Genomic DNA, 108,874 nt, shown 5'->3' with positions numbered 1-108,874 from the left:
TCAGACCCTACCGTTGCCAGTAAATCCCTTGCTCTCAGGTTGTCTTCCCGTTGGTTAGGCGACATAGGCTTCTTTCAGCCTATCGGCTCAGCTAACATGCTGGACGTACAAAAAAGGATTGCCAAATATATGACAATCCTAAAAGCTTTTTTAGTTCTTTACATTAGCCCTACCACTATACACAATACCTCTAGCTGCATCCATTGTTATAAAAGATCCAGTTTTAATTATATCTACTGCTCCTGCTGCATTGTATATTATTGGAACTGCTTTTGAAGTACCTTCAACAACAACATCTGATCTTGTTGCATCTTCTTCAACAATAATTCCTGAAACTCTATCTAATAAATTAGTATATTCTTTAGTTAATGTTTTTACTACTAAAATATCGCCATCATGCATAGTTTCATTTGCTTCTTTTGCATTTTGAGCAAAGCAAGCTGTTCCACAAGCTGATGCGCTTATGTTTCCTTTACCTTGAAGTAATATATCACCAACAATATGAACTTTCATCATGTTTGTGCTACCTACAAAATTGGCTGGAATTCCAGCAGCAATAACTACTAAATCACCTTTTTGTACATATCCTGCTTTTAATGCAATAGCTACAGAATTTTCTATAAGTTTATCTGTAGATTCTATTTTATCAGCACATACTGAAACAACGCCCCAATTTAATGCTAAACTTCTAGCTACTACTTCATAAGGAGTAACCGCAATAACTGGACATTCTGGTCTATAAGCTGATACCTTTCTTGCTGTATTACCACTTTGAGTTGCAGTAATAATAGCTGCAGCGTTTAATTCCATAGCTGTAGTACAAGTAGCTAAACTAATAGCATTTGGTACATTAGGAATATGAAAATCTCTCTTATTCTTTAAGTTTTCTTTATAATTAAGAGCCTTTTCAGCAGTTTGTGCTATTTTAGCCATTATAGTAGCTGCTTCAACTGGGTATTTACCATTAGCAGTTTCACCACTAAGCATTATACCATCTGTACCATCAAATATTGCATTTGCAACATCTGAAGATTCTGCTCTAGTTGGTCTTGGGTTTCTGATCATAGAATCTAACATTTGAGTAGCTGTTATAACTGCTTTACCTGCAGCATTACATTTTGCTATCATCATTTTTTGAACTATTGGAACATCCTCTGTTGGAATTTCAACTCCTAAATCTCCTCTGGCAACCATGACAGCATCAGATAATTTAATAATATCATCAATGTTATCAACACCTTCTTGACTCTCAACCTTAGAAATTATTTGTATTTTTTCTCCACCATTTTCATTAAGAACACGTCTTATATGAAGTACATCTGATGCTTTTCTTACGAATGATGCTGCAATAAAATCAACGCCTACTTCACATCCAAATTTCAAATCGTTAATATCTCTTGCTGTAAGTGCAGGAAGATTTATTGCAACTCCAGGAACATTAACGCCCTTATGATTTCCTACCATACCAGTATTTGCAACTACGCAATGTACTTTTTTGCCTTCAACGCTTTCTACTGTTAATGCAACTAAACCATCATCTATTAATATAGTATCGCCAGCTTTAACATCTTTATATAATTCTTCATAAGTTACAGAGCATATAGTTTCATCTCCGATAACTTCCTCACCACAAACAACAGTGAATTTAGATCCTTCTTGTAATTCAACTTTACCAGCTGAAAAATTTCCTGTTCTTATTTCTGGTCCTTTAGTATCAAGTATTATAGCGATATGTCTATTCATTTCTTTTCTAACTTGTTTTACTCTATCAATTCTTTCTTTATGTTCTTGATGATCACCATGTGAAAAATTATGTCTTGAAGCGTCCATTCCTGCATTTATTAAATCCTTTATAGTTTCAACACTTCCACTAGCTGGTCCTACTGTACAAATCATTTTAGTTTTTTTCATTAATTAATCTCCTCTTATTGTATATTATTTTATATTTAACTTTTATATATAAGCCTTCTTATTAAATTACTTTAGTAAGAAAGAATTTTGGATATTTCATAAAGTTCTTCATTAAATTTCCTTGGTATTTCTAGTGCTTCATTGATATCTTCATCAACTATTTTACCGTTTTTCATGCCAATAACTCTTCCTGATCTTCCTTCTATAAGCACTTTTACAGCAGCTACGCCCATTTTAGATGCAAGCATTCTATCAAAGGCACTTGGACTTCCACCTCTTTGAATATGGCCGAGGATTGTAGCTCTTGATTCAATTCCGGTTATTTCTTCAACCTGCTTTGCAAGTTCATTTGCGCCGCCAACACCTTCAGCAAGGATTATTAGATTATGCATTTTGCCTCTTAATTTACCTTCAAATATAGTTTTGCATAAATCATCCATTGCATACCCTTTTTCAGGTATAATTACCTCTTCAGCCCCTCCGCCAATACCAGCATATAAGGCTATATCTCCACAATTTCTTCCCATTACTTCAATTACACTAATTCTCTCATGAGAACTTGAAGTATCTCTTATTTTATTTATAGCATCAAGTACTGTATTTAGTGCTGTATCAAATCCTATCGAATATTCACTGTATGGAAGATCGTTATCTATAGTTCCCGGTATGCCTACAGTTGCAATTCCAAGTTCTGATAAAAGTTGCGCTCCTGCAAAGGAACCATCCCCACCAATTACTACGAGTCCATCAATACCAAATACTCTTAGTACATTAACTGCTTTTTTTCTTCCAGCTTCAGTTTTAAATTCTTCACAGCGTGCAGTTCTAAGAATAGTTCCGCCTCTATGAATTATATCCGAAACTGAATGTCTATCCATATCAAATATTTCACCATTTATAAGCCCACTATATCCTCTTTGTACACCCATAACTCTTATGCCTTTAAATATAGCCATCCTAACTACTGCTCTAATGGCTGCATTCATTCCTGGTGCGTCGCCTCCACTTGTTAATACCGCTATTGTTTTCATAACTATTCCTCCTTGTAACTCTCTATAGAATAAACAATTATTAATTCTTTCCCCTTTATAATTCTTTAAGGTATAAAACAATTATTAATTGTTTTCCATTTCTGTACCATCGGGATAAATTTGCCCCACCGTGGTCATAATATGTCCATGCTACCAACAAAAATATAACTATTATTAAAAAATACCCTTTATACTCTAATATTATACAAAATCCTCGCAACATTCAACGGTTTATAGAAATAAATAATTATTTTTTAATAAACAACCTATTATCAGTGCAATGTAATCCTTTTAATGGATATAATCAGGCATATTATACACATATTCCCATTTAACGAATTAGAATTACTTTCTTAAGTATCATTATTAAAGATAACAATGTTACCTTTAATAACTAATTTTACATAAGCACCAAAATATTTTATTGTATTTTTATATTATCTTGTCCAAATATTTTTCTTAAAACTTCCATAACATCAATTTCTTCACTGAGCCATAAAGCCTTATCAACAGCATACATTTTCCTCGGCTCTTTTGTACAAAGATATACTGGAGTACTACCTCTATAAATGGTTAGGTTTTGCTTTATTTTCTTTAATGCATCTCTCATCATAACATCATTTTCGACTAAGATATAAATTTTTTCGCTATTAATTTTCGCAAGTGGTTTAATATCTTCACACAATATCTTTGGTTGTTCTTCTTCGCGAATACTAACCCTGCCTTTAATAATTACTATTTCATCTTCTTCAACAAGTGACTTATATTTTTCAAATGTCTTTGGGAAAACTATTACTTCAACACTAGCATATAAATCCTCTAGATTAATAAATGCCATCATATCATTATTTTTAGTAACTTTTTTACTAACCGATGATATTATACCACCAATTATAACCTTATCACCATCTTGAAGTTTAAAACTTTCACTAAGCACTTCATTATCTTCTTCAAGACTTTCATCTACCACAATATCAGATATCCTAGTATTTGTCTGTATGTTAAGTGTTTCTTCGTATTCATCTAGCGGATGACCCGATAAATATATTCCAGTCATTTCCTTTTCCATAGCTAAAAGATGTTTCTTTTTAAATTCTTTGATGTTCGGATACTCTATTTCAAAATTATTATAATCATTATCAAAATCTAAAAACAGATTTATTTGTCCTGAAATATTTCTCTTTCTATCATTATTCACTCCATCTAATACCTTCTCGTAAACTGCTAGCAATTGCGATCTATGAACTTTAAAATCATCAAATGCTCCTGCCTTAATAAGACTTTCCACTGCTCGTTTACTTACACAAGACGTGTCTATTTTATTACAAAAATCCATAAAACCTGAAAATTCGCCTTTCTCTTCTCGGTTACGTACAATGCTCTCTATTACATTTACCCCTACATTTTTAAGTGCCGATAGGCCAAATCTTATAGTATCCCCTTTTACAGTAAACTCAGCGAAACTTTCATTTATGCTAGGAGGCAACACCCCAATATCAATTTGAACTGCATACCTAGTGTAAAAAGCTATTTTCTCAGCATTTCCTTTTACACTATTAAGCATTGCAGCTATAAATTCTGTAGGATAATAACACATTAAATATGCAGTCTCATAACCTACAACAGCATACGCTGCAGCATGTGATTTATTAAATGCATAAGATGCAAAATCCATCATTTGATCAAATATTTTATTTGCTGCCACCTCCGTTATCCCATTTCGCAGACAACCTTGTACTTCTATATTTCCAGTCTCGTCCACTATTCCATGGATAAAGTTATAACGCTCTTCTTCCATAACTTTATGCTTTTTCTTAGACATAGCACGACGAACTAGATCGGATCTTCCCATTGAGTATCCAGCAAGTTTTCTAACTATTTCCATAACCTGCTCCTGATAAACCATTACCCCATAAGTAACGCCAAGGATTTCCTCAAGCTGTGGAGTAACATATTCCACCTTATCCATACTATTTTTATTTCTTATATAACGTGGAATTTCTGCCATTGGACCTGGCCGGTATAGACTTATACCGGCAATAATATCCTCAAGATTATCTGGTTTTAGTTCCTTCATAAAGCTAGTCATTCCTGCAGATTCCAGTTGGAATATTCCTACTGTTTTTCCTTCTCCAATCATTCTATAGACTTTATGATCTTCAATATCTAAATTATCTATGTCTATAGATACATTCCTGTTTTGTTTTACAAAATCTACACAATCTCTCATAACTGTAAGAGTACGAAGTCCAAGGAAATCCATCTTCAAAAGTCCTAGTTCCTCCAGGGTTCCCATAGGAAATTGTGTTACTATCATTTCATCGTTTTTCTGAAGAGGAACGTAGTTTACTAAAGGCTTAGACGCAATAACTACTCCCGCCGCATGGGTAGAACTATGCCTTGGAAGTCCCTCCAGTGCCTTTGCAATATTTATAAGTGCTTCAACCCTTGAATCATCTTCATACAAGGAATTAAGTTCTGCATTCATTTCCAAAGCCTTATTTATAGTTATATTAAGCACAGATGGTATCATCTTAGCGATTCTATCCACTTCAGCATAAGAATAATTCATGGCACGTCCAACGTCTCTTATACAAGCTCTAGGAGCCATTGTTCCAAAGGTTATAATTTGTGACACATTAGTAGATCCATACTTTTCAACTACATAATCAATAACATCTTGACGCCTTTCATAACAAAAATCCGAATCTATATCCGGCATAGATACTCTTTCTGGATTTAAAAAACGCTCAAAAATAAGACTATATTTAATAGGATCAATCTTTGTTATATCTAAAGTATATGCAACAATTGAACCCGCTGCAGAGCCACGCCCAGGGCCTGTTGGTATTTCATGATCTACTGCAAACTTGATAAAATCCCATACTATAAGAAAATAATCTACATATCCCATTTGTTTTATTATATTAAGTTCATATTCAAGTCTATCCACATACATCTTAGCAGTTGGATTCGATTGAGCTATTTCATTTATACATTCTATAGAGAAACCCTTGGTCATTACATCACTAAAAACCTCATACCTAGGCGCCAAACCCTCGTAACAGTGTTCTCTTAGAAATTCATAAGGATCTACACCGCCGGGCAGTGGAAACCTTGGAAGTTTTGATACATGAAATTCATAATCAAAGTTACACATCTCCGCTATCTTAACTGTATTACTAAGCGCCTCTGGAACATAAGAAAAAGTCTTTTGCATCTCTTCTGGCGACTTTAAGTAAAACTGATCTGAGGGATATCTCATTCTATTTTCATCATCAACAGTTTTTGCTGTTTGAATGCATAAAAGAATATCATGAGCTTTAGAATCTTCTTGCATTATGTAGTGAGTATCATTTGTACAAATTAGCGGAATCCCAGTATCCTTTGATAATTCAACCAAAAGTTCATTAACCTTAAACTGTTCTTGCATACCATGATATTGTAGCTCTAAATAATAACCATCTTTGAATATATCCCTGTATTTTAACGCTATTTCCTTTGCTTTTTCATAATTGCCTCGCAAGAGAAGGCTTTGAACTTCGCCACCAAGACAAGCACTGCTAGCAATTATTCCCTCACTATACTTTGCGAGAAATTCATAATCCACCCTTGGTTTATAATAAAAACCCTTAATGGACGCAGCAGATACTATATGCATCAAATTTTGATAACCTTTAGCATTCTTAACTAAAAGTATTAAATGGTGGGTAGCATTATCTCTATCTGCTTCTTTTATGTTCATAGATTTAGCTGCTACATATATTTCACAACCAATAATAGGTTTAATTCCCTGTTCTTTTGCCTGTTTATAAAATTCCACACATCCATACATTACTCCATGATCAGTTATAGCAATACTTTTCATGCCTAGCTCTTTGGTTTTAGAAATGAGCTCTTTAATCTTTCCCGAACCATCAAGAAGACTGTACTCTGTATGCACATGCAGATGTACAAAGCTTCCTAAATCTTCTTTCTTTTTCATCTTTAGTTCCTCAGTCATTTTTTCACTTCCCCTCAAACCCTAAGTTAATTAGATGTATTATTTACCAAATATTTTTGCAGAAATCATAGACTTTGCAATAGGCTCATTATTCTTATTGTACATATTTATTTCTACCTTAGAAAAGCTCCTACCTTTATCAACAATTTTAGTATATATATCTATATCACTACCCATTTGTACAGGTTTCATAAAATATGACATAATACTATCTACTGAGATGTTAATATTATTTTTTTGCCTCAATGCCATTATCCCCATAGTTGATAGGAGCATATTTAGTGAACTCCAAGAGGCCGTTCCAAAAGGATCTAACATCTGTGGGATAATTTGACCATTGAAATGTAAACTATTATCCTCGTGTACACATGTGAAATTCATTAAAATAAGATCTTCTAAAGTTTCAGCAACTTGTGGTTGCCTAAGTGCAAACTCCATTGCTTTTATAACATGTTCTATAGTTAGAACCCCTACAAGCTTCTTCTTATCAACCACAGGACAAATTTTAATTCCATCCCAGCCCATAATGTGAGCTGCATAAGCTATAGTTGTTTTAGGTGTTACACATACAGGGTTCTTATTCATAATTTTATTAATTAGTTCATCATCATCGTTACATCCTTGTAGATCTCTTAATGTAACTATTCCAATAATTTTCATGTTCTCATCTAGCACTGGATATCTCTCATGATTAGTTTCCACCATTAGCTGTCTCCACGTAGCAACAGTGTCAGTACCAATAAGGCAAGTAATATTAGTATCCATAACATCTTCAACTAAAATAATTTCTTTTTTTATCATAGTTTCATAAAGAGCCTTGTTTATCATGCTAGCCACTGTAAAGCTATCATAAGTTGACGATAATACAGGAATTCCTTTTTCATCCGCAAGCATCTTTACTTTTTCACTAGAATCAAACCCTCCAGTAATTAATACTGCAGCCTCATTTTCAAGAGCAAGTACTTGTGCTTCTTCTCTATTTCCAACAATAAGGAGGTACCCTGGCTTTAGATATCTAATTATTGATTCAATATCCATTGCTCCTATAATAAATTTATTTAAACTTTTATTTATACCATCTTTACCACCCAAAATAGTAGCATCAAGTATTCTTATAACTTCAGCATAAGTAAGACTATCAATGTTTTTTTTATATACCTTCTCAACTCTTATTGTTCCCACTCTAGGAACGGTATTAACAATACCCATGTTCTCTGCTTCTTTTATCGCTCTATAAGATGTACCATCACTAATGCCGAGCTCAGAGCTTATGCCCCTTACAGATATTTTAGTTCCAATTTGCAGGGCAAGGATATGATTAACTATCTCCTCATGTTTTGACATTATCTTTTTACCTTCCTTCTTTCCTTAATTCTTCAGCAATCTTTTCTATCCTTCTTAATCTATGATTAATACCAGATTTTCCTACTGGCGGTTCAAGTATTGCACCAAGTTCTTTTAAAGATTCATCAGGATACTCAAGTCTTAGCTCCGCAATCTCCCTCAAATTTTTAGGTAATCTCTTAAAACCTATTTCATTTTGTATTAATCTTATACTTTCAACTTGTCTTACTGATGCATTTACTGTTTTACTAAGATTAGCTGTTTCACAGTTTACAAGTCTATTTACATTGTTTCTCATTTCTTTCATTATCCTTACATTTTCTAAAAAAAGTAATGAATTGTGTGCTCCAATTATGTTAAGAAGGTCAACAATTTGTTCACCCTCTTTAATATAAATAACAAAACTGCTTTTTCTTTGTATTATTTTTGAAAACAATCCATAGCTATTAATAAGTGTACTTAATTCCCTTGCATAATCACTATCATGAGTCACAAACTCTACATGATAGTTTTTCTCAGGGTTACTAATACTTCCACCGCCTAAAAAGGCCCCTCTTATATATTTACGTTTGCATTCCTCAGCCTCAATTAACCTGCTGGGTATAGTGTAGTCTATTGAAAAAAAGTTTTCATCCTCAAGGACTGCTACTTGCTTTAATAAATTTTTAACACCCATTTCTTCCGTAATTATAACAACATATACATTCTTTTTCTTAAGTGAATTGCTTCTCTTAACTAATAATCTAGCGTGAATAGCAAAATGTTCCTTTAATAATTTAAATATAAGTCTTGCTATCGCAGGATTTTCAGTTGTTATTTGAAAATTTATTTGTTTATTTGATCCAAGTCCAATAGTTCCACTAACTTTCATTATAGCCGCCATCTCAGCCATGGCTTCTTTCTTGCTCATATCTGTAAATCTACAAATTTCATTTTTAACCTTAGACGAAAATGACATTATTCTACTCCTTATTGCGTTTATTTTCCTTCAACCTCTGCGATAAATAAAAGTACTCACCTATTTTCTTTTTATCGTTAAATAACTTTTTCTCCATAATTGTTTCTACTAAAATGGTAGCAAGCTTGTCTGTGTCATGTCTTATATGACCTTTCCCTACTTTAACGAAATCACTTTTAATTATTCCTATTCCTTGCTTTTTAATTTCCTCTTCATTTATAATAACCATTTTGGAATTATCATTATGATATTTTAGTTCTAATTCATTACTTATTTCACCTGTATTTACCAATACATAATCAACAACTTTTCCTTTAGCATGCCGATTTATAGCCTTTATATGATCACTAACACTGTAATCATCACTCTCGCCTGGTTGAGTCATTATATTTGACACATAAATCCTTATAGCCTTTGTCTTATACAATGTATTTCTTATTTCCTTTACTAATATATTTGGAATAATACTAGTATAAAGGCTTCCAGGACCTAGAATTACTGCATCTGCTTCATTTATAGCAACTAACGCTTCCTTAAGTGCCCTAGCATCTGTAGGTTCTATAAACACTTCATCAATAGGGCTCTTATTGTCTATTACGCCTCTTGGAATATTTGATTCTCCATCAATTATATTTCCATTTTTAAGCTTTGCCTTTAATGTCATATTATCCAAAGTAACTGGAATAACGCGACCTGTTACAGCTAGTACCGAACTCATTTTCTGTACAGCTTCTTCAAAGTTGTTTGAAATTCCATCCATCGCAGCTAAAAATAAATTACCAAAACTTTGGTCCTTTAGTCTTCCATCTTTAAATCTATACTGTAATAACTCGTCCATTAGTGGTTCCGTATCTGCTAAGGCTAAAATACAATTTCTAATATCCCCAGGAGGAAGAATACCTAAATCTTCTCTTAGAACACCTGACCCCCCACCATCATCTGCCACTGTGACTATTGCCGTTATATTATTAGTATATTTCTTAAGGCCTCTAAGCATGGTAGATAAACCGGTACCTCCTCCAATCACTACAATCTTAGGTCCCTTGATAAGTACTCTCTTTTCATATATTAAATCTTCCAATTTTCTCGAACTTATAGCTACATCACTACTGCCTGTATTAACTAATATAATAAAAAATTTCATGATTTGTATTATGGCAACATATATTGTCAAAGCTCCAAGTACTATAATCAGTGCTGATAAAACTAACTTTTGCAGAGAATTGTATTCTTTGTTTATTAGTACGACAATTCCAAATACTAAAATAGAAGCACCTACAATACCTAGAAGAATCCACCTTTTTATATTAATTCCAGGCTTCAGCAAATTCCTTAGCATCATAGCTTACCATCACCTCTATTTACATCTTCATTTATATCCCTATGATCTATATTAACATTGTAACCATTACGCCCAAGTATTTCATAAATTCTATTTGCTATAGCAACTGATCTATGTCTTCCACCTGTGCATCCTATAGAAACTATAAGTTGTCTTTTTCCTTCTTTTTTATAATTTGGTATAAGGAACTGTAACATATCTTGAAGTTTTTCTATAAATACTTTAGTCCCTTCAAAATCTAATACATAATCGCGAACCGGCTGGTCATTGCCTGAATACTTCTTAAGTTCTGGAATGTAAAAAGGATTAGGCAAAAACCTTACATCAAATACCAAATCTGAATCCACAGGTATCCCATATTTAAATCCAAACGAAAGCACAGTTATAACAAGTTTAGTTTCTATCTGACCTTCCTCACCATAAATATTATTTATTTCTTCTGTAAGTTCTCTTGCAGAAAGTTTAGATGTATTAATTATATGGTCAGCACGCTCACGTACATCCTTAAGTTTACGTCTTTCAGTTTCAATTCCATTTACAACTCTTCCCTCTGGTGCTAGAGGATGTTTACGCCTTGACTCTTTATATCTTTTAATAAGCACTTTATCTGAGGCCTCTAGAAATAATATTTCATACTCATACCCTTCATCTTTTAGGTATGTTAAGCTTTCAAATAAATCATCAAAAAACTTTCCACCACGAATATCTATAACTAAAGCAATTCTGTCAATATTACCATTAGATTGATAACATGCCTCAGCAAATTTGGGAATTAAAACAGGTGGCAAATTATCCACACAAAAAAAACCTAAATCCTCAAGGTTTCGTACCGTTTGTGTTTTCCCAGCACCTGATAGCCCTGTTAATATAACAAATCTCATTAAAAAAAACCCCCTTTACAAAAATCAAGAATTTTATGTCACCTAATATTTTATTATTACTGCCAGTATTTTATATATTATCAATTATTTGCTTTAAATGTTTATCTACCTCATTGTACTAATACAGTTTTATTATTAATTATAACACAAATAATCATAATTATAGATATGTAAATACAAAAAAATGCACAACAGTTTATCTTATTGTGCATTTTAAAATCCTATTTATTTTATGAATTTTTTAAAATTATTTGTAAGTAATATAAAACAGTTTAGTAAGAAGATGAACCAATTTCACTCGTAGACCCAGCTTCGCAAGAAGCTGCCCCCTCGAAAGGTTCCTTATCCTCTCCCCAAATTTTTACTTCGGTATCAAGCCTCACACCAAATTTTTCTTGTACTTCATCCTGTACAAGCTTAATTAAATCCAAAATATCTGTTGCGCTTGCGCTCTTTTTATTTATAATAAAACCAGAATGTTTAACAGACACCTCTGCATCACCAACATGAGTTCCTTTCAGATTTGAATCTTGTATAAGTACACTTGCATAATGCCCTTCAGGTCTTTTAAACGTACTACCTGCTGATGCATATTCCAAAGGTTGTTTATCGCTTCTTTTTTTTGCAAGGTCATCCATTCTCGCTTTTATAACTGCCTTGTCACCCACCTCTAGCTTAAGAGTAACACTTATAACTGTATATCCATATTTAAGAACAGCGCTACTCCTGTAGGACAGCTCCATCTCGTCTTTTTCTATTGTTAATAATTCTCCATTATTGTCTATTGCAAGCATACTATCTAGAACCATAGACATTTCGCCATTATATGCTCCTGCATTCATAGCCGCTGCTCCACCAATACTCCCTGGGATTCCATTAGCAAATTCAATACCTTTAAGACCATTATCTAAAGCTGCAATTGTAACATCATATAAACTTGCTCCACTTTGAGCTGTTATTTCATTTCCTTCAACCTCAATTTTATTAAGGTTACATAGTTTTATTACAACACCGCGAATTCCACCATCTTTAACTAATAAATTAGAGCCCTTCCCTATTAAGAAATAATTGACTTTATATTTTTTACATATTTTTATTAAAGCTTGAACTTCTAGAACATCATTTGGTGTTACTAAAATATCGGCCGGTCCACCCACTCTAAAAGAAGTGTGGTTTTCCATTAGTTCATCTACCATTATATTAGCATTATCTGTTGCTTTATTTATTTGTTTAAGTAATTCCGTATATGATTTCATATCCTACTCCTTGATAATATTAATATATTTATATACTCGCATAACATAAATAATATTATTTATGTTGCTCAAGTTATAGTTCTTTTAGTTTACCCTTTTTCCCACAATAACTCAACAGTTTAAATTTTTGATGTAAATAAATATTAAGAATATGTTTATTTATTATTTTTAAAATATTCTATAACACACTCTGCAGACTTGCTATCCATAGAAGGGGTCTGAGTTAGTTCTTTTGCGCTAGCACCTTTCACATTATCAATGCTGCCAAACTTTTTAAGTAGCTCTCTTCTTCTCTTTTCTCCTATGTTTGGTATGTTATCCAATATAGAATATAATGTTCTTTTATCCCTAAGTGTTCTGTGATAAGTAATTGCAAATCTATGAACCTCATCTTGTATTCTAGTAATTAAGTGCATACTTTGAGAGTTACTTTTCATAACTAACTCTATGTTATTATATATTAAACCTCTAGTTTTGTGCCTATCATCCTTAACCATTCCACATACTGGTATGTTAATATTTAGATTATTTAAAACCTCAAGTGCCACATTAACTTGGCCTTTACCCCCATCCATAAGAATTAAATCCGGAAACACACAAAACTTGCCTTTACTAAGTTCTAAATTTCTCTCTTTTATTCTTTTGACTTCATCAAGTCCACGTTGAAACCTTCGTTCTAAAATTTCCCTCATACTATCATAATCATTGGCTCCTATTACTGACTTTATCTTAAACCTTCTATAATCACTGGTTTTAGGCTTTCCACCTTCAAAAACCACCATGCTTCCTACAGAATCTACCCCCATTATATTTGAAATATCATATGATTCAATTCTATCAGGTATTTCATCAAGTTTTAATAATTCTGTAATCTCCTGCATTGCAATTTTATGAATTTCCTTATCCTGCATGTCTTTTAATTTAAAATTTTCGAGAGTTATCTTTGCATTGTTTGCAACCATCTCCAAAGTCTTTTTCTTTTCTCCCTTTTGAGGAATCTTAATGGTTACCTTTGAATCTTTTTTAGCGCTAAGCCATTGCTCTAAGATTTCTACCTCACTTATAAAAGGTACATATATTGTTTTAGGAATAAATGCTGTCCCACCATAAAATCTCTTTATAAATTCTTCTATAAGTTCATTTTCTACATCCTCTGCTTCATCATTTAAAATAAAGTGTTCTCTCCCCACTATCTTACCATCACGAAGAAAAAACACCTGAATACAAACATCTTTTTCATCAACATACACATTAATGAAATCTTCATTTTCACAATTTCCTACTATAATCTTCTGTTTCTCATTTATTTTTTCTATAGCCATAATCTTATCTCGAAATACCACTGCTTTTTCAAATTCTAAAGTTTCCGATGCACTTTCCATTTTCTTCTTTAATTCATCCTTTATGCTTTTGTCTTTCCCCGTAAGTAGATCCAATGCTCCCTTTATAATCTTTCCATAATCTTCTTTGCTAATATAACCTGTGCAAGGTGCTTTACATAATCCTATATGATAGTTTAAGCATGGCCTATCATGTAGGACACCTTCTTTTATATTTCTTCTACATGTTCGAAGTGGGAAAATTTGTTTTATAAGTTCAATGATACTATATACAGCTGCAGAATCTGTGTATGGTCCAAAATATCTTCCCCCATCACTTACAATATTTCTAGTTACAAATACCCTTGGAAACTCCTCATTAATAGTTATCTTTATAAATGGGTAATGCTTATCATCTTTTAGCAATATATTATATCTTGGGGTATATTTTTTAATAAGATTGCACTCAAGGATCAAAGCTTCCATCTCTGAATCAGTTACTATATATTCAAATTCAGCTATATTTTTCACCATAGCTTTAACTTTTACAGAATGATTTTTTGAAGCCTTAAAATACTGCCTTACTCTATTTTTTAATATTTTAGCCTTTCCAACATATATTATTTCACCAAGATTATTTTTCATAAGATATACTCCTGGTGCATCTGGAAGAGTCTTTAATTGATAATCAAAATCAAACACAACCGAGTACCTCCTTTACTTTATATAAACATATATATTTAAAATTATACCAATACATCTAAATTTCCCGGGCAATTTATTACAATTTACTACATATAATTTTTCTTTTATGCTAATATTAATGTTATAAATCATTATCTTTAATTATACTACAAAATAAATTATGCCATACAAAATATAAAGTCAAATATTATTATAATATTTGACTTTATATTTCTACCATTATATCCATACTTCACATATTTTTCTAAATTTAAAATCTTAATGTTTTATTGCAAATACGCTCTAATAAGTTCCCTAGTTATCTCAGCAGCTTTTACACCACCTTGCCCACCTTCCTCTACAATCACCGCTATTGCAATTTGAGGATTATCATAAGGTGCAAATCCAGTAAACCAAGCATGTGGCGCTTGTTGTTTACTAGGGTCATCATGGTCTGCAGTTCCTGTTTTACCACTAACTACTATTCCAGGAAGAGCTGCACCAGTTCCGGTTCCTTTTGACACTACTTCCTTCATTAACCCCTTCATAATATCAGAGTTGTTCTTTGTCATGACTTGTCCAAGCTGCTTAGGTTTCAATTTTTCTATAGACTCACCCTTACTACTTAATATTTCTTTAACAAGCATTGGTTCCATCATTGTGCCGCCATTAGCAACTGCGCTCACAACTAATGCCATTTGCATAGGAGTAACTAAAACACCCGCTTGACCTATAGCACTCTGTGCAATATTACCTTTTTCACTGTTTTTGTAGCTTGGAAATACACTATTTTCTACAGTTAACCCTATAGTTGGAATGTTTTTGTTAAAATAAAATTTCTCAGCTGTTTCCTTTAGTTTATCATTTCCTAAATCAATGCCTAATGACCCGAAAAACACATTACTGGAATGCATATAAGCAGATTTAAAATCTATATTCCCAAAAGATTCACCATTATAATCTTCCAAAAGTTTTGTTCCATTGACAATTAAACTACCATTATCATTTATACTACTATTGTAAACATTGGCTATGTTTTCTAAAGCACTTGCTGCTGTAACAGTTTTAAATATAGACCCTGGTGGATATAGCCCAGACACAGCTCTATTAAGCAGTGGCATTTCCTTATTTGTAGTTATGTTTTTCCACTCTGCAGCTAAATTATTAGGGTCATAAGAAGGTTTAGAAACCATAGCTAAAATTTCGCCAGTTTTTGGGTTTAAAGCTACTATTGAACCTCGGTAATTACCTAAAAGATTGTATGCCTTCTTTTGCAATTTAGAGTCAATCGTAGTTTTTAAGCCATTCCCGACCTTTTCTTCCTTATCTTTACTAAAAAATACAAATTTTGATAATGGAGTATCATTATTTCCCATAAGTTGTGCATCATATTTTTTTTCAAGACCACTAAGTCCATAAATAGGGTCCATATAGCCTATAATATGTGCAAACGCAGCACCCTGTAAATATTGCTGTTTTTGAGATGTTTCACTTGTTTTTGTACTTTTAGTTAACGCTACCATATCCTTGTCATAAATAGTTCCACGTAGAACCTTATTTCTCTCCGCCCAAAGCCTTTGATTAGATGTACTAGCTACCGCTTTCTCACTATTAAACATATATATATAAGTTATGTATGTAATCAAAGCAATAAAGAGTATTAAAAATACCAACAAGACTTTTTTTATATTACTTACAAAATCATTCATAATTTTGACCGTCCTCCGAAATTTTTTGAAGTATACCCAGCGAGAAGAAAGTTATTAACATAGAACTCCCTCCAGCACTAACTAATGGTAGCGTTATACCCGTTAGTGGAATCGCTCCAACTACTCCTCCTACTATAACTAATACTTGAGCAGCCAGCATTGTACTATAGCCCACCGCTAGTAGTCTTGTAAAATTATCTTTACTATAAATAGGAACTCTCATACACCTATAAAATAATAAAAAATATAAAATAAGAATAGCAAATCCAGTAACCAGTCCCATTTCCTCACAAATGGCCGCGAAAATAAAATCTGTAGTAACTACTGGAACCATTGCAGGGTGTCCAAGGCCAAGACCTGTTCCGAAAAGACCACCCGAGGCTATCGAAATTAAAGATTGCACTAACTGATATCCGTCCTTAGTAGCATATTTCCAAGGGTCACCCCAAATCATAACTCTTAATCGCACATGTCCAAACATTTGATAACTTATAAATCCACCTACCATGAATAGTACTAAACATATTAGAATATATTTAAAATTCGAAGTAGCAATATATAACATAGTTATTGCTATAGCAAAAAATAAGAGAGCTGAACCCAAGTCCGTTTGGACTACCATGAGTCCAAGTGATATCATAACCACTATTGCAGGTTCAATCAAGGCCTTAATTTTGGAAATTTCTGAATTCCCCTCCGTTTTTATTCCGTAATACTGCAGTGATGCTGCTAAATATGCCACCAAAGATAATTTTCCGAATTCTGTTGGTTGAAAAGTGAACCCAGCTATTTCCACCCAATTCTTAGCTCCATAAGTTGTAGCTCCCATTATACTTCCCAAAGACATAAGAATAAGAGTACATACCATATAGACATATTTGTACTTACCAAACTTACTTAAACTTGGGAAAAGCACTACCACCAAAATAAATATAGCTATTCCAATTGCATAAAAAATAAGTTGTTTGATTGCAACGGTTGAGTCTAGCCTATATAACATTCCCATACCTATAACTGCCAATACATTTGAAAAAAGTAAAATATATTTGTCTCCATCTGGATAAAATCTTCTTATTATAAAATGTGAAGATGCAAAAACAAAACATACTACTCCACCTATTATTAAAGCGTTTATATCAAACTCATTTTTACCAATAAAATACATATTTAAGAATAAAACTATACATAAAAGATAGGTATACCGTAGCAGCTTCCTCTCCTGTTTTATACTATCCATACTCTCACCCCGCTTGCACTCATAATTTACCCTATAACCTTAAAGGTTGAAGTTCCTATTTTAATAACGTCACCTTTTTTTATATATACCGTATCCTTAACCGCTTTATTGTTCATTATAGTACCATTAGTACTTCTCAAATCCTGCAAAATATAATTTGTATTTTTTAAATATATTCTTGCATGCTGAGATGACACATATTTGTCTCCCAGAATTAAAAGATTATCTGCCTTTCTGCCTATTGAAAGTTGGTCATTTAAAGGTATAACTGCACCAACCCTTAAATTAAGATTATCTCCTCTTTCCATAACTTCAAGACCCATGGTTTTCTTTATAACTGGTTTCTTTTTCGCACCACCTTTTATGTCCTTATACATTATTCGCAATGCAAATATTATTATAATGTAAATAATCGCTATAATTGCATATTTCATAATCTCACTTATCTCAGCCATAATGCACTTTCTCCTCTTTAAAAAATAATCAAAGACTAGCATTCACTTTATGCTAGCCTTATATAAATTATAACATTTTTTTTAGATAATGTCCTGTATATGAATTTACATTTAAAGATATTTCTTTTGGTGTACCAGTGCATAAAATGGTTCCACCCTTGTCTCCTCCCTCAGGTCCTAAGTCTATAACATAGTCTGAGCACTTTATAACATCTAAATTATGCTCAATTACAACCACAGTATTCCCTGAATCTACAAGTCTTTGAAGTATTATAATAAGTTTACTAACATCATCGATATGAAGTCCTGTAGTAGGCTCATCTAAAATGTAAAATGTCTTGCCGGTACTTCTCTTAGATAATTCAGAAGCAAGTTTAATTCTCTGAGCCTCCCCACCTGATAACTGAGTTGAAGGCTGACCCAGTCTTATATAACCAAGTCCAACATCCATTAGTGTTTTTAGTTTGCTATGAATTCTTGGAATGTTCTCAAAAAACTTAACAGCCTCTTCAACAGTCATATTTAAAATATCATCAATGTTTTTCCCCTTATACTTAACTTCTAAAGTTTCTCTATTATATCTTTTACTCTTGCAAACTTCACAAGGAACATAAACATCAGATAAAAATTGCATCTCTATTTTAATTATCCCATCACCATGGCAAGCTTCACATCTTCCACCCTTCACGTTAAAGCTAAATCTTCCCGGTTTATATCCCCTGATTTTTGATTCAGGACTCATGGAGAAAACATCACGAATCACATCAAAAACGCCAGTATATGTAGCTGGATTTGACCTCGGAGTACGCCCTATAGGCCCTTGATCAATATTAATAATTTTATCTATATTTTCCCATCCTAATATATCTTTGTGAAGTCCAGGATTCTTTTTAGAGTGATTTATCTTTTTATTAAGACCCTTAAATAAAATTTCATTTACCAAAGTACTCTTTCCAGAACCTGAAACACCAGTAACTGAAGTAAATACTCCCAATGGAAAATCTACACTAACATTCTTTAAATTATTTTGCCTTGCGTTAAGTATTTTTATGGAATGCCCATTCGATTTTCTTGTTTTGCTTGGAATCTCAATCTTTTTCTTGCCACTTAAGTATTGACCAGTAATTGACCTTTCACAGTTTTTTATATCTTCAATTGTTCCGGTAGCTACAATTTCTCCACCATGTTCACCAGCACCTGGGCCAACATCAACAATAAAATCTGATGCCTTCATAGTATCCTCATCATGCTCTACAACAATTACAGTATTCCCTATATCCCTTAAATGTTTTAATGTCTTTATAAGTTTATCATTATCCCTTTGATGAAGACCAATACTAGGCTCATCTAATATGTATAAAACGCCCATTAGACTAGAACCTATCTGAGTTGCAAGTCTTATTCTCTGTGCTTCTCCACCAGATAATGTAGCTGCTGATCTAGCTAAATTTAGATAATCAAGACCTACATCCTTTAAAAAATTAAGTCTATCTTTTATCTCTTTAAATATTTGATTAGATATAATCTTATTTTTCTCTGATAATTTTATATCATTTAAAAATATAGCCTCATCTATAATAGATAATTGACAAAATTCACTTATATTTTTGCCACCAACTGTTACTGCAAGCACCTCCGGGCTTAACCTTGCGCCCTTACACTTAGGACATGCATTATCACCCATATATTGTTCTACATCTTTTTTTATATAATCAGAAGATGTTTCAAAATATCTTCTCTTTAAATTATTTATAATACCTTCATATGAATGATTAAAAGTACCTGATCTATACTCCTTAACATAGTTAACCTTAACTTTTTCCCCATTCGTTCCATACAATAGCATTTTAAGAATTTCTGCATCATAATCTTCTATTGGTGTATCTAAACTAAATTTATACTTTTCACTTAGAGCACGTAGCACTGAAAAAGTCCAGGAATCTTCCTTAAGACTGCCTTCCCCAAAAGACATAACAGCTCCACCTTTAATACTCTTACTTTTATCTGGTATTATAAGGTCCTCATCGATTTCCATAAGAGTGCCAAGTCCATCGCAATAGTCACACTTACCATAAGGAGCGTTAAAAGAAAACATCCTAGGGGCCAACTCCCCAATGCTAATACCACAATCTATGCAAGCAAAATGTTCACTAAAGAGTATATCTTCGCCATCGACAACGCTTGCTATAGCGGTACCTTCTGCTAATTTTAATGCACTCTCTAAAGATTCCGTAAGTCTACTGTGCACTTCCTCTTTCACAGAAATTCTATCTATTACTATCTCTATACTATGTTTCTTAGTTTTCGCAAGTTTTATATCCTCTTCCATAAGTTCTACAGTAGTGCCGTCTATTCTAGCACGCACAAAACCATTTTTTTTAATATTCTCTATTACCTTTACATGTTCGCCCTTTTTCCCCCTTATTACTGGAGCTAAAATCGAAATCTTAGTTTTTAATGGCATTTCCATTATTCTATCCACCATTTGATCCACAGTCTGCTGAGTAATTTCTTTGCCACATTTAGGACAATGTGGTATTCCCACTTTAGCATAAAGCAGTCTCAGATAATCATAAATTTCAGTTACAGTACCAACTGTAGAACGTGGATTCCTATTAGTAGTTTTCTGATCTATAGAAATAGCAGGTGATAACCCCTCTATATATTCAACATCTGGTTTATCCATATTGCCTAAAAACTGCCTTGCATAGGCAGATAATGACTCTACATAACGCCTCTGTCCCTCTGCATATAATGTATCAAAAGCAAGAGACGACTTACCCGATCCCGAAAGTCCAGTAAACACTATTAACTTATCTCTTGGTATTTCCAAATCAACGTTTTTTAAATTATGAACCTTAGCACCTTTTATAAAAATCTTATCTCTCATGGTCTCCTCCTCAGTAGCAAAACAATCAAATCCTCATGTTTTTTTTAATTAAATTTATATGTCTTTAATCTGCTTTTTAAGTTTATAAATTATATCTCTAAGCTGGGCAGCTTTTTCAAAATGTAAATCCTTAGCTGCCTGCTTCATCTCATTTTCATACTTATCCATTAATTTCTTAGTTTCATCATAATTTGCTTCTTTAGCCGCTTCAAGAGATTCATATACCTCTTCATCCTCAGCTACCGTTATAGATCCTATTACATCTCTAATATCTTTTACAATAGTAGTTGGCACTATATCATGCTCTTCATTATATTCCATCTGAAGTTTACGTCTTCTTGTAGTTTCATCCATAGCCTTCTTCATAGACTTTGTAATTCTATCTGCATACATTATTACTCTACTCTCTGAGTTTCTTGCAGCTCTTCCTATTGTTTGAATTAATGATGTCTCAGAACGTAAAAATCCTTCCTTATCTGCATCAAGTATCGCAACAAGTGCAACCTCTGGAATATCTAATCCCTCTCTTAAAAGATTTATACCTACTAGCACATCAAATGTGCCAAGCCTAAGATCTTGGATAATTTTCATTCTTTCTATTGTATCAATATCCGAATGCAAATAAGTTATTTTCATATCCATTTCTCTAAAGTATTTAGTCAAATCCTCTGACATTTTTTTAGTTAGTGTTGTAACCAGAACTCTAAATCCTTTTTTTATCGTGTCCTGAATACTAGCATATAGATCATCTATTTGTCCTTTAACTGGCCTTATAACAATCTCAGGATCTAATAACCCTGTAGGTCTTATTACTTGTTCTGCAATGTTCTCACTATGCTCCTCCTCATAAACACTTGGCGTTGCGCTTACAAATACTGTTTGATTCATGCTACTTTCAAACTCCGGAAAAGTTAAAGGTCTATTATCATAAGCCGACTTAAGCCTAAAACCATAATCAATTAAATTAGTTTTTCTTGATTTATCCCCCCCAAACATAGCCTTAACCTGTGGGAGAGTTACATGACTCTCATCTATAAACATCAAGAAATCTTTTGGAAAATATTGCATCAATGTTTGAGGTGCTGTTCCTGACGGTCTACCATCTAAAATTCTAGAATAATTTTCTATACCAGTGCAGTAACCAACCTCTCTCATCATTTCAATATCATAATTCGTCCTTTGCTTAAGTCTTTGTGCCTCGAGTGCCTTGTCCTCTGAAATAAGTTCCTTTAATCTCTCCTCAAGCTCCTGTTCTATTTGAGCTATACCGACCTCTAATTTATCTTTTGATGTGGCGAAATGGGAAGCCGGGAAAATAGATACATGTTTACGGATTCCTATAGTTTCTCCTGTAAGCGAATCAAAGGATCTAATTTTTTCTATTTCATCTCCAAAAAATTCTACCCTAATTCCCTCACTAGATGACGATGCAGGAAATATATCAATAGTGTCACCTCGCACTCTAAAAGTTCCACGAATAAAATTCATATCATTTCTTTCATACTGTATATCTACTAGATGTCTTATTACTTCATTTCTGTCCTTTTCCATGCCCTGCCTAAGCGACACTGTAAGTTTTTTATACTCCTCGGGATTACCAAGACCATATATACATGAAACTGAAGCAACTACAATAACATCATTACGCTCAAGTAACGCAGATGTAGCTGAATGTCTTAATTTATCAATATCATCATTAACTGATGAATCTTTTTCTATAAATGTATCTGTCTGAGCAATATAGGCTTCGGGTTGATAATAATCATAATATGACACAAAATACTCAACACAATTGTCTGGGAAGAAATCCCTAAACTCCGAGCAAAGTTGTGCCGCTAGGATTTTATTATGAGCTAGCACCAATGTAGGTTTTTGAACCCTCTCAATAATATTAGCCATAGTAAAAGTTTTACCTGAACCAGTTACCCCTTTAAGGGTCTGGAACTTTTCACCCGTTTCAATTCCTCTCACAAGGCTATCAATAGCCTGTGGTTGATCTCCCATAGGCTTAAACTTTGAATGCAACTTAAACTCATACATAAAATCACCGCCTTGTTTATCATTATATGAACGTTTGTTCGTTACTTTATATTTTAACTATAACTTTTTAATATGTCAATATAGTATTTATAATACTATAATAACCACGTCTATTCTAAATTAATTTTGCTATAAAAGATATTACCTGTGCTGCTGGAATTAATAAAAACTGAGCTAATATTGTTCCCACTATTAATCCTCCAACAATAAAAATTATACATCTATCAAACTGTACCTGACTACACTCTCCATTTATTACATCATCCGTTAAAATCGATATAAATGGATCTATGAATATAACCATAAGTATTGTTGCACCACCATTTATAACCGCTGATAATGTACTGCAGGTGGTTCTTAATTCTGGGTTCAAACAACCTGCATACAATGATGCTAAAACACCTACCGTAGATATAGAAAAAGCTATAGTATTAAGCAAAATAATCTTTTTAGGCATTGTTTTAAAATTTTTTAATTGTGCCAAATTTTCTTTTTTAGGTTTTGTAACGCTACTTTTGAACTGCTCTATTCCCGATTTTGAAAAAGCATGCATTAATAATTTAGGTATAGAACGATTAATACTAAACGATTCTACTACTTTTCCAAAAAGCTTTATAAATGTTGGCATAAGTGCTGAACCAATAATTGTTGCAACCGTTGTAGAAAATAGTATCCACCTAAACGTAGATAATAAACTCTGAGGATTTCCTGTTTTTATAGTACTCTCAATTGTTTTAGCAAGTAGTGGTGCTTGAACACTATTTGCAGTTCTAGAAACTAACGCAAAAATATTAAATACTGCAAAAGATACTGCTATTCTCCCTGTTCTTACCCCAACAATTCTAACAGAATAAGCTAGCGTTGAAATTATAGAAATGATAATTGTAAGAATTAAAACTATTATTACTTGTGTAGACATTCACTCCCCCCCATCAACTTTAAAATATAATATTAATGTTTTTGAATAAAGCTACAATACTTTGGCATCCCATAGCCTATTTGATTATCGGTATTTATAAACTTCATAATAACACACCTAACAAATATATATTGCTAATTACCCCTAAAAATATACAAAAAAATAGGGTACTAAGTCCCTATTCCATCATTCATTATTTTCTTTTATAATCTCTACAATATTAATATTATAATCAAAAACTTCATTAGCTTCTTAATTTAAAATCTAAAAGTTTTGACAAATCATTTACATTTCCTTTGAAAGGGAAACAAAGTTGCTTATTATCATCTTCAAACACCATAAAAAATGGTGCCTCATGTTGTGGAATTATTATAAAAATATTATCAACAAGTGAATTCAAACATTTCCCCTCTACCCTAACAGCAGGATAAATCGGAACCTTAATTGCATACCCATCATCCGTAAGTGGTTTACTTTTAGGATATAAGCTATCTACATCCTTTATTGAACTTACAACCATATTATGAATTTCATCATTTAACTGCACTACCTTTACAACCCTATCTTGTTTTGGATCAAAAATTTGGATATATTTAAATCCTAAAGCAGAAGATACCGTTGAATGCAACAACATAATAAATACGAACATAACTATTAATATTTTTTTTCTCATAAACATCACCCATTATTAATATTCCCATAATAAAAATAGTTATGTTGTAATAATATATATATTTTATTAATTATGTTTATTTTTTATCTTCGCCTTGGTCTTGATTTTGATTTTCCTCTTGTTTTATGTCTTTATCTTCCTCTTGTTTTATATCTTTATGTTCTTCTTTGTTTTTGTCTTTTATTTTATCAATTACCTCTTTAAATGTATCATCATGCATATTTACTATAGCAGTATTATCAGGAATCTCCCTAGGTACAACCACTATACCTAGCCTTTTTTTTACAGCCATGTTACTATAATTTACATTTTTCAAATCTCCAAAAGGTTTCTTTATTTTTAACGATAGAGAACTAAAATTCCCTTTAATTATATTAAATATTTCTTCCTCAGCCTCAATCGTTTTACCATTAAGCTCAACTATCAAATCTCCACTTTCAATTCCCATTTCAAAAGCAGGAGACTTAGGGGCTACTGCAAGCACCATAATTCCCTCATCACTACTACTAAATTTAGGTTTCATTGTGAGCTCCATATACTTTTCTAGTCTAAGCATCGCTTCGTGTACTACTGCCGCAAATATTAGAACAAAGAATTGATACGTCGTGCCTAGTACTGCAAGTTGCGCTACTGCCGTTAGCAATAATCCATAAACCATAATCAAAGCGCCAGAAGTAAGTGTCTTAGCCCTTTTACTCTTAGTAAAAGTAATGCTACTATAGCCTATGACTCCATACAAAGCAATAGATGCTATAACTGAATTCTTCACAATTCGATCTATTATATTCCCTTTGATTAAATGTCTCCATTCAGGAATCATTACGCTCTGTCCAACCACTAAATCCGATGAAGTTGCACTTAAAAGTATAAGTAGTGCAATCGGTAACGCCCAGTATCTTTTCAATGCAAATCCACCAATTATTTTGTTATCTCTGTTAGTAAATACCGGGATAGCTCCTCTTGACCCATCTATCATTACTAGACCTCCCTCTACAATATGTAATATTCCAACCAACGTCATTAACGTCAAAATATCAATGTTTATAACATCTAATTGTGGCATATTTAGTATATTTGCTGCAAATTTAAAACCTAAACTGGCTATACCTAGTACTGCACCAGAATAGGAAAAGCAAATAAATCTAGGCTTAAATGCCATGAAAAATAACGAAACCATAAACAATAAATAAATGTTTGAGTTTTCATCAAAAACTAATCCTGCGAATGTAAATATTAAGCTAGCTGCCGCCCCAGCAAAAATACCTAGTACAATTTGAGAAATAGTTAATTCAAATGCTGAATCTAAGCTCTCTCCCATTATCATCTTCTGCATAGCAGCAATTTTCTTGTTCTTATTATAAAAAATCAATGCAATCATCATTAAAATAAATGCATTTGAAGGGTCTACAATTGCAAAAGCAACTGCACTTAAAGTATGTATTGCAATGTCCATTGGATAAAATTCTCCTCCCATATTAATGAAGTATGTTTTGATAATAACCTTCATTAATCAAAATGTTCTTAAAAACTAAATATCTACCATTTTATTGGTAGATACTTGTTAATTATTGCTTGATTTTATCCGTAGCTATCTCCAAGGCTTTTTTAAATTGTGGATCTAAAGCTCTATTATATACCTTCTCTTTGAGTACTTGTGGATACACTACTGCAACTCCTGGTTTAATTCCAATATGCTGTATATTTTCACCATTCGGAGTATAATATTTTGATATAGTTATCTTTAATGCAGTACCATCATTAAACCCACTATTACCTCCAGAAAGCATAGTTTGAACTATACCCTTACCAAATGTTTTTTCTCCAACCAGTGTACCAACTTTATAGTCTCTTATAGCACCTGCAAAAATTTCTGAAGCACTTGCTGATCCCGCATCCGTAAGTACAGTTAATGGCATTCCTATTGCTATACCACCCTTTGACTTATACTCAATCTTTTTCTTATTCTTATCTATTGTATATACTATATTCTTTCCCTTAGGTACAAAATTAGATGTTAAATCTACAACCTGATCTAAAAGTCCACCTGGATTTCCTCTTTCATCTACTATTAAACTCTTCATTCCCTTACTTTGTAATTCCGCTAATTTTTTATTGAAATTAGCAGCAGTATTTTCATCAAACATTGTAAGTTGAATATATCCAATTTTATTTGGTAACATTTCACCCTTAACTGTTACTAAATCGATAGTAGCACGTTTCATATTAACATTAAAATTAGCTTTTCCTTTTCTACTAAGTGTTAATGTAACTGCTCCGCCTTCTTTACCTTTCATCATAGCAACTGCCTTTTCTAATTCTTTCCCAGTCACTTCAGTTGAATTAACCTTTTTTATGATATCTCCAGAAATTATTCCTGCCTTTTTAGCTGGTGAATCATCAAATGTTGAAATTACAACTATGTTATCGTCTTTAACTCCCACTTGTAAGCCAAGACCAGTGTAAGCGCCTTCTGTCTGAGTATTAAAATCTGTATACTCTTTTTTGTTCATGAAAACTGTATAAGGATCATTTAAGGAATTAGTCATCCCCTTTATAGCTCCCTCTACTAAAACATCATCGCTAATTTTACCATCATAATATTTATATAATTTATTCCTAACTAAAAATAATTTTTGGAACTTTACTATTTGTTCATAATCAGCTCTTCCCATTATCACTTTTCCATTTGGAGTCATTAAAGAAATCTGAATTGATACAAACAAAGTTATACAATTCGTAATAATAAGCAAAACTATAACCCATATAATTCGTTTCCTTTTTTCTCCTCTAGGTCTTTCGCTAACATTTGATTTAGTTTTAATTTTTTTTTCATCACTCATTTTATACACCTCTTTGCAATTCTCTATATATTATTATGTAATTATATATAATTTATAACACTAATATTAAATAAAGATATTTAACGACATTTTAGAAGGGAACTAATTCCCTTCTAAAGTAGTTGATATTAAAGCCTCGCAGATGATTAAACCCTTTGCAAATTAAACTTTAATATTATACAATCAAAAACTTTCTTATTGATATAGAGCTTCCTAATGCTCCAATAATTAAGCCGCCTAACATAAACTGCCATAAAGTTGTGCTTAATATAAAATGAGGATTTATTAATGTAACTCCGAGTAATGCACTAGTAAACTTCTCAAAAACTAATTTATAAGCATAATACAATACTCCAGTAGAAATAATTGCTCCTGACATACCAAGAAGCATTCCCTCAATAATAAATGGCCATCTTATGAACCAATCGGTTGCGCCAACAAATTTCATAATTCCTATTTCTTTTTTTCTAGAGTATACTGTAAGCTTAATTGTGTTTCCAATTAAAAATAAAGATACACTTACTAGGATTGCAAATAATACAATTCCTATAATTTTAAGGGTGTTCGTTATTTTTATGACCTTATCAACGATTTCTCGTCCATCATTAATTTTTTCTATACCTTTTAATCCAGTAACAGACTTAACAACACTACTTACTATCTCAGGTTTTTCAACCTTTACAACATATGCGGTTGGAAAAGGATTACTCTTGTCCAATCCTTTTGTTAAGGCTTCGCTATCCTTCCCAAATTGTTTCTTTACATTGTTTAGTGCATCATTCTTATCTTCAAACGTAATACTTGTAACTCCCGCTACTCCATTCAAAGCTCTTTCTATAGCTGATTTATCTGCTATTGTTATATTATCTTTAAGATAAACTGTAGCCTCAAGCTTAGCCCCTAGCTCTTTGACTCCTGCGTTAACATTAAAAACAATTAATAAAAACACACCTAAAATAAACAAAGTAGCAGCAACTGTAGCTACCGACGCTATACTAACAGTTTTATTTCTTTTTAAACTTTTTAAAGCATCCATAATAAAATATTTAATTGTACTAATCTTCATAACCGTATCTTCCCCTCTGCTCGTCTCTAACTAGAACACCTTTCTCTATAGCGAGCACTCTTTTCTTCATAGCATCAACTATGTTTTTAGCATGTGTTGCCATAACTACAGTGGTTCCTGCTTTGTTAATGTCATTTAAAATATCCATAATTCCTAGTGCAGTTTCTGGATCTAAATTTCCTGTTGGCTCATCCGCTATTAGCAAAGTGGGATTGTTTACTATAGCCCTTGCAAGAGAAACTCTTTGTTTTTCTCCACCTGAAATTTCATTAGGAAAAGCCATATGTTTTTTGGAGAGTCCAACTAAATCTAAAACATAAGGTACCTTCTTTCTAATATCCTTTGCAGAACATTCTGTAGCTCTCAGTGCAAACGCTACATTTTCGTAAACATTTAGAGTATCAATCAATCTAAAATCTTGAAAAACTACTCCGATCTTTCTTCTATAATATGGTATATTTTTTCTAAGTATATTTGTTATATCTACATCATTTATAATAACACTACCTGTGGTTGGTTCTACTTCTTTTAAAAGTATTTTAACAAAAGTAGATTTACCAGCTCCACTAGGTCCTACAAGGAATACAAATTCCCCCTTTTCAATTATAATATCAATATTCGACAACGCTATTACATTATTATCATAAATCTTAGTTACTTTTTTCACTTGTATCATATTAAAATCTCCTTACCACGTTTATATAATTCATTAGGTCAAAATCATTAATAACATTATAACATAATGACAATGCCCTTAATAAATATTAATATAAAATTTTCGTGAATATTCTTTAAAATTATTATGTAGTCTAGTAGAAAACTCACCATGCATGCAAATAAGTTTCTACATTATTTTAGTATTGCTGCATTTTAGCAAAATCTGTGTGATTCAATAAAATAGATAAGGGCATTAAATACCCTTATCTATTTTATAAACCTACACTTATTAAAAGTGCTGTATCTACCTTTTTCATATCACCATCAGTCATGTGACCAATTTTTTCTTTTAATCTTTTTTTATCTAATGTTCTTATTTGTTCCAGCAAAACCACAGAATCTTTATTTAGACCATACTCTTCTGAAGAAATTTCAACATGAGTAGGGAGTTTCGCTTTATTTATCTGAGAAGTAATAGCTGCAATAATAATAGTGGGACTGTACTTATTACCAATATCATTTTGAAGTATAATTACTGGTCTAATCCCACCTTGCTCTGAGCCTACAACCGGACTCAAATCAGCATAAAATATATCTCCTCTTTTTACTATTGTTGTCATTTGACAAATCACTCTCCGAAAGCTTAACTTCATATTCTTTAAAATCTTTGATATCTTTTTCAAAACCCATATTAGCTATTTTTAAATTTAACTCAGCCATTTCTAAATATCCTTGTTTCATTCTATCTACATAATTTAATCTTTTCTTTTCCTCAATATATAGTATTATAGCTTCCCTAATAAATACACTTCTTTTTTTACAATCTTTTTTAAGTGCTTTATTAAATTCAATGTAAAGTTCCTCCGAGAGGTTTATTACTAATTTCTTTGAAGTCGACATAGAAAATTTAATACCTCCTATTTAGTAAAACAAACAATATGTATAAAAATATTATAATTAATCTATGTCAATATGTCAAAGAAATTATTCGCTTTTTCGCCTTTTTTCAACAAGTAATCTTTTATAAAAATAGCTTATTCTACATTAAGACTAAGTATTTTATATATATTCTCTTATTTTTACAACCTCATTTTTTTTGATGTATACTCGCGGAACTCTTTTACCAATCATACAAACTATTTCGTAACTTATTGTACCTATCAGTTCTCCAACAGTGTCCGCATTAAATTTATTATTTTCGTCTTCACCTATTAATATAACCTCGTCTCCAACTTTTACTCCACTTACATCTGTAATATCAATCATACACTGATCCATACAAATTTTCCCTATCACTGGAGCAAATTTACCCTTTATAATAACCTTTGCCTTTTGAAATAAAAGTCTTGTATATCCATCAGCATATCCAATTGGAAGTGTTGCTATCATACTTTGTTTATCTGTTTTATATTTTCTTCCGTAACCCACATATTCTCCAGGTGGCAACGTTTTTATATGTACAACATTTGTTTTTAAAGTCATTGCTGGTAATAAATCTAATTTTTCCTTATTTACCTCATCAGATGGATAATAACCATAAATTATTATTCCTGGTCGTACTGCCTCATAATGAATTTCTGGTAAATCTATAATAGCCGCACTATTGGCAATGTGTCTCATCTTTATGTAAATTTTTCTCTCTTTTAACTTTTCATAAAAATCATCAAATTTTTTAACTTGGATATCAGTATATGTCTTATCCTTTTCATCTGCAGTAGAAAAGTGGCAGAATATCCCTTCTATAGTTATGTTCGGTAATGTGCTTATATTGTATACTTCTTGCACACTATCCTCGCTTGGTAAAAAGCCTATTCTACCCATACCTGTATCTAACGCTATGTGTATTTTTGCTATTTTATTTTCTTCTTGAGCCATCTTTGATAATTGTTTTGCAAATTTATATGAAAATACAGTTTGATCAATATCATACTTTAATAAATTGTCTATAAGTTCCGGCTGTGTAAATCCTAATATCATTATTGGGCATTCTATGCCCGACCGCCTAAGTTCCACTGCTTCACTTAACATTGCAACCGCTAAACTATTCGCACCATTTTCTAGTAGTACTGGAGCCACATCTACAGCTCCATGTCCATAGGCATCTGCCTTTACAACTGCTATGATTTTTTCACTTTTAGTTATTCGTCTAATTTCACGCATATTATGTGCTAGTTTATCTAAATCAACCTCAGCCCATACAGGTCTTAAATGTTTAAACACTCTCTTCACCTCATTTGTTACTAAAATTCAATAAATATTATGGAACATTAAACTCCGTAGGGTCAATCTTTACGTTAGCAAGGAAATTAGTATATGTTATATTAATTTTTTCTTTGCCGAAAGTATCGTAAATAACCATTTTTTCTGGCAACATACTTTTATTATTAACATATAAAAGTCCATTATTTATGTTTTTATTATTCCCAGGAATAAATAAATTAATTACGGTATATTCAATATTATTAATATTTTTAGTAACATATTTTATTTCCTCATTAGTATACAATAATCCTATGTATTCACCTATAAAACTTAGTTTATATACTTCATCAAAACTTTTGCTCTGCACATACGACCTTCCATTTTTCTTATCATTAACATAGATTTTATCATCTGCTTTATATATAAACACTCTGTTTTTGTTTAACTCTAGCTTATATCCGCCTCCCTTTATATAGGATTGTTTAGCCTTATAATTAATTGTCTGCTTATCATTTTTTATATCCATGTTCATATTGACAGTATAACTATCCATATTTTTTAAATAGGTTGTAATATCATTAGTATCCTTTGGGTTTTTATTACAAGCAGTAAATAGTACGGAACTTAAAAGTACCAAAAGACTTAACAATAATAACGATACTTTTTTCATTATCATCCTCCTAGCATTTTCTCTAGAGTTACAACAATTATTATTGTTGCAAGCCTTATTAGCTTACTCTACTACTTATACTATTACTAATGATTACATACTATTACTAAAACAGTTAATTATAATGAATCCGTTACATTCGCTATTTTCACAACTTCTTCAATTTTCTTTTCGACTTCTAATATAGCATAAGCAATTGCACTCTCTTGACCATGAGATATACTAAGATGAATATTATATTGACCTTCTTTTTTAGCTATTAACTTTGCTTTTCCTTTTAAGATTACTATTGGCTTTCCAAAAGTTGTCCGATCAACTTCAATATCTTTAAAATCAAACCCCCTGAAGCCGGTCCCTAAAGCTTTTGCTACAGCCTCTTTTGCAGCAAATCTTCCAGCCACATATTCAGCTCTTAAATTTCTGCTTGTAAGATATTCTAGTTCTGTGCTTGTAAAAATTTTTTCTAAAAACCCATTATTCCTTTCCATAGCACTTTTTATCCGGCTGATTTCAACTATATCAGTACCTACACCTAGAATCATAATTATCAACTCCCACTTGTTAATCTCTTGTTTAAAATTTTAGCTTTAGTATACTATTGCATTATAATCTGGACCATTTATAGTATTATACTCCATAATCTTATAATTTTCTATTATATAAAAAAAGAGAATACTCGTCCTCTACAGGAGGAATATTCTCCTCAATATGTTAAATCAAAATGAATCATTAACAAGTAGCTATACTTACTAGCATTTCATCAAAATCACTAGTACACTCATCAATATACTCTCCCAATATATCAATCATATGAATAGGTGACACTGTATTATCATATAACATTTTCAATAGATTTTTAACTTTATACCTTTGAGGACTTATATTTTCTGCGTAATCTCTTTGTATTCTTACAACCGTACCATTAGTAACATCTTGTCTTTCTATTTCAATGCCATAAGCCTGTATTTGGGTAATCTTACCATACATCGATACAGATATCTGACTTTTTACCAATCTGTAAGCATAATTGTAATTCACATCACCATCTGCTATTTTTTTATACAAATTTTCTATAATTACCATATGTGTTTGCCTCCCATACTTTCTTATGAGAATACAGTAACATTACTTTTTAAAAAAATATGTCATTTCGTGAAATACGTTTACATTAGATTATCTCTTTTAAATGACAACTTCAACCCTATACACCCATAATGTCACGATTAATAAAGAATAGCAATAGATTACAATTTATATCCAACGGTTTTTGTGTCGAATTTTCAATAAATATAACTAAAAATTCTTTATGTAAAATTTAACATATTATTCTGTCTCTTTTTTAAATCACCTTATTATTTATAAATTTTATTCTTTAATCGTTTCACCATTTTGTGTCTATCTACTCCAATATATCTACATAAGTCCTCTAGTATTAATAGTGTGGCAAGAATCATAGAACAATCCTCTTTGTTATAATCATCTAAACTATATCGATTTTTATATATAATCTTATTCACTTGTTTACAACTAATAGTTTTATATAATTCATTCAATGTATCATACAGTATTGAAAACGAAATTAAAATAAAATCTACTTTTGACTTCTCGGAACCGTTAACCACTCCCCTAACAATCTTATTTAAAGAAGTAATTTTATAATATTCCAGCATTTTTAAACTATAGTTATTTTCTATGAATTTGCCTACTACCCCTGCATCAATAAGTGTTATTTCACCCTTTGTATTAAAAAAAACACTAGCATCTAAAACTTCACTATTTTCATTAATCTCCGAGAGCATTTGTTTCATCCTATAATTGAAGAAACTAGTAAATTCACCCTTAGTAATAAAACGTTCAAGTTCGGTTGTAGCAACGACATAAACTAAATCAGAAAAATTTTTATAAATCTTATTTAAATGTTTTTTATCATTATTCTCCATATCACTCATAATCACATCTCTCTTCACCAAAATAAATTAATAACCAGCTCTCTGTTACATTACATTTAGTGTGGCATAATACAAATAAACTATACCAAATAACATGAAAATAAATACTAATAATTTTATAAAAAAACATTTGAAAATTTTTACACTAACCTTTCCAATATATATAATAGGCACGCAAGAGAATTGGATACCATTATCTATACCCTTACTTTAACGCGGCATCAATTCCATCTGCCAAACCCTTTGCTAACCTATCTTGATAAGCTCCAGTTAATAACATCTTATCTTCACTAGGATTTGATAAAAAGCCCATCTCCACTAAAATAACAGGAACCTTAGACCAATTAAATCCTGTCATATCATCTCTTTCAACAACGCCTCTATCATTCATGCCCATCTCATTAATAAAACTTTTAAAAACTACTTGTCCATATTGTTTACTCAACTTATATATTGGATCTGTATTTTTAGTGTCCGTAGGTACGAGCATTGACGCACCATTAACTGCCGAATTATTATTTGAATCTGCATGAATTCTTATAACTAAATTTGCCTTAGAATTGTTTCCAACCTGAGCCCTTTCAATATTCCCAAGCATTTGATTTTTCTCTGTTTTAGTCATCATTACAGTATATCCTTTTTTACTAAGCAAAGCTTTTAGTCTAACTGCTACTGCCATATTAACCTCATACTCAGGCGTTTTTGTATTAATTCCTTGAGCTCCACCTGGCTCCTTTATTTTCATTATAGTTGAATCTGGTGCCTGCTTCTCTTTCTCAAAACTAGTAATGCTTGCGTGCCCTGGGTCTATAACAACTACCTTCTTCAAATTTTTCTTCGAAGCTTTCTGTTTTTTTAATGCCGCTTTATTTTTGTTGATTTTAATTAGTGCCTTTACTTCCTGTGCTTCTTTTGCTTCTTTTGCTTTTTTTGCTTTCGATAATAATTTTTCATTAGCAATTTTTTTCAACTTTTTATTTTGCTCATTTGTTTTTATAGCTTGTACAGATTTTTCATGTTCTTTTCTTACATAATTTGTTTTGTATATTACGCCACCTATAATAACAAAACACATAAAAGCTAATAATATTTTTTTAGTTTTAGTCATTTTATCCTCCCGAATTGTTTTTGTAAAAATATATGCAATGTATGTTTATTATATCAGATTATCATTAAATTTTAAAAATTAATCTACCATTAAATACCAATTAATACAAGTTGTTGTCTTAATTATTTTTTATATATTAAATACCAAGCATCTCATAGTATTAAAGATGATAAAAAGCCTAAAATAATAGCACTAAATATTAAAAAAGGGAGGACTTTTAATGGACCATAATAACAATATCTACTATAACGATGATCGTTATAAAATTGAAGAAGCTAATAGATTAGAAGTGCTTGAAAATCATTCATATGTAATCTCTTCAGAAAAAATAAACAAAGCAATAGTAAAACAAAAAAACAGAAGAAACGAATTAATTTAATTTTATTATTAACATTTATTATAAAAATAAAACAAGCAAATTCTTAAAGAATTTACTTGCTTTATTTTTATGGTATTATACCGCAAAATCTTCTTGTGGATGCAAAATGAATTTGTTAATAATAAATGCTACACCATCTTGATCATTAGTTTTAGTTATAAAATTAGCAGCTCTTTTAACCTCTGGATATGCATTTCCCATAGCTACTCCTAGTCCAGCATATTTAATCATATGAATGTCATTACCAGCATCCCCTATGCATATAACCTCTTCTTGTTTAATACTTAATTTTTTAGCAAGCGCCGCTACTCCTACACCTTTATTAACTGATTTATGTAGAAATTCTAAGTAAAAAGGTGCACTTCTAACCACTGTGTATTTGTCACTTACTTCTTCTGGAATTTTCCCCATTACATCTTCTATAACTTCTGGCTTGTCTACAAACATGACCTTCACTATAGTAGTTCCTGCAGGTACATCATCTACAGCAATTATGTTATTAGGAATATGATTCATTTCTGCTTCATGCCTAGTGAATATAGTATCTTTAGGAGAAATTACTGAATCTTCTGTTAATGCATGTATATTAACATTCATCTTTTTGCTTAAACTATATATATATTTATAATCTTCAAGAGTTAATGTTGTTTTAGATATTATCTCATTACCTTCAGAGTTTTGGACAAGTGCTCCATTAAATGCTACTGCATAATTATCCTCTGAAACTAAGTTAAGTTCTTCTAGATATCTTTTAAATCCAATCAGCGGCCTTCCTGATGCTAGTACAACCTTAACTCCATTATCTTTTGCTTGTTGTATTGCATTAAAATTAGCTGGTGAAATTTTCTTTTCACTATTTAATAAGGTTCCATCCATATCTATTGCTATTAATTTATACATTTTTTACCCCCACATAACCACTTTTATTAAACTAAATATAGTATATCATAGAATTTTATAAGTAATGGATTACATACTATAAACTTTATATTAATTGTTTTTGTTTAATCATATTAATTAGCATTAACTAAATCACATCCATATAGACCTTCTTTAACTCACACGACTACAATTAAAATGCTAAACGATATGAAGAATGATGCCTATTATTTATTCTAAAATTACAGATGGTATTAATTGTATTTTGGCTCAAATAATTCTGTCACTTAAATAAATAATGACATTTTTGTTATACTAAGTTAATATAATAACAGTAATATATAGTTGATTGCAAAACTTTACATGAAAACAAGACAAATAATGGATATAAACTTTAATGATTTATAGCGAACTTAATAAGCCTTACTTTAACTAGAAAAAATAACTATGCTATTAAAGATTTTACAGATAAAAGGTGAGTTTTTTTATCAAGTTTATCAGCAATTAAAATTACAATTTGTTGCGTTATTGCAGCGAGAATTACTTCAACCTTAAGAGAAACAGTATTTCTTAGCTTTGTATATCCAAGACACATAGGGAATTTGACCATGAAGTTTGTTCTTTCAATTATGGTTCTTATTTTATAAAGATGAATCCATTTATCCGATCCTCTTGGAATAATAGTATTTAGTCTGTAATTATCATTAACAGTAGTGTGATGCATTCTACCACAAGGCGAAGTAGTGCAAGGATTTTCACAGGATAGAATATACGTTGTTTTACCTTTCACAGCTGTTTTTTTGGATTTTGGACAGAGCCATTTTAGCCTTAATGGTCTTCCTTTTTCTTTTGAGGAACCGTCAAATTTCATATGTAAAGAATCATCTTTTGGGCAGGTAGGAATTCCATTGTCGCTGATTTTAGGTTTGCCTATATTCTTGGTTGCCCTTGGATTGAGTGGAATTATAGGGATAATATCATGATCTTTATACAGATATTTATAATTCTGAATGGCGTCAAAGCCAGCATCACCTAAAAAATATTTATATTTAAAATCAGGATGATAATTAAAGAAATTATTAAGGGCCGGGATAAGGCTCTTGGCATCGTAATTATCTTTATGTTCAGCTCCCGATTTAGCGTCAGCTAGAGTAATAGAATTATCACTGTTGTAGAAATCAATATGCCTTATGATACCAAGACCGTTGGTGACTAAAGCGACTTTTCTTGAGTAACAATAGTGACCATTAATATAAGATAGTTTAATGTCTTTATTAGAAAGAGATTCTTTAGGCATCTGAGAACAAGCGTAGCTATGAGCATTGAAATTAGGAATGTTCTTAGAAAACTTCCTAGTATTTCTCATGACTGAGTCAAAGGCTTTAGGGTTGTTTTCTTTAACATAACCCTCAATACCTGTAGTGTCAACTACAAGGATAGCGGCAAGATCGGGCCGCAGCCTACGGCATATAGGTTCAGTGATTGCAACCAGATTATTAAAAAACATAAGAAAATCATCCTCAAAGTCAATTTTTAGTCTTGAAAATTGGGATGCATTTGGTACTCTGGAAAAATCACATAATGTCTTAAGCTCAGAAGAAAGATTTAATACATTAATTAACAAAGATATATCGGCGATAGAGAGTATCATTTTTATAATTAAAGCCGTTATCATAGATGAAAGTTTGTAATTTCTAGGGTGACCAGTTGAAGAATAATAGTGATTAATGAAGCTTTGAGGAATTAATTCAGATAAGTTGATATATTGGTCAAAGAGTCGTATTAGTTTTGGTTTATCTTGATGAAAATACTCATCAAGATCTGTGTAAATATCAGTAAGTGATAATTGTTTTAAATTCGGTTGCATGGGATTTTCTAGTTTCTGTGAATTTAGTTGTGATGAATATAAATTCGACAAAAGGTGGGGGAATTCCTGTAAATATATGATTGTAAAGCCTTGAAGTCACTTGACTACAAGGTTATGCAATTAACTATACAGTAATATACTAAAGGGGGGGGGGCATATATATAATGCTAAAAAAAGAAAAATCATTGACTATTATTCTATCCTTTATTATTTTAGCAGCATTATTGTATGTCATTTTCTTTTTAAATAAATTTACTATACCTACCTCATCCTCAAATATTAATCCTAAAAATGGTGTGCTTAATCTTACGACTTGGGATTCTGATAAAGATGGGTATACTGACCTTTCCGGACAATGGAAATTTTACTGGAATCAACTATTAACACCAAAAGACTTCTCTACGACTTCTTACGCACCCACTTATATGGATATGCCAATAGCTTTAAATAAACATAATAAAAATTATGATGCTAATGGATATGCTACATATCGTTTAATTATAAATTTAAACTCAAAATATAAAAATACTCTTTTAGGTCTAAGTGTTCCCTCCATGTTATCCTCATATAAATTATGGGTAAATGGAAAGCTTCTTTCATCTAATGGTATTGTTGGAACTAGCATTTTATCATCCCCAAAATCTATGCCCACAACCAGTTATTTTATGAATAATAATAAGGTAATTAATCTCGTACTTCAAGTCTCAAATTATAACTTAAAAGCCGGCGGTACCAAAAGTCAAATCTATCTTGGAACGCAAAATCAAATAATGAACAATAGAGATGCTTCAATTGCACTTGATTTCTTATACTTCGGCATATTACTTATTGTTGGCTTATATTCCTTATGGTTATATATTTTTACGACAGAGGAAATCTCTAAGCTTTATTTTAGTTGCTTATGCATGACAATGTCCTTACGATCCTTAGTTATTGGAAACAAATATTTTTTATCTTTATATGCAAACATAAATTATACCCTGGAGTCTAAACTACAATTTTTAACTTTCTATCTTGCAGTTTATTTTATTATAAGCTTTATGTTTGTAACTTTTAAGGAAAGCTCTTCAAAAATCATAAACAAAATATGTAAGTCATTTTGTTTATTCTTTATAGCTGCTACTATTTTAAGTTCCTTACTATTTGCATCAAAGTTATTTTTAATATTTAAACTTTCTAGTATGTTATTCATTGTGTATGCTACTTATATTATATTCAAGGCATATAGAAACCAAAATCAAAAGTTCATAATTATAATAGTTGCTTTCTTTTCAACTATTATAATAAGCGTTATGTCTATGTTATATTCTATGGGTATAAATAATATCAATGATTACTCACTATTAGTATTTTTCATTTTTATACTTATAAATTCTTTTATACTAGCCATGAATCAATCTAAAGCGTATAAGAAAATCGAAAACTTATCTAAACAAAAGGAACAGTATTGTTTAAATGAAAAACTTCGTAAAGCTACTTTTTTACTGAATTCAACCTTAAATTTAGATGAAGTTTTAGAAAAACTACTCAAAAGCTTAAAACAAATAATTCCTTATGACAGTGCATCATTTTTTATGGAAGAGAATAACCAATTTAGCATTAGAGCAGGTTATGGCTTTAAAAATATGGATGTTCTATGCAAAATCCGTGTAAATAAAGACAAAGACCTACTATTTAAAGAAATATATGAAACATACACTACATTATTAGTTACTAATGTTAAAGAAGATAATCGTTTTAATCATTATATAAATCTAACAAATATTGAAAGTTGGCTAGGAGTACCTATAATTTTCAACAATAAAATTATTGGCATACTAACATTAGATTCAAATAAAAAGAATATTTATACTAAGGATCACTGTGACACAGCTTTATCCTTTGCCTTTAATGCAGGAGTTGCTGTGGAAAATGCTAAATTGCATTCTAAAACAAAACAGCTAGCATGCATTGATCCTCTAACAAGCTTATACAATAGGCGTAGTTTTTTTGAACTTGCTAATAAAAGCTTCGATAAAGCAAAATTATCAGTACAGCCTATTTCTTCCATTATGATTGACATCGACGATTTCAAAAAAATAAATGATAGCTTAGGCCATCATACTGGTGATCTAGTGTTAAAACGTCTTTCAAAAATTTGTTCACAGAATTTAGGTGAGAATAATATTTTAGGACGTTTTGGTGGTGAAGAATTTATTGTACTATTACCAGGTACCTCCTTTAAACAGGCTGAAATAGTTGGAGAACATCTGAGGTTAGCAATAGAAAATAATCCTTTAATCATTAGAAAATCCGATTTAATACCAATTACCTCAAGCCTTGGCGTTGCATCTATAACCCCTACTACCGAAGATCTAGAATATTTGTTTACATCAGCAGATAAAGCTATGTATCAAGCAAAAGCTATGGGTAAAAATAAAGTTATGTCAATAAATTTAGATCTGCGAATACAAAAAAAGCATGAAGAAATCCGTAATACTTTGCAGTCGAGCCCTAAACTTGAGATTTAATTAAGGAATTCTAATCCAAATCTCAATAGTTTCTTCACCTCTACTTGCAAATCATCACGGATAAATTTCATACTTCTTATATTAGCTTAAATGACTTTTGATCAGATTAATTACTAATTTTAGTCACTATCTTATAAAGTTCATAAATTTCTTTTCTTCAACTTTAGGTTCTTCTATCTTCTCTTTACCAGCCTCTACAAGTTTTAAAAGCCATGACATATTTTTTCCAAGGACTTTCATAATTTGCATTCCCTCTTCATCTTGAGCTGCTTCGCCTGGCGCAGTACCAAAAACTACATTCCAATAATTTGATGTAGGCATTACCATTTCAGAGTAATTAATATAATTATTTAATTGATCAAAAGTTGGAATACCACCTGCACGCCTTACTGCGACAACACTAGCTCCTACTTTATGTCTAAGCATGCCTCCATTTGAAGATGTTACAAGAAATGCACGATCTAAAAATGATTTCATAGTTCCAGCTATTGCTGAGTAATGTACTGGCGACCCTAAAATAATTCCGTCAGCCTCTTTCATCTTTTGAATCCATTCATTAACTTCATCATTTTTAATAACACACTTTTCATTCATGTTTCTACTACATCCACCACAAGCTAAACATCCACGTATTACCTTATTTCCTACATGAATAATCTCTACTTCTATATTTTCTTTTTTAAGCTCACTCGCTACAGCTTTTATAGCCTCATATGTATTTCCATTTTTATTAGGACTCCCGTTAAAAGCAAGTACTTTCATAATTTATACCTCCATATAATCTTCATTTATTTAAAACCTGTGTTCATTATAAAGCCTCATAATTTAACTTACAAGTACGCACTATTTAGTTAGGTAACTTACCTTTAGGTAAGATTCTTACGCCTTAGGTAAGATTTATCTCAATATCTGTATTTATTTAATGTTATGTACAAATTTGCTTATATTAAATAGCTCCTATATAATTAACTCTAATGTGTTATGGTTTTGCTCAATCATCCTAAATATAAAACTAATTAAAGGTAGGTACCCTAATGATATACAGTAAAGGTAAAGAATATATTTGTTTATTAGATTATGCAATGGATTTTATACGAGGAAAGTGGAGGGCAGTTTTATTATGCCATTTATATGATGAACCTAAAAGATTTTTAGAACTTCAGAGAATAACAACAGGTATAAGTCAAAAGGTATTAAATGAAAATCTTAAAGAATTAATAAATGATGAATTAGTAACCAAGAAAATATATGCACAGATTCCTCCTAAAGTTGAATATTACCTTACTGATCGAGGATACGCACTAACTAAAATTATTAAAGAAATTGAAACTTGGTCTATTAAACATTATTCTCACTTATTGGAATAATTGCTAATATTAAAATAGCCCATCCCTACATAAACTGTAGAAATGGACCATTTTAATTATACATTCCATAAACTGAAACTACTTAATCAATTTATTTTCTCTAAGGAAGTCTTCTGCGACCTTTTGTGGGTCCGCTGCTTGTTTATCAACCTTATAATTTAATTCTATCATTTTTTCCTCAGTAATTTTTCCACCTAATTTATTAATTAATCCTTTTAGTTGTGGATATTTCTGGAGAGTTTCAGTACTAACTATTGGTACACAATCATAATTTGGGAAGAAATGTTTATCATCTTCTAAAATCTTAAGTTTATAGGACTTTAATAATCCTTCTGTCGTAAAAGCATCTATAACATCTACTTTTTTATTCCCTATAGCTGTATACCTTAGCCCTCCATCTATTGAACTAAATTCTTTAAATTTAAAATTATATGCTTTGCTTATTCCTGAATAACCATCTGCTCTATTACAAAATTCTAATGTAGCACCTAGTTTAAGCTTATCTCCTACCTTTGCAAGGTCTGAAATGGTCTCTAATTTATACTTTTTTGCAGTATCTTGTCTTACTGATAATGTATAAGTATCATTAAAACCAAATGACTCAAGCCAAGTTATACCATAGTTTTCAGCATAATAATCACTTACAACTTTATATGCTTTAGCTGGATCATTAATTGGTGCTTGTTTCATAATCCCAACCAAACTCATCCCAGTATACTCAGGGTACATGTCTATTTTACCAGTTTTCAAAGCAGTATATGCGAGACCCGAACCGCCTAAATTCAACTTTTTTTCTACTTTAATCTCTGTGTTTTTTTCTATTAATGTTGCTAGCATATTACCTAATATAATTTGCTCTGAACTGTTGTAGCAACCTACCACAATTGTGTCAGTTTTTCTTGTAGCCATAAATATGCCACTACCTGCTAATATCACCACTAAACAACTAGCTATGATCTTTTGTATTTTGCTAAATTTATATTTTTTCTTCTTAGATAGTTTAATTGTACCATCTGCTTTTCTAATTCCTGGTGGTGTAACCCCTTTTTCAATTTTCTCTACAATAAAGTCCATTAATAGTGCGAGTAAACATGCAGGAATTGCTCCGGCTAGAATCATATTGTTATCTACAGTTTGTACACCTGAGAATACCATATATCCAAGTCCACCTGCACCTACAAATGCCGCAATTGTCATAAGTCCAACAGCTGTAACTGCTGATATTCTTATTCCGGTCATAATTATAGGAAACGCTAGTGGTAATTGAACTAACTTAAGTATTTGTTTGCTTGTCATTCCCATACCTTTAGATGACTCAATTACATCTGGATTTATATTCATAAGCCCAGTATATGTATTTTTTATAATAGGAAGTAATGAATATAAAAACACCATTAGTATCGCTGGTGCACTACCTATTCCCATTACTGGTATTAGAAATCCGAGTAATGCTAAACTAGGTACAGCTTGTATTAAATTGGCAAACCCTATAACTGGCCCTGCTAACTTCTTAACTCTAGCTATTAATATACCTAAAGGAATTCCAACAATTATAGCTATAACTACAGCAAATACTGTTAATTCAACATGCTGAATTGTTAAATCTATTATCTGTCCATGTGTTTGAAATACAAAATCTTTAAAACCAACTATTGAATGTATTATTCCCATTATTTATCATCCTCCTGGTCAATGTACTGATTGCTTAGAACAATTAACAAGCTACTCTCAGTAATTAGTCCAACTAACTTAGAACTATCATCTACAACTGGAACATATCCAATTTTAAGTTCATTCATTAGATTTAATATGTCTATTAAAGAATCCTCTAAATTAACGGTTTTAATTTTTGTTTCCATAATTGTATTTAATTTTAGCGAACCTGTGTAATTACGTATAATGTCCTTTATTGTAACAATTCCTTCTAGCTTATCTTCCTTATTAGTAACTAACAAACTATCTACTTTGTTTGCTTTCATAATTTCTAAAGCTTGTACTACCGTTCTGTTTCCACTAGTTGTAATTGGCTCTGTAATCATAATATCTTTTGCTTTTATAAATCCTGGTTGCTGCCATATTCTATTTTTACCTATAAACTCTTTAACAAAATCATTAGCTGGGTTATTTAAAATTTCTTCTGGTGTATCGAATTGAACAATATTTCCATCCTTCATAATACAAATTTTATCACCAAGTTTAAGTGCTTCATCCATATCGTGGGTTACAAAAATTATTGTCTTTTTAGACTCCTGCTGAAGATTATATAATTCATCTTGAAGTTGATTCCTAGTAATTGGGTCTAATGCACTAAAAGGCTCATCCATAAGGATTACATCTGGATTTGTTGCCCAAGCTCTTGCAACACCAATTCTTTGCTGCTGACCTCCACTTAATTCACATGGATATCTATCTACATACTCTTTTGGCTCCATTCCTACCATTTTTAAAAGTTCAGTCGTCCTTGCAAGTATCTTATCTTCTGGCCATTTTTCAAGCATTGGTATTATCCCAATATTCTCTCCAACTGTCATATGTGGTAAAAGTCCTGTTTGTTGTATGACATACCCCATATTTCGCCTAAGCTTAATTGTATCCTGTTTAAGTATATTTTTACCATCTAAGTTTATACTTCCTGATGTCGGTGCAATCAATCTATTAATCATTTTTAATGTTGTGGTTTTACCACAACCACTTTGTCCTACAATAACTATAAATTCTCCATTATTCACTGTAAAACTAATGTCGTTTATTACGGTTTTATTCTTAAAAACCTTCCGTATGTTCTTAAACTCTAACATATAACCTCTCCTCAATATAATAATACATTGTTAGCAAATTTACCTTAATTAGAGCTAACAACTTATATAATATCATAGGATTGTCTGTTTGCAAAACTCCATAAACTGTGAATAGATGTTACAGTCCTATCAATAATAGGGTATAGTCGATATATACATAAAAACGGTTCATATGCTACGTATTAGTGCGTTTATTGACTATATTGTGTTTTAATAGTCGATTTGTGTTTCTAAACGTATAATTTTCAACTTTAATTAACGATTACATAACAATATTATATAAAATGGATAATGAAATATAGTTAATATTAAAATAGCCCATTCCCACATAAACTGTAGAAATGGACCCTTTTATTTATTCCATAAAATAAAACTACTTAATTAATTTATTTTCTCTCAAAAAGTCTTCTGCTACTTTTTCTGGTTTTTGTCCAAGCTTATCGACTTTATAATTTAAATCTACCATCTTCTCATCGTTTATCTTGCCAGCTAATTCATTAACTAGAGGCTTAAGATCTGGATGTTTTTGCAGTGTTTTAGTACTAATTATAGGTACGGCATCATAAGGTGGAAAAAACTGTTTATCATCCTTTAAAACCTTAAGTTTAAATGCCTTTAAAAGTCCTTCTGTACTAAATGCATCTACAACATCTGATTTTTTATTGTTTAAAGACGTATACCTCAAACCACCCTCAACTGTACTAACGCTTTTAAAATTCAAATTATACATTTTATTTAAACCTAAATAACCATCTTCTCTATTACTAAACTCTAATGTACAACCAAGTTTAAGCTGGTTTCCTACCTTTGCTAAATCTGAAATGGTAGTTAGATTATATTTATCAGCAGTGTCTTGCCTTACAGCTACTGCATAACTATTATTAAATCCAAGTGGTTTAAGCCACGTTATACCATAGTTTTTAACATAATAATCACTTACAGTTTTATAAGCTTCATCTGGGTTGTTAATGAGTTTTGACTTCATAATATCGAGTAGTGCCGTTCCAGTATACTCAGGATAAATGTCTATTTTACCACTTTTTAATGCAGTAAATATTATTCCTGAACCTCCTAAATTGAACTTTCTTTCTACTTTAAGTTTGGTATTCTTTTCAATTAATGTTGCTAGCATACTTCCTAATATAGTCTGTTCGCTGCTGTTATAAGCACCTACAACAATTGTATCAGTTTTTCTTGTGGTCATAAATATGCCACCACCAATTAATACAACTACTAAACAACTAGCTATGATTTTTTGAATTTTACTAAACTTATATTTTTTCTTCTTAGACAATTTAATTGTACCATCTGCTTTTCTAATTCCCGGAGGTGTAACCCCTTCTTCTATTTTCTCTACAACCGAATCAATTAACAATGCAAGTATACATGCAGGAATTGCTCCACCTAGAATCATATTATTATCTACAGTTTGTACACCTGAGAATACCATATATCCAAGTCCACCTGCACCTACAAATGCTGCAATTGTCATAAGTCCAACAGCAGTAACTGCTGATATTCTTATACCAGACATAATTATAGGTAATGCAAGTGGTAATTGAACTAACCTAAGTACCTGTTTACTTGTCATTCCCATACCTTTAGATGATTCAATTACATCTGGATTTATATTAATAAGCCCAGTATATGTATTCTTTATAATAGGAAGTAATGAATATAAAAATACCATTAGTATCGCTGGTGCACTCCCTATTCCCATTACTGGTATTAAAAATCCAAGTAGTGCTAAACTAGGTACAGCTTGTATCAAATTAGCAAAACCTATAACCGGACCTGATAATTTTTTAACTCTAGTTATTAATATACCTAAAGGGACTCCAACAATTATAGCTATAACTACAGCAAATACTGTTAATTCAACATGCTGAATTGTTAAATCTATTATCTGTCCATGACTTGAAATTACAAAATCTTTAAAACCAACTATCGAATGTATTATTCCCATTATTTCTCATCCTCCTGGTCAATATACTGATTGCTTAGAACAATTAACAAGCTACTCTCAGTAATAAGTCCAACTAATTTTGAACTCTCATCTACAACTGGAACATATCCAATTTTAAGTTCATTCATTAGATTTAATATATTCATTAACGAGTCATCTAACTTGACAGTTTTAATTTTTGTTTCCATAATAGTGTTTAATTTTAGCGAACCTGTATAATTACGTATAATGTCTTTTATTGTAACAATTCCTTCTAGCTTATCTTGTTTATTGATAACTAACAAACTATCTACTTTGTTTGCTTTCATAATTTCTAAAGCTTGTACTACTGTTCTGTTTCCACTAGTTGTAATTGGCTCTGTAATCATAATATCTTTTGCTTTTATAAATCCTGGTTGCTGCCATATTCTATTTTTACCTATAAACTCTTTAACAAAATCATTAGCTGGGTTATTTAAAATTTCTTCTGGTGTATCGAATTGAACAATATCTCCATCCTTCATAATACAAATTCTATCACCAAGTTTAAGTGCTTCATCCATAGCGTGGGTTACAAAAATTATTGTCTTTTTAGATTCCTGCTGAAGATTATATAATTCATCTTGAAGTTAATTTCTAGTAATTGGGTCTAATGCACTAAAAGGCTCATCCATAAGGATTACATCTGGATTTGTTGCCCAAGCTCTTGCAACACCAATTCTTTGCTGCTGACCACCACTTAGTTCACATGGATATCTGTCTTGATACTCTTTGGGACCCATTCCAACCATTTTTAAAAGTTCAATAGTCCTTGCTTGTATCTTATCTTCTGGCCATTTTTCAAGCATTGGTATTATCCCAATATTCTCGCCAACCGTCATATGTGGTAAAAGTCCTGTTTGCTGTATGACATATCCCATATTTCGTCTAAGCTTAATTGTATCTTGCTTAAGTATATTTTTTCCATCTAAATTTATGCTTCCTGATGTGGGTGAAATTAATCTGTTAATCATTTTTAATGTTGTAGTTTTACCACAACCACTTTGTCCTACAATAACTATAAATTCTCCCTTATTCACTGTAAAACTAATGTCATTAATTACGGTTTTATTCTTAAAAACCTTCCGTATGTTCTTAAACTCTAACATATAACCTCTCCTCAATATAATAATGCATAGTTAGATAATTCTTATTAATTATTACTAACAACTTATATGTTATCATAGGTCTGCCTGTTTGGAAAACTCCATAAACTTTGAATAAATGTTACATTTATATCAATATTAGGACATGACTGATATATAGATAAAAACGTCACATATGCTACATATTAGTGTGATTATTGGCTATATGGTGTTTTATTAGTCGATTTATGTTTTTAGGTGTCTAAATTTAAAATTTTATTATAGAAACAATACCATATAAACCGAATAATATATTATAGATGGATATTTTTATTTATTACTTAAAGAAATTAATTTTAAGAAATATTTTAAAGGAGATGACTTGTTTTGAATCCAACCATTATTCTATTGCTGATTCTTGCTGCCTCGATATTGGGAAAAGCAAATTCAGTTGCCATTGCAACCTGTGCTTTACTTATGGCAAAACTTTTAGGCTTAGATAAATATGTTTATCCACCTCTTCAAAAGAACGGAATGACATGGGGACTAATACTTCTTATAGCTGCCATTATGATACCTATAGCTAACGGTACTATAACATTCGTAAACATAAAAAGTGTATTTACATCCTGGATAGGCTTAACAGCCTTAGTTCTTTCTTTTTTAACAACATATTTAAGCGGACAAGGTTTAAACTATCTTACTGTTCAGGGACATAGTGATATAATGCCTGCCATGATAGTCGGAGCAGTAGCCGCTGCATCATTTTTAGGCGGAGTGCCTGTAGGACCACTTATTACCTCTGGAATACTAGCGGTGTTTGTAAAGGTTATCAATAAATGAATAAAAAGTAATACACGCATTTATTTAAATACATGTATTACTTTTATTACTGCATTCTTGCAACTTCTTTATAGTTTTTTTAATTACTTCATCCATAGTCATATGGGTAGTATCAATAACCAAATCATAATTACTATCATTATCTATATCAATGTTATACATTTCATTAAACCTTTTTACTTCAAGTCTTCTTCTTCCAATTATTTTCTCCTTGGCCTCTTGCACACAAGTATAATTCTCGGACTTTCCTCTTTTGCATATCATAGCCCGTTCTACTGCAATATCTATATCTACTTTAAAATAAATCTTAAAAGAGTTTGGTATAAAATGCCAGGCAAGTCTGGCATCAAAGATAAAATTTTCATTCTCTGTCCCAACTGCTACGGTCCTATTGTCAACCTCATGATCTAAATTGTTGTTGAACACATAATCATTGTATTCCATAATAGTCATACCTTTTTCTACCGCAAGCTTTCTTTGTAATTCACCTACACTAAAATAGGTATAATCCATCACCTCACATACACCCTTAGCTACACTGCTCTTTCCAGAATATAAGTCCCCTGTTATAGTTATTTTCAATAATACATCATCTCCTATACTTAAGAAAGATTAAGACAAACAATTTATTTTTTAACTTATTGGCTATACTTATATATTACCACAATTACTATATGCAAAAGTCCAAATCAAACAATTCTATTTTACAATATTATACTTTTATAGAAAATTGCGGTCTAAGCCTTTAATATGTTATTATGTATTTACTAAAGAAAACATCTAGGAGGTCATTATGGAAAGAAAAACCATATCTTACTCAAATCGAAAGAAACATTACGAAAATTTATTAAAAAAGCAAAATCAAACTATAAGTTTTATTAGCTTATTGAGATTAATAATCTTTGTAGCCGGATTAGGTTTTACAATTTTCTTCTATCTGCAAACTACTTATTATTTAAGTGTTATCGTATTAATTACAACACTTATTACCTTCATATCATTTGCAATAAAGCACAAAAAAATAAAGTATAATAAAATTCGCTGTACTATTTTATGTGAAATTAATGAAAATTGCCTAAAACGTCTCGATAACAATTGGAAGGGTTTTTGTGATAGTGGTGAGGACTTCGTTGATGAAACTCACAGCTATTCAAGAGACCTAGATATATTTGGTGATAACTCTCTTTTTCAATGGATAAACACCTGCATTACTTACCTAGGACGTCAAAAGCTTAAGGAAACTCTCCAAAAACCTAAGTATAATATTGAAGACATACATAAAAGACAGAATGCTATAAAAGAACTTGCAAGAAATATTGGATGGACACAAAGATTTGAAGCAGAAGCAATACTTAGCGAAAATAAAAATCATGACCCAGAAGAATTATTTAAATGGGCAGAAGATAAAAATGATTTTTTTCTAAAACCCATAGTAATAGCTGTAATAAGACTATTGCCGATAATTACTTTGTCTCTTCTACTTTCATCTTTTATTTTATCGATAATATCATATAGAATATTTATGTTAGCAATCGTCCTTCAGATAATATTGCTTTTAGTTGGATATAAAGAAGTAAGTAGAAATTTGGACACCGTATATCAATACAAAGATTCTATTCTTATATATAATAGGCTACTTAAGCACATAGAAAAAAAGAAGTTCACCTCAGAGTACTTAATAAAATTAAAAGAAAAGCTTGTAAATAAAGATGGAATGAAAGCTTCCACTCAAATTAAAAAATTGGTAAATCTAGTAACCGTAATATCTGATAGAAAAAACATTTACTATTTCCCTATAAATATACTTACCCTATGGGATTACCAATGTTTAATCAATCTACAACAATTTAAAAAAGCTAGTGCATCCTCTCTAAAAACATGGCTTGAAGTTATTGGTGAAATGGAAGCCTTAAATAGTTTATCAACCATCGCCTTCGAACACAGTGATTGGGCTATGCCAAAATTCCAAGATAGCCCACCTATATTTGATGCTAAAAAAATCGGTCATCCATTACTTGGAGATAAGAGAATATACAATGATATTCACATAGACAAGTCGAAAAATATTATTTTAATAACAGGCTCCAACATGTCAGGTAAAAGCACATTACTTAGGACAACAGGCATTAATTTAGTTTTAGCCTATACCGGTGCTCCTGTATGCTGTGAAAGTTTTATCTGCTCTATAATGGATATTTATACTTGCATGAGGACAAGTGATAATTTAGAAAAAAATATTTCTTCCTTCTATGCAGAACTTTTAAGAATAAAAAAACTTGTAACTGCAACTGAGGATAAGACCCCCATTTTTTTCTTATTGGATGAAATCTTTAAAGGGACTAATTCTATTGATAGACATACTGGTGCTAAAGTTTTAGTTTCAAAACTAAGTAATGAGAATGCTTTAGGTTTTGTATCTACCCACGACCTAGAACTTGGTGACATAGAGAATACAAACAAAAAAGTTAGAAATTATCACCTTCGTGAATATTATAAAGATGATAAATTATACTTTGACTATAAATTACGAACCGGTGTTTCTACAACTAGAAATGCATTATACTTAATGAAAATGGCAGGACTTGAAATTCCTAGCGATATTGAACTTCCTAAGTAAATTCAAATTTTTTAAATAAATAAAGCTTTCCTAATAAAATTAAAATTATTTTTAAATTTAATTTTTTTAAAGAAAAGATATCCAATTACATTATATGTATTAGATACCTTTTCTTTATTTTTTATAATCCGAAAGATTTTTTTAATTGTGTTATACTATCTCCATCAATATTACTAAATATCGCCAATTTAATGTCACTCTTACTATCCGCATCCAGCTTACTATAAATAGATTTAACCTTAACCTTATCTGCCTTAAAGTCATAAGAAGGATTAGTTTCAAGTTTGCCCACAGTTGAAATCATTATGTCTAACATCTGTTTCTCATTTTTGGAATCGACTTGTAAATATGCGTTCTTTAACTCACCATGCACTTTTATTAGAGCAATGCGCTTATTAGCCGCCTGAACTTGAACATCCTTAGTATTTTCCTCCTTTTCCTTTGTAACATTTTTAGACTTTTCAACCTCACCTCTTATAATTTCTAATTCTTGCTTTTTATCACTATCAGATACTTTATCATCTTCTTTTTTAACATCATTATTTGTACTTTTAGGATATCTATTACTAACCTTATCTACATCTTTTTGAGTTACCTTAAGAACACCACTTTTTACCTGGGTATTTTTATTTTTATTTAAACCCTCTGTTGAATTCGGTTTTATAACAGTTACTTTACTATTACTTGATATAATCGATAAAAAGACAACAAATACCCCTAATAAAATAATCAATAAAGGTGATAATATCTTTTTCTTTTTTTGATTATATTTTTTTATCTTTTTATTTTTCGTCATATTTCCCCTTTTTCTGCTTAATATCAATATGTTATCATACTTATATTCATTTTACACTTTACACCAGATTGTTAACAAAAAATTTATCCATGTTACCATATAAAATTTTATACAATAAAATTACCACAACCATTTTTGATTAACAATTTATCCATGTATATATTTTAGCAATTTCCCTATGTTTCAATAGGTTTTTAATATTATTTTAGAGCAAAATAATAACATAGTAATAGAGAGAAAGGAGAAATGTTATGAAGATTAATTCGAGGTTAAAAAATTTTATTATATTAATTTCCATAATCGCTCTTTTTAAAGGTTACTTTTTATCTGATTATGCTACTAAAAATAAAGACTATAAAGATAGATATGGTATTTATTTAGTGTTAGCTAATTAATTTAATAAAATACAAAAAATTTAAAAAAATTGTATAACCTAACCTTAGGACATAATAATCCAGAGGGAGAGATTGTACAATTTTTTTAAAAATAAAATTTATATTTTATTTGTTACCATTAAATCCTTGTTTTTCAAGTGATGCTTTCACTTTTGGATAATAAAAAAACTTATATGTTCCTGATATATCTTGACTCCATGAATTATTAAGTCTACCATTTGTTACTTTTATCATGTGATCTTTAACTATTTTATCATATTTTTTGATTTTTGATTTTAACTCTAAAGAATCTTTATTATAAACTTCCTTATTATAAATCACATCTTTAGGAAACCTTGGTTTAACTTCTGACTTATCAGAAGGATGACCAATCACAAGCCCCACCATAGGATATACAAGCTCAGGTAATTCTAAAAGTTCAGCTACTGCCTGTGCCTCTTTTCTAATACCTCCAATTGGTACAATTCCAAGACCTAATGACTCTGCTGCAGCTATCGCATTACTAAGTGCCAATCCTACATCTACTGCACCTACTAATTTTGATTCCTCACTTTCAGTAATTACAAACTCTTCTCCATTAATTTCAGCCGCAAGCTTAGCTCTATAAAAATCTGCACAAAACACTAAGAAAACAGGTGCCTTATCTACATAAACTTGATTTCCCACAAGTTTTGATAACTTATTTTTTTTCTCTACATTTTGAACACCAATTATAGTAACTTGTTGACCATTAATTGAAGAAGGAGCAGCCTGACTAGCTCTTATTATAAGGTCTAAATCCGCCTCACTTACAGCATCAGATTTATAATCCCTAACTGATCTATGATCATTTAATAATTTAATTACTTCATTCATAATCCCATCTCCGTTTACTTATTGTTTGCTAATAATTCTTATTACTCACATGATACTCTCTATCATTTCCTTTGTCAATATTTAGTCTATGTTCGTTAATATCTTTTATAACTTATATTTAAAAAATGGTTTTCCTTGAGCCTTTGCTATTTTCTAACTTTTATATTATGCCCTCTGCTTATCATCTTAACTTATAAAAATAATTTAGCCTCAAAGTTAATGTAACACATCACATTATATTACATTAAAAATATATGAAAAAGTTTATTATTGCATTTTATTTCTTAATCCGTATATACTTGAGGTAAGGCCCATTGCAACAATAGTTAATCCTATTATATTAAAGTAAAAGGTCTCATTAGACGAAAACCCACCCCCACCAAATGCTATGATTGATACTCCAACAATAGTAACTTCTATACCTATTAACATTATTTGTATTGAAGTCTTATCCTTTGTATATGTATCTAGAATAACTATAGTTAAAAGTACTGGAACAAGAAAAATAACTATTAAAAATAAAGCTGACATAAAACACCCCTTTTACTTAAGCGAAACATTAGAATTTCTTAATGAGAATTCCAGTTTCAAACTCTCACTTCAAGGCACATAGGAGGAATCCCCTTAACTAGGTGACACCAATTTTAATCCTACAATTCCTATTATTATAAATCCAATACAACCTAGCCTCATTGCATTTACTGGTTCTTTGAATAAGACTATCCCTAAAATCACAGTACCAACTGTACCAATTCCTGTCCAAATTGCATATGCATTTCCTATTGGAAGACTTTTTAATGATAAAGACAGAAAATAGAAACTTGCTATCATTCCCAATATGGTAAATACACTCGGTACAAGCTTTGTGAATCCTTGTGAATATTTAAGGCCTATAGCCCAACCCATTTCAAAAAATCCTGCTATAACTAAAAACACCCATTGCATAATTCTCACTCTCCTCTTTTAATATAAAATTTTTAATTATTTATTACTACTTAACAAACTTACCATTAACAGTAAAAAAAATAAAAACCAAAGATGATATTGTAGAATATCTCCCAGGCTTTTATCCTTCCGTGAACACAATTAAACTGTGCGTTTTATCTTGGACCAGCCCAGTTACAAAGTCAACACTGCGGAACCCTATAAAACTTTTATTTATATGAGTTTTAAAAACTCTTTTTTTTACCAATTACATTTTCATTAATCGTTTAGCATATAACAATGCGGCAGCCTAGACTTATCTTAATATGAATATATAATAGTATGAATTTTCTCCGGAATTGACTTGAAAGGAGAGGTGAAGAAACAATTGAAATTTTATTTAGAAATTCTTGTTTTGTCAATATTAATTCTTGTAAACGTGCCAGGACGGCAGGTTAGCGAACCCGAGACAGGACGTCGAGTGTGAGCGATAAAGAATTTAATATTCACAAAACATTAGAATTTCTTAATAAAATTTCATGTTTCAAACTCTCCTTTCAAGTCACCCAGGAGAAATTTCATAAGGATACCTTCTTATTTAATGTATCCTTGTGGATGACCTTTATGCCAATTCCATGCAGTTTCTATAATAGTTTCAAGAGAAGCATATTTAGGTTCCCATCCGAGAACTTCTTTAGCCTTATCACTAGAAGCTATAAGTACTGCTGGATCTCCTGCACGTCTAGGTGCCATTTCAGCCTTTATGTTAATTCCAGTAACTTTTCTTGTTGCTTCAATAACCTGCGCAACAGAAAATCCTTTTCCATTTCCAAGATTACAAGTTATACTATCTTCTCCTCGTCTAAGTCTCTTTACTGCAAGTAAATGAGCACTAGCAAGGTCCGTTACATGAACATAATCTCTAACACAAGTACCATCTTCTGTTTTGTAATCATCACCAAATATCATAATTTTCTCTCTTTGTCCAAGTGCTACCTGAAGAATAATAGGTATTAAATGAGATTCTGGTCTATGATCTTCTCCTATTTTTGAGCTTACATGTGCACCTGCTGCATTGAAATATCTTAATGCAGTATATTTTATGCCATAAGCATTATCACACCATTTTAATATTTTCTCAACGCATAGCTTTGATTCTCCATAAGGATTAGTAGGAAAAGTTTTGTCACTTTCAAGTATAGGAATATTATCTGGTTCGCCATAAGTTGCTGCAGTTGATGAGAACACTATGTATTTAACCTTATGGTCTCTCATAGCCTTAAGTAAATTAACTGTAGAACCAATATTATTTTCAAAATACTTTAAAGGTTCTACAACACTCTCACCTACCAATGAATCTGCTGCAAAATCTATAACTGCATCTATAGTATTCTCAGTGAAAACTTTGCTTAGTATAACATCATCTCTTAAATCACCACAGTATAGCTTTCCACCCATTAATGCATCATGATGTCCCTTTTGAAAATTATCTAAAACAACTACCTCTTCACCTTTTTCTAAAAGTTCAGCCACCATATGACTTCCAATATAACCTGCTCCACCACATACCAAAATTGCCATTAACTAAATTCTCCTCTCATAAAGCCTTTTATTTAATATATAATCATTTTACCACATTTTTTCCATTAGTCATAAACTTGTTATTAGGTTAAATTATTTCTATAAGGTTGACACTACAACCCCTCGTGGAATATAATAAATTATCTTAATTACTTAAGCTTTTTAGTATTGTGCTAAAAAGCTATTTTTATGGGAGTTGTTATAACATGTCACATAAACTAAACGAAATAGAACTAACTGAATTTTTATTAACTGAGTCTATAGATGAAGTAAATAAACTTATTCAATTTATTCATCCTGCTGATATTTTAATAGCTATTAGGCAATACGAAGGAGTTAAGTTAGATTTATTTAAAAAACTATCTCCAAATATCATTGCAGATATTATTGATGATGCGGATGATGATGAGAAATATGACCTCCTATCAATTCATGAAGATGTCATGCAAAAGAAAATTATACATGAAATGTCCTCAGATGAATTGGTTGATTTGTTAGAAGCAGTAACAGAAGATGAAGCTAAAAACATAATGATAAAGCTGGATAAAGAAGATGTTGCTGAAGTAACCGAATTATTAACCTACCCTCCAGATAGTGCAGGTGGAATAATGGCAAAGGAATTTGTCAGTATAAAAGAAAATATGACTATCGGTGAGACTCTGCATTACCTTCAGAAGGAAACACCTGATGTAGATAATGCCTATTACATATACGTTGTTGATGAAAATGCTCTTTTAAAAGGGGTTATATCCCTTCGAGATATCGTAATTAACAGCTTTAATGTAAAAATATCTGATATTATGAATGATAATGCCATGAGCATACCAGTTGATATGGATAAAGAAGAGGTTGGCCACATATTTGAGAAATATGGTTATCTAACTATGCCAGTAGTAAATGAATTTATGCAGATTTTAGGAATAGTAACTTCAGATGATGTAATGGAAATTCTTAGCGATGAACATACTGAGGATTTATATCGTCTTGCAGGTATAAAAGAAGATGAAAAGGTTACTGGCTCACTTAAGTCTGCCGTGAAAAGTAGATTACCCTGGTTATTTGTAAATTTATTAACTGCAATCCTTGCAGCCGCAACCGTTAGCCTTTTTGAAGGAACCATACAAAAGGTCGTAGCCTTGGCCACCTTCATGCCAATAGTTGCAGGTATGGGAGGTAATGCAGGCACCCAAACTCTAACAATAATTATTCGTAGCATAGCACTTGGAGAAGTCACTGCCAAAAATTCCTTAAAAATATTATTGAAGGAATTTGGTGTAGGCCTATTTACAGGCATCGCCATGGGTATTGCTGTAGCATTCTTAGGTTACCTATGGGAAAAGAATATTGTTTTTGGAGTAGTTATTGGTCTTTCTATGGTACTAAACATGGTAGCTGCAACCATATCTGGTTTTGCAGTTCCAGTTATACTTAGGAAACTCAATATTGATCCAGCACTTGCCTCTGCTGTATTTGTTACTACAGTAACAGACGTTTTAGGATTCTTTTTCTTCCTAGGACTTGCAACACTATTTTTGCCTTACTTAATATAAAAAACAAATAACAAGTCTATTTTGACTTGTTATTTGTTTTTCTGCCACTAAATACATTATCATCTTTCTACAGAAGTTACTTGAAAGGAGCGGTGCAAAAACAATTGAAATCTCCTTTCAAGTCGCGCAGGAGAAAGATGATTTTGATGCACTTTTATTTGTGATGATGTCCATGACCATGTTGCGGCAATACCTGTTGTATTTTAGCTTCTTGATCTTTTGTTATAGTACCATTGTCAACAAGTGCCTTCATAGAATTAACCTTAGTACCGTCCATTTTTTTCACGTATTCTTGTTTTTCTTTTTCACTCATATTTTGCATTTTTTTGTAGTTTTCTTTTCCCTGTGTTTGCCTTGTCATTATAATAGCTTGAACTTTATTACTTTGCTCAGTTGTTATTACTTTATCATCTACAAGACCCTGTAACCCAGTCCTTATTTCGGCAGTTTTTATTTCTGTCCTTTTAACATACATTTTTTCACGAAGAACTTCTGCTTTTCCCTTAGTTAGAATACCTTCTGTTACTAAATCATTAAATAGTCCACCTTTTTCACCATCACATTTCTCTTTTTTGCCTTCCTTATTTTTCTTGTGATTCATTTGATTTTCATCAGATTTTACCTTAACATATTCCAATACCTTGTCTCCTTCAGCTTTAGTAATAATATTAGAGTTTTCACTCTCCCTAACTACAATTTGAAGTGTTGCTTCCATCTTTGCCCTATGTTCTTTAGCGGCTTTTTTGTTACTTTCAGAATGTTTGAAATTTATACTTGTAGCACCTTTTGCATTTTCGCTGTTGTTACCAGTTGCAAATGCAACACTTGTTCCAGAAAAGGCTATGCCTGCAGATAACAATCCACTTAATATTTTCATTTTTAAAGATATACTTTTCATTATTAAACCTCCTACAGTAAATTTTGTACCCAATTATTATTACTGTATTACGGTAATTATATTCACCATTACGAGAACTCTCGTTCCCCTGTTTTGTAAACTTTATAATAAATATTGAATATTATATGTTATTTTTAATATTATACCCCCGATAAAAAACAATAGATTATAAATCTATTAAATGCTATAATATTATAGTTTTATATATTATAATCGTAAATATTGTTTTATATATTAAATTCATGGCAGGTGATGAAATATGTTAACCAATAGTTCTCTTAATAATAACATTACACAAATATTAAGTATATTTAGAAAAGATTTAGTTTTTACACTAGCTTTAGGACTCTCTATTATAACATCATTCTTTTCCACTCCTAAAATAGAATACATCGATTTTAAGGTTCTATTTACATTATTTAATCTTATGCTCATTGTAAGTGCCTTTAAACATATGAAGGTGCTCGACAAACTAGCTGTAACTTTGCTTATTAAATACGATAGTTCTAAAAAAATCTCTTTTATTTTAATATACTTAACTTTTTTTAGTTCAATGCTCATAACCAATGATGTAGCTTTAATAACCTTTGTGCCCCTAGCCCTTATAATAAGTAAACGTGCTAATATCAGTCCTATAAAATTAGTTATATTTCAAACTTTAGCTGCCAATATTGGTAGTGGCCTTACCCCTATGGGTAATCCACAGAATTTATTTATTTTCTCCTATTATAGACTTACAGGTTTTGATTTTCTAGAAATAATGGTTCCCTTTACACTTTTAGGTATTGTTTGGCTTTTTATTTTAAATAACTTTGAAAAAAATAAAAAACTTACATTTAATTTAGATAACATAATTATTGAAAACAAAGTAAAAATGATGGTATTTTGTATCCTATTTATATTTATTATTTTATCTGTGTTTAATATAATAAATTATAAAGTAATCTTTATTATTACAATGCTTACAGTGCTTTTTTTAAATAAAAAGCTTTTGTTAAAAGTAGATTACATTTTGTTACTTACCTTTATATGCTTCTTTATATTTATTGGTAATTTATCAAGTTTACCTTTCATAAAATCGTTTGGGAGAAGTTTTCTACATAGCAAAACAACAACTTATTTTTCATCTATTATATTAAGTCAAGTTGTTAGTAACGTGCCTTGTTCAATACTACTTGCAAATTTCACTTCTAACTGGAGAGAACTTTTGCTTGGAGTAAATATAGGAGGACTTGGAACCCTGGTTGCTTCCTTAGCTAGTGTTATCTCATATAAACTTTACATAAAAAACCGAACTGCAAATGCTCAAAGTAGGTACCTTACCTTATTTACATTATATAATTTAATTAGCTTACTAGTATTCACATTTGTACTTTACTTTATTTTTATATTTTAAATAACATACAGTAGACAATATTAACATAATAATTTATACTTATTCTTATAAAAACAATAATATTTATATGAATTATTTGCTAAAAACTACATTATATGAGAGGAGGATTTATCGAAAGTTTAAATATTCCTTTTGATAAAATCAAAAATGCCAACTAACACTATTTTAAAACCAATTTATAAAAAAATAGCTATTGATATTACTAACAGAATATTATCTGGAGATTTTTGTATAGGAGATAAGTTATATGGTCGTTCTTCTCTTGCAAGTGAATATAACGTATCACCAGAAACTATAAGAAGATCTATAACTCTTCTAAGTGATATGGATATAGTTACCGTTACTAAAGGGAGTGGAATAGTCATAACCTCCGTAGATAATTGCCTAAAATTTATTGATAAATTTAAAGATATAGATTCAATAAGTTCTATTAAACAAAATATCTTTAACTTACTCGAAAAGAAAAAGGAGTTAGATAAAAGTATAAATTGTTCTATTGATGAACTAATAGATTATTCTAGTAGATTTAAAAATAGCAATCCATTTATTCCATACGAATTTGAGATACAACCTGAGATGGTTATAATAGATAAAACTATATCTGAAGCTAAATTTTGGCAAAGCACAGGTGCAACTATAATCGGTATCAGGCGTGATGATAAACTAATGCTTTCGCCAGGTCCACATTCTACATTTAAAGTTAAAGATGTCTTTATAGTAATTTGTGATGAAAGTAGTTATAATCGAATTAAAACTTTTCTTTATGGAAATTAAATAACATTTACCCCTATATCTCATTTTATATTAATGTGATGTAGGGGCTTTTTATATAATATGTTAAATGGTTTTTCATTAACAATAATCTACTTTTTTTCTAATATAGTAACAATTATCCATAAAAAGTGACAAATAAGTGCTATAATAAGTTTTATGCAAAGTAACAACCTAACTTTATATTTAAGTTGTTACTCATAAATTATTAGGGGGCTTTAACTTTGATTGAATTCAAAAATGTAAACAAAAATTTTAATGGTAGAAAAATATTAAAAAACATAAATATTACTATACAAGATGAAGAATTAGTTGTTATAATCGGACCTAGTGGTTGTGGGAAAACTACAACGCTTAAAATGATTAACAAATTATTAATACCTGATTCTGGTGAAATTAGGATTAATGGTAAAAAAATCGAAGACCAAACTACAATAAAACTAAGACGTAATATGGGTTATGTTATTCAACAAGCAGGCCTTCTCCCACATTTAACTATAGGTGACAATATAGCATTAATACCATCTATAGAAAAAATGGATAAAGATAAAATACATATTAAAGTAATTGAATTATTAAATCTCGTAGGACTCGCCCCTGAAATGTATATAGATAAATATCCCAATCAATTAAGTGGTGGTGAGCAGCAAAGAGTAGGAGTTGCTAGAGCATTTGTAATGAATCCCGATATAATCCTCATGGATGAACCCTTTAGTGCCCTGGACCCAATAACGAAAGCTCAACTTCAAGACGAAGTATTTAGTATACAACAAAATTATAAAAAAACTATAATATTCGTAACTCACGATATGGATGAGGCATTAAAATTAGGAGATAGGATTTGTATTATGCATGGTGGTCATGTGGTTCAATTTGATACTCCATCTGAAATACTTAAGAATCCCATTAATGACTTTGTACGAGATTTTGTAGGTAAAAACAGAATATGGAATCAACCTGAATTAATTAAGGCAAAAGATATTATGATAGATAACCCTGTAAAATCAATTGGAGAGCGAACAATACTTCAAGCAATTGAAATAATGAAGACAAGAAGTGTAGATAGTTTACTTGTTGTTGATATAAATAATGCTTTAACCGGCCTTATCACCCTAAAACAAATTAGAACAACTCTTAGAAAAGATCCTGATAAAACTAAAAGAATAAAAGATATAATGCAAAAAGAACTAATAACAGTAAATAAAGAAGATTCAATAATAGATATATTAGAATTAATAAAAAAAGAAGATATCAACTTTGTTCCTGTAGTTGATAATGAAAAGAAACTAACAGGTCTTCTCACAAAGAGCAGCCTTCTATCTATACTTAGTAATCAATTTATTGATATGGAGGTAGATATAAATGAATAGTTTAACTTCTTTTATTGATTTCTTAGTAGAAAGAAAAACTCAAATAATGGATTTGTTTATTCAGCATATCCAGCTTACTATATTCGCTATTTTGGTTGCTATAGTAATAGCTATACCACTTAGTATACTTATAGTTAAATATAGAAAACTTTCAGCTCCTGTAATTGGTTTTGCAAATGTAATTCAATCACTACCTAGTCTTGCATTACTTGGTTTTTTAATACCAGTACTTGGCATTGGTAGTAAACCAGCAATTATAATGGTAGTTATGTATTCACTTCTACCAATTCTAAAAAATACATTTGCAGGACTAACTACCATTAGCCCAGCACTTATTGAAGCTGCTGATGGTATGGGACTTACAAATACTCAAGTATTAATCAAAGTCCGTTTTCCACTAGCTATGCCAATTATTATGTCTGGTATTAGAATATCTGCAGTCACGGCAGTTGGACTTATGACCATAGCTGCATTTGTAGGCGCTGGTGGCCTTGGATACTTAGTTTTCTCAGGTGTACAAACAGTTAATAATAATATGATTCTTGCCGGAGCTATTCCTGCTTGCTTCCTTGCCATTTTTATAGATTTTATTTTAGGAAAAGTAGAAGATATTGTAGTTCCAGAGGGTATAAAAGTTACTAAAACTAAAGCCCCCAAAAATGAAACAATTTTTGGTAGTAAAAAATTCAAATTCATAGCCTCAGGATTAATTCTTCTCGTAATTATATCCTCCGCGGCTTTGAGTTTTGTTAAAAATGAAGATACAATCGTCATAGGCTCTAAAAGTTATAACGAGCAAATAATACTCGGGGATATGATGGCTTCATTAATAGAAGCTAAAACTAACCTTAAAGTTGATCGAAAATTAAACTTAGGAGGAACTGCTGTAGTCTTTACCGCTATGAAATCAAAAGACATAGATATATATGCAGAATACACTGGAACAGCTCTTGTAGACATACTAAAACAGCCCGTAATTACTGATCCAACTAAAGTTTATAATATAGTAAAATCTGAATTTTCAAAGCAATATGGCATTGATTTTTTAGAGCCCCTAGGATTCAATAACACCTTTGTATTGGCTTTAAAAAAAGACTTTGCGAAGAAAAATAATCTAAACACTATTTCCGATTTAGCAGCAATAAGTAATACAATAAATTCTGGATTTACTATGGAGTTTGCAAATAGACAAGATGGGTATATTGGGCTACAAAAAACATACGGAATAAACTTTAGGAGCTTAAAAGGACTAGATGGGGGGCTTAGATATGCCGCTCTTGAAAAAGGTTCAACTCAGATTACAGATGCATTCTCCACAGATGGAATGCTCCAAAAATTCGATCTAAAACTTCTTAAAGATGATAAGAAATTTTTCCCACCTTATTATGCTGCTCCTATAATAAAAGATGAAACCCTAAAAAAACACCCTGAATTAAAGGGTGTATTACAACTTTTAGCAGGTAAAATCACTGAAGATGATATGCGTACTATGAACTATAAAGTAGATAACGGCGCAAAATCTAGAACAGTTGCAGAAGCCTTTTTAAGATCTAAGAAATTAATTAAATAGAATCTAAAAGTACAAAAGGCGATATATTTTTAAAATATATCGCCTTTTTATTTTCAAATTAAAATAGAAAACTATTTTATAAAAAGTTTGTATAAATGTGCTTTAATAGATAAATAATAATTCCATACAAATTAATATGGGTCTAATATGGATTTACAAAATCTTTACAAAGTAACAACTCAATGTTATACTATGAGTTGTTACTTTATAAAATTAGGAGGTTTTAACTTGATCGAGTTTAAGAATGTAAGCAAAAGTTTTAATGGTAGAAAAATATTAAAAGATATAAATATTACTATACAAGATGAAGAATTAGTAGTTTTTATAGGACCTAGTGGTTGCGGTAAAACTACAACATTAAAAATGATTAATAAATTAATAACTCCCACTTCTGGTGAAGTTTTAATTAATGGTAAAAAAATTGGAGATCAAAACACCATAAAATTAAGGCGTAATATGGGTTATGTTATACAACAAGCAGGTCTACTCCCACATTTGACTATAGGTGATAATATAGCATTAATACCTTCTATAGAAAAAATGGAAAAAGACAAGATACGCACTAAAGTAATTGAGTTGTTAACACTTGTAGGACTAGATCCTGATATATATATAGATAAATATCCCAATCAATTAAGTGGAGGTGAGCAGCAAAGAGTAGGTGTTGCAAGAGCTTTCGTAATGGATCCTGATGTTATACTCATGGATGAACCCTTTAGTGCCCTGGACCCTATAACAAAAACTCAGCTTCAAGATGAAGTATTTAATATTCAACAAAACTACAAAAAAACTATTATATTTGTAACTCATGATATGGATGAAGCATTAAAACTTGGCGATAGAATTTGCATTATGGATGGTGGATATGTGGTTCAATTTGATACACCATCAGAAATATTAAAAAATCCTATTAATGACTTCGTACGTGACTTCGTAGGTAAAAATAGAATATGGAATCAACCTGAACTAATTATGGCAAAAGATATAATGATAGATAAACCTATAAAATCAGTTGGAGAACGAACAATACTCCAAGCAATTGAAATAATGAAATCTAACAATGTAGATAGTTTACTTGTTATAGATAAAGGTAATACGCTAACTGGACTTGTTACGTTAAAACAAATTAGAACAACTCTAAGAAAAGATCCAGATAAAACTAAAAGAATAAAAGACTTAATGGAAACCAAGCTTATAACCGTAAATCAAGAAGATACAATAATAAATATATTAGAGGTTATAAAAAAGGAAGATATAAATTTTGTTCCAGTAGTTGATGATAACCATAAGCTAGTAGGCCTTCTTACAAAGAGCAGCCTTTTATCTATATTAAGTAATCAATTCATAGATATGGAGGTAGATGTTAATGAATAATTTAACTTCTTTTTTTAATTTCCTAGTAGAAAGAAAAACTCAAATAATGGATTTATTTATACAACATATTCAACTAACTTTATTCTCAATTGTTATTGCTATAATAATTGCTATACCACTTGGTATACTTATAGTTAGATATAGAAAACTTTCGGTTCCTGTAATTGGTGTTACAAATGTAATACAATCTATACCTAGCCTTGCATTACTTGGATTTTTAATACCAGTACTTGGTATTGGAAGTAAACCTGCAATTATAATGGTAGTTATGTATTCTCTTCTACCAATTGTAAAAAATACATTTACAGGACTAACAAATGTCAGCCCTGCACTTATTGAAGCTGCCGATGGTATGGGACTTACAAATACTCAAGTACTTCTAAAAGTTCGTTTTCCCCTAGCTATGCCAATTATTATGTCAGGTATTAGGATATCTTCAGTTACAGCTGTCGGACTAATGACCATAGCTGCTTTCATCGGCGCTGGTGGTCTTGGATATTTAGTCTTCTCTGGAGTTCAAACTGTAGATAATAACATGATTCTTGCTGGAGCTATCCCTGCTTGTATACTTGCTATTATATTAGATTTTGTACTAGGCAAGATAGAAGACATAGTAGTTCCTGAGGGAATAAAAGTTACTCACAGTAAAACTTCTAAACGCAAAGGTTTATTTGGAAGTAAAAAATTCAAACTTATAGCTTCAGGACTTGTACTTTTAGTTATATTATCAACAGTAGCTACAAGTTTTGTTAATGATAAAAACAAGATAGTAGTAGGATCTAAAAACTTTAATGAACAAATAATACTCGGAGATATGGTTTCCTCATTAATTGAAGCTAAAACAAAATACAAAGTTGAAAGAAAATTGAATTTAGGTGGAACTAATGTAGTATTTAGTGCCCTAAAATCAAAAGATGTTGATCTATATGTAGAGTATACTGGCACCGTTCTTGTAAATATGCTAAAACAACCTACTATGAGCGATCCAGCAAAAGTTTACGATACTGGAAAAGCAGCACTGGCTAAAAAATATGGTATAGAAATGTTAAAACCAATAGGATTTAACAATACTTACGTAATAGCCGTAAAAAAAGATTTTGCAAAAAAGTATAACTTAGAAACTATATCTGATTTAGCGAAAATAAGTCCAACAGTAACAGCTGGAGTTACTATGGATTTTGCTAATAGACCAGATGGTTATCTTGGGCTTCAGAAAAAATACAATTTAAAATTCAAAAGTGTAAAAGGTATAGATGGTGGACTTAGATATACAGCACTTAAAAATAATGAGACCCAGGTTTTAGATGCATTCTCCACTGATGGATTAATTAAAAAGTTTGATTTAAAACTTTTAAAAGATGATAAAGCTTTCTTCCCACCATATTATGCAGTTCCACTAATAAATGCAGATACAATGAAAAAATACCCTGAATTAAAAGGTGTATTGTCTGTCTTAGATGGAAAAATTAATGATGAAGAAATGAGATCTATGAACTTAAAAGTTGATAACGGCGCACAATCTAAAAAAGTTGCCGAAGACTTTTTAAGATCAAAAAACTTAATTGATTAATTATTAAGCGAAGCTATTTATCATCTTCGATCAAATATCATTAAGATAAAAAAAGCATGATATATTTAAAAATATATCATGCTTTTTCATTTGTTATGTAATATTAAAAACATATTTACCAAACCTTGTTTTTATTAAAATTTTATAAAAACAAATGCTAAGCACAATAGAACTTACTGCTACAAATGGTATGACGACTTTAGAATTATATAAATCATGACTTACTAATAGTCTAGATAATTTGCTTACAAAAATAGGTTCATGGAACAAGTATATTGCGAAAGAATATTTTCCTAAGGTTAATAATATTTTATTGTTTTTTAAGTATAGCGCTACATAATACATTGCAATTACTGCAATAGGAGTGAAAATTAAATTTGTGCTTAAATTACTTATAAGTGGATTTTTTATAAGTGATACTGCTGGTAATAAAAGCAGATAAGATATAATAGTTATATTTCTATACTTATTTTTAATTTTTTTAGAATATAATTGGACTCCTAACTCGTATAAGTAAAAGTAATATATAAAATTAATAGGCTGCATATATGGACTAGAGAGTAGCTTTGTTTTAATTTGAATAACAGTTATTATAATTGCTATAATGTATAAAATAATCATTCTTGTTCTAGAATTTTTCAAAAATTTAATTATAATTGGGTAACTAAATACAACAAGTGTGTACATAGGAATATACCATAATTGGTATGCAAAATTATCCCCCAAAAATGTATTAAATAAATCCTTTAAGCAATTCATAAACACATAATAAATATTAACATGGTCATGCAAAACAATATTTTCTAAACAAAGCTTTCCCCACTCAAATAATATCCAACATATACTAACAATAAGAAATGGTTTAATAATATTAGTAAATTTTTTATATATAAGTTTAGTATATATTTCATTTTTATCCTGCATTTCGTATTTATATCCTGCGATAAATATAAACATTGGCACTGCTACATGGACAACTTTATCTGCAAGATTAAATAAAAAACCCACTTGAACATAAGTTTTTAAGTGTAATATACTAAGCAAAAAAAATGCATCGCTATGTATAAATGTTACAAATAAAATTGCTATCCCACTATATACTTGTAGTTCGCTTAAATGTTTCTTCATACATACACCCCTTAAATAATTTCATAAGCTTTTTACTAGCATATGAAAAAGAAAATTATATACATATTATACTATTGGATGCGACATGTTTCAACTTTTTTCGCTAATTAATTTTATTTTACCTAATGATAATATTCCTATATTAATCAACTAAAAAAAGTGCCTATAGGCACTTTTTTAAAATTATTATATATTATTAATATGATTATTCTCTAAGTGATTTGGCCTTTCCGAGTGTTCCTTTAAGTCCATCCCATAAGTAATTGTGCTCCCCGACTCCACTCTTAAAATCTTTATTTTTCCAACGATTAAGAAACTGTAAAAGCTCTACCTTGTCAGGATACCCACTTTTTGAAATATCACTAATTAATTGGTTACACTTACCATCAGTTATCTCTATCTCTCCCCATATCTTTCCATCTTCTGCCACAATTTTAGTATTTATCATTTTATGCATCGTATTATATACTACTAATTCTTCATCACTTGGATTTTGGGTGTTATGGTTTTGTTTTATTGCAACCTGTTTAGTATCTAATTTCTGCTTAATCTGAACTGCTTGTACAATTTTAGGACTACCCTGCTCCTTTAGTTTGTGTTGCGAAATATAAAACCCTCCTGTACCTGTTATAATAATCACCAATAATATACTACCTATGATTAGCCACCTAGAACGATTGGCAAATAATTTTCCACATGCATCAAGGAATTTGCCTATTATTTTATTTAGTTTCATTAAAAAAACCTCCCTTAAATATATATATAATGGCAATAACATTCTATTACCTATAATTTTTTACTATGATTATTAGTATAAGTATATCATCATTATGGATTTATTGTAATATTATTCCAATATTGTTTTTTAAAATACTATAAGATTATAAAAATCATATAAATTCAATATTCAATATAGTAATGTTGTATAAAATATGGTAATATATATATGTATAGAATGAAGAGGAGGTTGCTATTGGATGATAAATGCTTATAGTGAAACAATAATAGAACCATACTTGTATTCGTGTGCTAACATTGTGACAGATGTTAATGATAAATTCCTTGATTTAACAGAATACGTACTAAGTGAATTGGTTGGTAAATCCATTAAAGAAGTAGGAAGCATGTTAAATTTCAATTTAAAATCTTTAGAAGATAAAATAAATAATAATTACTCTGGCTATATATTCACAAAGTTCCTTAATGCACTTGAAGTTGATATCTCAATCTCCCACGGCTCTGAGACAAATAGTAAGTTATATACTTTTGTTGAAAAACCAAATTCCAGACTTAATGACAAACTCATATTCGTTGAACAAATGTTTGTTGATAACACATCAGGCGTTGCTGTTTACAGTATACCCGATTTAATATTGCTTAAAGCAAATCAAAAGTATCTTAATTTTACATACTCTAATTACAATAAACAAGAAAATAGTATAGGTAAACCTATAAGTGAAGTTATAACTGGTTTTATTGGAACGCCAGCTGAAGTTATTTGTAATTCTGTTCTTATTTCTCAAAAGGCAAGTTATATAAAAGAATTCGAATTTGATAATATAACAAAAGGTAAAACTTACTGGGATTCCACTCAAACACCCATATTTGATAATGGAAAGATGAAATACATATTTCATACCGCTGTTGAAGTTACTCAAAGGGTTCTCAAAAATCAAAATATAGAAAATCAAAATAAAATAATCAACCATCAAAATGACTGTCACGAACATGAAATTAAATCTAATATATATATGAAAGAAGCATTGAAATCACAAGGAGAATTTCTTGTTAACATCTCCCACGAACTTAAAACTCCACTGAATATTATATTTGCAACAGCTCAGTTATTTAATGTGTATTGTAAAAGTGGATCCCTTGATGATAATAAGGATTCAATTATTAAATATATAGATTCAATTAAACAAAACTCCTATAGATTATCTAAAATGATTAATAATATAGTCGATTTGTCAAAAATAGAAACAGGTTTCTTAAAACTTAACCTATCAAATAACAATATAGTTAAGTTTGTAGAAGATATAGTAATGTCTGTAACTAATTTCACCGACAGTAAAGGATTAAATATTATCTTTGATACTAATACAGAAGAAAAAGTAATTGCTTGTGACCAAGAAAAAATAGAAAGAGTAGTATTAAATCTTATATCAAATGCTATAAAGTTTTCAAATGCTGGCAATGAAATATTAGTAAATATTAATGACAAAGATGAATTTGTTGAAATATCAGTAAGTGACAATGGTATTGGAATTGAAAAAAAGAACTTAGATATGATATTTGATAGATTTAAGCAGATAGATAAATCACTATCAAGAAATGCAGAAGGTACAGGTATAGGACTAAGTTTAGTTAAATCTATTGTAAAATTACACGGTGGTACCATAACCGTCGAAAGTGAGTACGGCAAGGGAAGCAAGTTTACCGTTAGTCTTCCTTCCGGAAAAGTCTCTAAGGAAAACAAAATATATAATAGTGAATTACATGCTAAAGATCAAAGTATAAGAGTTGAACTTTCTGATGTTTATTCATAATCGTGAATTTATAAAGGAGTAAAAAACAAACATCCTCATGCTTGTTTTTTACTCCTTTATTTAGCAACTCTTAATGCTGCTTCCTTACCTTTACTGGTGATTTTCCACATTATTATATTACTTTTTAATCTGCAACAACTTGCCTTTTTAGCACTACTTCCACAATTACATGATCCAGAACAAGACGTCATATCTTCCTTTTCAATATATTTCATCTGCGCAAGCTGCATTAACATTTGCTCAACCATTCCTTCATCTATTCCAAGTTCCTTCGCCATTATCTTATTAGAATATCGATCACCAGCAGCCAATCTTTTAAGCACCTTCATTAACACTCTACATTCCTCCCTTTTATATAACTCAATGATATTACTCTTTTTACTATATTTAAATAATAGCTTTAGGACTACATCCAAGTTCCTTTGCACATTCTTGTATCTTCTTTTCCATATGTATCCATGAACGTTTTGAATATACAACTTTAACATTAGATCTCCTTGATTCTTCTTTAACAATCTTTGTTAATTGATGTCCTACAAAATCTATAAGAACCATTACTAAATCTATGTGACCGGGTAATCTAAAATTTTTAGCATCTTTTTTTCTACCAGTAATGTGCTCTATGTCATTAAATCCATTCTGCATTAGTTTCTGCGTAATATTGCCAAGTTTATCTCCACCAATGAGTAATATGCACATAAGTTCACCTCCCTTTTGTGTATTGCAATCATGATATTGATTTTCATTATCACTAAATAGATATTTTTTTAATGTACCTTTATATTAATTGTATCCTAAAAGTTTTCCGATTTGATAAACTAAAACTCCTCCTACCCATCCGATAACACATGTATATATTACTGCAATAACAGCCCATTTCCTAGAATTCGTCTCTCTTCTAATTGCGCCTATCGTTGCTGCGCAAGGACAATAAAGTAATGTCATTACCATAAACGCTAGTGAGGTAAGAGGTGTAAAAGCTTGTTGAATAGCCGCTGTTAAAGATGCATCATTTGACGCTGCATAAACTGTTCCCAGCGTACTAACTACTGCTTCTTTAGCAGCAAGACCTGTTATAAGTGATACTCCTGCCTGCCAAGTTCCAAAACCCGCAAGATTAAATATTGGTGCGATAATTGAGCCTAACGATCCTATTAAACTATCTTTAGTTCCTGGAGTAACTCCCATTGGTAAGTTTGATAGAATCCAAACAATTATAACTAGTCCTAGTATTATTGTACTCATCTTTTTTAGGAAATGAGATGATTTTTCCCACATATGTATAAATACACTTTTTGCTGTTGGTATACGATAAGGTGGAAGTTCCATTACAAAATAAGATTCTTCTCCTTTGAATACTTTAGCACTAAGGAATTTACCCATTAATATTGCAACTGCAATGCCTAGAACATATAACCCAAAGACTATAACTCCACCTGCATCAAACAACCAAATCTTTCTACCGGTAAAAAAAGCACCAGCAAACAATGCATAGACTGGAAGTCTTGCACTACAAGACACAAAAGGATTTATAAGTATCGCTATCATTCTATCTTTTCTACTGTCTAGTGTCCTTGTAGACATAATTCCAGCTACATTACAGCCACTAGAAATTATAAGAGATACTGCTGTTTTGCCATGCAGTCCTATTGAATTCATAAATTTATCCATTATATAAGCTGCTCTTGCCATATATCCACTATCTTCAAGTATAGCTATGAGGAAATACATAGTAAAAATCATAGGCGTAAATACAAACACTGACCCAAGTCCCCCTACTATTCCATCAGTAATAAATGATTGTAAAAGTACTGGTGCTCCCATGCTAGCTAAAATAACACCTATAAAATCTCCAAAAGCACTAAATCCTGTATCCACGAGTCCACCCAAGAACCCATTTCCAAAGATCATTGCTATTTGATACATAAGGAACATTACCACAGCAAATATCGGTATTCCTAAATACTTGTGAGTGGTCCATTTATCTATTTTATCGGAAGTACTCTCAAGATTTGATTGTTCTTTTTTCACACTATCGGAGGCTATTTTAGTTATAAGTTCATATCTTTTATCTATTATAAATGCATCTGGTTCGTAACCTATTTTTACGATTAAATTCTCTATACTTTTAGTAAGTGTATTATTTATATTTTCATGATTCTTATTCTCATTCACATATTTCTTTATGTATTCATCGCCCTCTAAAAGTTTTAGTGACGCCCACTGAGTTGGGTATTCTTTAGTTACAGAACTCTGGTCGAAAGTTTCTGTAAGTATTCTAATTTCGTTTTCTATGTCTTTACCATAATTAATTTTAAATATATTATGTTGCTTAGAATCACCTATTTTTATAGCTTGCTTTATGAGTTCTTTTATACCTTCATTTTTAGTTGCAGTTGTAGCAACCACCGGTACATTTAAAGATTTTGATATTTTATCAATATTTATTTCTATATTCTTGTTTCTTGCTTCATCCATCATATTAAAAGCTAATACCATTTTTGCACCAGTTTCTAAAATCTGCATCGTTAAATATAAATTTCTTTCTATATTACTAGAATCAATTACATTAATTACTACATCTGGCTTACTTTTTAATATAAAGTCACGAGCTACTATCTCATCCTCTGAATATGCCCCGAGGCTATACGTTCCCGGTAAGTCTACTACTATTATATTTCTACCCTCAAACTTGAACCTACCCTCTTTTTTCTCAACTGTAACCCCTGGCCAGTTACCAACATGTTGTTTTGAACCAGTTAATGCATTAAACAAACTAGTTTTTCCACAATTAGGATTACCCGCTAGTGCTATTACTAAGTCTTGACCTTGATTATTTACGTTACTCATGTATTCCCCCATATTTTCTTATTATTTTATACTTCACTTGCCATAATCTTTTGTGCCATACTTCGTCCAAGAACCAATCTAGTTTCTCCAACCTTAACAATTAAAGGACCACTATCATTTTTCATGATTTTTATTATAGCGCCTGTACTCATGCCCATCTCCATTATTTTCTTGCACATATTCTCACCACCATGGACACTGTTAATTTTCGCAAATCTTCCCATTCCAATAAAATTAAGTGGCATACTCATCACTAAGCCTCCCTTATTGTTTTTATACTACCTCTACCATAATATCTTTTGCTTCACTCTTCCTAAGACTTAATGTATAACCTCTAACTGAAAGTTCTATAGGATCTCCCATTGGAGCTTTCCCAGTTACTACAAGCTGCGTATTTTTAACTATTCCCATATCCATTATTCTTTTGCGTACTTTACTCTCTAATGCTATTTCAACTACCTTAACTTTAGTTTTCATCTCTACATCAATTAATGATACTAGCTTTTCCATATAATCACTCCTAATAAAAATTATTATTAATATTGAAACTCATTATCACTATAACCTTAAAAAATATATTCTATTTTCATATAATACAGATAGTCACTTGAGAACTATTATCATAATACTACATTATGATGTATCTGTAAACATACAATTTAATATATAAAAAAAAGGAATGAATATCCTTAAGGTATTCACTCCATTTTAAACTACTCTATCATTGCAAATTATGTTATCTAACAATTCTTTTGATGTTGCTACAGCATATTCTTTGCATAATAATGCTCTAATATATCCACGATCATTATTTGTTGACTCTATATAGAAACATCTTCCATAATAAAATCTAATAAGTGAAAACATTCTAGATGCAGTATGGAGATATAAACCGGTAACCCCTTGCTCCATCATTGCAATATCAACTGCATTCATTAATATTTTACCAATCCCATTATTTTGATGTAGCGACGAAACTCCAAATCTGCTTAAATAAGCACTATGATCGGGGTTAACTTTAATTCGTACGCTACCTATAACTTTTTCATTAGATAGAGCTACAAAAACATTAGTAGTCTCTATCGCTTTTAATACATCATCATACGATTCCTCAAAAGGAGCTACTAATCCCGTAATCCCTGCATTCTCAGCATACAATTTAAACGATTTTTTTGCAAGTAACATTATTTCTTCAATGTCGCTAGTAACAGCTTTTCTAACTTCAAAGAACATTTTTCCCATGTATCTACCCCCATATCATATTATTCCCGTAAGTAATTATATACATAGATGTATGTATACAAAAGTTATATTTTAAAACTAATTGTTAAATATAATTACAATATTATTTATGGTGCCATAGCAATAATTTCAAGGCCAGTAGTTTCTGGTATTCCAAACATAATATTCATATTTTGCACAGCTTGACCTGCAGAACCTTTAACCAAATTATCTATAGCAGATATTATTATTACTCTATTTGTACGTTTATCCACCCTGATTCCGATATGACATATATTAGACCCTCTTACCCATCTAGTTTCAGGTAATCCATCTATAATTTTCACAAAATATTCATCCTTATAAAAATCTCTATATAAAGATATAACATCATGCTCAGTTATGTCTTTCGTAAGTGTTGCATAACAAGTTGATAATATTCCACGATTCATTGGAACTAAATGAGGAGTAAAACATATTGTTACATCATCTTCGCAAGCTTTGCTAAGTTCTTGCTCAATCTCTGGAGTATGTCTATGAGTAGTAACAGCATAAGCTTTAATTGATTCATTACATTCTGTATAAAGTGAGGCAACATTTGCGCCCCTACCTGCACCGGATACTCCTGATTTAGCATCAACTATGATTGACGCCGTATCTATCATATTTTTGCTTAACATAGGTGTAAGTGCTAATATAGTGGCTGTTGGGAAGCAACCTGGGTTTGCTAATAAATTACACTCTTTTATAGCTTCTCTATTCAATTCGCAAAGGCCATAAACTGAATCTTTTAGTAGATCCTCGCATTCATGTTTAACGTTATACCATTTTTCATAAACATCTTTTGATTTTAATCTATAGTCCGCCCCTAAATCTATTACTTTTACTCCAAGTGTTAATGCCTTCTGCGTTATTTCAAATGATTTGCCATGTGGCATAGCTATAAAAAGAACATTTATATCAGATAATTTACTCATAGCTGTCTCCATATCAACGCATATATCATCTATATAACTATAGAAGTTACCATATGTTTCACTATAACTCATGTCTGCATATTTATGTGAAGAATAGAATTCTACATTGACATTGGGATGCTTGTATAAAAACCATGCTAGCTGTTCACCTGCATAGCCAGTGGCCCCTATTATACCTGCTTTAATCATATTGAATCGCCTCACCTTTAAAATTTGTTAATAAAGAGTATTATACAGTAGACTTATAAAAAAATCAACAAGTTTTGAATAATTATTCATATTGTTGTATATTTATTCAAACTTATACTATAAATACGAATAAAAAAATGGCCCCCTTAGCTATTAACTACATAACTAAGCGGGGTTTGTTACTACTTTTCATCCAATTCTTCAATTGATTTTTCAATTAATTTCTTAATTTTAACTTTACTAATTCTTTTGCTATCACATTCTGATATAATAAATTCATAATTTTCATAAATTATTTTATCATTCACTTGTGGATATGAGCTTAATTGTGAATAGACCCATCCACCAATTGTATCAATGTTTTCTTCTTCTATATCTATGCTTAGAAGTTCAACGATGTCTTCAATAAGAACTTTACCATCTACGCTATAACCGCCATCTTCTGTTTTAATAATCTCATTAACCTCTTCATCAAACTCATCTTGAATCTCACCAACTATTTCTTCTAAAATATCTTCAATAGTTAAAAGTCCAGACGTTCCACCATATTCATCAATAATTATAGCCATTTGTACCTTATCTTTTTTAAATACTTTTAATAATTCACTTATTGATAAAGATTCTGGGACAAATTTAATTTCACGGATAACATCCTCTATCTTTTGGCTATTTCCTTCAATTTTCTGCTTATACAAATCCTTAATATGTACAAACCCAACAACATTATCTTTACTATCACGACATACCGGATATCTTGTTAACTGTTCATCTAAAGTAAATGCTATAATGTCCTCAAAAGAATCTTCGAGATAAATACATTCCATATCAGTTCGAGGTATCATTATCTCTTTTACTGTTTTCTCTGAAAAATCAAATATATTATCTATAAAAGTTAATTCAGTCTTATCTATTAATCCATGATTATAACTTTCCTCAACCAATAACTTTATTTCCTCATCAGTATGTGCTACATCATGCTCATCAACTAGTGATACACCAAACATTTTTAAAACTAAATTAGTACTATGGTTAAACGCCCACATTATTGGAAAAGTTACATTATAAAACAAAACAAGGGGTAGCGCTGTATACATTGCTATCTTCTCTGTATTTATAATTGCAAGTGACTTTGGGACTAATTCACCAAGTACTATATGAAATCCAGTTATAAGTGAAAATCCCAATATAAAAGAAATCGAGTGTACAGCAGCTTCTGGTAGATTCGTTAAACTAAATAACGGAGTGAGCATTGCTGCAACTGCAGGCTCTCCTATCCATCCAAGTCCTAGGGATGCTAGCGTTATTCCTAGCTGACATGCAGATAGGTAAGAGTTTAAATCTTTTACAACCTTTAAAGTATATTTTACATTTTGAGCTCCATCCATCACTAATGTTTCTATCCTAGATTTTCTAACCTTTACCATTGCAAACTCTGTGGCAACGAAAAAAGCATTCATAAATACGAGTAAAAATACGAGAAGAATGTTTATAAAAATAGTCACTTTTGATAGCCCCTTCCAAGTCAACACATATGCTTAGTATTATCCATACTTAATCTATTATAATCATAACATACTTTACTAATTATATAATACCATATTTATCTACGAATTCAATTTTTTTCATATAGAAAGTATTATAATTTTCTAGACTTTAAATTACCCCACTTTAATAAAGTAGGGTAATTCTTATATACATATTTTAATTTTTTCTATTCTTCGTTCGCGAACTTCCTCTATTCTAAATATTACATCCCCATATTCAACAGTTCTCTCTTCATTTATCTTTGGAATACATCCCATAAGATTAATAAGAAAACCTCCTATTGTATTATAATCTTTGGAAAATAAATTTAAATCTAAATACTCATTTAAATCATCTAAAGAAAGTAATCCACTTACTATATAAGTATTATTATCAACCTTCTTTATTTCTGGTTCCTCGTGATCATATTCATCTTCAATATTACCCATAATTTCTTCTGTAATATCTTCAGTTGTAACTACTCCTGAAAATCCTCCATACTCATCAATAAGCATAGCAATATGATTTTTAGAACTTTTTAATTCTTTAAATAATTCATCTATATTTTTATTTTCCTGAACAAAATAAGGTGAATGTAATATATTCTTAATTTTTACATTTTCAAAACCATTTTCTCGTGCCTCTATCATAAAATCTTTCATATGAAGTATTCCTACGATATTATCAACATCACCCTCAAATACTGGCACTCTTGAATGACGCTCGATTAATAACTCATCCAAATACTCTGTAATAGGGTCATTTATATCAATCATATATACATCAGTTCTTGGAGTCATAACTTCTCTTGCTAATTTTTCATCAAACTCAATGATATTATTTATCATTTCTTTTTCAGTTTCATTAATAACGCCGTGTTCTTGACCTACTTCTATAAGTGATTTTATTTCTTCCTTCGATATCTTTTCCTCTTTATTCTCATGGCCAAGACCAGTGATTTTGACTAAAATATTGGTAGATACTGTTAGTAAGCTCACAAACGGTATAACTATTTTAGATACATACATAATAGGTACTACCGAAAACATTGCAATAGCTTGTGAGTTTTGAAGTGCAATACGTTTTGGAAACAATTCTCCAAATACAAGTGTTATATAAGAAAGTCCAATTGTTATAACAACCAGAGCAACTCCTTCACTATAAGGTACACTTATATTGCTTAAAACCAGTGTTAGTTTATCTGCTATCTCGGTAGCCGCATAAGCACTTGAAAAAAATCCTGCAAATGTAATACCCACCTGAATGGTTGATAAAAATTTTGTTGGCTTTTCTATAAGTTTAGATAATAGTATAGCCTTTTTATTACCTTCCTCTGCTAAATGTTTAATTTTGTTCTTGTTCAAAGATACTATTGCCATCTCTGCCGCTGCAAAAAATGCATTTATCAGTGTTAAAATAACAATTAATATTAACTGCGCCACTATATTGCCGTTAAGCATGGGCGCGGGTTCTGATTCCATTAAAAATTCCTCCTCTAAAATAAAAGCTTTTCATACTACAATGATAACACAAAATTTAATACTTTGATTAATATTGTAAAAATAATTTTATGTTTCGTTCACAATCAAATAGGAACCAGCTTACAGCTAGTTCCTATTTAACTTTATATTTAGTTTAGAGAACTAATAATTTATTAGTTTCCTATACTCATCTTTTTCCTGAAATTTTATCAACAAGAAACACTATTACAGCAAGTACCAGCAACATATGTATCAAGCCGCCACCAATATGAAGTAAAAAACCAACTACCCAAAAGAATACTATTACTCCACCTATCCAACGTAAAAGTCCCATATAAAAACACCACCTTTCATATATGTTTATTTACTAATTGTCTTTAAATTTTTAATAATTATATCAAGAAACTATTATATTTGCAATACTAATTCTACCTTTTACCCTATTTTTCGAGTCTTTAACAATTATCAATTTGTTACAAATCCTAAAATTTTTACGGAACCTTTGTTAATTATAGATGATGTTTCAATCCTAATCTTATGATTTCCCTTCAAATTATAAGCTATTAAATCAGAATAACTAACCTGAAATGTTGAATTAGTATTAATTTCTTTTATAAAGTTATCATCTATAAATACTTTAAATTTCCCACCCTTTGGCTTTCGGAGGAAATGTATAATTGCAACACTTTTAGATGTATTAAATACTAAGTTTTCTGAAACCTTATTTCCAATAAAGCCATCCTCTATAATAAAACCATTATTTGAATCAGGTGAATTATCAAAGACAAAGTCAGCTAATTTCTTAGTGTTATTGTATAATACACTATAATCAATATCTGTTTTTTTATTAGATATGTAATTGTCATTTATAACCTTTTCAATTGTTTTAGCATAATAAACGTACCCTTTGCCATTAGGATGTACCAAATCATTAGATAAATCTGTATATAGCTTTCCTGAATTATTAAATGCCCTCACTGTATCTGCATATTGAAGATTATAATGCTCAGCTAAATCCTCAATTACACTTGAATAATCATTATATTCTCTAAATGAGCTTTCTATAATTGGTATTATTTCTATATTAGGATTGATTTTTTTAAGTTTAATTATAATACTCTCATAAAACATTCTAAATTGTTTTGGCTTTATACTAAATTGATCATTTTGTCCAAAACATATAAATGCCACATCATATTGTTTTATAAGTTTAACATTGTTTAGCTCAACCCATGCACGCACTCCTGTTGTACTGCCTCCCGTAATAGGATCAGTTGTTATAGTTGATCTATATTTTTTTTGTACATCTTTTATTATTACATTAATCCATTTTTGATGAAAATTAGACGAACCCGTACTTTGAGCTATACTGTCTCCTATTATTAAAGCATTTATATCTTTATTTTCATGAAGTTTTTGATAAAAATTCAAATCTGAAACTCTACCTACCTCATCACGCTTTATTTTCTTTTGCTGATTAGCTAAAACTACATTTTCTTTTAAATTTTCATTATTACGAATAACAATCAATACAAAAATGAAACTCACTACCACAACCAAAAACATACACAAAATTACTATATTCTTTTTCATGTAAACTCACCCCTAAAGTACTAAATATCCATAAATAATTATACTACTATATAACTAGTTTATATATTAAAAATACTCATATATTATTTAGTTTATAATAAAAAAGAACTATCCAAGCGCATAAATATGCATTCGGGTAGTTCTTTTAATTTAACTACGTTTAACTTTAAACAGCTTGATCATCCTCGCCACCAGTTTTCTTATAAGTAGGAACAATGTCTTTAATTTTATTAGTTAATGCATCAACATCGTTTGCAGCAATAATTACAGCAAGTTCATGCATTTTCTCTTTCATTACTCCTAAATCGCTAAAAGTAGGTTTACCAATAAAAATCTTCGCATGTTTAGTATTAGTAAGTCCTTCTTCACTCATTAACAGCTCTTCATAAAGTTTTTCTCCTGGACGTAGCCCCGTAACTTCAATTTTAATATCTTTATTCGGCTCAAATCCTGAAAGTTTTATTAAATCCCAAGCTAAATCATATATTTTAACAGGTTTCCCCATATCCAAAACGAAGATTTCTCCACCCTGGGCATATGCGCCAGATTGAAGCACTAATTGTGCAGCCTCCGGGATAGTCATAAAGAATCTTGTTATATATTTATTCGTAAGCGTAACTGGCCCACCATGAGCTATTTGATTTTTAAATAATGGTATAACTGATCCATTACTTCCTAGAACATTCCCAAATCTCACTGCTACAAAATGTGTTTTGCTTATTTTATCCATAGATTGTATAATCATCTCACACATTCTCTTAGTAGCACCCATAACATTAGTTGGGTTTACTGCTTTATCTGTTGATATCATTACAAATCTTTCAACATTAAACCTATGAGCACACTCTGCTACATTATAAGTTCCAAAGACATTGTTTTTTATTGCTTCCATAGGACTTTCTTCCATTAGTGGAACATGTTTATGTGCCGCTGCATGAAAAACTATATCCGGTAAATAAGTTTTAAAAATATCATCAAGTCGTGCTTTATCTCTAACAGATCCTATAAGTACCTTTAGATCTAATTTTGGATATTTATACTTAAGTTCAATTTGTAAATCATAAGCGTTATTTTCATAAATATCAAAAATAATTAATTGTTTAGGTGCAAATTTTATAATTTGACGGCATAATTCAGAACCAATAGACCCTCCGCCACCTGTTACTAGTATTGTTTTGTTTTGAATGTACCCTGCAATACCCTCTGTATCAAGCACTACCGCTTTACGTCCAAGTAAATCCTCAATGTCTACTTTTCTAATTTGACTTAATGAAACTTTCCCATTTATTATTTCATACATACCTGGAATAATTTCTATTTTACATTTTGTCTTTTTACATATTTCTAGTATTTGTTGTTTATCCTCGTCTTCTATAGTTGGAATGGCTATAAGAATAGTTTCTATATCTTTAGATTTTGCAATAGAAATTATATCTTTCCTATTTCCTAGAACCTTTACTCCCAAAATATTTTTCCCTTTTTTATAAGGCTCATCATCAATTACAGCTATAGGCGTATAATTAGCTTGGCTGCTACTTTTCATTTCTTTTATAACCATCGCTGCAGCTGCCCCAGCACCTATTATCATTACTCTATTTCTATCATTCTTACTGACATTACAATTCATAATACCCGTAAATCTTTCATATACTCTAAATGACATCCTAAACCCAAGTATAAAAAGAATACTAAAAGCACAAGCGAGTATACTTACTCCATATGTAAATGGATGACCAATAATTCTAATAAATACAATGGTAACAATATTTGCAGCAAGGCAAGCGCCAATAGCCAACATAAATTCATCTACACTTGCATAACTCCATAGACTCTCATACAATTTGAACAGATAAAAACATGTTATATAAATAACTGTTACTATTATTGCTATCTCTTTATAATCACTAGAATAAAACTTGAAATCTCGATAGTGATACCTAAAAAATAAAGCTAATATATATGCTAAGTTTATTAAAACTGCATCACTTAGTATGAGTATCGGCTTTTTCCATTTTCCTAAAGCTTTCACACTATACACCTCTTCTTTATGTTTATCATAATTAGTTCTCATGATATTATATCATCATTTTTACTTTTAAACATCTTTTCAATAAAATACTACAAAAATTCCTATTTCTATAATTAATTCTATAATACCCACAAAAACAATATTAAATGCATATATATTATGTGTAATGGTGAGGGAGGTGCTTATGCATGTATGATGCATTAATTAAACTGGTTAATACAGTTGGCTTCCCTATAGGTGTGAGTATATATCTACTAGTTAGATTCGAGAAGAAAATTGAGGCTCTCGATAAATCTATCTCTGGTTTAACTGTAGTAATATCCACTGTTATAGGAAAATATAAACAATAAGGATATCAAATTTGATATCCTTATTATTTTATTTTTCTAACAGTAACCCAGCATCTATTAACCACTTTAAAATTTAATAACACCATCTTCTATTTCAATTATTCTATCTGTTTTTTTTGCTATTCTCTCATCGTGGGTTATTATTATAAAAGTAGTTCCAAGTTCTTTATTTATATCTCTAAATATATTATATATAACTTCAGACGTTTGAGAATCCAAGTTTCCTGTTGGCTCATCTGCAAGTATTATTTTAGGACTGTTCATAAGAGCTCTTGCAATTGCTACCCTTTGTTGCTCTCCCCCAGACAAATCATATACTTTATTTTTCTTAACTTTTGGAAGTCCCACAAGTTCCAAAAGCTCTTTTGCTTTTTCACGAGTTTTTCTACCACAAAATGTATTTCTTATGGATCTAGGCATAATGACATTCTCAATAGCATTAAACTCTGGTAGTAAATGATGAAATTGAAATACAAAACCTATTTCTCGATTTCTAATAGACGATAAAGCTCTTCTACTCATCTTATCTATTCTTCTACCTTCCAATTCAACTTGTCCACTTGTAGGTTTATCAAGCATCCCTATTATATTTAACAAAGTCGTTTTACCACTACCTGATGCCCCTATAATAGAATTAAAAGACCCTTTATCAATAGATAAATTTATATTGTTTAATACCTGTGTTTTAACTCTTTTTCCATAAATTTTATTAATATTCTTAAGTTCTATAATGCTATGCATTTTTTATAACCTCCACAGGCGTTAATTTAAAGGATTTTAAAGCTGGAAAAAATGCAGCTAAAGTTGATGCTATTATATCGATAATACATAATTTAATTATAAAATTATAATTTACAATTATATTAACTATAGGTTTTCCATCAACTGATGACACTATATATCTATTAAACCCTTTTACATACAAATAAGTTAACCCCACACCAATTCCTGTACCAATTATACCTAAGATAAAAGCTTGAATTAAAAATATAAGAGCAGCAGAAGCATCTTTTATCCCCATAGCCTTTAAAATACCTATTTGTTTGTATTTCTGAACCACACTTATACTCATTATACTTATTATGCTTAAAACAGCAGCAATCATTACACTAAGTTGAATTATTAAGCTACATACTTTTTCGCCCATTATAGCACTTACTAATAGCTTATTTTGATCTTTCCAATTTTCTATTACTAAATTATTATCATTCAATCCTCTTTTTAACTTCTTTGCAATAATATCTGCATTATAAGGATCACTCGTAGATAATTCCATAGATGTTGCAGCATCACCAAGCCCCGCCAAATTCTGAGCAGTTTTAAAATTCGTAATAACTAAAATTTTATTAATCTTTATTGTATCAAAATCATAAAATCCTACGGCTTTCACAACTATCTTTCGATTATCAGCAGTTACTATATTTATATTATCATTTATTTTTAATCCTAATTTTTCACTAAGTTCCTTCCCAATCAACGCTTCTCCAGAATTTTTGACAGTTCTTCCTTTATAAATTTTATCTTTAATATTATATAATGATTCCAAATCTTTAGATACAAATCCACTGATTTGTATAGGCTCCGTCATATTTCTAATGTTTAGAGATGCATTATAACCAACTACTGGTGCCACCGATGTTATTCTACTATCTAGCTTTTTAATTTTATCTTCCTTGACCTGATAATCCTTTATTATGTTATTTTTAGGATTTATCGTTATATGAGTTGAATTTCCCACCACTTTGTCAAGTAAAGAAGTTTCCAGTCCTGAACTTAGGAGACCAACAAATATCTGTACCGAAATCCCTATGGCAATTCCTAAAACTATTACTAATGTTTGAGTCTTACTGTTTATTAAGAATCTCCAGGCTATTTTTAGTGCTGTAAACATACCCTCTAGCCTCCGCTTATTTTTTATTATAAAGTTTTATCATAATTTAACAGTTTTCAATAAATACAACCTTCTATTGTTTATTTTATCATACAATGTCATATTTCTCTATAAATAAACAATTAATCCATAGATATAAACAAATATAATACTATTATCATATATATTTAAATAACATAAAGTTAATATATTTATTGGATAGCTTAATGAAAACGTCTGATAAACCCATTCCATTAATTTCAAGTATTAAATTAATAAAGAGGAAACCTCCTTATAAAAAGAACCGTAAAGATGATTTTATATCACCTCCACGGACTTTATAATGTTCTACTTTATTTTAAGTTAATGTATACATAAAGAGTAATTAATTTTTTTAATTAGAGCCCCCCCCTTTAATTAAATGAAAATATAAAACCAAAGATAATTAGCGTAATTTAGCTAGTTATCTTTGGTTTTTTTAAATTGTTCTAGATTATTCAAAATAGAATTAAGTTGTTTTTTACAGTATAATTACAAAAATGAAACTATATTAAGATGATAACCGTTATATAAGTATGAACATTAACAGATTATACATTTTCACTCATTATTAATAGAAGAGGACGTGTTCTTTATGAGATACATAATTTTTGCACTAGTATTAACTATTGCGTATATTTTATTATTTAGCTTAATGAAAGCAGCTAGTAAATCTGCCCCCTCAATACCAGCTATAAAATATAAGAAAAAAAGATAACTACAATAAAACAATCCCTTTTATTCATAATTATGTTAGACTGCTTTATTATGATTTACCGATTACAAACTACACACTTTTCACCATTGCCATAATCGGTACATGTTTCCACCCCCGAATTAATAAATTTAACTTTAGAACATATTCCTAAATAATCATGTGATGTGAATATAATTTTTATACCAATTTTATTCGCAGCGGAGATGAACTCTTCATCTAAATTTACTAATGTATGAATATGTATAATATTAACCTTGATAGCTTTTAAGAAATCACTGTAAATATTAAAACCCATATGCTTAAGTGATATTTTAGGATCATATTCTCCGTTAAGCAATGTAGCAGAAATCGGATTGTTTATTTCATATACTTTTATATTGTTAAAGGATTTATTCTTTTTAATTTTCAATTTTCTATCTGCTGAAATATTTCCTAGATATACTAATGAAACTTCATTACCATTAGCTACTTGGCGTATCATAATATCATCTGGTTGTTTCGCTAATCCCTCTGTGTTAAGTGGAGGTAACCCAAGAGCATAATGCAAAATTTTAATCACACGCACCTCCTATACTAATAAAAAAGTAGATTATCATTTCGCGTATTATTTTTATATGTTTTTTCTTTATATTATTTGTTTTCTTCTAAATACTTTAGCATTTAATTACAAATTTAACCACTTATACAAAAACAATTGTCTCCTTTTGTATATATCAGTAAAACTTTTTAAAATGCCTTTGCATTTATGACAAATTGTGTAATAATTGTCACCTTTCTTATGTATTACTACAGATACTCCTTTAATTATAACATTAATTGCTATGGATGTCGTAATACTTAAATAAGCTAACCCGATCCACGCTTAGTATAGATAAACTAGAAAAAATATTGTATAATAGCTTTTTAACTATCATAAAAAAACTATTTTTTTATGATCTTCTCCTTTATGAATGTAAACACTCTCTTACAAAGTATAATTTTACTTTGTATGTATGATGGTGGGCTCATATATTTTTTAATTACATATTCAAATTCATGTTTATTTAAATCATTAAAATACTTTTCCCGAAGAATTGGTATTTTTACAGATGATATTATAGAAGGGTTGCCACTTATAGCATGTCCCAAATCACATCTTTTAGTAAATACGTTATTCCCACAGCCCCTAATCATAGCGTTACCTTTATCCGTATTTACAAGCAAGAGTGAAGTTCCGGTGTCATCATCAAGTGTTGGGTATTTACTAGCTATGCCCCAGTAATCTCCAAGTGTTATATCGGATGCTCTTTGTGTGTTTTTATATGAACACTCATAACAAGATGGTCTTAGATAATAATTTCTTAAAAACCCTTGCATATATATATCATTTCCTATTTTTTCACTATACCTTCCACCACTATCAAAATTCATAACTACAGAGTATTTCTTCCACCCATATTCCTTGTTTCTAAAAGTTATTGATTTAATCTTAGATTCAAATTGTCCTTCTACATTTAACTTATATTTTTCAAAAATAAGAGGAGAAGCTACACCATTACAAACAATGTCTGCGGTATATAACTCCTCGTAATCCTTTTGAAGATAGTTATAAAGCCCAGCTACCTGACAAGGAGTACCGGTAAATAGAACTTTTGTGCCGTTATCTAAGTTGTATTTCACTCTATTATAAGTCTTTCCTGTATCACTTTGAACGTATTTTGAACCTCTTAACTCTTTTAAATCTTCTACTCTACTAACTTCTTTATGTATTACTTTAAAAGTCTCATCATATCCGGCGCCAAATACCACTCCACTCTTTGATAATATGTACTCTGCTATACTTGTAAAAACTCCTCCTGATGAACTGTCTTCCCGAGTATTTTCATCATTATTCCATGCCGCAAGGCAAATCGGCTCCTCATAAGATTGCTTTTTACTATAAATATTAATTTCAGGGCATACCATTTCACATAATCCACACTCAGTACACTTATATGTTTCAACTTTTGGATACCAAAATCCCTCCTCATCTATAAGCATTTCTATACAAACTTTTGGACATATATTTAAGCATGCTTTACACCCATTGCAATCCTTTTCATCTACAATGTTAATCATATAAGTTGCCTCTTTTCATTTATCTAAATTCTTATACCTTAGTGAAGAAAATAAAAAGAGATAGAATAGACTTTATATTAGCAGATTCTATTTCTTTACTTTATCAGTTTTGAAACTATTTATACACGATAGAATTACAATTAATTTATTTTAAATATTCATATATTGCTTCTTGCCAAGGTCTTGTTATATCACCGGTTGTAAGCTCCAACATATAATTTCTGAGCACTGAGTATTCTGGCCTTTTTGCTGGCCTTTTGAATTCCTCTGATGTGCAAGGTAAAACCGTCGTCGTTATGCCTTTAATTCTAAATATTTCTTTAGTGAAATCATACCATGTACATTCCCCTTTACATGTACAATGAAAAATCCCATAGTTTTTATCTTCTACGAGTTTTATTATGGTTCTAGCTAAGTCAACAGTACTTGTAGGTGTACCTTTTTGGTCATTAACTACTTTTAATGTTGTATTAGTTTCACTTAATTTTATCATAGTCTTTACAAAATTATTTCCATCACCATAAAGCCAAGCTGTTCTAACTATGTAGTGTTTAGGATTATGGTTTCTAACTAGTATTTCTCCCTCTAATTTAGTTTTACCATAAATTGTCAAAGGATCTATTTTGTCAAATTCCGTTAGTGACTTATCTATATTACCGCTAAATACATAATCTGTTGAAACTTGGACAATTTCTGCACCAATTTCATTTGCAGCTATCGCTAGGTTTTTAGGTCCTATTGCATTTATCTTATATGCCATATCTATTTCCGTCTCACACTTGTCCACAGCTGTTAGTGCGGCACAATTTATAATCACATCCGGTTTATTTCTATTTACGAAACTATATACTTCATTAATATTCGATATATCTAGATCTGATCTTCTCGTAAGTATTAACTCAATCGTTTTTTTCTCTTTGTATTGATTAGCTAATTCTCGACCAAGTTGACCATTAGCTCCTGTGATTAATATTTTCATATTTAATTCTCCTCTTAAAGCTTATTTATGTATAAATTATACCTTACTTTAATAATTAATTGAAGAAATTCTAAAGAATAAAATATTATTAACGATAAGTTAATATATTATTTTAAATAAATTTTTATCAATCATATTTATGCGATATAAAATTCATTTTTAATAACTTTAGATAAAACTTTTTAAGGACAATAGCAAACTTGCTGAGAAGTAAGGACGCAAAGCCAAAGGGCCTTACTAGCGTATGGTAGCCTAGCCACCAAATTAAAAGGAGTGATTTACTATGTTTAAGAACAATATGAAAAAAAGCATTACAATATTAATAATGTTAGTTTCCTTGTCAACCGTTAGTCCATTTCTAAATACTACGAGTGCCATAGGTCTTACAACTTCTTCTAGTACATCTGAGTCAACAAGTAATCCTACTACAATAGATGTTACAACTTATAAGTTAGATATAACGGGTGTAACCGATACCTCAATCCAGTTTCAACAAATGATAGATTCATTGCCAAGTGGAAGTACAATACAATTACCAGCAGGTACGTATAAATTGTCGAACGTTGTTAAATTAAAAGATAATTTACATATGATCGCCTCTAATGATGTTATAATTAAGGGGAATGGTTATAACACTTTATTTTCCACTGGTAATGCTAATAGTTTCGAGGGTATAGAGTTTCAAAATTGTGCAACCGCATTAAGTGTTTTTCAGAAAACAGGATTTAATATAGCAAACTGCAAATTTACAAATAACATTAGTTATGTTGCTATTAATTTCTATGGAAGTCACAATTCAACAGTTACAAATTCATATTTTTACAATATACACAAATATGGAATTTTAATTGATAGTGATAGTTCCGATATTACAATTGATAACAATAATTTTGATAACCCATTAGTTTTTGATGGCTATAACGTAGAACAGATAAGTGGACATGTTTATTGTCTAAACGGAACTAGAATTTTTGTTACAAACAATAATATAAAAAATAGCGGTGGGCAAGGTATTATATTTGGTTATAATTCAACAACTGGAAAAGGCACAACAAGTTCCGTCGCATTTAATAATCGCTGCATAGGCAATGGTCAAGAAGGCGTTACAACATATGGCGGAAGCAAGAAGGTTTCTAATGGAAATTCTATTATTAGTAATACATCTATAAATAACAGATTTAATCAAATTGAAGTATGGCAATCTGATAATAATACTGTTAAAGGCAACACAGTAGAAGAATCCATATTTGGTCGTGGAAGTTTAGGATCTATTTGCCTTTTTGGAACGACTGGAACAACTGTTACGGATAACAATATATTATCGTCTCAAAGTAATGGAATAGCAATAATAGCTGGAAGCTTAAATTGCAACGTATCAAACAATTTTATAGCTGATACAAATAGGCAAAATTTTGATAAAACCCCTGAGAAGGGTAACGGAATATTACTTGACTGGAATAGCATAGCTGATCCACAATATATAACAATAACTAATAATACAATTAGCTCAAGTAATGGAATTATTGCTAAAAGTGGTGTTTACTCAACTTCCAACACTAATCATAATAACAAAATAAATAGCAACATAATAACAGGTTACCAATATGGAGTTCACTGGTATGCCCTAGCAACTTGTGAAAAATAGATTAATATTATAACCTCCCACCGACATACGAGGAGTGAATTAATATGTTAAATAATAACATAAGAAAAAGTATAGCTGTTACCATAATATTAACCGCTTTATTAAATGGTACTTCCTTTATAACTACTACAAAAGCTGCCACTGTGACGGCTAATTCAACTAATGGTCCTACAACAATAGATGCTCAAAAATATAATTTGGATAAAACAGGAATATCAGATACTTCTGCTTCATTTCAAAAAATGATAGATTCGTATCCAAAAGATAGTACAATTAATTTACCAAAGGGTATATATAAGATATCTGACACTGTTAAGTTGAAAGATGGGATGAGTTTGATTGCTGAAAGTGACGTTGTAATAGAAGGCACTGGTAAAAATACTTTGTTCACTACAGGTAATGATAACACCTTTAAGGGTATAGAGTTTCAAAACTGCTCTATTGCTTTAAGGGTATTATATGTAAAAGGAGTTCATATAATAAACTGCAGATTTACAAATAATATTGCTTATGCAGCAATTGATATATATGGGAGTAGTGATTGCAGTGTTACTAATTCATATTTCTATAATATAGACAAATATGGAATTAAGATAGATAACAATAGTTCTGATATTACTATAGATAAAAATTATTTTGATAATCCCAAAGTCTTTGGTGGATACAGGGATGCGCAAATAGGTGGGCATGTTTACTGTTTAAGTGGTAGCAGAATCACTGTTGAAAACAATATTTTAAAAAATAGCGGTGGCCAAGGCATAATATTTGGTTACAGTTCAACATTAGGTAAAGGCACGACTAACTGCGTAGCACGTAATAACCAAAGCACCGGCAATGGTCAGGAAGGTATCACAATTTACGGAGGCGTTAAGAAACTCTCAAGTGGTAATTCTATTATAGGCAATACCTCTAAAAATAACAGATTTAATCAAATAGAAGTATGGCAATCTAATAATAATACCGTGAATGGCAATACTGTAGAGGAATCAATAGCTGGGCGCGGTAATCTAGGCGCAATATGTCTATTTACTACAACTGGAACAACTGTTACTGGAAATACAGTACTCTCTGCTCAGAATAATGGTATTGACATAACTGCTGGAAGTTTATATAACACTATTACAGATAACAATATAGCAAATACTAATTTAAACAATAATACTACTGCTCCGCAAAAAGGTAATGCAATATTACTTGACTCAGCTGGAATATCGCAGCCACAATATACAACAATCAGAAATAATAAAATAAGCTCAAGTATCGGCGTTATTTCTAAGAGTGGTATCTATTCAACTTCTAATAGCAATAATCATAACAAAATAGATAGTAACTCTATATCTGGTTATAAATCTGGATTTCATTCTTATGCTAAAATGACTTGTGGAATGTAACCATAAGTATCAGTCATAAAAGGAGATAACTAGCTCCTTAAGATCTACTAAACAAAGGATAAGGACTATAATATTTGTAGACTTTATCCTTTGTTTTTATTTGCAAATTAGAATTAGATACTGGATTGAATTACTACTGTGCAACTGGGTATAATAACATATGCTCCTATTAAAGTAATCCTAATATTATATAAAATATACTAATACGAAAATAAAGGGTGGATATATGAAATTTTTAAAAAATAAAACAGTTATAATTATTATAATAGTCTTTTTTGCATTTTTAATAGGTACATTTATAGTAATTAACAAAACGAAAGATCTATCGATTCACAACATTGATAAGAATGACATAAAAAAATATTCATTAGACATAACTGGAGTTACAGACACCACAGCAGCATTTCAGAAAATGATAGATTCATATCCAAGTGGAAGTACAATAAAGTTACCAGAAGGTAAATATAGTCTTCATGGCAGTGTAAAACTACCAGATGGAATAAAGTTAATTTCAAAAAATAAAGTACTATTTATTGGTTCTGGCAAAAACACTTTATTTTTTGTAGGAAATGATAACAGTTTTCAGGGTATAGAGTTTCAAAATTGCTCTACAGCAATAAACATTGATCAAAAAAAAGGACTAAAGGTAACTGGATGTAAATTTACAAATAAAATCGATTATGCTGCATTAAATGTATCTGCAAGCAGCAACTGTTCTATTACAAATTCAATTTTTTATGATATACGAAAATATGGGATTATAATAGATAAAGATAGTTCTAATATTACAATAAATAAGAATAATTTTGATAACGCCAAAGTTTTTGGTGGTTATAAAAAAGAACAAATAAGTGGACATGTTTACTGTTTAAACGGAAACAAAATCTCCGTAACAAACAACGTGTTAAAAAACAGCGGTGGTCAAGGTGTAATCTTCGGTTTTAATTCAACAACTGGAAAAGGTACAACAAACTCTGTAGCAAGTGGTAATACCTGCATCGGTAATGGTCAGGAAGGCGCTACAATTTATGGAGGAGACAAGAAAGTTACAAGTGGAAATTCTCTTATAGGCAATACTTGTAAAAACAATAGGTTTAATCAAATAGAAGTATGGCAAACTAGCGATAATATCGTTAAAAACAATACAGTAGATGAATCCATAAAAGGTGTTGGTAATCTAGGCGCAATATGTCTGTATGAAACATCAAATACAACAGCTACTGGGAATAAAGTCTTATCTGCCCAAAAGAATGGTATTGATATAACTGCTGGAAGTTCGAATTGCATTGTATCTAATAATATTATAAATAATACAAATGGCGAAAATGATAATAAAGCTACTGAGAAAGGTAATGGAATATTGCTTGACTCAAATGGAAAGGATCAGCCTCACCATATAACAATTAAAGATAACAAGATAAGCTCTAGTAATGGAATAATAGATAAGAGTGGTATCTATTCAACTTCTAATACAGATCAGCACAACACAATAAATAACAATGCAATAAAAGGCTATAAAGTTGGACTTCATGAGTATGCTAAAATGACCATTGGAAAGTAAAAGTTTTCTCAGGTGTACTTGCAATATGAGTTTAAAACGTGAAATTTCATTGAGGAATTCTATTCTTTTGAGAATAGAAAATTCTCTATCGCTCACACTCGACATCCTGTCTCGGGTTCTCTAGCCTGACGTCCTGTCAGGCTTACGATAATTTTATATTAGCAAAAGAAGAATTCTAAATGAAATTTCAATTGTTTCTTCACTTCATATTGCAAGTCACTTCCGGAGAAATTCTTTTATTCTGTATTTACGATGAGCTACATCTAACAAAAATGATAGATAAAAAAGGAATAGATATAAATATCCCTACCAAAAAAAGTTTTTCAGCCGGTAGGCTGCAACTGTGTTAAATATACTTACTAAATTTAATATTTATATGCAGTTGCTTTGTTAAAAAAGTTTATTTAATCCTTGCAAAGATACTTTAGCCAATAGGCTAAAGGGGTTGTAAATATGGTTACTGGATTTATTTTAAAAAATAAAAATAAAGACATAAGAAAAGAGATAACCTATGAGGTTATCTCTTTTCTTATGTCCAAATTATCTTCTAATTCTATTTTATCAGGTGTCCACCTGCTTAGTATTAATCCATATACAATCCAATTTACCGGATTTGTAAAATAACCTCCGTAAATTTGATATAAGAAACTGAATAGCAGAAGGTTTGCGAGTAACATATTCTTTTTAAATCCTACATTAATAGCTAACAATGTAAGTAACAAAACTAAGTACGCTATCCCAAATATGCCTCCCTCTGCAATAAAATATGGATATGAAGCTGCTACTACCGCTGTCATTCCAGTAGATTTAAAGATTTTTCTTGTGTTATCGGTATTAAGATTCCCAAATCCTACTCCAATGCCTTGTGTCTTAGTTATTGCTGTAGATGTGAATTCCTGAGTAACATTTACTCTGTAACTGTTGGAAGAATCTTTTCCATTTAGCGTGTCTACTGTTCTCATGTATATTGACGATTTTGTTACTACGAACAATATTGTTATTATGGTAAAGACCATTATCAATCCATATCCAACTAAAATATTTTTGAAATTAAGTTTTATTATAATTATAATAAATGATACGAATGTTATAGTTCCGAAAAGCATTACTGTGGACCCGTAAGCTCCAGATAATGCTAATAGAACTAAACAATCTATCATATAGATTATATATTTAGCTTGCACCTTATGGGTTTTTTCTTTAATAATTAGATACATTAATATAATAATTATTATAGATAAGTGAAAACCTAGTTCACTAGGTTCTATGTAAAATAAATTTAGTCTTACAAGGTTATATTTATTTATAGTATCATGAAGCCTCCACAAATAATCATTATTTTTTAAAAGAATCGCTATTGGTGTAAGTATTAAGTAGATTCTACAAATATAATCAATAAATCTTTTAATCTTAAAGTCATGAATTTTTCTTGATACCAAAATCATTAAAGAAATACATATAGTAATTTTAGAAATATTAACCATAAGCTTTTGCATTTCTACATTTTGTATTACCATTCCTTGAATGATTCCATATATTGCGATAGGTAATGCACCTATTATTAAGAATGAAATATCTCTCTTTCTTTTAAATATAACAAAGATAATCCCCAGCATCCCTAGTGCATAAAATAAATCTAAATTACCAGTTAATGTTTTACTGACAAAAGGTAAATTGGCAAACATCTGATGAAAGCAATACAATAACGCCATTAATATTTCCATTTATTTCTCCTATCCTTTAATCAGACCTAAGTACAATTCCATTATATCCAATGCATGTTTTTCCATTGTATAAATACTTGCTAGATTTAGTATATTATTATTAATATAAGATAGTTTTTCTCTATCCTCTATTATAGATTCTAATTTTTTATATAATTCATCTTCGTCGGCTTTTATTACGATACCAGTAGTTCCGGATTTTATCATATCTTTAAACCCTACAAGATCAGTTAAAATTACAGGTACAGCATAAGAGAATGCCTCAAGTGCTATATATCCAAATGTCTCATACCAGATACTCGGAACTATCAATACATCTGTATTCTTGAATAATTCCTCGAGATCAGAATAAACATAGGTACCTTTTATCTTTACTTTCCCCATAAACTCATCTATATTTATATTTACATTTTTCCCATAAACATTCAAGTTCCATTCGCGAGTATTATTTTTCAGTAGTTGTCTAAGCACATCTAATAGAAAATATAACCCTTTATACTTCTCTATCGATCCAATATATGTTATTTTTAATGGTTCTTTGCTATCACTATGTTTTTTTACTCTATTATCCTTTATATTTGAATGAGAAATATTAATGACTTTACTATTTACATTATTTATATATTTCTCATATGCATGCTTCGCTACACTACTATTATAATGAATAAAATCAATGTTATTAAGTATGTCAATGGAATTTTTTCTAAACCTAACATATCCATTAGCCGATGGGTTATTTTTGTTTTTTTTCTCTTCATTTACTAACTCAATTTCTGTTAATTCATGATTTTTTTTAATAATTAATTTCTGTTTATAAACTCTTAGCTTTTTTATGATACTACTATTCTTTAAATATCTATATGTTCGTGACTGCATAAAGAATACCAACAAATTACTATATCCATTTCTATTGCATGTTATACAGTTTTCTCCATTATGATATTCCTTGCATATTTCCCCTTGCAAATCAATAAGATTAACTTTAGGGCATATTCCAAAATAATCATGAGATGTAAATATGGTTTTAATATTCAATTCCTTTGCAGCTAATACGAGCTCTTTATCTAAGCCCATCAATGTATGTATATGTAAAATCTTTACTTTTGTCTCTTTTAAGAAATCTATATACACATTTATATCTCTATCCTTAAAATATGTCTCTGGACTTGGTATTCCGCTAAGTAGTGGAATACCAATTGGGTTTAGTATTTCATATACTTTAACACCCTTAAATGATTTATTCTCATCAATTCTCAATTTTTTATCTAGAGTGAAATGTCCAGGATATAATAATGTAACATTATTATCACATGCAACTTGTTTTAACATAAGATCCACAGAATATTTAGTTAATCCTCCAGTCCGAAGTGGAGGTAATCCAAGAGAATAATGCAATATTTTAATAAGTCGACGCCTCCTTAAACTTATAAAAAAAGCTCTTCGTAATCATGAACGATCTTGTCCCAAGAATAAAAATCTTTTATTCTATTTGTAGCTCTTGTAGACATCGCTAAAGTCTCATTTTCTGTTAGTTTTTCAGTTTTGCTTATTAAAGATGCTAAACTGCCATCTTCATTACTAAAATACATAGCTCCGTTCTTTCCAACTTCTTTATTAAAATTAACATCTAAAAGCAAATTAATATCTGTACTCGATAATGCTTCAAGAAGTGAAGGATTTGTTCCTCCCACTGAATGTCCATGAATATATGCAAATGCTTCTTCTCTTATCTTTTTTAGAAGTTCATTATCATAAACAGTTCCTACAAATTTTATTCGCTTATCACTAGTAAAGTTAGTGACCTTAAGTAACCTCTCATAAAACTTATTTTTCTCGACGTTTGTAATTATAACAAGGTTCTTATCAACATCCGATTTCATAAACTCTCTTATCATGGTTTCATAACTGTTCTCTGGTACAAACCTACCAACAATTAAATAATATTCTTTCCTTTTTATTAAAAAATCGTCAAAAAAGCTTGTTATACCATCATCCTTCTCCATTAGCTTGGATCTTTCAATCTCCGCTCCATAAGCTATAAATGTAGTTTTAGGCTTATACACAGCATACTCTGTGTTTATATAATCCTCTATACCTCTTGAATCACATATTAGTAAATCTGCATGTTTTACCATCAATTTCTCAGAAAACTTCCAATAATTTCTCACTGGCATACTCCATTTGCTACGTTTCCATTCATGTCCATCAGGATTTATATAAAGCTTTATTCCCAAATCTTTTAGTTGTTTCTTGTAAAATGATATAAATGGACCAATGCGACAAGCAAGAATAAGAATAATTGAATTAGATAATTTCTTTTCCTTAATATACTTTATTGATTTGCTTAAAGCCTGCAAATCATATAGTATTGCTTTGGCACTGCCTATGTCTTTTACATTAACATTAAAACATCTTGCTTTATTATAATAAAACTCTTCTTCTTTAACATTTAAACAGGCCACATGATACATGATATCCTGCCTTTTTTTATAAAGAGTTAATTTATCTACGAAAGTCTCAAATCCGCCATAATTTGATGGTATTCCTTTAGACCCTATAATGAATATATCTGTCATTTGTTTACACCTCTATTTTTGTTTTATAAAATTACCTTTAGTTAGTTTTATTTAAAAATACGCCTATAATATTGGCATCCACCTTTTGAAGAATTTCTTTAGCTTTCTTAGCAGATTCTCTTTCTGTTTTTCCTGATTTAACAACAAGAACGCATCCATCAGTGTATTTTGATAAAGCCTCGACATCAGCCCCTAAATTTATTGGAGGTGTATCAATAATTATATAATCAAAATTTTTCTTTAATGATGTTATAAATTCATTAAATCTCGATGATACAAAAAGTTCCGCATAATTTAATATTACTGTACCTGAGGTCAGTATAGATAAATTCTTTTGCCTCGTAGTCTTAATTATTTTTTCAGCCAATACATCTCCAGATAGATAATTTACGAGACCTTTATCATTTGTTAAATCAAACAAATTATGTATATTGGGTTTTTTTAGATCACAATCAACAAGTATAGTTTTTTTACCACTTTTTGCAAGCGATAGTGAAAGATATGCAGCAGTGGTTGACCTGCCTTCACTACTTTCAGCACTAGCTATCATAATAACCTTTTTTTCACTGTCCGCGTTTAGCAACTGTATATTTGCTTTTAATTCGCTAAATGCCTTTGAATTAATTGAATCTAAATTAAGATACTCTGTATATTTTGTTTCTCCCATTAAATCCAGCTCCCTTCTACTTTATATTAAATGTGTGTCTTATTTCTTTTAGGTAAATTTCCAAGAACATGTAGTCCTAAATATTTCTCTACATCCTCTTTACTCCTAATCTTTTCATCAAAGAACCCTATAAAGGTTACAATAAATACAGAAAGGAATAATCCAAGTAAAAATGCTAGTATTACATTTAGAACTTTAAATTTATTGTTTACAACATCATTCTGAGCTGAACTTTCCATTACTTTCACTGTCTCTGTTGGATATAATCTCTTTACTTCTTTTGAAAAAGAAGTAAAGACCGCGTTAGAAATAGCCATAGACTCCTTTTGCGATTCTCCACTAGTTGTAATTGTAAGTATTGGAGCATCAGCTGATACAGTTATCTCATAACTCTTTTGAATTTTAGAAACAGGTAAAGTAGCCTTTAATATTGCGCAAGCATTCTTTGATATAGTACTTGAGTTTGCAATTTGCTCAAATGTAGGTCCTAATGTTACAGCATCAAGTATATCTGCTCTATTACCTATTACAACACTTGTTATTGTTTGATACATCGGTTTGGAACTTTTCATTGAATGGTAAGTAATTAAAGTTGCTGTTAATGTTGCTAATATTGTTATCAGCAATATAATCCATTTTCCTCTTTTTATAACATTTGTAAATTCTTTATATCCTTTTGTAGTCTCATTGTTCATTTTAATACCTCCATGGTCATTGTTCTCTTTATAATATTATTTTATTAATTTGTAATTTAAAGACCTTTTATATTGTTATATATCAATTTGATCCTTACTAAAAACAATATCAATAGAACATTTTTTGATTTCATAAACTTAATAAGTAATTTATGGAATTTTCCAATCACATTAGAATTGTCTAAATTCTTTCTCACTTCTTCATTATCTAATAATTTTAATATTTCTTTGAATTTACTTTTCAAGCTTAAATCACTTTTAGAGTAAGCTATCCTATAAAAATACTCAATTATACGATAAGTAAAATGAGTTGCTTGGTACTGCATTGCTACCTGATTGTATTTACCCCACTCTTTAAGTTTACCTACGATAGTATCATTTTCGCTTGACACAATATCCAAATAACTTTCTGAATATTTAAGCCATACTGGATTTGCATTCTCAATTCTGTAATTATATAAAGCTTCTGAAATGACGGTGCATTTGTTTATGTGCTGATAATAATTAGCATTAAATATTGTGTCTTCCCCACGTTTATAATTCTCAAATTTCAAATTATATTTTTTTATGATCTCTGATTTGTAAATCTTATTCCAGAGAGTATCTCCAATTTCTTCTTCTCTAAGTAAAATATAATTTTCCAAAATTTCATCTTTTGTCTTAAAATTATGTTTATTAGGTAATACCGTGGTTTTTCTTATGATTTCTCCATTTTTATCTACAAAAACATTGGTTTGGCCTGATATAACTAAGTCAACATCATTGTTTTTTATATTTTCATACATTTTTTCAAATAAATTATCCTCATACCAATCATCACAATCTAAAAATATAATATATTTACCAATGGATTCATCTATTCCTCTATTTCTGGCAGCCCAGGTTCCTCCATTTTCTTTGCTAATTAATTTTATTCTAGAATCAATCTTTGCATACTGCGTGCACATTTCCTTACTATTATCAGTAGATCCATCATCTATTATTATTAATTCAAAATCCTTAAATGTTTGATTTATTATCATCTCTAAACACTCTTTGATATATTTTGCTCCATTATAAATTGGAACTATAATACTTATCTGCACCATACTAACACCCCTTAATAATCACCATCGGTACTTTAATAATCACCTATGGTGCTTTTAATCATAACCTTTAATTATTCAAAATTCTATTGGTAATAATAGCAATGTTTTATCTCATTACATTTTTAAGCTTGTACAATATGGAGAAAATAAAACCATAAGTTCTTGTCTTTATAAGTAATATGTTAACTTTATCTTTAAGTAATAACTTATCATTACTTATTACTTCTGAAATTTTTATATTATCTATTTCTTTTGATACTATTTCTTTAAACTCAAAGTAACATTCCTTATCTCCAGTTTCACAGCTTTGTATATAGTATTTATTATGTATAGCCCATAATGTTTTTATCAAATAAACTCTATAATAATCGATTAACTCACCATAAATAAGTGGGTTCTTTGTTATAAAATCTCTCATTATATAACATCCGTCTATCATATCTTTCATTGATTTAATTGAAAATGTTCTTGTAAGTGATAACTCTCTTTGCCTATAATAGTAAAGTGGTTCTACCATTGAATAAATCTTATTTGCGTTTGCAAGTAATAAAAACCCAACTGGAGTATCCTCACATACTACAAAATCCGGAAATGAAATTTTATTATCAAGAAAAAGCTCTCTTTTATGTAGTTTATTCCAAACATAACCCTTGATATCATTTAATAAAAACATCTTAAGAGCATCGCCTTTATCTATGTACCCTGCTTTATCAATTCCTTCTACTTCGTTATAATTAGAATCTTGAGTATCTTGTCCTTCTTTATACAGTATGTAATTACAAATAACTATATCAGCATTTCCACGAGTAGCTGCTTTATACATTTTTTCAAACATATCAGCCTTTACAAAGTCATCACTATCAACAAATGCTATATATTCACCCCTTGCTGCTTTCAGCCCAGCATTTCGAGTTTTACTAATACCACTATTCTTTTGATTTATAATAACTAATTCAGGGTATTTCTTTTTATATTTTTTAAGTATTTCATAACAATTATCTGTAGAGCCATCATTTATTACAATAATCTCTTTATTATCAATAGTTTGATTAATAACACTATCTAAACATTTTGGCAAAAACTCCTCTACATTGTAAACAGGTATTATAATACTGACATCAACTCTATTCAAAAAAACATTCCCCCTAATTGACCTTCTTTATATACATTAGTTTCTTAACTTTATGAAAAGTGATATCCGTAAGTAAAATTCGTAAATATTTTGAACTTATACAGCTTTTTAAAATTAAATAAATTCTATAAATATTATTTTTCTTCTTATATAGTTTTGATTTAGTAAGTCCTTCTAATGCTAAACTATATCTTTTTTCTTGATGTTCATTAATTTTAATGTTTTTTAAATCTTCTACTGTTTCTTTTTCATGCCCGTATTTAACTCTATCTTTATACATCTTAACAACGTGTTTTGAGTATAAAAGTTGCTGTAGGGAATTACTTTTGGATATTCCACTCTGTCTAACTCTATATCTAACTAAAAACTCATTAGTATTTCCGAGTATAAATCCATTAGTTATAAGTCTTAATAGGAAGTCATAATCCTCTGCACATGTAATTTCTCTATAACCTTCATTTTTATCTATACATCCTTTCCTAAAAAACCAAGTTGGATGATTAATAAAATCTACATTTAGAAGGCAACTCCTTATTAATTTCATATCCTCTGGCATAATTTCATCTCTATATAATTCCGTGCCCTCTTCATCTATATTAATACATCTAGCACCCATAAAATCTACATCTGGATGACTTCCCATATACTCCATTTGTTTATCAATTCTACTTTTTATTGAAATATCATCTGCATCCATTCTTGCTATAAAATCACCATTAACATAAGTTAAAGCTTTATTTAAGCTCCTAACTAATCCAATGTTTTTTTCATTTTTAAAAAATCGTATTCTAGAATCTTTTTTGTTATAAAATTTAATTATATTCTCTAACTTCTTATTATCCGGATTATCTAAAATAATAATAAATTCTAAACTTCTATAACTTTGATTTAATATTGATTCTATCGACTGCATTAACCATTTTTCTTCTTCGTTATATACACTCATAATTACAGACACTAATTGTTGTTTATTAAATTCCATTAAAACACCCCATTAAATATTTTGTCTAAAACTCCTAGTGATTTAAATTTATTGTTTAATCCGACCTTTGTTCAAAGCTGATATAAAGATCCTCTTCTCATATTTATTAAATCCCATAACCCAAAAAACCATGAAATATATTATTGTGAATAAAGCACCAAACATCAGTATCGAAATATACGATGTCAAACTAAACAGGGACAAAGCTAAGAATCCTAAACCAAATGCTATGCTTGTTGGAAATACTAATTTTAATATGTTCATCCAAAAAAATTTTATATCTAGCTTTATAACAAATTTATAATATATATTGTTTGCTACGGCATTTATGATCATGCCTATTGCAGTACCAATCGCACAACCCATACCTTGATATTTTTTCACAAGTACTATTGATATAATTATGTTGAATATTGCAATGGTAAGATATATGTACGCTTTCACTCTATGTTTATTCATTGCTTCTAGCATTGTCGCAAAGAGTGATTGAATAATTGAAAATATTTGTGGAAACATAAGTACTATTGCAATGAGATAACAATATGAATACCCCTCGCCAACCCATGTTATGATAAACTGCTTTCCTACTAAAACAAACCCTACAAAAATATAACTACATATATAGTATTGGATTCTACCTATTTTTGTTAATAATTTCATTAAGTCATTTTTATTTTCCTCGCCAGCCACCATCTTTGTTAACTTCGGCAAAAACATACTTGATAAAACATTGGATAATGATAAAAAGTATGTATTAAATTGTGATGAAACTGCGTATATAGCAATTGGTGCTGCACCAACAAACATTGCTATTATAAATTGATCAGAATTCCAATATATTTGATATGCTATTGCACTTAAAAACACGAAAAACGAGTAATTAAATATTTCTGCAAATAGTGCTTTATCAAATCCGGCAAATTTTATTTTTAAATTAAGTATTTTAAAACAATAAAAAACATTAGTTAGACCAAGCAAGATATTAAACACCGTTGATCCTATAACCATTCCAAACGCTTTAGAACCAAATAACAATACAGTTATCATAATCGCTGGATTAAGTATTGTTCTTATTAGATTAATTAATTTTATATACACAAATTTTTCATGTGCTGTTATTATTGAGTTAAATATACTTAAAGGAAACGATAATGATATATTAACTATAGCAACCATAAACATTTGCTTAGTTCTATTAATCTCATCAAGACTTAAACTTTTACTCATGATTTTTCCTAAGTTGAAATAAATTATTACTCCGACAATCATGGATATCAAGCCTAAAATTAAATACAGTGATAAAAACATTCCATTTACTTTTTTTCGTCCATCCTCATTCTTTTCTATCATATATTTAGAATTGTATCTAATAACTGCATTTCCAAATCCTAAATCTAGAAGATAAATATAAGCTACTATTGAATTTACTAAAGAAAATAATCCATATTCAGATTTCCCAAGCTTGCTTAACATAAATGGTGTATACATCAATGAAATTACATTTCCTAGTATTATAGTTATGTATGTTATAATTACTGCTTTTTTTATACCATTTTTCAAATCTTACTTCACCTCTATTTCATTACTTCTAATATTTTCTCATAATTCTTCATAGCGAATGAATTATCATACCCTTTAATTTCAATCCCTTTAAGTTCTTTTATCAATTCAGGAATCTCCTCTATATCATTTACAAATTTTATATAATTCAAATCTTTAAGCCACTCGTATGTATCTTTAACTTTGTGATTGTAATTTGCGATAACAATACAAGGTGTTGATGTAATTGCACAAAATACCATTCCATGTAACCTGTCAGTGATAACTACTTCTACTTTTTTAAATTGGTCCCATTTTTTATTTAATTCTTTTTCTCTTTGATTAACATTAATCATATATTCTAAGACTTTATCTTCATTTGTAATATACTCAGCCACAGTGTCTGTGATAATTATATTATCAAAGGTTTTCTGGGCCATATCCTTAATTTCATCTTTTTGTATTTGAGTTAAAACACCTTCTCTATCTTTCCTAAGACTTAGCAAAGCGCCATTTCGCTCTTGCACCGGGTTTGTTTTATTTAAATACATAACAATATCTGGCGTTAAAATTACATTATTACTGGGAAATGCTTCTTTCATAACATTGTATGATGTATCTTCTCTTGCAATTAAAGTTAAATTTTTATGTGCATTATAAATCATTTTAGTCTTATCAAACTCTAATTTCCCATTTTCAGTGTCTTTGAAATATATTGATTGTGGGAATAAAATGATTTTATTATCTTTAAATTCAGAAATGATTGTTCGTCTTCCTTCTTCTTCCCAGAAATACTCATTTCCTAAGTTTCCACCACCATGTAACATAAAAATATCATCTTTTTTAACATTCTTTTTTAAATTTTTTATATGCTTAATTAGATCCACAGTAGTAATTTCTATAATTGTAAAGTCCTTAAAATTATCCTCTAACATCTTATTTTCCGCGTATACGATAGCTTGATCTCCCAAATTGCCATGATTAGGTGTTCCTATAAGTAAAATACGATTTTGTTCGGCCTTTGTTTCATATAAATATTTTGTTTCTTTAGATCCTTTATCGCATAATTTAATATATTTTATTTTATTTAAAACTCTTTTTGAAATAATTGGTTTTAATAAATTTATGATTTTTGTCTTGTTTACCTTATACCTTGGGTAAGTTGTAGTATAGAAATTAGAATAATTAGCTATAAACATTAAGGAAAGTTTCTGTTTTAATCCCATTTCATCACTATTTTTTAAAATAGAATAGTTTTGTTTCAATTTATCTATAATTTGATTTATTTGAATAACATAATCATTCTTGCCATAATCAAGCAACAACATATCATTTAAGCAAAAATGTAATCTATTAAATAGCTGCTTGTCACACATGTCACCCAGTAGTGGTTCTAAGCTTTTTATGTATTCTAAACACTTGATATTAGCTAAGCAATAATCATATCTTTTACTAGCAGTGTTGCTACCACAGATACTATCACCTCTTAGCAAATAATAATATTTAGGACTTTTTATATCCACAATTTTTTTTGATTTTGAAAACAATTTATATGTAGTAAATATATCCTCATAATACTTTCCCTCTGGATATCTAATATCATCGAATAATTCTTTCTTATAAAGCTTATCCCATGCAAAGTTTTTCATGCCACTATACTCATCAAGAACTAGTTCTGATAATGCCTCACGTCTTGTAAATACTTCAGCCTTTTCACTATCTGAGATTGTTGTTATTCTATCTCCATCTACAATATATCTACCACAAACTGAAATATCAGCCTTATGATAAGTCAAAGCATTATATAATGATTCATACATATCATTTTCTATCCAATCATCACTATCAATAAATCCTAGATAGTCACCACTTGCAATCTCTATTCCAGCATTTCTTGCAGAACTTAATCCGCCATTTTTTTTATGTATTACTTTTATCCTTTTATCTTTTGATCTATACTCATCGCAAATTTCCCCACAATTATCGGGGGATCCATCATCAACAAGTATAATTTCAAGATTTTCATATGTTTGGCCTAGTATACTATCAACACAGTTTCTTATATAAACCTCGACATTGTAAATTGGTACTATAATTGAAATCAAGGGGTTGTTCATTAAATCATCTCCTTCGGAGCTGCAACTCCTATCTCTTTAAGTTAGTCATCACCTATGGTGCTGTCCATCATTTGTAGTGCTGTATTATAATCTATAATACTATTATTATCTACGGTGATGGTCATCTTATTCAAATATGCAATATAACGACATAAAATGTCGTTAGAATATCACATTTGTAACTTTTAGACCTTGTGCTTTTTTATCTTTGTCTGAAAGTAATACTTCCTCTATACCAGCTAGTGGCCACTCCACTGCTATGTCCAAATCGTTCCAAGCAATTGAGCCTTCAAATTCAGGATGATATAAATTAGTACATTTATATACAAAAGTTGCTTCATTTGATGTTACAAGGAACCCATGTGCAAAACCTTCTGGTACATAAAACTGCCTTTTATTCTCTCCGCTCAGCATTACGCCAAACCATTTACCATAAGTTTGTGAATCGGCCCGTAAATCCACAGCTACATCAAATACTTCGCCGCTTAGAACTCTAACAAGTTTTCCTTGAGAATACTCTCTTTGAAAATGTAATCCCCTAAGTACTCCCTTTTTAGATTTAGATTCATTATCTTGAACAAAAACCATATTAAGCCCTGCTTCTTTAAACTCCTCATAGTTGTATGTCTCCATAAAATATCCTCTGTTATCTCCAAAAACTGTAGGTTCTATTATATATAAATCCTTTATTTCCGTATCAATAAATTTAAATTTTCCCATTATTTTTCTTATACTCCTTTATACATGTTTTTATAGTACTTTTGGTACTCTCCAGTCGTAACATTTTTCATCCATTTTTTATTATCAAGATACCACTGAATTGTTCTCTTTATTCCTACCTCAAAAGTAGTTTCAGGATACCATCCAAGTTCATCCTTTATTTTAGTCGGATCTATTCCATATCTTCTATCATGCCCTAATCTATCTGCAACATGTTTAATTAAATCTTGTGTTATTTCCTTATCTACATTTTCATTTAAATATGAAATAATGCTATTAACTATTAATATGTTTGTTTTTTCATTATGACCACCAATATTATAAACTTCTCCAAGACGTCCACTCTCTATTACCATATCTATTGCTTTGCAATGATCTTCTACATATAACCAATCCCTAATGTTTAGGCCATCTCCATATACTGGTAAATCTTCATGGTGCAAACAATTGTTTATTAGGAGCGGTATAAGTTTCTCTGGAAACTGGTATGCTCCATAATTATTTGAACATCTAGTTATGTTTATTGGCATTTTATACGTATCAGAATATGCCTTTACCATTAAGTCACTGGCAGCTTTTGATGAAGCGTAAGGGCTATGTGAGTCTATAGGTGTTGTTTCCACAAAATATCCAGATTCACCAAGCGAACCATATACCTCATCTGTTGAAACCTGAAGGAATTTTGCACCATTCTTAAAACCATTTTGGGTTTCCCATGCATTTTTTGCACAGTTTAAAAGATTTACTGTCCCAAGTACATTTGTTTTAACAAATATCTCTGGTTCTTTTATGCTTCTATCCACATGTGATTCTGCTGCAAAGTTTACAACATAGTCAAAGTCATATTTCTTAAATAACTTCTCTACTAATTCCTTATCACATACATCTCCTTGAACAAAAGTATAATTTGTTCTGTCTTCAATTTCTTTAAGGTTTTCCAAATTTCCTGCATAAGTCAGCTTGTCAAAATTTACTATTTTAATATCCTTTGAATATTTATTTAACATGTAATGAACAAAATTTGATCCTATAAATCCTGCTCCACCTGTTACTAGGTAAGTTTTCATATTGTTTTCCTCCAAATTTTATCCTTGTTATATATTATTTATTTTATTTGCTCAATATTAGCTAATTCTTTTAATGCCGCTATATTTGTTTTTTTATATTCCATAGCAATATCCATTAAATAATTTCCATATCCAGTTTTTAGAAGCGGTAAAGCTAATGCCTTAAGTTTTTTCATAGTTATCCACCCTTTTCTATAAGAAATTTCTTCAAGGCAAGATATATATGTTCCTTGTGTACTCTGAACTGCCTCTACAAAATTTGAAGCTTTAAGCATTGAGGCATGAGTTCCTGTATCAAGCCAAGCAAGCCCTCGTCCAAGTAAATTAACCTTAAGTTTTTGCTCCTCCAAGTACATTCTATTTAAATCGGTAATCTCAAGTTCTCCACGCACCGACGGTTTTAATTTTTTAACTTTTTCTACAACAGTGTTATCATAAAAATATAATCCCGTAATAGCATATTTAGATTTAGGGTTTTCAGGTTTTTCTTCAAGTGATAGTGCATTTCCTTCACTATCAAACTCAACAACTCCAAATGAAGTTGGATCATTAACATAATATCCAAAAATGATAGCACCCTCCTCAAGAGCTGCAGCCTTATTAAGACTTTGAGAAAAACTTTGTCCCCAAAATATATTATCACCGAGAATCATAGCTACCTTATCACCTGCAATGAAATCTTCCCCAATTATAAATGCTTCGGCAAGTCCATTAGGTTTTTCCTGAACTGCATATTCTATTTTAAGTCCCAATTTACTGCCATCATTAAATAACTCCTTAAAACCGGGTAAATCCCTTGGCGTTGAAATTATAAGTATTTCTCTTATCCCAGCTAACATTAATACAGATAACGGATAATAAATCATTGGTTTATCATATATCGGCACCATTTGTTTTGATACTGCTTGCGTAACAGGGTAAAGCCTTGTACCTGAGCCTCCAGCTAATATAATACCTTTCATAATTATATTTCCTCCTCTTATAATTTACTAGGTTCAAACCACTCCTTAATTCTAAAAACTCTAAACTTATAATTTAGAGTTAACCTTACCTTGCACCCTCATCTCCAAACAAAACTCCTACTGTCTTAAATATAAGGGTTATATCTATCCATGTATTTCTTTCTTCTATGTATTCAACATCCATTTCCATCCACTCTTCAAAACTAACATCACTTCTACCTCTAACCTGCCAATAGCAAGTTAAGCCTGGTTTAGCAATTAATCTTCGTTTTTGAAAAGGTGTAAACTGCACTACTTCTTTGGGCAAACTTGGTCTTGGTCCAACCAACGACATTTCCCCTTTTAATATATTAAAAAGTTGTGGAAGTTCATCTATACTTGTTCTACGTACAAACTTACCAACCTTAGTTATTCTAGGATCATCTTTCATCTTAAACATAGGTCCTGACATCTCGTTTTCATTTTTAAGTTTCCCTAAAAGACACTCTGCATCGCTGCACATAGACCTAAACTTATACATCATAAATTTTTTTCCATCTCGTCCAACTCTACTTTGAGCAAAGAAAACAGGCCCCTTTGAATCAATCTTAATCCATATAGCAACAATAATCATAAGCGGACTTATTAATATAACTCCGCTTAAAGATCCAATAACGTCAATTATTCTTTTTATTATAAAATATCCTAGGCTTTTCTTGTATTCGCAAGTTTCCTCTGTCTCTATAACTTCTGAACTTCTTTGCGGTTGTTGCATCTATACATCCCCCCCTTTTATAAAATGAGATTTCACGGAAACTCCCTAGTTCCTGTGATTACTCATTTTTAGTATCATTAATTTTTATTGATTCCCCCATTTTTTTTGCATAAAACACTTGACAAGTCTGTAGAATT

At 30.4% G+C, this 108,874-nt stretch carries 93 protein-coding genes, 1 pseudogene and 2 riboswitches; of the genes and pseudogenes, 19 read left to right on the top strand and 75 right to left on the bottom strand.

Annotation, left to right across the window (positions count from 1 at the left end; all coding sequences use genetic code 11):
- Positions 1 to 150: 150 nt before the first annotated feature.
- The 28 genes from pyk to KPL37_RS06760 form a co-directional block, all read right to left on the bottom strand.
- Positions 151 to 1,911 (bottom strand): pyruvate kinase, encoded by a 1,761-nt coding sequence (gene pyk / locus KPL37_RS06895; RefSeq protein ID WP_216147049.1) that lies wholly within the window; start codon positions 1,909 to 1,911, stop codon positions 151 to 153.
- 71 nt (positions 1,912 to 1,982) lie between these two features.
- Positions 1,983 to 2,942 (bottom strand): 6-phosphofructokinase, encoded by a 960-nt coding sequence (gene pfkA, locus KPL37_RS06890; protein ID WP_216147047.1) that lies wholly within the window; start codon positions 2,940 to 2,942, stop codon positions 1,983 to 1,985.
- 421 nt (positions 2,943 to 3,363) lie between these two features.
- Positions 3,364 to 6,927: a DNA polymerase III subunit alpha gene (locus KPL37_RS06885; protein WP_216147053.1), complete on the bottom strand. Its 3,564-nt coding sequence runs from the start codon at positions 6,925 to 6,927 to the stop codon at positions 3,364 to 3,366.
- Between the two features lie 57 nt (positions 6,928 to 6,984).
- Complete coding sequence (locus KPL37_RS06880) at positions 6,985 to 8,289, bottom strand: DRTGG domain-containing protein (RefSeq protein WP_216147046.1); 1,305 nt, start codon at positions 8,287 to 8,289, stop codon at positions 6,985 to 6,987.
- Between the two features lie 7 nt (positions 8,290 to 8,296).
- Positions 8,297 to 9,247, bottom strand: coding sequence for a DNA-binding protein WhiA (whiA, locus tag KPL37_RS06875; protein WP_216147045.1), 951 nt, complete (start codon positions 9,245 to 9,247; stop codon positions 8,297 to 8,299).
- 4 nt (positions 9,248 to 9,251) lie between these two features.
- Positions 9,252 to 10,589: a gluconeogenesis factor YvcK family protein gene (locus tag KPL37_RS06870; RefSeq protein ID WP_216147044.1), complete on the bottom strand. Its 1,338-nt coding sequence runs from the start codon at positions 10,587 to 10,589 to the stop codon at positions 9,252 to 9,254.
- Entirely contained in the window at positions 10,586 to 11,470 is an 885-nt protein-coding gene (gene rapZ, locus KPL37_RS06865; protein WP_216147043.1) for an RNase adapter RapZ, read from the bottom strand. The genes KPL37_RS06870 and rapZ overlap by 4 nt, the downstream gene beginning before the upstream one ends.
- A gap of 272 nt (positions 11,471 to 11,742) precedes the next feature.
- Positions 11,743 to 12,726 (bottom strand): UDP-N-acetylmuramate dehydrogenase, encoded by a 984-nt coding sequence (gene murB, locus KPL37_RS06860; protein ID WP_216147042.1) that lies wholly within the window; start codon positions 12,724 to 12,726, stop codon positions 11,743 to 11,745.
- A gap of 155 nt (positions 12,727 to 12,881) precedes the next feature.
- A complete protein-coding gene (gene uvrC, locus KPL37_RS06855) occupies positions 12,882 to 14,747 on the bottom strand; it encodes an excinuclease ABC subunit UvrC (protein ID WP_216147041.1) in 1,866 nt (621 codons plus the stop codon).
- A 269-nt stretch (positions 14,748 to 15,016) separates the two neighbouring features.
- Positions 15,017 to 16,438: a peptidoglycan D,D-transpeptidase FtsI family protein gene (locus KPL37_RS06850; protein WP_216147040.1), complete on the bottom strand. Its 1,422-nt coding sequence runs from the start codon at positions 16,436 to 16,438 to the stop codon at positions 15,017 to 15,019.
- A complete protein-coding gene (locus KPL37_RS06845; RefSeq protein WP_216147038.1) occupies positions 16,431 to 17,675 on the bottom strand; it encodes an FtsW/RodA/SpoVE family cell cycle protein in 1,245 nt (414 codons plus the stop codon). The genes KPL37_RS06850 and KPL37_RS06845 overlap by 8 nt, the downstream gene beginning before the upstream one ends.
- Before the next feature lie 26 nt (positions 17,676 to 17,701).
- Entirely contained in the window at positions 17,702 to 18,130 is a 429-nt protein-coding gene (locus tag KPL37_RS06840; protein ID WP_216147036.1) for an FHA domain-containing protein, read from the bottom strand.
- A gap of 67 nt (positions 18,131 to 18,197) precedes the next feature.
- Positions 18,198 to 21,020 carry an excinuclease ABC subunit UvrA gene (gene uvrA, locus KPL37_RS06835; protein WP_216147034.1) on the bottom strand — a complete coding sequence of 941 codons (2,823 nt, stop codon included), beginning with the start codon at positions 21,018 to 21,020 and terminating at the stop codon, positions 18,198 to 18,200.
- A 54-nt stretch (positions 21,021 to 21,074) separates the two neighbouring features.
- A complete protein-coding gene (gene uvrB / locus KPL37_RS06830) occupies positions 21,075 to 23,060 on the bottom strand; it encodes an excinuclease ABC subunit UvrB (protein WP_216147032.1) in 1,986 nt (661 codons plus the stop codon).
- A gap of 115 nt (positions 23,061 to 23,175) precedes the next feature.
- Positions 23,176 to 23,979: a lipid II flippase Amj family protein gene (locus KPL37_RS06825; protein ID WP_216147030.1), complete on the bottom strand. Its 804-nt coding sequence runs from the start codon at positions 23,977 to 23,979 to the stop codon at positions 23,176 to 23,178.
- A gap of 244 nt (positions 23,980 to 24,223) precedes the next feature.
- Positions 24,224 to 24,652 (bottom strand): hypothetical protein, encoded by a 429-nt coding sequence (locus tag KPL37_RS06820; protein ID WP_216147028.1) that lies wholly within the window; start codon positions 24,650 to 24,652, stop codon positions 24,224 to 24,226.
- A 76-nt stretch (positions 24,653 to 24,728) separates the two neighbouring features.
- Positions 24,729 to 26,105 carry a PDZ domain-containing protein gene (locus KPL37_RS06815; protein ID WP_216147027.1) on the bottom strand — a complete coding sequence of 459 codons (1,377 nt, stop codon included), beginning with the start codon at positions 26,103 to 26,105 and terminating at the stop codon, positions 24,729 to 24,731.
- A 112-nt stretch (positions 26,106 to 26,217) separates the two neighbouring features.
- Positions 26,218 to 27,492 carry a S41 family peptidase gene (locus KPL37_RS06810; protein WP_216147026.1) on the bottom strand — a complete coding sequence of 425 codons (1,275 nt, stop codon included), beginning with the start codon at positions 27,490 to 27,492 and terminating at the stop codon, positions 26,218 to 26,220.
- A gap of 175 nt (positions 27,493 to 27,667) precedes the next feature.
- Entirely contained in the window at positions 27,668 to 28,558 is an 891-nt protein-coding gene (ftsX, locus tag KPL37_RS06805; protein WP_216147025.1) for a permease-like cell division protein FtsX, read from the bottom strand.
- Positions 28,548 to 29,234: a cell division ATP-binding protein FtsE gene (gene ftsE / locus KPL37_RS06800; RefSeq protein WP_216147024.1), complete on the bottom strand. Its 687-nt coding sequence runs from the start codon at positions 29,232 to 29,234 to the stop codon at positions 28,548 to 28,550. The genes ftsX and ftsE overlap by 11 nt, the downstream gene beginning before the upstream one ends.
- A gap of 253 nt (positions 29,235 to 29,487) precedes the next feature.
- Entirely contained in the window at positions 29,488 to 29,835 is a 348-nt protein-coding gene (locus tag KPL37_RS06795; RefSeq protein ID WP_071614469.1) for a type II toxin-antitoxin system PemK/MazF family toxin, read from the bottom strand.
- Positions 29,795 to 30,115 (bottom strand): CopG family transcriptional regulator, encoded by a 321-nt coding sequence (locus KPL37_RS06790; RefSeq protein ID WP_216147022.1) that lies wholly within the window; start codon positions 30,113 to 30,115, stop codon positions 29,795 to 29,797. Before KPL37_RS06790 ends, KPL37_RS06795 begins: the two co-directional genes overlap by 41 nt.
- Positions 30,116 to 30,274: 159 nt before the next feature.
- On the bottom strand, positions 30,275 to 31,435 hold the full coding sequence (gene alr, locus KPL37_RS06785) for an alanine racemase (RefSeq protein ID WP_216147020.1): 1,161 nt from the start codon (positions 31,433 to 31,435) through the stop codon (positions 30,275 to 30,277).
- Between the two features lie 37 nt (positions 31,436 to 31,472).
- A complete protein-coding gene (locus tag KPL37_RS06780) occupies positions 31,473 to 32,087 on the bottom strand; it encodes a germination lipoprotein GerS-related protein (protein WP_216147018.1) in 615 nt (204 codons plus the stop codon).
- 119 nt (positions 32,088 to 32,206) lie between these two features.
- Positions 32,207 to 32,629 carry a holo-ACP synthase gene (acpS, locus tag KPL37_RS06775; protein ID WP_216147016.1) on the bottom strand — a complete coding sequence of 141 codons (423 nt, stop codon included), beginning with the start codon at positions 32,627 to 32,629 and terminating at the stop codon, positions 32,207 to 32,209.
- Between the two features lie 187 nt (positions 32,630 to 32,816).
- Entirely contained in the window at positions 32,817 to 33,170 is a 354-nt protein-coding gene (locus tag KPL37_RS06770) for a DUF6514 family protein (RefSeq protein WP_216147014.1), read from the bottom strand.
- A gap of 269 nt (positions 33,171 to 33,439) precedes the next feature.
- The gene (locus tag KPL37_RS06765) at positions 33,440 to 34,036 is read right to left on the bottom strand and encodes a hypothetical protein (RefSeq protein WP_216147012.1); all 597 of its coding nucleotides are present in this window, start codon (positions 34,034 to 34,036) and stop codon (positions 33,440 to 33,442) included.
- 205 nt (positions 34,037 to 34,241) lie between these two features.
- The gene (locus tag KPL37_RS06760; RefSeq protein WP_216147010.1) at positions 34,242 to 35,144 is read right to left on the bottom strand and encodes an N-acetylmuramoyl-L-alanine amidase family protein; all 903 of its coding nucleotides are present in this window, start codon (positions 35,142 to 35,144) and stop codon (positions 34,242 to 34,244) included.
- A 220-nt stretch (positions 35,145 to 35,364) separates the two neighbouring features.
- Here KPL37_RS06760 and KPL37_RS06755 point away from each other — a divergent pair, with 220 nt between their 5' ends.
- Positions 35,365 to 35,523, top strand: a complete 159-nt coding sequence (locus KPL37_RS06755; RefSeq protein ID WP_216147008.1) for a hypothetical protein — start codon at positions 35,365 to 35,367, stop codon at positions 35,521 to 35,523.
- A 75-nt stretch (positions 35,524 to 35,598) separates the two neighbouring features.
- Here KPL37_RS06755 and yidA read toward each other — a convergent pair whose 3' ends face one another.
- Together yidA and KPL37_RS06745 are read right to left on the bottom strand one after the other, a co-directional pair.
- Positions 35,599 to 36,423 carry a sugar-phosphatase gene (yidA, locus tag KPL37_RS06750; protein ID WP_216147006.1) on the bottom strand — a complete coding sequence of 275 codons (825 nt, stop codon included), beginning with the start codon at positions 36,421 to 36,423 and terminating at the stop codon, positions 35,599 to 35,601.
- Positions 36,424 to 36,847: 424 nt separating this feature from the next.
- A complete protein-coding gene (locus tag KPL37_RS06745; RefSeq protein ID WP_216147004.1) occupies positions 36,848 to 38,269 on the bottom strand; it encodes a transposase in 1,422 nt (473 codons plus the stop codon).
- Positions 38,270 to 38,433: 164 nt separating this feature from the next.
- Between KPL37_RS06745 and KPL37_RS06740 the strand changes: the two genes are divergently transcribed.
- On the top strand, positions 38,434 to 40,779 hold the full coding sequence (locus tag KPL37_RS06740) for a diguanylate cyclase (protein ID WP_216147002.1): 2,346 nt from the start codon (positions 38,434 to 38,436) through the stop codon (positions 40,777 to 40,779).
- A 126-nt stretch (positions 40,780 to 40,905) separates the two neighbouring features.
- On the opposite strand, the gene KPL37_RS06735 is transcribed toward KPL37_RS06740, so the two are convergent.
- A complete protein-coding gene (locus tag KPL37_RS06735; protein ID WP_216147000.1) occupies positions 40,906 to 41,541 on the bottom strand; it encodes a flavodoxin family protein in 636 nt (211 codons plus the stop codon).
- Between the two features lie 272 nt (positions 41,542 to 41,813).
- Between KPL37_RS06735 and KPL37_RS06730 the strand changes: the two genes are divergently transcribed.
- Positions 41,814 to 42,146, top strand: a complete 333-nt coding sequence (locus KPL37_RS06730; RefSeq protein WP_216146998.1) for a winged helix-turn-helix transcriptional regulator — start codon at positions 41,814 to 41,816, stop codon at positions 42,144 to 42,146.
- A 78-nt stretch (positions 42,147 to 42,224) separates the two neighbouring features.
- Here the strand turns inward: KPL37_RS06730 and KPL37_RS06725 are convergent, their stop codons facing one another.
- From KPL37_RS06725 to KPL37_RS06710, 4 genes and pseudogenes are all read right to left on the bottom strand, one after another.
- Complete coding sequence (locus KPL37_RS06725; RefSeq protein WP_216146996.1) at positions 42,225 to 43,817, bottom strand: ABC transporter permease/substrate-binding protein; 1,593 nt, start codon at positions 43,815 to 43,817, stop codon at positions 42,225 to 42,227.
- Positions 43,817 to 44,944, bottom strand: a complete 1,128-nt coding sequence (locus KPL37_RS06720; RefSeq protein WP_216146994.1) for an ABC transporter ATP-binding protein — start codon at positions 44,942 to 44,944, stop codon at positions 43,817 to 43,819. The genes KPL37_RS06725 and KPL37_RS06720 overlap by 1 nt, the downstream gene beginning before the upstream one ends.
- A gap of 373 nt (positions 44,945 to 45,317) precedes the next feature.
- The gene (locus KPL37_RS06715) at positions 45,318 to 46,910 is read right to left on the bottom strand and encodes an ABC transporter permease/substrate-binding protein (RefSeq protein ID WP_216146992.1); all 1,593 of its coding nucleotides are present in this window, start codon (positions 46,908 to 46,910) and stop codon (positions 45,318 to 45,320) included.
- A pseudogene (locus tag KPL37_RS06710) lies at positions 46,910 to 48,037 on the bottom strand (ABC transporter ATP-binding protein). Before KPL37_RS06710 ends, KPL37_RS06715 begins: the two are co-directional and overlap by 1 nt.
- Positions 48,038 to 48,400: 363 nt before the next feature.
- Here KPL37_RS06710 and KPL37_RS06705 point away from each other — a divergent pair.
- Positions 48,401 to 48,856 (top strand): DUF441 domain-containing protein, encoded by a 456-nt coding sequence (locus KPL37_RS06705; protein ID WP_216146990.1) that lies wholly within the window; start codon positions 48,401 to 48,403, stop codon positions 48,854 to 48,856.
- A gap of 24 nt (positions 48,857 to 48,880) precedes the next feature.
- On the opposite strand, the gene cmk is transcribed toward KPL37_RS06705, so the two are convergent.
- Positions 48,881 to 49,438: a (d)CMP kinase gene (gene cmk / locus KPL37_RS06700; protein WP_216146988.1), complete on the bottom strand. Its 558-nt coding sequence runs from the start codon at positions 49,436 to 49,438 to the stop codon at positions 48,881 to 48,883.
- A gap of 211 nt (positions 49,439 to 49,649) precedes the next feature.
- On the opposite strand from cmk, the gene KPL37_RS06695 reads away from it, so the two are divergent.
- Positions 49,650 to 51,473: a MutS family DNA mismatch repair protein gene (locus tag KPL37_RS06695; protein ID WP_216146986.1), complete on the top strand. Its 1,824-nt coding sequence runs from the start codon at positions 49,650 to 49,652 to the stop codon at positions 51,471 to 51,473.
- Positions 51,474 to 51,594: 121 nt separating this feature from the next.
- On the opposite strand, the gene KPL37_RS06690 is transcribed toward KPL37_RS06695, so the two are convergent.
- On the bottom strand, positions 51,595 to 52,269 hold the full coding sequence (locus KPL37_RS06690; protein WP_216146984.1) for a hypothetical protein: 675 nt from the start codon (positions 52,267 to 52,269) through the stop codon (positions 51,595 to 51,597).
- A 251-nt stretch (positions 52,270 to 52,520) separates the two neighbouring features.
- Here KPL37_RS06690 and KPL37_RS06685 point away from each other — a divergent pair, with 251 nt between their 5' ends.
- The gene (locus KPL37_RS06685) at positions 52,521 to 52,664 is read left to right on the top strand and encodes a hypothetical protein (protein ID WP_216146982.1); all 144 of its coding nucleotides are present in this window, start codon (positions 52,521 to 52,523) and stop codon (positions 52,662 to 52,664) included.
- 105 nt (positions 52,665 to 52,769) lie between these two features.
- Here the strand turns inward: KPL37_RS06685 and KPL37_RS06680 are convergent, their stop codons facing one another.
- From KPL37_RS06680 to galE, 4 genes are all read right to left on the bottom strand, one after another.
- Positions 52,770 to 53,519: an NADPH-dependent oxidoreductase gene (locus tag KPL37_RS06680; protein ID WP_216146980.1), complete on the bottom strand. Its 750-nt coding sequence runs from the start codon at positions 53,517 to 53,519 to the stop codon at positions 52,770 to 52,772.
- 267 nt (positions 53,520 to 53,786) lie between these two features.
- On the bottom strand, positions 53,787 to 54,050 hold the full coding sequence (locus KPL37_RS06675; RefSeq protein ID WP_216146978.1) for a hypothetical protein: 264 nt from the start codon (positions 54,048 to 54,050) through the stop codon (positions 53,787 to 53,789).
- A gap of 93 nt (positions 54,051 to 54,143) precedes the next feature.
- Positions 54,144 to 54,464 (bottom strand): quaternary ammonium compound efflux SMR transporter SugE, encoded by a 321-nt coding sequence (sugE, locus tag KPL37_RS06670; protein WP_216146976.1) that lies wholly within the window; start codon positions 54,462 to 54,464, stop codon positions 54,144 to 54,146.
- Between the two features lie 108 nt (positions 54,465 to 54,572).
- Positions 54,573 to 54,677: riboswitch (guanidine-I (ykkC/yxkD leader) on the bottom strand.
- A 360-nt stretch (positions 54,678 to 55,037) separates the two neighbouring features.
- Positions 55,038 to 56,024 carry a UDP-glucose 4-epimerase GalE gene (galE, locus tag KPL37_RS06665; protein WP_216146974.1) on the bottom strand — a complete coding sequence of 329 codons (987 nt, stop codon included), beginning with the start codon at positions 56,022 to 56,024 and terminating at the stop codon, positions 55,038 to 55,040.
- A gap of 206 nt (positions 56,025 to 56,230) precedes the next feature.
- On the opposite strand from galE, the gene mgtE reads away from it, so the two are divergent.
- A complete protein-coding gene (gene mgtE, locus KPL37_RS06660; protein ID WP_216146972.1) occupies positions 56,231 to 57,574 on the top strand; it encodes a magnesium transporter in 1,344 nt (447 codons plus the stop codon).
- A 154-nt stretch (positions 57,575 to 57,728) separates the two neighbouring features.
- On the opposite strand, the gene KPL37_RS06655 is transcribed toward mgtE, so the two are convergent.
- Positions 57,729 to 58,472, bottom strand: a complete 744-nt coding sequence (locus KPL37_RS06655; RefSeq protein WP_216146970.1) for a hypothetical protein — start codon at positions 58,470 to 58,472, stop codon at positions 57,729 to 57,731.
- Between the two features lie 259 nt (positions 58,473 to 58,731).
- Here KPL37_RS06655 and KPL37_RS06650 point away from each other — a divergent pair, with 259 nt between their 5' ends.
- The 6 genes from KPL37_RS06650 (at position 58,732) to KPL37_RS06625 (ending at position 66,523) form a co-directional block, all read left to right on the top strand.
- Entirely contained in the window at positions 58,732 to 59,868 is a 1,137-nt protein-coding gene (locus KPL37_RS06650) for an SLC13 family permease (protein WP_216146968.1), read from the top strand.
- Between the two features lie 147 nt (positions 59,869 to 60,015).
- Positions 60,016 to 60,642: a GntR family transcriptional regulator gene (locus KPL37_RS06645; protein ID WP_216147051.1), complete on the top strand. Its 627-nt coding sequence runs from the start codon at positions 60,016 to 60,018 to the stop codon at positions 60,640 to 60,642.
- A gap of 221 nt (positions 60,643 to 60,863) precedes the next feature.
- Positions 60,864 to 62,009 carry an ABC transporter ATP-binding protein gene (locus KPL37_RS06640; RefSeq protein WP_216146966.1) on the top strand — a complete coding sequence of 382 codons (1,146 nt, stop codon included), beginning with the start codon at positions 60,864 to 60,866 and terminating at the stop codon, positions 62,007 to 62,009.
- Entirely contained in the window at positions 62,002 to 63,579 is a 1,578-nt protein-coding gene (locus KPL37_RS06635) for an ABC transporter permease/substrate-binding protein (RefSeq protein ID WP_216146964.1), read from the top strand. Before KPL37_RS06640 ends, KPL37_RS06635 begins: the two co-directional genes overlap by 8 nt.
- A 228-nt stretch (positions 63,580 to 63,807) precedes the next feature.
- Positions 63,808 to 64,953 (top strand): ABC transporter ATP-binding protein, encoded by a 1,146-nt coding sequence (locus KPL37_RS06630; RefSeq protein WP_216146963.1) that lies wholly within the window; start codon positions 63,808 to 63,810, stop codon positions 64,951 to 64,953.
- Positions 64,946 to 66,523, top strand: a complete 1,578-nt coding sequence (locus tag KPL37_RS06625) for an ABC transporter permease/substrate-binding protein (RefSeq protein WP_216146960.1) — start codon at positions 64,946 to 64,948, stop codon at positions 66,521 to 66,523. The genes KPL37_RS06630 and KPL37_RS06625 overlap by 8 nt, the downstream gene beginning before the upstream one ends.
- A gap of 93 nt (positions 66,524 to 66,616) precedes the next feature.
- Here the strand turns inward: KPL37_RS06625 and KPL37_RS06620 are convergent, their stop codons facing one another.
- Both KPL37_RS06620 and KPL37_RS06615 read right to left on the bottom strand, forming a co-directional pair.
- Positions 66,617 to 67,651 (bottom strand): acyltransferase family protein, encoded by a 1,035-nt coding sequence (locus KPL37_RS06620; protein ID WP_216146958.1) that lies wholly within the window; start codon positions 67,649 to 67,651, stop codon positions 66,617 to 66,619.
- A gap of 205 nt (positions 67,652 to 67,856) precedes the next feature.
- Positions 67,857 to 68,387, bottom strand: coding sequence for a DUF6241 domain-containing protein (locus KPL37_RS06615; RefSeq protein ID WP_216146956.1), 531 nt, complete (start codon positions 68,385 to 68,387; stop codon positions 67,857 to 67,859).
- 241 nt (positions 68,388 to 68,628) lie between these two features.
- Between KPL37_RS06615 and KPL37_RS06610 the strand changes: the two genes are divergently transcribed.
- Positions 68,629 to 70,200, top strand: a complete 1,572-nt coding sequence (locus KPL37_RS06610) for a sensor histidine kinase (protein ID WP_216146954.1) — start codon at positions 68,629 to 68,631, stop codon at positions 70,198 to 70,200.
- Between the two features lie 56 nt (positions 70,201 to 70,256).
- Here the strand turns inward: KPL37_RS06610 and KPL37_RS06605 are convergent, their stop codons facing one another.
- From KPL37_RS06605 to KPL37_RS06550, 12 genes are all read right to left on the bottom strand, one after another.
- Positions 70,257 to 70,529, bottom strand: a complete 273-nt coding sequence (locus KPL37_RS06605) for a FeoC-like transcriptional regulator (protein ID WP_246578158.1) — start codon at positions 70,527 to 70,529, stop codon at positions 70,257 to 70,259.
- Between the two features lie 58 nt (positions 70,530 to 70,587).
- Positions 70,588 to 70,899: a DUF2325 domain-containing protein gene (locus tag KPL37_RS06600; RefSeq protein WP_216146950.1), complete on the bottom strand. Its 312-nt coding sequence runs from the start codon at positions 70,897 to 70,899 to the stop codon at positions 70,588 to 70,590.
- A gap of 84 nt (positions 70,900 to 70,983) precedes the next feature.
- Positions 70,984 to 73,050 carry a ferrous iron transport protein B gene (feoB, locus tag KPL37_RS06595; protein ID WP_216146948.1) on the bottom strand — a complete coding sequence of 689 codons (2,067 nt, stop codon included), beginning with the start codon at positions 73,048 to 73,050 and terminating at the stop codon, positions 70,984 to 70,986.
- A 26-nt stretch (positions 73,051 to 73,076) separates the two neighbouring features.
- The gene (locus tag KPL37_RS06590) at positions 73,077 to 73,301 is read right to left on the bottom strand and encodes a FeoA family protein (RefSeq protein ID WP_216146946.1); all 225 of its coding nucleotides are present in this window, start codon (positions 73,299 to 73,301) and stop codon (positions 73,077 to 73,079) included.
- Between the two features lie 22 nt (positions 73,302 to 73,323).
- Complete coding sequence (locus KPL37_RS06585) at positions 73,324 to 73,560, bottom strand: FeoA family protein (protein WP_216146944.1); 237 nt, start codon at positions 73,558 to 73,560, stop codon at positions 73,324 to 73,326.
- Positions 73,561 to 73,758: 198 nt separating this feature from the next.
- On the bottom strand, positions 73,759 to 74,292 hold the full coding sequence (locus KPL37_RS06580) for a GNAT family N-acetyltransferase (RefSeq protein ID WP_216146942.1): 534 nt from the start codon (positions 74,290 to 74,292) through the stop codon (positions 73,759 to 73,761).
- 107 nt (positions 74,293 to 74,399) lie between these two features.
- Positions 74,400 to 75,437, bottom strand: coding sequence for an N-acetyl-gamma-glutamyl-phosphate reductase (argC, locus tag KPL37_RS06575; protein WP_216146940.1), 1,038 nt, complete (start codon positions 75,435 to 75,437; stop codon positions 74,400 to 74,402).
- Between the two features lie 182 nt (positions 75,438 to 75,619).
- The gene (locus KPL37_RS06570) at positions 75,620 to 76,939 is read right to left on the bottom strand and encodes a hemolysin family protein (RefSeq protein WP_216146938.1); all 1,320 of its coding nucleotides are present in this window, start codon (positions 76,937 to 76,939) and stop codon (positions 75,620 to 75,622) included.
- A gap of 186 nt (positions 76,940 to 77,125) precedes the next feature.
- Positions 77,126 to 78,442, bottom strand: coding sequence for a hemolysin family protein (locus KPL37_RS06565; RefSeq protein ID WP_216146936.1), 1,317 nt, complete (start codon positions 78,440 to 78,442; stop codon positions 77,126 to 77,128).
- A 187-nt stretch (positions 78,443 to 78,629) separates the two neighbouring features.
- Complete coding sequence (locus tag KPL37_RS06560; protein WP_216146933.1) at positions 78,630 to 78,776, bottom strand: lmo0937 family membrane protein; 147 nt, start codon at positions 78,774 to 78,776, stop codon at positions 78,630 to 78,632.
- Positions 78,777 to 78,907: 131 nt separating this feature from the next.
- Positions 78,908 to 80,035, bottom strand: a complete 1,128-nt coding sequence (locus tag KPL37_RS06555) for an SGNH/GDSL hydrolase family protein (RefSeq protein ID WP_216146931.1) — start codon at positions 80,033 to 80,035, stop codon at positions 78,908 to 78,910.
- A 166-nt stretch (positions 80,036 to 80,201) separates the two neighbouring features.
- A complete protein-coding gene (locus tag KPL37_RS06550) occupies positions 80,202 to 82,064 on the bottom strand; it encodes a polysaccharide biosynthesis protein (protein WP_343216221.1) in 1,863 nt (620 codons plus the stop codon).
- 188 nt (positions 82,065 to 82,252) lie between these two features.
- On the opposite strand from KPL37_RS06550, the gene KPL37_RS06545 reads away from it, so the two are divergent.
- Positions 82,253 to 82,414 carry a YvrJ family protein gene (locus KPL37_RS06545; protein ID WP_216146927.1) on the top strand — a complete coding sequence of 54 codons (162 nt, stop codon included), beginning with the start codon at positions 82,253 to 82,255 and terminating at the stop codon, positions 82,412 to 82,414.
- Between the two features lie 66 nt (positions 82,415 to 82,480).
- On the opposite strand, the gene KPL37_RS06540 is transcribed toward KPL37_RS06545, so the two are convergent.
- Both KPL37_RS06540 and KPL37_RS06535 read right to left on the bottom strand, forming a co-directional pair.
- Positions 82,481 to 83,155 (bottom strand): ABC transporter ATP-binding protein, encoded by a 675-nt coding sequence (locus KPL37_RS06540; RefSeq protein WP_216146925.1) that lies wholly within the window; start codon positions 83,153 to 83,155, stop codon positions 82,481 to 82,483.
- The gene (locus KPL37_RS06535) at positions 83,148 to 84,305 is read right to left on the bottom strand and encodes an ABC transporter permease (protein WP_216146923.1); all 1,158 of its coding nucleotides are present in this window, start codon (positions 84,303 to 84,305) and stop codon (positions 83,148 to 83,150) included. The genes KPL37_RS06540 and KPL37_RS06535 overlap by 8 nt, the downstream gene beginning before the upstream one ends.
- Positions 84,306 to 84,918: 613 nt before the next feature.
- On the opposite strand from KPL37_RS06535, the gene KPL37_RS20055 reads away from it, so the two are divergent.
- Positions 84,919 to 85,041, top strand: coding sequence for a hypothetical protein (locus KPL37_RS20055; RefSeq protein ID WP_281418633.1), 123 nt, complete (start codon positions 84,919 to 84,921; stop codon positions 85,039 to 85,041).
- A 55-nt stretch (positions 85,042 to 85,096) separates the two neighbouring features.
- Here KPL37_RS20055 and KPL37_RS06530 read toward each other — a convergent pair whose 3' ends face one another.
- The 3 genes from KPL37_RS06530 to rfbD form a co-directional block, all read right to left on the bottom strand.
- Positions 85,097 to 85,600, bottom strand: a complete 504-nt coding sequence (locus tag KPL37_RS06530) for a glycosyltransferase family protein (protein ID WP_216146921.1) — start codon at positions 85,598 to 85,600, stop codon at positions 85,097 to 85,099.
- A gap of 362 nt (positions 85,601 to 85,962) precedes the next feature.
- Complete coding sequence (locus KPL37_RS06525; protein WP_216146920.1) at positions 85,963 to 87,138, bottom strand: Coenzyme F420 hydrogenase/dehydrogenase, beta subunit C-terminal domain; 1,176 nt, start codon at positions 87,136 to 87,138, stop codon at positions 85,963 to 85,965.
- Between the two features lie 145 nt (positions 87,139 to 87,283).
- On the bottom strand, positions 87,284 to 88,117 hold the full coding sequence (gene rfbD, locus KPL37_RS06520; protein WP_216146918.1) for a dTDP-4-dehydrorhamnose reductase: 834 nt from the start codon (positions 88,115 to 88,117) through the stop codon (positions 87,284 to 87,286).
- Positions 88,118 to 88,300: 183 nt separating this feature from the next.
- Positions 88,301 to 88,381, top strand: a riboswitch (cyclic di-GMP riboswitch).
- A gap of 19 nt (positions 88,382 to 88,400) precedes the next feature.
- Between rfbD and KPL37_RS06515 the strand changes: the two genes are divergently transcribed.
- The 3 genes from KPL37_RS06515 to KPL37_RS06505 all read left to right on the top strand — a co-directional run bounded on the left by KPL37_RS06515 (position 88,401) and on the right by KPL37_RS06505 (position 92,714).
- A complete protein-coding gene (locus tag KPL37_RS06515; protein WP_216146916.1) occupies positions 88,401 to 89,762 on the top strand; it encodes a right-handed parallel beta-helix repeat-containing protein in 1,362 nt (453 codons plus the stop codon).
- A gap of 44 nt (positions 89,763 to 89,806) precedes the next feature.
- Complete coding sequence (locus KPL37_RS06510; protein WP_216146914.1) at positions 89,807 to 91,153, top strand: right-handed parallel beta-helix repeat-containing protein; 1,347 nt, start codon at positions 89,807 to 89,809, stop codon at positions 91,151 to 91,153.
- A 226-nt stretch (positions 91,154 to 91,379) separates the two neighbouring features.
- Entirely contained in the window at positions 91,380 to 92,714 is a 1,335-nt protein-coding gene (locus KPL37_RS06505) for a right-handed parallel beta-helix repeat-containing protein (RefSeq protein WP_216146912.1), read from the top strand.
- Between the two features lie 509 nt (positions 92,715 to 93,223).
- Here the strand turns inward: KPL37_RS06505 and KPL37_RS06500 are convergent.
- The 14 genes from KPL37_RS06500 to KPL37_RS06435 all read right to left on the bottom strand — a co-directional run bounded on the left by KPL37_RS06500 (position 93,224) and on the right by KPL37_RS06435 (position 108,737).
- Complete coding sequence (locus tag KPL37_RS06500; RefSeq protein WP_216146910.1) at positions 93,224 to 94,438, bottom strand: hypothetical protein; 1,215 nt, start codon at positions 94,436 to 94,438, stop codon at positions 93,224 to 93,226.
- Positions 94,439 to 94,447: 9 nt separating this feature from the next.
- The gene (locus KPL37_RS06495; protein WP_216146908.1) at positions 94,448 to 95,833 is read right to left on the bottom strand and encodes a glycosyltransferase; all 1,386 of its coding nucleotides are present in this window, start codon (positions 95,831 to 95,833) and stop codon (positions 94,448 to 94,450) included.
- Between the two features lie 29 nt (positions 95,834 to 95,862).
- Complete coding sequence (cps2T, locus tag KPL37_RS06490; protein ID WP_216146906.1) at positions 95,863 to 97,014, bottom strand: beta 1-4 rhamnosyltransferase Cps2T; 1,152 nt, start codon at positions 97,012 to 97,014, stop codon at positions 95,863 to 95,865.
- Positions 97,015 to 97,051: 37 nt separating this feature from the next.
- Positions 97,052 to 97,681, bottom strand: a complete 630-nt coding sequence (locus tag KPL37_RS06485) for a CpsD/CapB family tyrosine-protein kinase (RefSeq protein WP_216146904.1) — start codon at positions 97,679 to 97,681, stop codon at positions 97,052 to 97,054.
- 26 nt (positions 97,682 to 97,707) lie between these two features.
- The gene (locus KPL37_RS06480; RefSeq protein WP_216146902.1) at positions 97,708 to 98,376 is read right to left on the bottom strand and encodes a YveK family protein; all 669 of its coding nucleotides are present in this window, start codon (positions 98,374 to 98,376) and stop codon (positions 97,708 to 97,710) included.
- Between the two features lie 56 nt (positions 98,377 to 98,432).
- Entirely contained in the window at positions 98,433 to 99,464 is a 1,032-nt protein-coding gene (locus KPL37_RS06475) for a glycosyltransferase family 2 protein (RefSeq protein WP_216146900.1), read from the bottom strand.
- 106 nt (positions 99,465 to 99,570) lie between these two features.
- Entirely contained in the window at positions 99,571 to 100,596 is a 1,026-nt protein-coding gene (locus tag KPL37_RS06470; RefSeq protein WP_216146898.1) for a glycosyltransferase, read from the bottom strand.
- Between the two features lie 13 nt (positions 100,597 to 100,609).
- A complete protein-coding gene (locus tag KPL37_RS06465) occupies positions 100,610 to 101,578 on the bottom strand; it encodes a glycosyltransferase (RefSeq protein WP_216146896.1) in 969 nt (322 codons plus the stop codon).
- A gap of 48 nt (positions 101,579 to 101,626) precedes the next feature.
- Positions 101,627 to 103,138 carry an oligosaccharide flippase family protein gene (locus tag KPL37_RS06460; protein ID WP_216146879.1) on the bottom strand — a complete coding sequence of 504 codons (1,512 nt, stop codon included), beginning with the start codon at positions 103,136 to 103,138 and terminating at the stop codon, positions 101,627 to 101,629.
- 14 nt (positions 103,139 to 103,152) lie between these two features.
- Positions 103,153 to 105,234 carry a glycosyltransferase gene (locus KPL37_RS06455; RefSeq protein ID WP_216146877.1) on the bottom strand — a complete coding sequence of 694 codons (2,082 nt, stop codon included), beginning with the start codon at positions 105,232 to 105,234 and terminating at the stop codon, positions 103,153 to 103,155.
- Between the two features lie 162 nt (positions 105,235 to 105,396).
- Complete coding sequence (gene rfbC / locus KPL37_RS06450) at positions 105,397 to 105,954, bottom strand: dTDP-4-dehydrorhamnose 3,5-epimerase (protein ID WP_216146875.1); 558 nt, start codon at positions 105,952 to 105,954, stop codon at positions 105,397 to 105,399.
- Positions 105,955 to 105,962: 8 nt separating this feature from the next.
- The gene (gene rfbB, locus KPL37_RS06445; protein ID WP_216146873.1) at positions 105,963 to 107,021 is read right to left on the bottom strand and encodes a dTDP-glucose 4,6-dehydratase; all 1,059 of its coding nucleotides are present in this window, start codon (positions 107,019 to 107,021) and stop codon (positions 105,963 to 105,965) included.
- Positions 107,022 to 107,059: 38 nt separating this feature from the next.
- A complete protein-coding gene (rfbA, locus tag KPL37_RS06440; protein ID WP_216146871.1) occupies positions 107,060 to 107,983 on the bottom strand; it encodes a glucose-1-phosphate thymidylyltransferase RfbA in 924 nt (307 codons plus the stop codon).
- Between the two features lie 85 nt (positions 107,984 to 108,068).
- On the bottom strand, positions 108,069 to 108,737 hold the full coding sequence (locus KPL37_RS06435; RefSeq protein WP_216146868.1) for a sugar transferase: 669 nt from the start codon (positions 108,735 to 108,737) through the stop codon (positions 108,069 to 108,071).
- Positions 108,738 to 108,874: the final 137 nt, after the last annotated feature.

The organism is Clostridium frigoris, assembly GCF_018861865.1.
GTDB classification, from domain to species: domain Bacteria; phylum Bacillota; class Clostridia; order Clostridiales; family Clostridiaceae; genus Clostridium_AD; species Clostridium_AD frigoris.
Note: the sequence above shows the minus strand (reverse complement) of the source record. Positions and strands in the feature narration are given on the sequence as shown.

Excerpts from the sequence above, each read along its gene's own strand:
- pyk (WP_216147049.1), bottom strand. The coding sequence starts at position 1,911 with ATGAAAAAAACTAAAATGATTTGTACAGTAGGACCAGCTAGTGGAAGT.
- pfkA (WP_216147047.1), bottom strand. The coding sequence starts at position 2,942 with ATGAAAACAATAGCGGTATTAACAAGTGGAGGCGACGCACCAGGAATG.
- KPL37_RS06885 (WP_216147053.1), bottom strand. The coding sequence starts at position 6,927 with ATGAAAAAGAAAGAAGATTTAGGAAGCTTTGTACATCTGCATGTGCAT.
- KPL37_RS06880 (WP_216147046.1), bottom strand. The coding sequence starts at position 8,289 with ATGTCAAAACATGAGGAGATAGTTAATCATATCCTTGCCCTGCAAATT.
- whiA (WP_216147045.1), bottom strand. The coding sequence starts at position 9,247 with ATGTCATTTTCGTCTAAGGTTAAAAATGAAATTTGTAGATTTACAGAT.
- KPL37_RS06870 (WP_216147044.1), bottom strand. The coding sequence starts at position 10,589 with ATGATGCTAAGGAATTTGCTGAAGCCTGGAATTAATATAAAAAGGTGG.
- rapZ (WP_216147043.1), bottom strand. The coding sequence starts at position 11,470 with ATGAGATTTGTTATATTAACAGGGCTATCAGGTGCTGGGAAAACACAA.
- murB (WP_216147042.1), bottom strand. The coding sequence starts at position 12,726 with ATGAAATCATATACGGAATTACTTAAACAAATAAATAAAGCAACAGAT.
- KPL37_RS06850 (WP_216147040.1), bottom strand. The coding sequence starts at position 16,438 with ATGAATGATTTTGTAAGTAATATAAAAAAAGTCTTGTTGGTATTTTTA.
- KPL37_RS06845 (WP_216147038.1), bottom strand. The coding sequence starts at position 17,675 with ATGGATAGTATAAAACAGGAGAGGAAGCTGCTACGGTATACCTATCTT.
- KPL37_RS06840 (WP_216147036.1), bottom strand. The coding sequence starts at position 18,130 with ATGGCTGAGATAAGTGAGATTATGAAATATGCAATTATAGCGATTATT.
- uvrA (WP_216147034.1), bottom strand. The coding sequence starts at position 21,020 with ATGAGAGATAAGATTTTTATAAAAGGTGCTAAGGTTCATAATTTAAAA.
- uvrB (WP_216147032.1), bottom strand. The coding sequence starts at position 23,060 with ATGTATGAGTTTAAGTTGCATTCAAAGTTTAAGCCTATGGGAGATCAA.
- KPL37_RS06825 (WP_216147030.1), bottom strand. The coding sequence starts at position 23,979 with ATGTCTACACAAGTAATAATAGTTTTAATTCTTACAATTATCATTTCT.
- KPL37_RS06820 (WP_216147028.1), bottom strand. The coding sequence starts at position 24,652 with ATGAGAAAAAAAATATTAATAGTTATGTTCGTATTTATTATGTTGTTG.
- KPL37_RS06815 (WP_216147027.1), bottom strand. The coding sequence starts at position 26,105 with ATGGACATTGCAATACATACTTTAAGTGCAGTTGCTTTTGCAATTGTA.
- KPL37_RS06810 (WP_216147026.1), bottom strand. The coding sequence starts at position 27,492 with ATGAGTGATGAAAAAAAAATTAAAACTAAATCAAATGTTAGCGAAAGA.
- ftsX (WP_216147025.1), bottom strand. The coding sequence starts at position 28,558 with ATGAAGATTAGTACAATTAAATATTTTATTATGGATGCTTTAAAAAGT.
- ftsE (WP_216147024.1), bottom strand. The coding sequence starts at position 29,234 with ATGATACAAGTGAAAAAAGTAACTAAGATTTATGATAATAATGTAATA.
- KPL37_RS06795 (WP_071614469.1), bottom strand. The coding sequence starts at position 29,835 with ATGACAACAATAGTAAAAAGAGGAGATATATTTTATGCTGATTTGAGT.
- KPL37_RS06790 (WP_216147022.1), bottom strand. The coding sequence starts at position 30,115 with ATGTCGACTTCAAAGAAATTAGTAATAAACCTCTCGGAGGAACTTTAC.
- KPL37_RS06780 (WP_216147018.1), bottom strand. The coding sequence starts at position 32,087 with ATGAAAAAAGTATCGTTATTATTGTTAAGTCTTTTGGTACTTTTAAGT.
- acpS (WP_216147016.1), bottom strand. The coding sequence starts at position 32,629 with ATGATTCTAGGTGTAGGTACTGATATAGTTGAAATCAGCCGGATAAAA.
- KPL37_RS06770 (WP_216147014.1), bottom strand. The coding sequence starts at position 33,170 with ATGGTAATTATAGAAAATTTGTATAAAAAAATAGCAGATGGTGATGTG.
- KPL37_RS06765 (WP_216147012.1), bottom strand. The coding sequence starts at position 34,036 with ATGAGTGATATGGAGAATAATGATAAAAAACATTTAAATAAGATTTAT.
- KPL37_RS06760 (WP_216147010.1), bottom strand. The coding sequence starts at position 35,144 with ATGACTAAAACTAAAAAAATATTATTAGCTTTTATGTGTTTTGTTATT.
- KPL37_RS06755 (WP_216147008.1), top strand. The coding sequence starts at position 35,365 with ATGGACCATAATAACAATATCTACTATAACGATGATCGTTATAAAATT.
- yidA (WP_216147006.1), bottom strand. The coding sequence starts at position 36,423 with ATGTATAAATTAATAGCAATAGATATGGATGGAACCTTATTAAATAGT.
- KPL37_RS06745 (WP_216147004.1), bottom strand. The coding sequence starts at position 38,269 with ATGCAACCGAATTTAAAACAATTATCACTTACTGATATTTACACAGAT.
- KPL37_RS06740 (WP_216147002.1), top strand. The coding sequence starts at position 38,434 with ATGCTAAAAAAAGAAAAATCATTGACTATTATTCTATCCTTTATTATT.
- KPL37_RS06735 (WP_216147000.1), bottom strand. The coding sequence starts at position 41,541 with ATGAAAGTACTTGCTTTTAACGGGAGTCCTAATAAAAATGGAAATACA.
- KPL37_RS06730 (WP_216146998.1), top strand. The coding sequence starts at position 41,814 with ATGATATACAGTAAAGGTAAAGAATATATTTGTTTATTAGATTATGCA.
- KPL37_RS06725 (WP_216146996.1), bottom strand. The coding sequence starts at position 43,817 with ATGGGAATAATACATTCAATAGTTGGTTTTAAAGATTTTGTATTTCAA.
- KPL37_RS06720 (WP_216146994.1), bottom strand. The coding sequence starts at position 44,944 with ATGTTAGAGTTTAAGAACATACGGAAGGTTTTTAAGAATAAAACCGTA.
- KPL37_RS06715 (WP_216146992.1), bottom strand. The coding sequence starts at position 46,910 with ATGGGAATAATACATTCGATAGTTGGTTTTAAAGATTTTGTAATTTCA.
- KPL37_RS06695 (WP_216146986.1), top strand. The coding sequence starts at position 49,650 with ATGGAAAGAAAAACCATATCTTACTCAAATCGAAAGAAACATTACGAA.
- KPL37_RS06690 (WP_216146984.1), bottom strand. The coding sequence starts at position 52,269 with ATGACGAAAAATAAAAAGATAAAAAAATATAATCAAAAAAAGAAAAAG.
- KPL37_RS06685 (WP_216146982.1), top strand. The coding sequence starts at position 52,521 with ATGAAGATTAATTCGAGGTTAAAAAATTTTATTATATTAATTTCCATA.
- KPL37_RS06680 (WP_216146980.1), bottom strand. The coding sequence starts at position 53,519 with ATGAATGAAGTAATTAAATTATTAAATGATCATAGATCAGTTAGGGAT.
- KPL37_RS06675 (WP_216146978.1), bottom strand. The coding sequence starts at position 54,050 with ATGTCAGCTTTATTTTTAATAGTTATTTTTCTTGTTCCAGTACTTTTA.
- sugE (WP_216146976.1), bottom strand. The coding sequence starts at position 54,464 with ATGCAATGGGTGTTTTTAGTTATAGCAGGATTTTTTGAAATGGGTTGG.
- galE (WP_216146974.1), bottom strand. The coding sequence starts at position 56,024 with ATGGCAATTTTGGTATGTGGTGGAGCAGGTTATATTGGAAGTCATATG.
- mgtE (WP_216146972.1), top strand. The coding sequence starts at position 56,231 with ATGTCACATAAACTAAACGAAATAGAACTAACTGAATTTTTATTAACT.
- KPL37_RS06655 (WP_216146970.1), bottom strand. The coding sequence starts at position 58,472 with ATGAAAAGTATATCTTTAAAAATGAAAATATTAAGTGGATTGTTATCT.
- KPL37_RS06650 (WP_216146968.1), top strand. The coding sequence starts at position 58,732 with ATGTTAACCAATAGTTCTCTTAATAATAACATTACACAAATATTAAGT.
- KPL37_RS06645 (WP_216147051.1), top strand. The coding sequence starts at position 60,016 with ATGCCAACTAACACTATTTTAAAACCAATTTATAAAAAAATAGCTATT.
- KPL37_RS06635 (WP_216146964.1), top strand. The coding sequence starts at position 62,002 with ATGAATAGTTTAACTTCTTTTATTGATTTCTTAGTAGAAAGAAAAACT.
- KPL37_RS06625 (WP_216146960.1), top strand. The coding sequence starts at position 64,946 with ATGAATAATTTAACTTCTTTTTTTAATTTCCTAGTAGAAAGAAAAACT.
- KPL37_RS06620 (WP_216146958.1), bottom strand. The coding sequence starts at position 67,651 with ATGAAGAAACATTTAAGCGAACTACAAGTATATAGTGGGATAGCAATT.
- KPL37_RS06615 (WP_216146956.1), bottom strand. The coding sequence starts at position 68,387 with ATGAAACTAAATAAAATAATAGGCAAATTCCTTGATGCATGTGGAAAA.
- KPL37_RS06610 (WP_216146954.1), top strand. The coding sequence starts at position 68,629 with ATGATAAATGCTTATAGTGAAACAATAATAGAACCATACTTGTATTCG.
- KPL37_RS06605 (WP_246578158.1), bottom strand. The coding sequence starts at position 70,529 with ATGAAGGTGCTTAAAAGATTGGCTGCTGGTGATCGATATTCTAATAAG.
- KPL37_RS06600 (WP_216146950.1), bottom strand. The coding sequence starts at position 70,899 with ATGTGCATATTACTCATTGGTGGAGATAAACTTGGCAATATTACGCAG.
- feoB (WP_216146948.1), bottom strand. The coding sequence starts at position 73,050 with ATGAGTAACGTAAATAATCAAGGTCAAGACTTAGTAATAGCACTAGCG.
- KPL37_RS06590 (WP_216146946.1), bottom strand. The coding sequence starts at position 73,301 with ATGAGTATGCCACTTAATTTTATTGGAATGGGAAGATTTGCGAAAATT.
- KPL37_RS06585 (WP_216146944.1), bottom strand. The coding sequence starts at position 73,560 with ATGGAAAAGCTAGTATCATTAATTGATGTAGAGATGAAAACTAAAGTT.
- KPL37_RS06580 (WP_216146942.1), bottom strand. The coding sequence starts at position 74,292 with ATGGGAAAAATGTTCTTTGAAGTTAGAAAAGCTGTTACTAGCGACATT.
- argC (WP_216146940.1), bottom strand. The coding sequence starts at position 75,437 with ATGATTAAAGCAGGTATAATAGGGGCCACTGGCTATGCAGGTGAACAG.
- KPL37_RS06565 (WP_216146936.1), bottom strand. The coding sequence starts at position 78,442 with ATGGAATCAGAACCCGCGCCCATGCTTAACGGCAATATAGTGGCGCAG.
- KPL37_RS06560 (WP_216146933.1), bottom strand. The coding sequence starts at position 78,776 with ATGGGACTTTTACGTTGGATAGGTGGAGTAATAGTATTCTTTTGGGTA.
- KPL37_RS06555 (WP_216146931.1), bottom strand. The coding sequence starts at position 80,035 with ATGAAAAAGAATATAGTAATTTTGTGTATGTTTTTGGTTGTGGTAGTG.
- KPL37_RS06545 (WP_216146927.1), top strand. The coding sequence starts at position 82,253 with ATGTATGATGCATTAATTAAACTGGTTAATACAGTTGGCTTCCCTATA.
- KPL37_RS06540 (WP_216146925.1), bottom strand. The coding sequence starts at position 83,155 with ATGCATAGCATTATAGAACTTAAGAATATTAATAAAATTTATGGAAAA.
- KPL37_RS06535 (WP_216146923.1), bottom strand. The coding sequence starts at position 84,305 with ATGTTTACAGCACTAAAAATAGCCTGGAGATTCTTAATAAACAGTAAG.
- KPL37_RS20055 (WP_281418633.1), top strand. The coding sequence starts at position 84,919 with ATGAGATACATAATTTTTGCACTAGTATTAACTATTGCGTATATTTTA.
- KPL37_RS06525 (WP_216146920.1), bottom strand. The coding sequence starts at position 87,138 with ATGATTAACATTGTAGATGAAAAGGATTGCAATGGGTGTAAAGCATGC.
- rfbD (WP_216146918.1), bottom strand. The coding sequence starts at position 88,117 with ATGAAAATATTAATCACAGGAGCTAATGGTCAACTTGGTCGAGAATTA.
- KPL37_RS06515 (WP_216146916.1), top strand. The coding sequence starts at position 88,401 with ATGTTTAAGAACAATATGAAAAAAAGCATTACAATATTAATAATGTTA.
- KPL37_RS06510 (WP_216146914.1), top strand. The coding sequence starts at position 89,807 with ATGTTAAATAATAACATAAGAAAAAGTATAGCTGTTACCATAATATTA.
- KPL37_RS06505 (WP_216146912.1), top strand. The coding sequence starts at position 91,380 with ATGAAATTTTTAAAAAATAAAACAGTTATAATTATTATAATAGTCTTT.
- KPL37_RS06500 (WP_216146910.1), bottom strand. The coding sequence starts at position 94,438 with ATGGAAATATTAATGGCGTTATTGTATTGCTTTCATCAGATGTTTGCC.
- cps2T (WP_216146906.1), bottom strand. The coding sequence starts at position 97,014 with ATGACAGATATATTCATTATAGGGTCTAAAGGAATACCATCAAATTAT.
- KPL37_RS06485 (WP_216146904.1), bottom strand. The coding sequence starts at position 97,681 with ATGGGAGAAACAAAATATACAGAGTATCTTAATTTAGATTCAATTAAT.
- KPL37_RS06480 (WP_216146902.1), bottom strand. The coding sequence starts at position 98,376 with ATGAACAATGAGACTACAAAAGGATATAAAGAATTTACAAATGTTATA.
- KPL37_RS06475 (WP_216146900.1), bottom strand. The coding sequence starts at position 99,464 with ATGGTGCAGATAAGTATTATAGTTCCAATTTATAATGGAGCAAAATAT.
- KPL37_RS06465 (WP_216146896.1), bottom strand. The coding sequence starts at position 101,578 with ATGGAATTTAATAAACAACAATTAGTGTCTGTAATTATGAGTGTATAT.
- KPL37_RS06455 (WP_216146877.1), bottom strand. The coding sequence starts at position 105,234 with ATGAACAACCCCTTGATTTCAATTATAGTACCAATTTACAATGTCGAG.
- rfbC (WP_216146875.1), bottom strand. The coding sequence starts at position 105,954 with ATGGGAAAATTTAAATTTATTGATACGGAAATAAAGGATTTATATATA.
- rfbB (WP_216146873.1), bottom strand. The coding sequence starts at position 107,021 with ATGAAAACTTACCTAGTAACAGGTGGAGCAGGATTTATAGGATCAAAT.
- rfbA (WP_216146871.1), bottom strand. The coding sequence starts at position 107,983 with ATGAAAGGTATTATATTAGCTGGAGGCTCAGGTACAAGGCTTTACCCT.
- KPL37_RS06435 (WP_216146868.1), bottom strand. The coding sequence starts at position 108,737 with ATGCAACAACCGCAAAGAAGTTCAGAAGTTATAGAGACAGAGGAAACT.